This is a genomic window from Cypionkella sp., from assembly GCF_034376685.1.
In the GTDB taxonomy this organism is placed as follows: Bacteria; Pseudomonadota; Alphaproteobacteria; order Rhodobacterales; family Rhodobacteraceae; genus Cypionkella.
The window spans coordinates 1-115,343 of record NZ_JAXMJJ010000029.1 but is presented as its reverse complement, the minus strand read 5'-3'; the positions used below and the strand labels follow the sequence as shown (position 1 = coordinate 115,343).

General features: G+C 61.5%; 97 protein-coding genes (1 of these 97 running past the window's edge). 44 read left to right on the top strand and 53 right to left on the bottom strand.

Going from position 1 to position 115,343, the window contains the following annotated elements; all coding sequences use genetic code 11:
- Together U1A24_RS06615 and U1A24_RS06610 are read right to left on the bottom strand one after the other, a co-directional pair.
- On the bottom strand, positions 1-812 hold the 5' portion of the coding sequence (locus tag U1A24_RS06615; protein WP_322321180.1) for an ABC transporter substrate-binding protein. It extends 778 nt beyond the left edge of the window; only the first 812 of its 1,590 coding nucleotides appear in the window; its start codon is at positions 810-812; its stop codon lies beyond the left edge, outside the window.
- Between the two features lie 105 nt (positions 813-917).
- Entirely contained in the window at positions 918-2,945 is a 2,028-nt protein-coding gene (locus tag U1A24_RS06610; protein ID WP_322321179.1) for a CocE/NonD family hydrolase, read from the bottom strand.
- A 182-nt stretch (positions 2,946-3,127) separates the two neighbouring features.
- On the opposite strand from U1A24_RS06610, the gene betC reads away from it, so the two are divergent.
- Entirely contained in the window at positions 3,128-4,636 is a 1,509-nt protein-coding gene (gene betC, locus U1A24_RS06605; protein WP_322321178.1) for a choline-sulfatase, read from the top strand.
- A 203-nt stretch (positions 4,637-4,839) separates the two neighbouring features.
- On the opposite strand, the gene U1A24_RS06600 is transcribed toward betC, so the two are convergent.
- The gene (locus tag U1A24_RS06600; RefSeq protein WP_322321177.1) at positions 4,840-6,453 is read right to left on the bottom strand and encodes a GMC family oxidoreductase; all 1,614 of its coding nucleotides are present in this window, start codon (positions 6,451-6,453) and stop codon (positions 4,840-4,842) included.
- 213 nt (positions 6,454-6,666) lie between these two features.
- Between U1A24_RS06600 and sugE the strand changes: the two genes are divergently transcribed.
- Together sugE and U1A24_RS06590 are read left to right on the top strand one after the other, a co-directional pair.
- On the top strand, positions 6,667-6,987 hold the full coding sequence (gene sugE, locus U1A24_RS06595) for a quaternary ammonium compound efflux SMR transporter SugE (RefSeq protein ID WP_322321176.1): 321 nt from the start codon (positions 6,667-6,669) through the stop codon (positions 6,985-6,987).
- A gap of 55 nt (positions 6,988-7,042) precedes the next feature.
- Positions 7,043-7,408 (top strand): YciI family protein, encoded by a 366-nt coding sequence (locus U1A24_RS06590; RefSeq protein WP_322321175.1) that lies wholly within the window; start codon positions 7,043-7,045, stop codon positions 7,406-7,408.
- Here the strand turns inward: U1A24_RS06590 and U1A24_RS06585 are convergent, their stop codons facing one another.
- The 7 genes from U1A24_RS06585 to U1A24_RS06555 form a co-directional block, all read right to left on the bottom strand.
- On the bottom strand, positions 7,409-8,203 hold the full coding sequence (locus tag U1A24_RS06585) for a carnitinyl-CoA dehydratase (protein ID WP_322321174.1): 795 nt from the start codon (positions 8,201-8,203) through the stop codon (positions 7,409-7,411). It lies immediately after the preceding gene.
- Between the two features lie 3 nt (positions 8,204-8,206).
- Positions 8,207-10,195, bottom strand: coding sequence for an acetate--CoA ligase family protein (locus tag U1A24_RS06580; protein WP_322321173.1), 1,989 nt, complete (start codon positions 10,193-10,195; stop codon positions 8,207-8,209).
- Between the two features lie 3 nt (positions 10,196-10,198).
- On the bottom strand, positions 10,199-10,501 hold the full coding sequence (locus tag U1A24_RS06575) for a SelT/SelW/SelH family protein (RefSeq protein WP_322321172.1): 303 nt from the start codon (positions 10,499-10,501) through the stop codon (positions 10,199-10,201).
- 15 nt (positions 10,502-10,516) lie between these two features.
- Entirely contained in the window at positions 10,517-11,680 is a 1,164-nt protein-coding gene (locus U1A24_RS06570; protein ID WP_322321171.1) for an acyl-CoA dehydrogenase family protein, read from the bottom strand.
- A gap of 9 nt (positions 11,681-11,689) precedes the next feature.
- Positions 11,690-12,442 carry an SDR family oxidoreductase gene (locus U1A24_RS06565; RefSeq protein WP_322321170.1) on the bottom strand — a complete coding sequence of 251 codons (753 nt, stop codon included), beginning with the start codon at positions 12,440-12,442 and terminating at the stop codon, positions 11,690-11,692.
- A complete protein-coding gene (locus tag U1A24_RS06560; protein ID WP_322321169.1) occupies positions 12,439-13,905 on the bottom strand; it encodes a carnitine 3-dehydrogenase in 1,467 nt (488 codons plus the stop codon). Before U1A24_RS06560 ends, U1A24_RS06565 begins: the two co-directional genes overlap by 4 nt.
- 362 nt (positions 13,906-14,267) lie before the next feature.
- Positions 14,268-15,182, bottom strand: a complete 915-nt coding sequence (locus U1A24_RS06555) for a 3-keto-5-aminohexanoate cleavage protein (protein ID WP_322321168.1) — start codon at positions 15,180-15,182, stop codon at positions 14,268-14,270.
- A gap of 73 nt (positions 15,183-15,255) precedes the next feature.
- Here U1A24_RS06555 and U1A24_RS06550 point away from each other — a divergent pair, with 73 nt between their 5' ends.
- Complete coding sequence (locus U1A24_RS06550; RefSeq protein WP_322321167.1) at positions 15,256-16,233, top strand: GlxA family transcriptional regulator; 978 nt, start codon at positions 15,256-15,258, stop codon at positions 16,231-16,233.
- Here the strand turns inward: U1A24_RS06550 and U1A24_RS06545 are convergent, their stop codons facing one another.
- From U1A24_RS06545 to U1A24_RS06510, 8 genes are all read right to left on the bottom strand, one after another.
- Positions 16,234-16,713 (bottom strand): MgtC/SapB family protein, encoded by a 480-nt coding sequence (locus U1A24_RS06545; protein WP_322321166.1) that lies wholly within the window; start codon positions 16,711-16,713, stop codon positions 16,234-16,236.
- A gap of 56 nt (positions 16,714-16,769) precedes the next feature.
- The gene (locus U1A24_RS06540; protein ID WP_322321165.1) at positions 16,770-18,782 is read right to left on the bottom strand and encodes a M3 family metallopeptidase; all 2,013 of its coding nucleotides are present in this window, start codon (positions 18,780-18,782) and stop codon (positions 16,770-16,772) included.
- Positions 18,783-18,988: 206 nt separating this feature from the next.
- Positions 18,989-19,780, bottom strand: coding sequence for an amino acid ABC transporter permease (locus U1A24_RS06535; RefSeq protein ID WP_322321164.1), 792 nt, complete (start codon positions 19,778-19,780; stop codon positions 18,989-18,991).
- Positions 19,781-19,816: 36 nt separating this feature from the next.
- Positions 19,817-20,596, bottom strand: coding sequence for a transporter substrate-binding domain-containing protein (locus tag U1A24_RS06530; RefSeq protein ID WP_322321163.1), 780 nt, complete (start codon positions 20,594-20,596; stop codon positions 19,817-19,819).
- 450 nt (positions 20,597-21,046) lie between these two features.
- A complete protein-coding gene (locus tag U1A24_RS06525; RefSeq protein ID WP_322321289.1) occupies positions 21,047-22,081 on the bottom strand; it encodes a molybdopterin-synthase adenylyltransferase MoeB in 1,035 nt (344 codons plus the stop codon).
- Positions 22,078-22,542 carry a dUTP diphosphatase gene (gene dut / locus U1A24_RS06520; protein ID WP_322321288.1) on the bottom strand — a complete coding sequence of 155 codons (465 nt, stop codon included), beginning with the start codon at positions 22,540-22,542 and terminating at the stop codon, positions 22,078-22,080. The genes U1A24_RS06525 and dut overlap by 4 nt, the downstream gene beginning before the upstream one ends.
- 103 nt (positions 22,543-22,645) lie before the next feature.
- The gene (coaBC, locus tag U1A24_RS06515; RefSeq protein ID WP_322321162.1) at positions 22,646-23,842 is read right to left on the bottom strand and encodes a bifunctional phosphopantothenoylcysteine decarboxylase/phosphopantothenate--cysteine ligase CoaBC; all 1,197 of its coding nucleotides are present in this window, start codon (positions 23,840-23,842) and stop codon (positions 22,646-22,648) included.
- Between the two features lie 72 nt (positions 23,843-23,914).
- Entirely contained in the window at positions 23,915-24,790 is an 876-nt protein-coding gene (locus U1A24_RS06510; RefSeq protein ID WP_322321161.1) for an RNA polymerase factor sigma-32, read from the bottom strand.
- Positions 24,791-24,990: 200 nt separating this feature from the next.
- Between U1A24_RS06510 and U1A24_RS06505 the strand changes: the two genes are divergently transcribed.
- Both U1A24_RS06505 and U1A24_RS06500 read left to right on the top strand, forming a co-directional pair.
- Complete coding sequence (locus tag U1A24_RS06505) at positions 24,991-25,860, top strand: glutathione S-transferase (protein ID WP_322321160.1); 870 nt, start codon at positions 24,991-24,993, stop codon at positions 25,858-25,860.
- Positions 25,861-25,929: 69 nt separating this feature from the next.
- Entirely contained in the window at positions 25,930-27,444 is a 1,515-nt protein-coding gene (locus tag U1A24_RS06500; protein ID WP_322321159.1) for a YifB family Mg chelatase-like AAA ATPase, read from the top strand.
- Positions 27,445-27,456: 12 nt separating this feature from the next.
- On the opposite strand, the gene gshB is transcribed toward U1A24_RS06500, so the two are convergent.
- The 3 genes from gshB to rsmI are packed head-to-tail and all read right to left on the bottom strand — an operon-like array spanning position 27,457 to position 29,676.
- Positions 27,457-28,398 carry a glutathione synthase gene (gene gshB, locus U1A24_RS06495; RefSeq protein ID WP_322321158.1) on the bottom strand — a complete coding sequence of 314 codons (942 nt, stop codon included), beginning with the start codon at positions 28,396-28,398 and terminating at the stop codon, positions 27,457-27,459.
- A 55-nt stretch (positions 28,399-28,453) separates the two neighbouring features.
- A complete protein-coding gene (locus tag U1A24_RS06490) occupies positions 28,454-28,807 on the bottom strand; it encodes a YraN family protein (protein ID WP_322321157.1) in 354 nt (117 codons plus the stop codon).
- Positions 28,804-29,676, bottom strand: a complete 873-nt coding sequence (gene rsmI, locus U1A24_RS06485; protein WP_416173466.1) for a 16S rRNA (cytidine(1402)-2'-O)-methyltransferase — start codon at positions 29,674-29,676, stop codon at positions 28,804-28,806. The genes U1A24_RS06490 and rsmI overlap by 4 nt, the downstream gene beginning before the upstream one ends.
- Before the next feature lie 81 nt (positions 29,677-29,757).
- Between rsmI and U1A24_RS06480 the strand changes: the two genes are divergently transcribed.
- Positions 29,758-30,933, top strand: coding sequence for a penicillin-binding protein activator (locus U1A24_RS06480; RefSeq protein ID WP_322321156.1), 1,176 nt, complete (start codon positions 29,758-29,760; stop codon positions 30,931-30,933).
- A gap of 24 nt (positions 30,934-30,957) precedes the next feature.
- The gene (locus U1A24_RS06475; RefSeq protein ID WP_322321155.1) at positions 30,958-33,741 is read left to right on the top strand and encodes a [protein-PII] uridylyltransferase; all 2,784 of its coding nucleotides are present in this window, start codon (positions 30,958-30,960) and stop codon (positions 33,739-33,741) included.
- A 51-nt stretch (positions 33,742-33,792) separates the two neighbouring features.
- Here the strand turns inward: U1A24_RS06475 and U1A24_RS06470 are convergent, their stop codons facing one another.
- From U1A24_RS06470 to U1A24_RS06455, 4 genes are all read right to left on the bottom strand, one after another.
- Entirely contained in the window at positions 33,793-34,269 is a 477-nt protein-coding gene (locus tag U1A24_RS06470) for a ferritin-like domain-containing protein (RefSeq protein ID WP_322321154.1), read from the bottom strand.
- Positions 34,270-34,426: 157 nt separating this feature from the next.
- Positions 34,427-34,918 (bottom strand): YidB family protein, encoded by a 492-nt coding sequence (locus tag U1A24_RS06465; RefSeq protein WP_322321153.1) that lies wholly within the window; start codon positions 34,916-34,918, stop codon positions 34,427-34,429.
- 66 nt (positions 34,919-34,984) lie between these two features.
- Complete coding sequence (locus tag U1A24_RS06460; RefSeq protein ID WP_322321152.1) at positions 34,985-35,236, bottom strand: GlsB/YeaQ/YmgE family stress response membrane protein; 252 nt, start codon at positions 35,234-35,236, stop codon at positions 34,985-34,987.
- Between the two features lie 331 nt (positions 35,237-35,567).
- Positions 35,568-36,062 carry a Dps family protein gene (locus U1A24_RS06455; RefSeq protein ID WP_322321151.1) on the bottom strand — a complete coding sequence of 165 codons (495 nt, stop codon included), beginning with the start codon at positions 36,060-36,062 and terminating at the stop codon, positions 35,568-35,570.
- 530 nt (positions 36,063-36,592) lie between these two features.
- On the opposite strand from U1A24_RS06455, the gene U1A24_RS06450 reads away from it, so the two are divergent.
- Entirely contained in the window at positions 36,593-36,943 is a 351-nt protein-coding gene (locus tag U1A24_RS06450; RefSeq protein ID WP_322321150.1) for a hypothetical protein, read from the top strand.
- A gap of 239 nt (positions 36,944-37,182) precedes the next feature.
- Positions 37,183-38,724, top strand: coding sequence for a murein biosynthesis integral membrane protein MurJ (gene murJ, locus U1A24_RS06445; RefSeq protein WP_322321149.1), 1,542 nt, complete (start codon positions 37,183-37,185; stop codon positions 38,722-38,724).
- 2 nt (positions 38,725-38,726) lie between these two features.
- Here the strand turns inward: murJ and U1A24_RS06440 are convergent, their stop codons facing one another.
- Positions 38,727-39,461 carry a rhomboid family intramembrane serine protease gene (locus U1A24_RS06440; RefSeq protein WP_322321148.1) on the bottom strand — a complete coding sequence of 245 codons (735 nt, stop codon included), beginning with the start codon at positions 39,459-39,461 and terminating at the stop codon, positions 38,727-38,729.
- Between the two features lie 119 nt (positions 39,462-39,580).
- On the opposite strand from U1A24_RS06440, the gene trpS reads away from it, so the two are divergent.
- Together trpS and U1A24_RS06430 are read left to right on the top strand one after the other, a co-directional pair.
- The gene (gene trpS / locus U1A24_RS06435; protein WP_322321147.1) at positions 39,581-40,627 is read left to right on the top strand and encodes a tryptophan--tRNA ligase; all 1,047 of its coding nucleotides are present in this window, start codon (positions 39,581-39,583) and stop codon (positions 40,625-40,627) included.
- 133 nt (positions 40,628-40,760) lie between these two features.
- Positions 40,761-41,837 carry a hypothetical protein gene (locus tag U1A24_RS06430; protein WP_322321146.1) on the top strand — a complete coding sequence of 359 codons (1,077 nt, stop codon included), beginning with the start codon at positions 40,761-40,763 and terminating at the stop codon, positions 41,835-41,837.
- Between the two features lie 185 nt (positions 41,838-42,022).
- On the opposite strand, the gene U1A24_RS06425 is transcribed toward U1A24_RS06430, so the two are convergent.
- Positions 42,023-42,556 (bottom strand): TlpA disulfide reductase family protein, encoded by a 534-nt coding sequence (locus U1A24_RS06425; RefSeq protein WP_322321286.1) that lies wholly within the window; start codon positions 42,554-42,556, stop codon positions 42,023-42,025.
- Between the two features lie 18 nt (positions 42,557-42,574).
- Here U1A24_RS06425 and argH point away from each other — a divergent pair, with 18 nt between their 5' ends.
- From argH to U1A24_RS06395, 6 genes are all read left to right on the top strand, one after another.
- Positions 42,575-43,984 carry an argininosuccinate lyase gene (argH, locus tag U1A24_RS06420; RefSeq protein ID WP_322321145.1) on the top strand — a complete coding sequence of 470 codons (1,410 nt, stop codon included), beginning with the start codon at positions 42,575-42,577 and terminating at the stop codon, positions 43,982-43,984.
- A 33-nt stretch (positions 43,985-44,017) separates the two neighbouring features.
- Positions 44,018-44,167, top strand: a complete 150-nt coding sequence (locus tag U1A24_RS06415) for a hypothetical protein (protein WP_322321144.1) — start codon at positions 44,018-44,020, stop codon at positions 44,165-44,167.
- A gap of 9 nt (positions 44,168-44,176) precedes the next feature.
- The gene (locus U1A24_RS06410; protein ID WP_322321143.1) at positions 44,177-44,311 is read left to right on the top strand and encodes a hypothetical protein; all 135 of its coding nucleotides are present in this window, start codon (positions 44,177-44,179) and stop codon (positions 44,309-44,311) included.
- Positions 44,312-44,395: 84 nt separating this feature from the next.
- On the top strand, positions 44,396-45,661 hold the full coding sequence (gene lysA / locus U1A24_RS06405) for a diaminopimelate decarboxylase (RefSeq protein WP_322321142.1): 1,266 nt from the start codon (positions 44,396-44,398) through the stop codon (positions 45,659-45,661).
- A 14-nt stretch (positions 45,662-45,675) separates the two neighbouring features.
- Positions 45,676-48,126 (top strand): DUF4175 domain-containing protein, encoded by a 2,451-nt coding sequence (locus tag U1A24_RS06400; protein WP_322321141.1) that lies wholly within the window; start codon positions 45,676-45,678, stop codon positions 48,124-48,126.
- A 216-nt stretch (positions 48,127-48,342) separates the two neighbouring features.
- The gene (locus U1A24_RS06395) at positions 48,343-48,549 is read left to right on the top strand and encodes a cold-shock protein (protein WP_054005407.1); all 207 of its coding nucleotides are present in this window, start codon (positions 48,343-48,345) and stop codon (positions 48,547-48,549) included.
- A gap of 232 nt (positions 48,550-48,781) precedes the next feature.
- Here U1A24_RS06395 and U1A24_RS06390 read toward each other — a convergent pair whose 3' ends face one another.
- Complete coding sequence (locus U1A24_RS06390; RefSeq protein WP_322321140.1) at positions 48,782-49,372, bottom strand: FMN-dependent NADH-azoreductase; 591 nt, start codon at positions 49,370-49,372, stop codon at positions 48,782-48,784.
- Between the two features lie 286 nt (positions 49,373-49,658).
- The gene (locus U1A24_RS06385) at positions 49,659-50,738 is read right to left on the bottom strand and encodes an alkene reductase (RefSeq protein WP_322321285.1); all 1,080 of its coding nucleotides are present in this window, start codon (positions 50,736-50,738) and stop codon (positions 49,659-49,661) included.
- 137 nt (positions 50,739-50,875) lie between these two features.
- On the opposite strand from U1A24_RS06385, the gene U1A24_RS06380 reads away from it, so the two are divergent.
- The gene (locus tag U1A24_RS06380; protein WP_322321139.1) at positions 50,876-51,781 is read left to right on the top strand and encodes a hypothetical protein; all 906 of its coding nucleotides are present in this window, start codon (positions 50,876-50,878) and stop codon (positions 51,779-51,781) included.
- A 94-nt stretch (positions 51,782-51,875) separates the two neighbouring features.
- Here the strand turns inward: U1A24_RS06380 and uvrC are convergent, their stop codons facing one another.
- From uvrC to U1A24_RS06360, 4 genes are all read right to left on the bottom strand, one after another.
- Positions 51,876-53,732 carry an excinuclease ABC subunit UvrC gene (gene uvrC / locus U1A24_RS06375; RefSeq protein WP_322321138.1) on the bottom strand — a complete coding sequence of 619 codons (1,857 nt, stop codon included), beginning with the start codon at positions 53,730-53,732 and terminating at the stop codon, positions 51,876-51,878.
- Positions 53,733-54,042: 310 nt separating this feature from the next.
- Positions 54,043-54,819 carry an SDR family oxidoreductase gene (locus U1A24_RS06370; RefSeq protein WP_322321137.1) on the bottom strand — a complete coding sequence of 259 codons (777 nt, stop codon included), beginning with the start codon at positions 54,817-54,819 and terminating at the stop codon, positions 54,043-54,045.
- Positions 54,820-54,821: 2 nt separating this feature from the next.
- On the bottom strand, positions 54,822-55,007 hold the full coding sequence (locus U1A24_RS06365) for a hypothetical protein (RefSeq protein WP_322321136.1): 186 nt from the start codon (positions 55,005-55,007) through the stop codon (positions 54,822-54,824).
- Position 55,008: 1 nt separating this feature from the next.
- Complete coding sequence (locus tag U1A24_RS06360) at positions 55,009-55,797, bottom strand: S49 family peptidase (protein WP_322321135.1); 789 nt, start codon at positions 55,795-55,797, stop codon at positions 55,009-55,011.
- 61 nt (positions 55,798-55,858) lie between these two features.
- Between U1A24_RS06360 and U1A24_RS06355 the strand changes: the two genes are divergently transcribed.
- The 7 genes from U1A24_RS06355 to U1A24_RS06325 all read left to right on the top strand — a co-directional run bounded on the left by U1A24_RS06355 (position 55,859) and on the right by U1A24_RS06325 (position 63,626).
- A complete protein-coding gene (locus U1A24_RS06355) occupies positions 55,859-56,749 on the top strand; it encodes a LysR family transcriptional regulator (protein WP_322321134.1) in 891 nt (296 codons plus the stop codon).
- Between the two features lie 98 nt (positions 56,750-56,847).
- Complete coding sequence (locus U1A24_RS06350) at positions 56,848-57,315, top strand: formate dehydrogenase subunit gamma (RefSeq protein ID WP_322321133.1); 468 nt, start codon at positions 56,848-56,850, stop codon at positions 57,313-57,315.
- Positions 57,312-58,838, top strand: a complete 1,527-nt coding sequence (locus tag U1A24_RS06345) for an NADH-quinone oxidoreductase subunit NuoF (protein WP_322321132.1) — start codon at positions 57,312-57,314, stop codon at positions 58,836-58,838. The genes U1A24_RS06350 and U1A24_RS06345 overlap by 4 nt, the downstream gene beginning before the upstream one ends.
- Positions 58,835-61,711 carry a formate dehydrogenase subunit alpha gene (fdhF, locus tag U1A24_RS06340; protein WP_322321131.1) on the top strand — a complete coding sequence of 959 codons (2,877 nt, stop codon included), beginning with the start codon at positions 58,835-58,837 and terminating at the stop codon, positions 61,709-61,711. Before U1A24_RS06345 ends, fdhF begins: the two co-directional genes overlap by 4 nt.
- Positions 61,708-62,517, top strand: coding sequence for a formate dehydrogenase accessory sulfurtransferase FdhD (gene fdhD / locus U1A24_RS06335; RefSeq protein WP_416173465.1), 810 nt, complete (start codon positions 61,708-61,710; stop codon positions 62,515-62,517). Before fdhF ends, fdhD begins: the two co-directional genes overlap by 4 nt.
- Complete coding sequence (locus U1A24_RS06330; RefSeq protein ID WP_322321129.1) at positions 62,507-62,755, top strand: formate dehydrogenase subunit delta; 249 nt, start codon at positions 62,507-62,509, stop codon at positions 62,753-62,755. Before fdhD ends, U1A24_RS06330 begins: the two co-directional genes overlap by 11 nt.
- 139 nt (positions 62,756-62,894) lie before the next feature.
- Complete coding sequence (locus U1A24_RS06325; RefSeq protein WP_322321128.1) at positions 62,895-63,626, top strand: peptidoglycan-binding protein; 732 nt, start codon at positions 62,895-62,897, stop codon at positions 63,624-63,626.
- Here U1A24_RS06325 and U1A24_RS06320 read toward each other — a convergent pair.
- The 7 genes from U1A24_RS06320 to U1A24_RS06290 all read right to left on the bottom strand — a co-directional run bounded on the left by U1A24_RS06320 (position 63,616) and on the right by U1A24_RS06290 (position 79,712).
- Positions 63,616-64,215, bottom strand: a complete 600-nt coding sequence (locus tag U1A24_RS06320; protein WP_322321127.1) for a 4'-phosphopantetheinyl transferase family protein — start codon at positions 64,213-64,215, stop codon at positions 63,616-63,618. The genes U1A24_RS06325 and U1A24_RS06320 overlap by 11 nt on opposite strands.
- A 40-nt stretch (positions 64,216-64,255) precedes the next feature.
- Positions 64,256-68,746, bottom strand: a complete 4,491-nt coding sequence (locus tag U1A24_RS06315) for a MupA/Atu3671 family FMN-dependent luciferase-like monooxygenase (protein WP_322321126.1) — start codon at positions 68,744-68,746, stop codon at positions 64,256-64,258.
- Positions 68,747-68,756: 10 nt separating this feature from the next.
- Positions 68,757-69,764 (bottom strand): glycosyltransferase, encoded by a 1,008-nt coding sequence (locus U1A24_RS06310; RefSeq protein ID WP_322321125.1) that lies wholly within the window; start codon positions 69,762-69,764, stop codon positions 68,757-68,759.
- Positions 69,765-69,766: 2 nt separating this feature from the next.
- A complete protein-coding gene (locus U1A24_RS06305; protein WP_322321124.1) occupies positions 69,767-76,150 on the bottom strand; it encodes a type I polyketide synthase in 6,384 nt (2,127 codons plus the stop codon).
- 178 nt (positions 76,151-76,328) lie between these two features.
- Positions 76,329-77,321, bottom strand: coding sequence for a glycosyltransferase (locus U1A24_RS06300; RefSeq protein WP_322321123.1), 993 nt, complete (start codon positions 77,319-77,321; stop codon positions 76,329-76,331).
- Positions 77,321-78,739 carry a hypothetical protein gene (locus U1A24_RS06295; RefSeq protein WP_322321122.1) on the bottom strand — a complete coding sequence of 473 codons (1,419 nt, stop codon included), beginning with the start codon at positions 78,737-78,739 and terminating at the stop codon, positions 77,321-77,323. Before U1A24_RS06295 ends, U1A24_RS06300 begins: the two co-directional genes overlap by 1 nt.
- A gap of 79 nt (positions 78,740-78,818) precedes the next feature.
- On the bottom strand, positions 78,819-79,712 hold the full coding sequence (locus U1A24_RS06290) for an acyltransferase (protein WP_322321121.1): 894 nt from the start codon (positions 79,710-79,712) through the stop codon (positions 78,819-78,821).
- Positions 79,713-79,840: 128 nt separating this feature from the next.
- Here U1A24_RS06290 and U1A24_RS06285 point away from each other — a divergent pair, with 128 nt between their 5' ends.
- On the top strand, positions 79,841-80,602 hold the full coding sequence (locus tag U1A24_RS06285) for a WecB/TagA/CpsF family glycosyltransferase (RefSeq protein WP_322321120.1): 762 nt from the start codon (positions 79,841-79,843) through the stop codon (positions 80,600-80,602).
- Here U1A24_RS06285 and U1A24_RS06280 read toward each other — a convergent pair whose 3' ends face one another.
- Positions 80,603-81,550, bottom strand: coding sequence for a glycosyltransferase family 2 protein (locus tag U1A24_RS06280; protein WP_322321119.1), 948 nt, complete (start codon positions 81,548-81,550; stop codon positions 80,603-80,605).
- 274 nt (positions 81,551-81,824) lie between these two features.
- On the opposite strand from U1A24_RS06280, the gene U1A24_RS06275 reads away from it, so the two are divergent.
- On the top strand, positions 81,825-82,760 hold the full coding sequence (locus U1A24_RS06275) for a CpsD/CapB family tyrosine-protein kinase (RefSeq protein WP_322321118.1): 936 nt from the start codon (positions 81,825-81,827) through the stop codon (positions 82,758-82,760).
- Positions 82,761-82,763: 3 nt separating this feature from the next.
- Positions 82,764-84,116 carry a Wzz/FepE/Etk N-terminal domain-containing protein gene (locus U1A24_RS06270; RefSeq protein ID WP_322321117.1) on the top strand — a complete coding sequence of 451 codons (1,353 nt, stop codon included), beginning with the start codon at positions 82,764-82,766 and terminating at the stop codon, positions 84,114-84,116.
- 59 nt (positions 84,117-84,175) lie between these two features.
- Here the strand turns inward: U1A24_RS06270 and U1A24_RS06265 are convergent, their stop codons facing one another.
- From U1A24_RS06265 to U1A24_RS06235, 7 genes are all read right to left on the bottom strand, one after another.
- The gene (locus U1A24_RS06265; RefSeq protein WP_322321116.1) at positions 84,176-84,895 is read right to left on the bottom strand and encodes a sugar transferase; all 720 of its coding nucleotides are present in this window, start codon (positions 84,893-84,895) and stop codon (positions 84,176-84,178) included.
- A 428-nt stretch (positions 84,896-85,323) separates the two neighbouring features.
- On the bottom strand, positions 85,324-85,503 hold the full coding sequence (locus U1A24_RS06260; protein ID WP_322321115.1) for a hypothetical protein: 180 nt from the start codon (positions 85,501-85,503) through the stop codon (positions 85,324-85,326).
- A 128-nt stretch (positions 85,504-85,631) separates the two neighbouring features.
- Entirely contained in the window at positions 85,632-86,504 is an 873-nt protein-coding gene (rfbA, locus tag U1A24_RS06255; protein ID WP_322321114.1) for a glucose-1-phosphate thymidylyltransferase RfbA, read from the bottom strand.
- The gene (rfbD, locus tag U1A24_RS06250; RefSeq protein ID WP_322321113.1) at positions 86,501-87,352 is read right to left on the bottom strand and encodes a dTDP-4-dehydrorhamnose reductase; all 852 of its coding nucleotides are present in this window, start codon (positions 87,350-87,352) and stop codon (positions 86,501-86,503) included. The genes rfbA and rfbD overlap by 4 nt, the downstream gene beginning before the upstream one ends.
- Positions 87,349-88,392 (bottom strand): dTDP-glucose 4,6-dehydratase, encoded by a 1,044-nt coding sequence (gene rfbB / locus U1A24_RS06245; protein ID WP_322321112.1) that lies wholly within the window; start codon positions 88,390-88,392, stop codon positions 87,349-87,351. The genes rfbD and rfbB overlap by 4 nt, the downstream gene beginning before the upstream one ends.
- Positions 88,389-88,955 (bottom strand): dTDP-4-dehydrorhamnose 3,5-epimerase, encoded by a 567-nt coding sequence (gene rfbC / locus U1A24_RS06240; protein WP_322321111.1) that lies wholly within the window; start codon positions 88,953-88,955, stop codon positions 88,389-88,391. The genes rfbB and rfbC overlap by 4 nt, the downstream gene beginning before the upstream one ends.
- Positions 88,956-89,030: 75 nt before the next feature.
- Positions 89,031-90,383, bottom strand: a complete 1,353-nt coding sequence (locus U1A24_RS06235; protein ID WP_322321110.1) for an oligosaccharide flippase family protein — start codon at positions 90,381-90,383, stop codon at positions 89,031-89,033.
- 162 nt (positions 90,384-90,545) lie between these two features.
- On the opposite strand from U1A24_RS06235, the gene U1A24_RS06230 reads away from it, so the two are divergent.
- Together U1A24_RS06230 and U1A24_RS06225 are read left to right on the top strand one after the other, a co-directional pair.
- A complete protein-coding gene (locus U1A24_RS06230) occupies positions 90,546-91,817 on the top strand; it encodes a glycosyltransferase family 4 protein (RefSeq protein WP_322321109.1) in 1,272 nt (423 codons plus the stop codon).
- On the top strand, positions 91,814-92,599 hold the full coding sequence (locus tag U1A24_RS06225; RefSeq protein ID WP_322321108.1) for a hypothetical protein: 786 nt from the start codon (positions 91,814-91,816) through the stop codon (positions 92,597-92,599). Before U1A24_RS06230 ends, U1A24_RS06225 begins: the two co-directional genes overlap by 4 nt.
- 168 nt (positions 92,600-92,767) lie before the next feature.
- Here the strand turns inward: U1A24_RS06225 and U1A24_RS06220 are convergent, their stop codons facing one another.
- Entirely contained in the window at positions 92,768-93,400 is a 633-nt protein-coding gene (locus U1A24_RS06220) for an SGNH/GDSL hydrolase family protein (RefSeq protein ID WP_322321107.1), read from the bottom strand.
- Positions 93,401-93,514: 114 nt separating this feature from the next.
- Here U1A24_RS06220 and U1A24_RS06215 point away from each other — a divergent pair, with 114 nt between their 5' ends.
- The 3 genes from U1A24_RS06215 to U1A24_RS06205 are packed head-to-tail and all read left to right on the top strand — an operon-like array spanning position 93,515 to position 95,300.
- The gene (locus tag U1A24_RS06215) at positions 93,515-94,441 is read left to right on the top strand and encodes a co-chaperone YbbN (RefSeq protein WP_322321106.1); all 927 of its coding nucleotides are present in this window, start codon (positions 93,515-93,517) and stop codon (positions 94,439-94,441) included.
- Positions 94,442-94,467: 26 nt separating this feature from the next.
- Positions 94,468-95,109 carry an LON peptidase substrate-binding domain-containing protein gene (locus U1A24_RS06210; protein WP_322321105.1) on the top strand — a complete coding sequence of 214 codons (642 nt, stop codon included), beginning with the start codon at positions 94,468-94,470 and terminating at the stop codon, positions 95,107-95,109.
- Positions 95,106-95,300, top strand: a complete 195-nt coding sequence (locus U1A24_RS06205; protein ID WP_322321104.1) for a Trm112 family protein — start codon at positions 95,106-95,108, stop codon at positions 95,298-95,300. The genes U1A24_RS06210 and U1A24_RS06205 overlap by 4 nt, the downstream gene beginning before the upstream one ends.
- A gap of 80 nt (positions 95,301-95,380) precedes the next feature.
- Here the strand turns inward: U1A24_RS06205 and U1A24_RS06200 are convergent, their stop codons facing one another.
- Positions 95,381-96,607, bottom strand: a complete 1,227-nt coding sequence (locus tag U1A24_RS06200) for an FAD-dependent monooxygenase (RefSeq protein WP_322321103.1) — start codon at positions 96,605-96,607, stop codon at positions 95,381-95,383.
- A 77-nt stretch (positions 96,608-96,684) separates the two neighbouring features.
- Between U1A24_RS06200 and U1A24_RS06195 the strand changes: the two genes are divergently transcribed.
- From U1A24_RS06195 to U1A24_RS06185, 3 genes are all read left to right on the top strand, one after another.
- Complete coding sequence (locus U1A24_RS06195) at positions 96,685-98,016, top strand: amidase (protein ID WP_322321102.1); 1,332 nt, start codon at positions 96,685-96,687, stop codon at positions 98,014-98,016.
- A gap of 115 nt (positions 98,017-98,131) precedes the next feature.
- Positions 98,132-99,310 (top strand): aminotransferase class I/II-fold pyridoxal phosphate-dependent enzyme, encoded by a 1,179-nt coding sequence (locus U1A24_RS06190; protein ID WP_322321101.1) that lies wholly within the window; start codon positions 98,132-98,134, stop codon positions 99,308-99,310.
- A 12-nt stretch (positions 99,311-99,322) separates the two neighbouring features.
- Positions 99,323-102,322 (top strand): DNA translocase FtsK, encoded by a 3,000-nt coding sequence (locus tag U1A24_RS06185; protein WP_322321100.1) that lies wholly within the window; start codon positions 99,323-99,325, stop codon positions 102,320-102,322.
- Positions 102,323-102,569: 247 nt separating this feature from the next.
- Here U1A24_RS06185 and U1A24_RS06180 read toward each other — a convergent pair whose 3' ends face one another.
- Complete coding sequence (locus tag U1A24_RS06180) at positions 102,570-103,346, bottom strand: hydroxypyruvate isomerase family protein (protein WP_322321099.1); 777 nt, start codon at positions 103,344-103,346, stop codon at positions 102,570-102,572.
- Positions 103,346-103,915 carry a DUF1285 domain-containing protein gene (locus tag U1A24_RS06175; protein WP_322321284.1) on the bottom strand — a complete coding sequence of 190 codons (570 nt, stop codon included), beginning with the start codon at positions 103,913-103,915 and terminating at the stop codon, positions 103,346-103,348. The genes U1A24_RS06180 and U1A24_RS06175 overlap by 1 nt, the downstream gene beginning before the upstream one ends.
- Before the next feature lie 84 nt (positions 103,916-103,999).
- Between U1A24_RS06175 and U1A24_RS06170 the strand changes: the two genes are divergently transcribed.
- The 4 genes from U1A24_RS06170 to U1A24_RS06155 are packed head-to-tail and all read left to right on the top strand — an operon-like array spanning position 104,000 to position 110,680.
- A complete protein-coding gene (locus U1A24_RS06170; RefSeq protein ID WP_322321098.1) occupies positions 104,000-105,004 on the top strand; it encodes a MoxR family ATPase in 1,005 nt (334 codons plus the stop codon).
- Positions 105,001-105,867, top strand: a complete 867-nt coding sequence (locus U1A24_RS06165) for a DUF58 domain-containing protein (protein ID WP_322321097.1) — start codon at positions 105,001-105,003, stop codon at positions 105,865-105,867. The genes U1A24_RS06170 and U1A24_RS06165 overlap by 4 nt, the downstream gene beginning before the upstream one ends.
- Positions 105,864-108,614: a DUF4159 domain-containing protein gene (locus U1A24_RS06160; RefSeq protein WP_322321096.1), complete on the top strand. Its 2,751-nt coding sequence runs from the start codon at positions 105,864-105,866 to the stop codon at positions 108,612-108,614. Before U1A24_RS06165 ends, U1A24_RS06160 begins: the two co-directional genes overlap by 4 nt.
- Positions 108,611-110,680 carry a hypothetical protein gene (locus U1A24_RS06155; RefSeq protein ID WP_322321095.1) on the top strand — a complete coding sequence of 690 codons (2,070 nt, stop codon included), beginning with the start codon at positions 108,611-108,613 and terminating at the stop codon, positions 110,678-110,680. Before U1A24_RS06160 ends, U1A24_RS06155 begins: the two co-directional genes overlap by 4 nt.
- Here the strand turns inward: U1A24_RS06155 and U1A24_RS06150 are convergent.
- Positions 110,661-111,344 carry a DUF599 domain-containing protein gene (locus tag U1A24_RS06150; RefSeq protein ID WP_322321094.1) on the bottom strand — a complete coding sequence of 228 codons (684 nt, stop codon included), beginning with the start codon at positions 111,342-111,344 and terminating at the stop codon, positions 110,661-110,663. The two genes, U1A24_RS06155 and U1A24_RS06150, sit on opposite strands and share 20 nt — an antisense overlap.
- A 108-nt stretch (positions 111,345-111,452) precedes the next feature.
- On the opposite strand from U1A24_RS06150, the gene U1A24_RS06145 reads away from it, so the two are divergent.
- Genes U1A24_RS06145 through glcF form a run of 3 tightly spaced genes read left to right on the top strand, consistent with a single transcriptional unit; the run spans position 111,453 to position 115,279 of the window.
- Positions 111,453-112,886 (top strand): FAD-linked oxidase C-terminal domain-containing protein, encoded by a 1,434-nt coding sequence (locus U1A24_RS06145; protein WP_322321093.1) that lies wholly within the window; start codon positions 111,453-111,455, stop codon positions 112,884-112,886.
- A gap of 57 nt (positions 112,887-112,943) precedes the next feature.
- Positions 112,944-114,008: a glycolate oxidase subunit GlcE gene (gene glcE, locus U1A24_RS06140; protein ID WP_322321092.1), complete on the top strand. Its 1,065-nt coding sequence runs from the start codon at positions 112,944-112,946 to the stop codon at positions 114,006-114,008.
- Entirely contained in the window at positions 114,008-115,279 is a 1,272-nt protein-coding gene (gene glcF, locus U1A24_RS06135; RefSeq protein ID WP_322321091.1) for a glycolate oxidase subunit GlcF, read from the top strand. The genes glcE and glcF overlap by 1 nt, the downstream gene beginning before the upstream one ends.
- Positions 115,280-115,343: the final 64 nt, after the last annotated feature.

The window sequence follows — 115,343 nt, the reverse complement described above, 5'->3', positions numbered from 1 at the left end:
TCGACGATCTTCGGGTCGACCCGGTTCATCATGTGGATCTGACCGGCTTGCAGCGCCGAGGTGCGGGCGGTGTTGTCGTTGATCACGATGATCTCGACGTCATCGGCATGACCCATCGTGCTGTCGAAATAGTTGGCGTGCTTGGTGAAGGTGTGGCGCACGCCCGGCTCGTTTGCGACGATCTTGTAGGGACCCGCGCCGATGCCAGCCGCCGGGTTGTCAACACCACCGCCGGGTTGGATGATCAGGTGATAATCGGCCATCAGGAACGGCAAGTCGGCATTGCCCGAGGCCAGCTTCAGCGTGACCATGTCACCCTCGGCCTTCATCTCGGTGATGTCCTTGACGATGCCCAAAGCGCCCGACTGCGATTTCTCATCGGTGTGGCGCTTCAGCGTAGCGACCACGTCATCGGCGGTGACAGTCTTGCCGTCGTGATATTCGACACCCTGACGGATCTTGAATTTCCACTCCATCGCGTCCGGCGACGAGCTGATTTCTTCGGCGATGCGATAGTCGATCTCGCCCTTGGCGTTCACGTCGACCAGCATTTCGCCCCAGATCATGTTGACAGCGAACGGCACTTCCGACGCGGCCAATGCCGGATCCAGCGAGTTGGTGCTCTCGCCGCCCTGCATGCCTGCGCGCAGCAGACCGCCCTTTTTCGGCTCTTCCGCACGGGCAGCCGAGGCCAGCAGCGTCGAGGCCAGCGCCGCAGACACACCCAAAGCGCCAGCACGGCCGACGAATTCGCGGCGGCTCATCAGGCCCTTGGCAGCGCGGCTTAGCAGATAGTTCAACTCATTCGACATTGTGTTCTCCCTGAACTTGCCCAGATTTTCGGGCTGTTTTTTGTTGATTACCCAATCAGTAACCCGTGAATTTCCGTTATGGCAACGATTCTTGACCGCAAAGGGTCAAACAAATCTGCGCGGCACCTCATCATCAAAGTGGCGTTCAAACAGCTTGGTGTCACCCTCCCATGCCGTCAAGCTGGCCTTCAGGTGCAGGTGGGTGGCCGTGGCGGTCATCTCAGCCCAAGCATTTGTCTTTACAAACCAATCTCCGCGTGACAACCGCTGCTCCCAGGTATGAACCGCGCGGGCAGACAGCGGATCATCGGGATGGATTTGCCACAGCTCTGTCATAGACTCGCCGGTGCAAAGCCCGTGTGACAGATTTTCAACATCGCCCAGATCATCGCTGATCACCAAGGCGGTGGTGCCTGAAATCAAGTCGGTTTCGATTTTGCGCGTGGTCTTGCCCGCCCGCAGCACTTTGTTCGCCCAAGGCGTCGCGGCCTCAGGCGCAGGTGGCTCCCATTCATTCTCGCTGCCTTGATGCACGGGCAGATCGAGGCTTCCCGCCGTCACGGTCAGCGTGGCCGCTTCGGGCGAGGGCCACAGGAACGGCCAGTAGGTCGTCGACAGCGCCAAGCGCAGATGATGCCCCGCAGCCAGCCGATACGCCATCTGGTCGATGTTGAACGCCACCGCCACCGCCTGCCCCACGGGCATCGGCACCGGGTCTTCCATGCTGTCGCGGTGGCACAAGTTCAACATGCCATGCGCAATCCGTACCGACGATCCATCCGGCGCCACATCACACAGCCGCGCCACCACAAACCCCAAGGGCTGATCGCTGGACAGCGTCAGGCTCAACCGCGCCGCACCCAACAGATCCAACGACTCGGCCAGCGCCGCGCCATCGAAGCATACCGAGATCGCGTCATCGCTGGCCTGATCGCCCGGCATCTCGGCATTCAGCCCCATCGGAAAGAACTCGCCCGTGTGCATGCCCAACTGCTGCGGCGTGTTCACTTGCAAAGAAAACTCTGGGCCACCCTCTCTGCTCAAATATCCTCGGGTGCTTTGGAGGGCAGACGGCTCTCCAGTGCCAACCCCAAGCACCAATACCTGCCGCGAAACCCGCGGGCTAGGCCAAGCCGCCTCTGCCACCCAATGTCCCGCCCGATGTTTGGCCGACGCATCTGGGGCCTCGGAGTGAATCATATATGCCCGATAAGCCGGATCATGCTCCGCGCCGTTCTCGATGCCCTTCAACCAGCGATCCCACCAGCGCAGGGCCACCTGCAAAAACCCGATCGCAGGCCCCGGCACAGCGGTATGCGGATACTGATGCACCCAAGGCCCGACGATGCCTTGCACGGGCGCTGGCACATTCTCCACCAGATGCGCCACAGTGTTCATGTAATTGTCGGCCCAACCGCCCCAGGACAGTACCGGCACGGTCATGCGGGCATAGTCCTCAGACACCGAGCCGTGCTTCCAGTAGTCATTCTTTTCCTGCATTTCGGCCCAACGCGGTGCCAACCACGGCTCGTTCTCCAGCCGCCTCAACCACTCCGCCCGCCAATCCGCCCGCAACACCGGGTCCGATGGCCTGCTGGAGTAAGACAGCATCACCGCCCCCCAACCAAAATTCTCGCCCAGCAAACAGCCGCCCTTGTAGTGAATATCATCGGCAAATCGGTCAGTCGTCGAGCACACCGACATCACCGCCTTCAGCGCCGGCGGCTGCAAGAACGCGGTCTGCAAGCAGTTAAATCCGCCCCAGCTTTTCCCCATCATGCCCACAGAACCCGAGCACCAATCCTGTGCCGCCAACCACTCGATCACCTCACAGGCATCGGCGAGTTCCTGAATGGTGTATTCATCCGTCATCAAGCCTTCGCTGTCGCCGTTGCCGCGCATATCCACCCGCACGCAGGCATAGCCGTGGCCTGCGACATAGGCGTGCATCATCTCATCGCGCGGCAAAGTGCCATCGCGCTTGCGGTAGGGGATGTATTCCAGCACCGCCGGCACCGGACCTGCGCCCACAGGCCGCCACACCCGCGCCGACAAGCGACAGCCGTCGGAAAGCACGATTCCCATGTCGGGATCATCGGTAATCGCAAAGGGAAAGTCGGTGACAATTTTCATTCGGATCCCTCATGCGCTGCGCGCGTATCAGGCGACGCTAAGGTGTTGAAATCCGTCCTTCAAGCGGCGCTTTAGACCCCGTTTGCGACCTCGCGTCACATTCGCGTCAAATGACCTCTTGCAACGCAAACCCAAGCGCGCCACCACTTTGGCGCAACCCCGAAAACCGCAGAGGATCCGCCATGCCCAGCCGCCCGAATATCCTGATTGTCATGGTGGATCAGCTGACGGGCACGCTGTTTGACGATGGCCCCGCCGCCTTCTTGCACGCCCCGAACCTGCGCCGCCTCGCCGATCATTCGGTGCGCTTCGCCAATGCCTACACCGCCTCGCCGCTCTGCGCCCCGGCCCGTGCAGCCTTCATGTCCGGCGCCTTGCCCCGCCGCACCCGCGTCTACGACAATGCCGCCGAATTTGCGTCCGACATTCCCACCTACGCCCACCATCTGCGCCGTGCGGGCTATTACACCTGCCTGTCAGGCAAGATGCATTTCGTCGGCCCCGACCAGATGCATGGATTCGAAGACCGCTTGACCACCGACATTTACCCCGCCGATTTCGGCTGGACCCCGGATTACCGCAAACCCGGTGAACGCATCGACTGGTGGTATCATAACCTCGGCTCCGTCACCGGCGCGGGTGTGGCGGAAATCACCAACCAACTCGAATATGACGACGATGTCTGCCATCAAGCGGTGCAGAAAATCTACGACCTGTCGCGCGGGCTTGATCCGCGCCCGTGGTGCCTGACCGCCAGCTTCACGCACCCGCATGACCCCTTCGTCGCGCGCAAGAAATACTGGGATCTCTACGAAGGCGCCCCCGAGCTGGAACCACCAGAACCGCTCGCCTATGAAGATATGGACCCGCATTCCCAACGCCTGATGGACGCCTGCGACTGGCGCGGGCTGGAAGTCACCCCCGACCACATCCGCCGAGCCCGCCAAGGCTATTTCGCCAACATCTCCTATGTCGATGCCAAAATCGGTGAGATTTTCGAAGCCTTAGAAGCGACCCGCCAGGAAGCCATCGTGATCTTCGTCTCCGACCACGGCGAAATGCTGGGCCGCAAGGGCCTGTGGTTCAAAATGAACTTCTTTGAAGGCGCGTCCCGCGTCCCGCTGATGATCTCCGCGCCGGGGCTAGAGCCGCAACGCATCGACACCGCCGTCTCGACCATCGACTTGACGCCAACGCTGTGCGATCTGGCAGGCATCTCGATGGCAGAGGTGATGCCGTGGACCGACGGCGAAAGCCTGCTGCCGCTGGCCAAAGGCACGCCACGCATCACCCCCGTCGCGATGGAATACGCCGCCGAAGGCAGCATCACCCCGATGGTCGCGCTGCGGCTTGGCGCATGGAAATACATCCACTGCCCCGCCGACCCCGATCAACTCTACGATCTCGCCTCAGACCCCGAAGAAAACCACAACCTCGCAGCCGACCCCCGCGCCGCCGAAGTCCTCGCCCATTTCCAAACCCTCACCCAAGACCGCTGGGACATCCCCGCCTACGACGCCGAAGTCCGCCAAAGCCAAGCCCGCCGCTGGGTGGTCTATGAAGCCCTGCGCAACGGGGCCTACTACCCTTGGGATCACCAACCCCTGCGCGCCGCGTCCGAGCGTTACATGCGCAACCACATGGATCTGAACGTGCTGGAAGACAACAAACGCTTCCCGCGCGGGGAATAAACAGACGAATTTCAAAGCAAGACGAAATTCGTGGCTGACGGCACGGTCGGATGCCATTCTGACATGACCGCGCGCGCTTCGCTGTAAATACTCCCGCCGGAGGCGTCCAACCTATACGCAAACACCAAGTTTAACACTCATCCCCGGCAGCGCCGCCGAGCGGGGGCTCGATGCCCCCCGAGGCGGGGCCCTCCGTTTAAGGCTCACCGCGCATCGGCCAGTACCCGCTCTGCGCCCTTCCAGCCCATCAGCATCGCAGGCGCGTTGGTGTTGCCTGCGATCAGGTTCGGAAACGCGCTGGCGTCGATCACCCGCAGCCCCTGCATACCATGCACCCGGCACCCGGCATCCACCACCGAATTGGTGGCATCCCGACCCATCCGCGCCGTGCAACTGGGGTGATAAACCGTGCCAGAGCGTTGCCGGAAATCGGCGATCAAATCAGCGTCGCTTTGCACCGCCGGACCAGGCCGCAATTCCTCGGCAATCAGGCCCGCCAGTGCGGGTTGCGCCGCGATATGGCGCAGGTATTTCACCGCCGCCAGCATCTCGGCCACGTCATGCTCGGTTGAAAACGCATTGGCGGTGATCCCCGGATGCGCCAAAGGATCGGGCGTGTTGATGTGGATATGCCCGCGCGAGGTCGGGCGGCAATTGGAAAGCCCGATCGACAGGCCGGGGAATGGATCCGGGGTCAGCAAAGGCCGCTCACCCGCTTTCGGCAGCAGAGTCGAGAACGCCTGCAAATACAGCTGCATATTTGGCCGGTCCAGATCAGCACTGGTTCTGAAGAACCCACCCGCATGGTTGATCGACTTCGCCAACGGGCCGCCCCGTGTCAGGAAATACTGCGCGCCGACGAACAGCTTGCCCCACCACGGCCGCAGCAAATCATTGTAGGTCGCAACCTTCATCCGCCAAGTGTAGTTGATGCCCTGATGATCGCTCAGATGGTCGCCGACATTCGGATTATCCACCAGCACCGGGATATTCAGCCCCGACAGCAGCCCCCCCGGCCCCACCCCCGACAGTTGCAACAGTTGTGGCGAGTTGATCGCCCCGCCCGACAAGATCACTTCCGCATTGCAGCGCAGCTCGCACCGCACGCCCCCCCGCAGATATTCCACGCCCACCGCGCGCTTGCCGTCAAACAGCACCCGCGTCACCTGCGCGTTTGTGATCACCTGCAAGTTCGCCCGCTTCATCGCAGGCCGCAAAAACGCCCGCGCCGCCGAGTTGCGTCGGGCATTCTTGATGGTCATCTGATAGGTACCGGCACCTTCCTGCTCGGCCCCATTGAAATCGCGGTTGTAGGGCAACCCCGCCTGACCGCAGGCTTTGATGTAATCCTCAACCAGCCAATGCAGCCCCTTGCGGTTCTCGGCGACAAACAACGGCCCGCCCTTGCCGCGCCAATCATCCCCGCCCGCCTCGGTATCTTCCATCGCCTTGTAGGCACTCAGGCATTCTTCCCAGCCCCAGCCTGGATTCTCCGCCCCCCATTCGGCGTAATCCGCCTGATGGCCGCGAATATAGACCATCGCGTTGATGCTGGACGACCCGCCCAACAGCTTGCCACGCGGCCAATGATCGCGCTGCCCGTTCAGCCCCGGATCAGGCTCGGTCTGGTACATCCAGTTCACCGCCGGATCGTAAAACAGCTTGCCGTAACCAAGGGGCAACTGCACAAAAAACCGCCGATCCGACCCACCCGCTTCCAGCACCACGACCCGATGCTTGCCAGATTGCGTCAATCGCTCTGCCAGCACCGACCCCGCCGAGCCAGAGCCCACAATGATGTAATCCGCGTCCTGCATATCCGGCTCCCCAGCGTCCCGATGCGACCGGGCTTTGCGTTTGTAACGAGGCAATGACGCCGCCCCTTGCCGAGCCGCGACAAAATATGTCGGTATTGCCAAATGCCGCGCCTCTTGCATCGCAGCCTCCATCCCGGCATATTGGGGCTGCGCAGGACGGCCTGCGGCATCTGCACCGCTTCGGGACGGCCCGGTTTGCTGCAAGAGGGCCCTATGGCTTGGATATATCTGACTGTCGCCGGAATTCTTGAGGTCGTCTGGGCCTATTACATGAAGAAATCCGATGGTTTCACCCAACTGACCCCCAGCCTGATCACCCTTGTGGCGATGGCGGCCAGCTTTGGCCTCTTGGCTCTTGCCATGCGCACCCTGCCTTTGGGCACCGCCTACACGATCTGGACAGGCATCGGCGCAGTTGGCGCCTTCATCCTTGGCATCGTGTTTCTGGGTGAAGCCGCCACACCGATGCGCCTGTTTGCCGCTGCGTTGATCGTCAGCGGCTTGGTGCTGATGAAACTGTCCAGCACACATTAACCGGCGGTTTTTCGCGCCAACTCCGCTATGCTGCAGGCATCGACGGAGGTGTCAAATGCGTGTCATGGTGATCGTCAAATCCACCGCAGACAGCGAAGCAGGTCTGATGCCCACGCCCGAGGCATGGGCGGCGATGGAGGCGTTCAACGCCGAGCTTGACGCTGCAGGCATCACCCGCGCGATGGGTGGGTTGAAGCCATCCAAGCAGGGCAAACGTGTTCGCTTCGATGGCACCGGGCGCACCCTCACCGATGGCCCCTTCGCCGCGACCAATGAGCTGATCGCGGGCTTCTGGATCTGGGAGGTCAAGGATATGGCCGAGGCACTGGATTGGGTGACACGCTGCCCCAATCCGATGCCCGGCCCGTCAGAGATCGAAATCCGCCCGATGTATGGGGATGCGGATTTCGTGGATATGTAGTTACTTACCCTTCCAGACCGGATCACGCTTTTCCGCGAAGGCGCGCGCGCCCTCCAACTGATCCTCGGAGGAATACAGCTTGTCCACCGTCGGCAGCAGTCGCTTCGAAACCCGGTTCAGCGCGTCCTGGAAGCGCATATTCTCGGCCTCGCGCACCACTTCCTTGATCGCGGCATAGACCAGCGGCGGGCCGCTTTCCAACAGCCGCGCCAGATCCCAGGCCTTCGCCAGCAAGTCTTCCGAGCTGGTGATTTCCTTCACGATCCCCCAACGATGCGCCTCCTCGGCATCGAACCAACGCCCGGTCAAAAGCAGATCCATCGCCACATGATAGGGGATGCGCTTGGGCAGTTTGATGCTGGCGGCATCGGCCACGGTGCCCGAACGGATTTCCGGCAAGGCAAAGGTCGCATTGGCCGAGCACAGGATCAGATCGGCGGAAAGCGCCAGTTCCAGCCCGCCACCGCAGCAAATCCCGTTCACCGCCGCGATCACCGGCTTGTTCAGGTTCGGCAATTCCTGCAAGCCGCCAAAGCCGCCGACGCCGTAATCACCATCCACCGCATCGCCATCCGCCGCCGCCTTCAAATCCCAACCTGGGCAGAAGAATTTCTCACCCGCCGCGCGCAGAATACAAACCCGCAGGCTGTCATCATCGCGGAAATCGCGGAACACCAACCCCATCACCCGGCTGGTTTTCAGGCTGATCGCATTGGCTTTCGGGCTGTCCAGCGTGACCTCCAGAATAGCCCCCTCGCGGCGGGTCTTGATCGGGCCTTCGGTTCGCATGTCCATCGCTTATACCTTCCTGATCAGAGCATCGACCGCCACGGCACCAGTTTGGCGCACGAGGATCGGGTTAATCTCAATTTCTTCCAAACGCGCATCTGCCAACATCAGATCGCCCAACCGCACGGCAATCTCGGCCACCGCCTGCATGTCAGCACGGGCGCGCCCGCGATAGCCATCCAGCAGCGGCCACAATCGCAGCCCCCGCATTGCTTCAAGCACTTGCGCTTCGGTCACGGGCAGGATCAGCGTCACGGTATCGGCCAGAACTTCCGCCGTCACACCGCCCATGCCCAGCGTCAAACTCACGCCATAAATCGGATCACGCCGCAGCCCCAGCAGGATTTCCCCCACCGCCCCGGTGACCATTTCTTCGACCAGATAGCCAGTCGCGCCCGGCATCTCGGTCTGCCCGTCAAGGCTGGACAGCCCCAATCGCACCGCACCCGCCTCGGTCTTGTGCGCAAAGCCCAGCCCCTTCAGGGCAAACGGCGCGGTCAACCCCGCCGCCCCGGCAACCACCTCGGCAAACGTCCCCGAAACCGCACGCGGCACCGCAACGCCCGCCTGCGCCAGCACCGCCTTGCCCTCGGCTTCCGACAGCATCCGGCTGTCGCGCGGCGCAATAGCCTGCGCCGGACGCCACCCCGAAACGCCCGGAGCCGCCTGCGCTGCCTTCACTGCGGCCAGTGCTGTCTCCAGCCCCATCAGCGTGACAACGCCCTGATCCATCAGCGCAATCGCCTGCGCCTCATCGAAATTCTCCGGCATCGAGGCCACGGGCAAAGCGATCTTGCCGCTGGTCTTCTGTGCCGAAACGATCGCCTCCAGCGCAGGCTGATAGCCGGCCGGATCGCAGCGGTCGTTGCGCGGCGGGTCAATGATATACAGCCCCGCGTCATAGGCCTCTAGCATAGCGGTGAAGACTTCGGTGGTTTTCGGCCCATCACCCCAGATAAACGTGTGGTAATCCAGCGGGTTGGAAATCGTCGGAATCTCGCCCAGTACATTGAACAGCCGATCATGTGTCGCCTGCGGCACAGGCGGAAAATCAATCCCATAAGGTGCCGCCAAATCCGCCACCAATCCCGCCTCACCGCCCGAGCAAGACAGGCTGCAAATCCGCGCACCAATCTGCGGCCCATGCACATGGAAAATCTTCAGCGTCTCGATCAGCTCCGAAGGCGTATTCACCTCGGCCACGCCGATTTGGCGCAGAAACGCCGAAGACGCCGCCCCTCCGCCCGCTAGGGATGCGGTATGCGAGGCCGCTGCTGTCCGGCTGAGTTCAGTCTTGCCCGACTTGATGCAAACCACGCCCTTGCCCATCGCCCGCGCGCGCTCGGCCAGCGCTGCAAAAGCCACAGCATCGTCGATGCCTTCGATATACATCCCCAAGGCGGTCACACGCGGATCATCCAGCAGCGCCCCGGCCAGATCTGCTAAGCCCACCACCGCCGCATTGCCCAAGCAGGCGACATAAGCCACTGGCAAAGCCCGCTTCTGCATCCCCAGATTGATCACGATGTTGGAGGATTGGCTGACCAAAGCCACGCCCTTGGCGACCGGAATCCCGCCATGCTGATCTGGCCACAAAAGCGCGCCATCGAGGTAATTGATCACCCCATAGCAGTTCGGCCCCAAGATTGGCATCTCGCCCGCCGCTTCGATCAGCTTCGCCTGCAACTCCGGCTCACCCGCCTCAGTCCAGCCGGAAGCAAAGCATATCGCCCCGCCCGCCCCCATCGCCGCCAGCTGTGCCACCACTTCAATCGTGGCAAAGCGATTGACGCCGATGAAAGTGGCATCCGGCGCTGCGGGCAGATCGGCCAATGACGCATAAGCCTTCAAGCCGCCAATCTCAGCCTTGGTCGGATGCACCGGCCAGATGTCGCCCGCAAACCCCATCTTGCGGCACTGCTCGATCACATTCAGCGCCCACCCCGCGCCCAGCACGGCAATGCTGCGGGGTCGCAGCAGGCGATCAAGATTGGTCATTCCCTATCCTTCGGTCTTACCAGCACGGTCGATATGGCCCAGATCCCGCTCTGGCCACACCCGATCGCGCACCATTTGTTTTAACACTTTCACATCCGGGAAACCGCCGCGTTCCTTTCGATCCCAGATCACCTCGCCATCCAAAGTGATCTGAAACAGCCCGCCCGTCGCCGGGATCAGCGTGACCGAGGCGATGTCCTGCCCGAAGGTCGACAGCAATTCCTGCGCCATCCAAGCCGTACGCAGCAGCCAGTTACACTGGGTGCAATAGCTGAGCGTGATCACCGGGCGGGGGGTATCGGTCATGGTTTTGGCCTTTCTTTAGGCGCCATAGGGCCGCAGAAGTTCACGGCTGATGATGTGGCGCTGGATTTCCGAAGTGCCTTCCCAGATACGCTCCACCCGCGCATCGCGCCAGATGCGTTCCAGCGGCAATTCGTCCATCAGCCCCATGCCACCATGAATCTGGATCGCCTCATCGGCAATCATCGCCAGCACTTCGCTGGCTTTCAGCTTGGCCATCGACATGTCTGCCTCGGTCACCGTGCCCTGATCGTATTTCCAGGCCGCTTCCCGCGTCAGCAATTCCGCCGCTTTCAACTCCATCGCCATATCGGCCAGCTTAAAGCTGACGCCTTGGAATTTGCCGATCTGCTGACCAAATTGCTTACGCTCTGCCGCGTAGGAAATCGCATGGCCCAAGGCGCGTTCTGCCCGGCCCAGACAGGTCGAGGCCACTTGCAGCCGGGTAGCGCCAAGCCATTTGCCCGCCACTTCAAAGCCTTTGTGGACTTCACCAAGGATCTGCGACGCTGGCAACCGGCAATCATCAAACTCCAGAATCATATTGTTGTAGCCACGATGGCTGACGTTGCGGTAGCCCTCGCGCACCGTGAAGCCCGGGGTGCCTTTATCGACCAGAAACGCAGTGATCAGCTTTTTCGGCCCGCGCGGGGTGTCTTCTTCCCCGGTCGCCACCCAGACAATCGCGAAATCGGCGACATCGGCGTGGCTGATGAAATGCTTGGTGCCGTTCAGCACATAATCGCCGCCATCCGCCTTCGCGAAGGCCTTCATGCTGCGCAGATCCGAGCCCGACCCCGGCTCTGTCATCGCCTGACAATCATGCTTTTCCGCCCGGATGCACGGGAACAGATACTTCTCGCGCTGCTCTGGTGTGCAGGCCAGAAGGATGTTGGACGGCCGTGCCACACAGTTCCAGTGCAAAGCATAGTTGGCCTTGCCAAGCTCTTTTTCGTACAAAAGCCATGTCAGCGTATCCAGCCCCGCGCCGCCAACATCCTCCGGCATGTTCGCCGCATAAAGCCCTGCTGCCACGGCCTTTTGCGAGATTTCCTTCAGCAATTCATGCCGCAAAACCCCGGTGCGTTCCACTTCGGCCTCATGCGGGAAAAGTTCGTTTTCCACAAAGGCGCGGGTGGTGTCGATAATCATCTGTTGTTCTTCGGACAATCCAAAGTGCATCTTATTTCCTTACGGATCAACGTTATAAGTCATACCATCCACAGCCAGCGCCTGCCCCGAGACCATGCGCGCACCGTCCGAGGCGAGGTAAAGTGCCATATCCGCCACGTCCTCTGGGTCAGACAGCCGCTTCAATGCGGTGCCCGCTGCGTAGCCTTGGCGCACCGCATCCGCAGACATTCCCTTGGCCTCGGCTTCCGCCTCAATCACCCGGTCGATCCGGGGGCCACTGACAGAACCGGGGCAAATCGCATTGGCGCGGATGCCATAGGGGCCAAGCTCCATCGCCACGGTTTTCATCAACCCGATCACACCCCATTTCGCAGCCACATAGGGCGCGCGAAACGGCGTGCCATAGAGGCCCGAAGTAGAGGAGGTGAAGATCATCACCCCCGCCCGCGCCGGTTTCATCAGCCGCGCCGCGTATTTCGCCGCCAGCATCGCGCCATCCAGATTGACGGCAAGGCACTGATGCCATGCCTCCAGCGGCATATCCTCGATCCCCGCCGTCGGCCCCTTGATGCCGGCATTGGCGCAAAGCACGTCCAAACCGCCCCAAGCGTCAGTGATCTCGGCAAACAGCGCCTGCATGCCCGGCTCAAGGCTGGCATCGCAGACCGAGCCGCGCATACCCGGCGGCAAGGCCGCGACCATAGCCGCATCCACATCCGTCACCCAGACGCGATAGCCCGCCCCGGCGAAGGCTTGCGCCATCACCAGACCAATGCCATTCGCGCCTGCGGTGATCAGAACGCGCTTCACTTCTTCTGTCCAACAGCGCGGCCCGCGCCTTCCGGCAGCGGCAGCCCCGCTTGCGCATCGGCAATCGCGCGCAGCTTGGCCCAAACCTCAGCCGAGGCTGGCGCAGACTTGCCCGAAGTCATGTTCACATGCAGGCAAAGCTGCTCAATCGTGGCGACACAGTCATCGCCGCGCATGATCCGCACGAAAGACCGGAAACGTTTTTCATCGGCAGAGATGATCTGTAGCGTCCCGGTCAGCCTGTCGCCCAGCTTTGCTTCCCCCAGATGCCGGATATGGGTTTCCGCCGAGTAGAACGAATTGCCCGCAGCCACATAGTCCATCCCCGCGCCGATCAGCCGCAGGAAGGCATCAACGGTTTCCGAGTTGGCGGAATAATAGCGGCTTTCGGTCATATGACCGTTGTAGTCGATCCACCCCGGCAGCACCTGCATTTGCGCCATCACCAACGGCGCATTCTTCGGCGCAGAGTCGATTTCCGCATGGAACGCCACCGCGCGCGCTTCGTCATGCTCGCGCAAAACCTTACCCGCGCCCCAGTTGCGATCCTTCAAGGCGCGCAGGAAACCGATCAGGTTGCTGTCGCGAATACGCTCCAACTCGCGGATCGAATGCATCCCCGATTGCGCATCCGACTGCCCCGCGATCAGATCGACCAGCTCGTCATTGAACTCTGGCACGTCGGTCAGCTTGGTCCAAGGGGCGGTCAGATACGGCCCGAACTGCGCCATGAAATGCTTCATGCCCGCCTCGCCGCCCGCGACGCGATAGGTTTCAAACAGCCCCATCTGACCCCAGCGCAGACCAAAGCCCATGCGGATAGACTCGTCGATTTCTTCCGTCGTCGCCACCCCATCCTTCACCAGCCACAATGCCTCGCGCCAAACCGCTTCAAGGAAACGGTCGGCGATATGGGCGTCGATTTCCTTTTTGATATGCAGGGGGAACATGCCGATCTCTTTCAGGATCAGCTTGGCATTTTCGATCACCGCCGGATCAGATTTCGGCGACGGCACCACTTCTGCCAGCGGCAGAAGGTAGACCGGGTTGAACGGATGGGCGACAAAAATGGTCCCCGGATTGGCGGCATTTTCCTGCAACTCAGACGGTTTGAAGCCAGAGGTTGATGACCCGATCGGCGTGCCCAATTCCGCCGATTGTTGGATCTGTGCAAACACCCGATGCTTCAGATCCAACCGCTCTGACACCGATTCCTGAATGTAATGCGCGCCTTCCACGGCTTCGGTGATGGTCTGCGCGAAGGAGAGCTTACCCTCGGCCGGCATCGGAATATCACTCAGCGCCGGCAGCGACGCCCGCGCATTCGCCATCACTTCGCTGATCTTGCGCTCTGCCTGCGGATCGGGATCGAACACCGACACATTCCAGCCGTTGAGCAAGAACCGAGCCGCCCATCCGCCGCCAATAACCCCACCACCAATGATCGCTGCTTTTTTCGTCATGTTTTACTCCTCGGTATGCGAGCGACCCGCCGCAGAAATATCTAGGTATTCATCGGGATCCGGCTCCCACGCAATGGAACCCGCTGCACATGTGTTGGTCGTGGGCAAACAAGTCGATTCGCAGTCTGCCACTTCGATGCAAGGCTTACCGCCATCGGCAGTCCGCTTTTCACAAATTGGCCGACCCCGTTCCAGTGCAATGCGACTGTCTTCGAAATGCACAACTGGCTCACGGCCCGACGCGCGACACTCAGCCACTGCATGTTCCAATTCAGCGTCGGTCAAAAAGGCTAAGTCTGACGTCACGCTTGCTTCAGGTTTACATGCAGCAAGCACCAAGACAAATGAGAACAGAACGGCCTTCATCTCGGCAACGGCGCGCGCTTCTCCAGCTTCAGCTTCGCGCGCACCTCGGCAGGCGTAATCACTCGCGCGCCGAGGTTCGAGATGATCGTCACCGCCCGCTCGACCAGTTGTGCGTTGGTGGCCAGCACGCCCTTATCCAGCCACAGGTTATCCTCCAAACCGACCCGCACATTGCCGCCTGCCAACACCGAGGCCGCGACATAGGGCATCTGGTTACGGCCAATCGCAAAGGCGCTCCAATGCCAATCGGCGGGCACATTGTTGACCATGGCAAGGAAGGTGTTCAGATCATCCGGCGCGCCCCACGGCACGCCCATGCAGAGCTGCACCAAGGTCGGCGCCGGGATCACGCCTTCGCGCGCGAGTTCCTTGGCCAGCCACAGATGTCCGGTGTCAAACGCCTCAATCTCAATCCGCACCCCCGCCGCCGTCATCCGCTTGGCCATATCCCGCAGCATGCCGGGGGTGTTGACCATTACATAATCGGCCTCGTTGAAGTTCATCGTGCCACAGTCGAGCGTGCAAATCTCGGGCCGACATTCCACCACATGCGCCACCCGCGCCGTCGCCCCGATCATGTCAGAATGGCCCGCCATCTGGCCCATGTTCTCGGTGCCATCAAACAGCAAATCACCACCCATCCCCGCCGTCAGGTTCAGCACCACATCGGTGCCACTGTCCCTGATCCGCTCGGTCACTTCGCGGTACAAAGCCAAATCGCGCGAAGGCTTGCCGGTTTCCGGGTCACGCACATGGCAATGCACCACCGCCGCCCCGGCCTTCGCCGCGTCAATCGCCGATTTCGCGATCTGCTCAGGCGAGCGCGGCACATGCGGGCTGCGATCCTGCGTGCCGCCCGATCCGGTGACAGCAGCGGTGATGAAAACTTCGCGGTTCATGGCCAAGGGCATGGGAATCCTCCAATTCGGTTGCCCACACCATAACCAGCTTGCAACGCCACGCTTGACGAATTACGCAATAAACATGGCAAAATCCGCAAAAATCGACACATCCATCTTCGCGCCCCGCCCCGAGCCGCTCACCTTGGCGCTGCTGGTGCTGCCGCAATCCTCCATCCTCGAAGTCGCCTCCACTCTGGACCCGCTGCGCTCTGCCAACCGCCACCTCGGCCATGAGGCCTACCGCTGGCGCGTGGTCTCGCCCGATGGCCGAGCCGTCCCGCTGACCTGCGGCATTGAGTTGCCCTCCAATGGCCCGCTGACAGCCGCCGACGGGGCCGATGCCCTCATCGTCATCGCGGGCTTCCAACAATCCCACTCCGCGACGCAGCCCCTCATCCGTGACCTCGCCCGCAGCGCCCCCCGCTTTGCCGCCATCGGTGGCATCGACGCAGGCGCTTGGGTGCTCGCCCGCGCAGGGTTGCTGAACGGCTACAAAGCCACCGTGCATTGGGAGGATCTGGAGGATTTCGCCGCCACCCATCCGCAGATCGACACAGCCCCCGACCGCTTTGTGATCGACCGCAACCGTTTCACCGCTGGCGGTGCCGCCCCCGCTTGCGATCTGATGCTGCATCTGATCCGCGCCCGCCACGGTCCCGCCTTGGCCTTGCAAGTCGCGGCCAGCTTCATCACCACCGCCCGCGACGGGTCAGAGCCGCAAATGACCCGCACCCAACCTGATCCTCGTCTCGACCCCCGTGTATCTGCCGCCATCGCCCGGATGGAAGCCACACTTGATGCCCCCGAAACCACAGCGGAACTGGCCAGCGCCATCGGGCTCTCGCCGCGCCGCCTGGAGCAGATCTTTCATGAAAACCTAGGCTTACCCCCCGCGACCTATGCGCTTGGGCTGCGTCTGGCTGCGGCGCGCCGGATGATCACCGACACCCGCCACCCGCTTGCAGAAGTCGCATTGCGCTGCGGATTTTCCTCGGCCTCCAGCCTCAGCCGCGCCTTTCGGGCACAGTTCGGCGCGGCCCCCAGCAGCCTGCGACGCTGATCAGGCCTGATCGCTCGGCGTGTCAGCCCCGTCGCCTTGGCGCGCCACGTCCTTCAGGGGGGAAAGAATGCGCAACGCCAGATAGGTCACTGCACTCAGGATCACCGCCACGTCCAGCAGACCATAGCCCACTGCGGTGCCCAAAGCCCCAGTCCCCCACAGGCTCGCCGCCGTCGCTGTTCCCCGCGCCTGCGCCCCTTGCTTCAGGATCGCACCGCCGCCGATAAACCCAACGCCGGTGATCAACCCCTCCAACACCTTGGACTGTTCTGGAGAGTCCGCCCCCAACACGCCAATCGCGATGATCGCAAAACCGCAGGCCGCCATCGCCACCAAGGGAAAGGTGCGAATCCCGGCGCTACGTTCTTCCTTCTCGCGATTCCAGCCAATCGGCAGCGCCAACAGATACGCCAAACCCAGCTTGATCAAATGCGACAAGGTTTCTTGCGCATCAAAATCCAGATCGAAATAAGCCATCATCAAAGCATCACTCCTGAAAACATCAGGCGATAACGCGACAAATCCGGCTTTGGTTCCTACGCCACCTCGACCAATCCCCGGCCTTTCAGCAAAGGTTCTACCCCCGGCATCCGACCTCGGAACTTGGTATACAAGACGTCCGGCTCCTCCGACCCACCCGCCGAGAGAATAAACTGCTCCAACCGCGCGGCGGTCGCGGGATCAAACGCATCCCCCGCCTCTTCAAAGGCCGCAAAGGCATCGGCGTCCATCACCTCGGACCACATATAGCTGTAATAGCCACTGGAATAGCCGTCACCCGAGAACACATGCGCGAAATGCGGCGTCGCGTGCCGCATCCGAATGGCGCGCGGCATCCCCAAAGCTTCCAACACCTCTGCCTGCTTCTGCATCGGATCGGCGGGTGCCGCCCCCTCATGGAACGCCAGATCCACCATCGCGGAAGAGATAAATTCCACCGTCGAAAAGCCCTGATCGTAAGTCCCCGCGTCCAACAGCCGCTTGATCAGATCGCCGGGCATCGCCTCGCCGGTCTGCCAATGCCGCGCGTGCTTCTCCAGCACTTCGGGCACTTCCATCCAATGCTCGTATAGCTGGCTCGGCAATTCGACAAAATCACGCGCCACCGATGTGCCGCTGATGAACCCATAGGTCACATTCGACAGCATCTGATGCAGCGCATGGCCAAACTCATGGAACAGCGTCCGCGCATCATCATACGACAGCAGGCTCGGCGCGCCCTTGGCAAAGTTGCAGACATTCACCACCACCGGCCGCTGATCGCCACCCAATTTGCGCTGAGCCCGCATCGCCGAACACCACGCCCCCGAGCGTTTCGATCCGCGCGCAAAGTAATCGCCGATAAACACCGCGATATGTGCGCCGTCGCGCGTCACTTCCCAAGCCATTGCATCGGCATGATAAAGCGGGATGTCCAAGCGGCGGAACTCCAGCCCGAACAGCTGATTGGCGCAATCAAACTGCGCTGCCAGCATCGCCTCCAGCCCCAGATAGGGTTTCAATACCGCCTCATCCAGATCATGCTCGGCCACCCGTCGCTTCTCGGAATAGTACCGCCAATCCCAAGGCTCCAACGGTCCGGCAATGCCGTCCGCATGCAACCGCGCCTCCAAAAGGCCTGCGTCCTCCAATGCCTTGGCCTTCGCAGGCGCCCACACCCGCATCAGCAAATCCCGCACAGCGGCCGGGGTTTTCGCCATTTCCGGCTCCAGCTTGTAATCGGCGAAACTGGCATAGCCCAGCAAAGCCGCCCGCTCTGCCCGCAGTGCCAAAATCTCCGCCGCCACCGCGCGATTGTCGGTCACCCCGCCATTCGCCCCACGCAAACCCCAGGCCTCATAGGCCTTCTGCCGCAATCCACGCCGGGGAGAAAACTGCAAAAACGGCACGATCAGCGAGCGCGACAACGTCACCACCGGCCCCGCCACGCCCTTTTCAACCCCCGCCGCCCGCGCCGAGGCCACCACGAACTCCGGCAGCCCCTCCAGATCGTCCTCCGACAATTCCATGAACCACGCCCGCTCATCCGCCAGCAGGTTCTGGCTGAACGTCGTCCCCAAAACCGCCAACCGCGATTTCACCGCCGTCAACCGCGCCGCTTGATCGCCCTGCAACAGTGCCCCCGAGCGCACAAACATCTGCCGATACAAAGTCAAAACCCGCAACTGCTCCGGCGTCAGGCCCAAGCCCTCCCGCCGCTGCCACAGATCCTCGATCCGGCCAAACAACGCGGCGTTGTTGGTCACTTCCGAGGCAAAAGCCGACATCTTTGGCGCCAGATCCATCTGCAACGCCTCGCGCGCGGGCGTGCTATCCGCCCCGGCAAGGTTGTAAAACACCCCGCCCACCCGATCCAAAGCGCCTTCCGCCAGTTCCATCGCCTCGATGGTATTGGCAAACGTCACCTCAGCCTGTTCAGTGATCGCCGCGATATTCGCCCGCGCCTCGACCAAAGCGGCCTCAAACGCCGGGGCAAAATCAGCGTCCGAAATCGCCGCAAACGGCGGCAGCCCAAATTCCCCGTCCCAAGCGCTCAGCAAAGCATTCATCGCAAATCTCCTTTGCGCCAAAGCTATGCACCCTACCGCACAAGGTCCACCCTAGCCGTTGCTCTTTTTGAAATACTCCCCGCGGAGCGTCCGCCGCAGGTGTCAAACGCCCCGGCTCACTGTCGACACCACCGGCGCACAAAGCACCCACCGCGCGCAAGCGCTCAAGGGTCTTGCGCGGCACGCGCGCAATCAGATCACGCCCCCTACCGCTGATCCCGCGCTTTAAACCGCGCCTCAATCCGCCGCAGCACCAGCGACAATCCCACCGTCATCGTCAGATACAGCAGCGCTACCAGATTATAGGTTTCAAAATAGCGAAAATTCCCCGCCGCCGTGACCTTGCCAAGCTGGGTGATATCGGCAACCCCCAGCACCGAGACTAAGGACGAATCCTTCACCATCGCCACAAAATCATTGCCAAGCGGCGGCAGGATCATCCGAAACGCCTGCGGAAACACCACATGGCGAAACCGTTGCCAGCCCGACAGGCCCAAAGCCTGCGCCGCCTCGATCTGGCCCTTGTCAACCGCCTGCAATCCCGCCCGGAACACCTCTGCCAGAAACGCCGAATAGGCCAACGTCAGCGCGATAATCGCCCGCCACAACAGCGGGAAATCCCGCGTCTTCACCGGCTCCAGCCCCAGATGCGCCATCAGCCAGTTCCAACCATAAATCGCCGCCGGTGCCGCCACAAATGCCACATAGAGCAGCAACACCATGATCGGCACCCCGCGCACCACTTCGATGTAAAACCGCGCCACCTGCCGGATCGCGCGAAATCGCGACAGCCCCGCCAGCGCCAACAACAGCCCCAAAACGCAGGCCATCGCGTAAGCCACCACGGTCACAAAAATCGTCAACCAAATTCCCTTGGCCAACAACCGCATCGCCGAGGAATAGACCTCGCTCGCCCAAACTTGGTAAAACAGCACAGCACCGATGCCGCCAAGCGCCACCAGCCACCACGGAAAATCCTGATCTTTCAATGCTTTCATCGGAACTGGCCCCGACGCACGACAGGGCCGCTGATCTTACTCAGCCTTATAGTCCAGGAACCATTTCTTGTTCAGCGCATCAAAGGTGCCATCTGCTTTCAGCGCCGCAATCCCCGCATTCATGCTGGCCGCTAGATCCGAGCCCTTGGGGAAAATGAACCCGAAATCTTCCGATCCAAGCGGTTCACCGACCATTTTCAACCCACCAGCCGAAGCATCCACATAGCCCTTGCCCGCCGTCATATCAGTCAGAACCGTATCGACATCGCCCGCCTTCAACGCCTCAACACTGGCACCAAAGGTCTCAAACAGCTTGATCCGTGGGTTAGCCTCATCGCCATCCAGCACCGAATACACTGCCGTATAGAAAGGCGTCGTCCCCGCTTGCGCGCCCACCAGCAGATCTGTATTGGCGGCAAACGTCGCGGCATCGCTGAACCGCGCCTCATCGCCGCGCACCAGCATCATGCTTTCCGAGCGCATATAGGCGTCTGAGAAATCGACCTTCTCTTTGCGATCATCCTTAATGGTGATCCCGGTCATCCCCATGTCAAACTGCCCCTCCGACACCGCCGGAATCATCGCGTCCCACGAGATGTTCTCGTATTTCACCGTGAAATTCAGCCGCTTGGCAAGCTCCGCCACCGCGTCATATTCCCAGCCAACCGCCGCGCCCGATTTGTCCACAAACTGCAACGGCGGATAGGCATTCTCGGTCACAATGGTGATCTCTTTGCCAGCCAGATCAGGCAAATCACCCGCAAAAGCCGCAGAAACGCTCAGACCAAGGCCCAAAAGGGCGGCAGCAATCTTCATATGTGAACTCCCTGTCACAGAGTGGATGCGGGAGTATGGCCGCGATTGGGGCTCGGGGGCAAGGGGGCCACAACGCGCAAATATCGCATGGTTTCTGCTCCGGATGATCGGCTTCTCATGCGGGGCAAGCCCCAACAGAGTATGGCGCAAGGCGCGGGAATGAAGCCCAGCCGTCCCGGCGCCTACGAAAACCACACGGGCCCAAGAGATGAGGATCACCCCAGTTAGTGCGACCGCCAGAGAGATTGTTCGCATCACCGTCATTTCAGCCCACGCGCCCAATGATCCTGTTGTCCTTCACAACTAGACTCAATGCGTGAACAAATCATAAACAAACGTCAAGATTCACTGTGCAGCCCCACGCGCATATTGCCTACCGCCCCGCAACCCGCGATAGACACAGAAAAACCGCAGCGCAGCGCAAGCAACCGCCAGATTACTAGTGCATGTTCAATGCCTTACGCCACACACTGCGCAATCCGCCCGCCGCTTCACCCCAATCATCCGCGTCTCACCATAAAGCGCGTCGTGGATCAGCAACCGCCCCCGCAATGGCTCGCCCGCCCCGGTGATCAGCTTCACCGCCTCCATCGCCATCATCGAGCCGATCACTCCCGGCAACGGCGCAGCCACCCCCGCCTCGGCACAGGTCGGCACCATACCCGGCGCAGGCCGCACCGGGAAAACGCATTCGTAACAAGGGCCTGCCGTGGTAGGATCATAGACCGAAAGCTGCCCCTCCCACTGCGTCATCGCCCCGGCGACCAAAGGCTTGCCCGCTGCCACACACAGCCGATTAACCAAATACCGCGTATCGAAATTGTCCGAGCCATCAAGCACCAGATCATATTCCGCCACCAAACTGCCCGAAGCCACATCCAGCCGCCGCTTGTAGGGTTTCACCACGATGTAAGGGTTCAGCGCCCGCATCGCGATTTCGGCCGACTGCACCTTATCCATGCCAATCCGTTGATCCGTATGAATAATCTGGCGCTGCAAATTGCTGGGATCAACCGTGTCATCGTCGATCACCCCAATCACACCCACACCCGCCGCCGCGAGATACAGCAGAACCGGCGCGCCCAAGCCCCCCGCCCCCACCACCAAAACGCGCGCTTCCTTCAACCGCCGCTGCCCCGGCCCGCCAATCTCGCGCAGCAGGATATGCCGCGCATAGCGCTCAACCTCGGCACTGGAAAACGCACGCGTCGCAACCACCGGATCTGCAAATTTCGCTCTTTTTTTCAAACCCTTAAGCAGAACCCGATAGCCCAACACCGCGCCAAACCCCAAGGCTACTGCCAGCCAGATCCGCGCATCCCCCCCCGTCATCTCTCGCAAAGGATGCCCCACAGGCAGCAGCACGTTCAGCAAAACCACCGCCAGCCACAGCGTCGCAATCGCCCCCCACCGCAGCCGCTTCGGGGTGCGCAGAACCCAACCCAAAAGCCAAAGCGCAACCGCAAGGCCAATCACCAGCATCAGAGCACGCCCGTCGAGCCGAACCCGCCCGCCCCTCGCGCGGTTTCATCCAAGCTATCAACCACTTGAAATGCCGCCTGCACCACCGGTGCCACCACGCATTGTGCAATCCGGTCGCCATGCCGCACAGTGTAAGGCTCGGCCCCAAGGTTCACCAAAGCTACCCCCAGCGGCCCGCGATAATCGCTGTCAATCGTCCCCGGCGTGTTCGGCACCGTGATGCCAAATTTCACAGCCAGCCCAGACCGGGGCCGGATCTGCATTTCATATCCCGTTGAAATAGCAACGCGAATCCCCGTCGGCACCACAACGCGGCCCATCGGCGCAATCACAATCCCCGCCGCCCGATCCGCCGCCAAAAGATTGGCGCAAATATCCGCGCCCGCCGCCCCTGCCGTCTGATACACCGGCAAAGCCACCGACCGGTCCGCCCAATCTTCCCACATCACCTGCACAAGCGTCATGGTCATCCTCTGTGTAAAAATATCCCCGCCGGAGGTATCCGACATATAAGCCAACGCAACGGACCAGACACTATCGCACGGAATTTTCCGCAAAATTCCGGCTTCACCCCAGCAGCGCCGCCGCGATCCGATCCGCCAAAGCCCGCGCCACCGCATCCTTGCCCATCCGCGGCCAGACCTCGGCCCCTGCATCAGAAATCAACGTCACCGCGTTCTCGGTCCCGCCCATGATCCCGGTGGCAGGGGAGACATCATTCGCCACGATCCAGTCGCAGCCCTTGCGCAGCCTTTTCGCCGCCGCATACTCCGCGACGCGGTCGGTCTCAGCCGCAAACCCCACCACCAACCGGGGCCGCTGCATCCCCTTGGAAACACGCGCCAAAATATCCGGGTTCTCGGCAAACTCCAAGCTTGGTGCCTGCCCCGAGCCATCCTTCTTCATCTTCGACCCACTGGCATTGGCCACCCGCCAATCCGCCACCGCCGCTGCCATCACTGCCGCATCAGCGGGCAAGGCGGCCTCAACCGCCGCAAGCATTTCAGCCGCCGTTTCGACACGCACCACCGTCACACCCTCAGGCGCAGGCACCAAGGCAGGCCCGGTCACAAACGTCACCTTTGCCCCCAGATCTCGCAATGCCACCGCAATCGCCGTGCCCTGCGCGCCCGATGACCGATTGGCAATGTAGCGTACCGGATCAATGGGTTCGTGTGTAGGCCCCGATGTCACCAGCACATGCTTGCCCGCCAACGGCCGTTCCGACAGCGCGCCCGAAATCGCCGCCATAATCTCCTCAGGTTCCGCCATCCGCCCCGGCCCGAACTCGCCGCAAGCCATCTCGCCCGCGTTCGGCCCGACAAACAACACGCCATCCGCCCGCGCCTGTGCCAGATTGCGCTGCGTCGCCGGGTGCTGCCACATCCGCACATTCATTGCGGGCGCGACCAGCACCCGCGTATCTGTCGCCAATAACAGCGTCGAGGCCAGATCATCCGCCCGCCCCTGCACCATCTTCGCGAGCAAATCCGCCGTCCCCGGCGCCACCACGATCAGATCGGCCACCCGTGATAGCTGAATATGCCCCATCTCGGCTTCATCGGTCAGATCGAACAGGGCTGAATACACCTTCTCGCCCGCCAAGGCACTGACCGACAGCGGCGTGACAAATTCCGCCCCGGAACGAGTCAAAACTGGCGTCACCGCCGCCCCCGCGCCTTTCAAAAGCCGGATCAACGCCAAAGACTTATACGCCGCGATGCCGCCACCAATGATCAGCAAAATCCGCTTGTTCGCCAGCATCGCACACTCCCAAAGCCTCCCATAGATGTAGGCGGCACCGGAGCCAAACTCAACGTCCTAAAGCGCCAAGCGCTACAGCAATGCCAGCACTTCCGGCGATTGCGCTTCCAGCGCACGGCGCAGCTTGCCATAGGCCGCCGCCTCCAACTGCCGGATGCGTTCCTTCGACAGACCCAATTCCACCCCCAAAGACTCCAGCGTCCTTGGCTCATCGCGCAGCCGACGTTCGGCCACGATATGACGCTCGCGCGCACTCAATCCCCGCAACGCCGCCACCAACCAGCCCCTCAACCGCTCGGTATCATGCGATAATTCCACCCGCTCGGCCGCCTGCGGGCCGTCATCCTCCAGCGCATCAATCCATTCGCGGCCATCCTCATCCGCCGCCTGCGTCGCGTTCAAAGACGCGTCCGAGCCCGCCAGCCGCCCCTCCATCATCTCGACTTCCGCCACCCGCACACCAATTTCCTGCGCGACCTTCTCGCGCAACTGGTGCTGATCCAGCACCAGGCCTTCCGCAGCGGCCTCGCGCTCCAGCTTGGCCTGCACCCGCTTCATATTAAAAAACAACGACTTCTGCGCCGAGGTGCTGCCTGTCCGCACCATCGACCAATTCCGCATCACATAATCCTGAATGCTGGCCTTGATCCACCACACCGCATAGGTCGAAAACCGCACACCGCGATCCGGGTCAAACTTTTCCGCCGCTTTCATCAGCCCCAGCGAGGCTTCCTGAATCAGATCATTCATCGGCGCGCCATAGCGGCGAAACTTCGAGGCCATCGAAATCGCCAGCCGCATATAAGCGGTGATCAACCGATGCAGCGCCGCCTCATCGCGCTGATCGCGCCACGCATAGGCCAAGCGCAACTCAGTCTCAGCATCCAGCAACTCGGCCGCGCGCGCCTGCCGCGACAAAACCTGCTGATAGGGTGCGTCAAGTGCCATCTGATCCCCCAATGCCCCGCACATTTGCGGCTGACAGAAAGCATACGCAGCCCAAGCCTATTTGGATCCCTCGTAGCTGCCTACAAAGGTGAATTATCTTCATCCATCACTTCCCGTGATGAACCTGCGCACAAAACACCACTTTCCATCGCGCCCCCGCATCGCCTAGCCTGCGCCGACCCAAAGAACCGGAGCCTGCAATGACCTATGACCTCGTGATCGGTGACCGCGCTTATTCCAGTTGGAGCCTGCGCGGCTGGCTGCTGTTCGATGCCTTCGACATCCCCGTCAAACTGCATACTGCCCGGCTCTATACCGATGAACTTCCCAATCTTCTGAAAGACTTCTACCCTTCTAAAACCGCCCCGACCATGCGCACGCCAGACGGTGTGGTGGTGCCGGAAACCATCGCCATCGCCGAAGAACTCGCCTCACGCCACCCCGAGGCTGGCCTCTGGCCCAGCGATCCGAAGGTCCGCGCCATCGCCCGCGTTCTCGCCGCCGAAATGCACGCAGGCTTTGCAGCCCTACGCGAGTATTGCCCGATGAACCTGCGCGTCAGCTACACCGATTGTGCGCCACCAGCGGCGGTGCTGGCCGATCTGAAACGTCTGGAAACCATCTGGGCTTGGGCGCAAAAGGAAACCGGATCAAGCCCTTGGCTCTGCGGCAGCTATTCCGCCGCCGATGCCTTCTTCGCCCCCGTCGCCGCCCGCGTCGCCAGCTATAACCTGCCGCTTGCCCCTGCCGCTGCGGCCTATGTCCAAGCCCATCTCGCTCACCCGTCCTTCCGCCGCTGGCGCGCGATGGGGATGATCGACGGCGCCGACCAGGATTTCTACCGCCGCCCCTATCCCCGCCGCCCGTGGCCCGGCCCGGTTCCCCTCGCCGCCCGCCCGGTCGACGGCTTCACATCGGAGAACGCCGCCTGCCCCTATTCCGGCAAACCCGTCACCCATGTGCTTGAAATCGCTGGCCGCCGCATCGGTTTCTGCAATGCTTTCTGCCGCGATAAAACCGTGGCCGATCCCGACGCATGGCCGAAATTCATGGCGATTTATCAGCCCTGAAGCCCGATCTTTACCATTCGTAAACCATTGCCCCCTACCCGTTAACGAAGATGAACGGGGAGGGGCGCAATGGTCGCACGGGCCTACACAGTCGCCTTTGAGGGCGTAGAGGCCCGCATCGTCGAGGTGCAATGCGCCATCGCCCCCGGCATGCCGTATTTCGGCGTCGTCGGCCTGCCCGACAAAGCCGTGTCCGAAGCCAAAGAACGCGTGCGCGCCGCAATGGCCGCGATGTCGATCGCGCTGCCGTCCAAGCGGATCATGGTGAACCTCTCCCCCGCCGACCTGCCAAAAGAAGGCTCGCATTTCGACCTGCCGATTGCCTTGGCGCTGCTCGCCGCGCTGGAAATCATCCCGAAAGACGCGGTTGAGGCCACCGTCGCCTTGGGCGAGCTTTCCCTTGATGGCCGCCTGATCCCGGTCTTGGGCGCACTCCCCGCCGCCATGACCGCCGCCGAAAATGACTGCGTGCTACTTTGCCCGAAGGCTTGCGGAGCCGAAGCCGCTTGGGTAGGCGCCACCCAAGTCCTCGCCGCCGCCACCCTCAACGATGTGGTGCGCCACTACACCGGCCAAATCCCGATCACCCCGGCAGAGGCAGGCGAGGTCGCACCCGCCGCCACAGGCCGCGATTTCCGCGATGTCAAAGGCCAAGAACGCGCCAAACGCGCGCTGGAAATCGCCGCCTCTGGCCGTCACCATGCCCTGATGGTGGGAACCCCCGGTTCAGGAAAATCCATGCTCGCCGCCCGCCTGCCCGGGATATTGCCGCCGCTTTCGGCCCAAGAAGCCCTTGAAACCTCCATGATTCACTCCCTCGCAGGGTTACTCTCCGAAGGCGGCATCTCTCGCGCCCGACCGTTCCGCGAACCGCACCACACCGCCTCAATGGCCGCCATCGTGGGCGGCGGCAAGGGTGCCAAACCCGGCGAAATTTCCCTCGCCCACAACGGCGTTTTGTTCATGGACGAATTCCCCGAGTTCCCCCGCGCCGTGCTGGAAACCCTGCGCCAGCCGATTGAGACCGGCGAGATCATGGTCGCCCGCGCCAACGCCCATATCCGCTATCCCTGCCGCTTTCTGCTGATTGCTGCCGCAAACCCCTGCAAATGCGGCTATATGTCAGACCCCGCCCGCGCCTGCGCCAAAGTGCCGATCTGTGGTGAAGATTATTTGGGCCGCATCTCTGGCCCGCTGATGGACCGCTTCGATCTGCGCGTCGAAGTTCCTCCGGTGGCCTATACCGACCTCGACTTGCCGTCCTCGGGCGACAGTTCCGCCACCGTCGCCGCCCGCGTGCAAGCCGCCCGCGCGTTGCAAAGCAAGCGTTTCCAAGGCCATGCAAACACCCGCGTCAACGCTGATATGGAAGGCAGCCTGCTGGAGCAGGTGGCCGCCCCCGATCCCGAAGGCCGTGCCCTGCTGGCCAAAGTCGCCGAACGCTTCGGTCTGTCGGCGCGCGGCTACCACCGCGTGCTGCGCGTCGCCCGCACCATCGCCGACCTTGACGGCTCGGCACAGGTGCGCCTGCCCCATATCGCCGAAGCGGTCAGCTACCGCCTTGCGGTGGGATCAAAAAACTAACCCCGCCCCAAACTAGGCCCGCTTGGCCTCAATCACCTGCCAAATCCGCTCGGCGGTGTTGGTGCCGTCAAAGCGCTCCAACTCCTGAATGCCGGTGGGTGAGGTCACATTGATCTCGGTCAGATAATCGCCAATCACGTCGATGCCGACAAAAATCTGCCCGTGTTCGCGCAAGACCGGCCCAATCGCTGCACAAATCTCCAGATCGCGTGGCGTCAGCCCAATCTTCTCTGGCCGCCCCCCCGCGTGCATGTTGGACCGGGTTTCCCCCGCCTGCGGCACCCGGTTGATCGCACCCACAGGTTCGCCATCGACCAGAATCACCCGTTTGTCACCCTTCGAGACATCCGGCAAAAATTTCTGCACGATCAACGGCTCGCGGTTCATCCCGGTGAACATCTCATAAAGCGACGCCAGATTGCGGTCATTCGGGTCCAACCGGAACACCCCCGCACCGCCATTGCCGTAAAGCGGCTTCAGAATAATGTCGCCATGCCGCGCCTTGAACTCGCGAATCGTCTGCAAATCCCGCGCAATCGCCGTCGGCGGCGTCAGTTCAGGAAACCGCAGGACCAGCAGCTTCTCGGGATAATTCCGCACCCAGAACGGATCATTCACCACCAAAGTCTTCGGGTGGATCATGTCCAGCAAATGCGTCGTGGTGATATAGCCCATGTCAAACGGCGGATCCTGCCGCAGCCAGACCACGTCAAACTCGCTCAGATCCACCTCGGTCTCTGGCCCGTAGCTGACATGATTGCCAACTTCCCGCCGCAAGGTGATCGGAAACCCCCGCGCCATCACCCGGCCTTCGACAAAGGCCAACTTATCCGCCGTATAGAAAAACAACGAATGCCCCCGCGCCTGCGCCTCAAGCGCGATGCGGAATGTGCTGTCTGCGTTGATATTGACCGACCCGATCGGGTCCATCTGTAGCGCGACTTTAAGCGGCATGAGACTCTCCAGACTTCATTGCCCACTTGATGCCGCAAGCCCCGCCCGGATGCAATCAGGCGGCGTAAGCGTTTTCCAACACTTCGATCCGCCCCACCGCATCGACCAAAGCCACATCAAACCGCACTTCGGTCAACTGTCCGGCCGGTTCGCCTGCCAGAAATTCCGACGCCGCCCCATAAATCCGCGCCATCTGCCGCGCCGTCAGATGTTCTGCCGCCTGCGCATGGGTCTTGCTTTGCTTGACCTCAATGAAGATCACCTCAGCGCCATCGCGCGCAATCAGATCAATTTCCCCTGCCGAACCGCGCCAGCGCCGCGCGCAAACTGCCCGACCCGAACGGTCATAAAGCTGTGCGACCTGTTCTTCGGCAGCAAACCCTGCGTGATACGACCGTGCCCCGCTCATCCGCCTGCCCTTTTCAATGCCAGTTGATACATGTCGCGTCGTGGCAAACCGTAAGCCTGCGCCACCGCAGCCGCCGCATCCTTCATCGTCATATGCGTCAAAGCCTGATCCAAAGCCTGTTCCACCGTTGCCGCATCCGCCACTTGTTCGGGCGCGCGATCAATCAACACCACGATTTCGCCCTTCACATCGCGCCCGTCAAAGGCCGCCGCCAATTCGCCCAACGTCCCGCGCGACACTTCTTCGAATCGCTTGGTCAGTTCCCGGCACACCACAGATTTACGCGCTTCCCCCAACTCTCGCACCAATTCATCTAATAATGCCTTAACGCGTTTGGGCGACTCGTAAAGAATCACCGTTGCCTGCATCTGCGCCAGATCGCGAATGAAGGTCTGCCGCGCCCCTTTGGCTGCAGGTGGGAAGCCTGCGAACAAAAACCGGTCCGACGGCAGCCCCGACACCGTCAGCGCGCAAAGAACCGCCGACGCTCCGGGTGCCGACAGCACCTGATAGCCCTCGGCAATCGCCGCGCGGCCCAGCTGAAATCCGGGGTCCGAAATCAGCGGCGTGCCGGCTTCTGAGGCATAGGCCACCGACTTGCCCTCGGCCATCGCGCGCAGCAGCCGCGGCAAGGCGGCATCATTGTTGTGCTCGTGATAGGCCACCAGCGGCCTGTCGCCAAGGCTAACGCCATGAATTTCCATCAGATGCCGCAGCGTCCTTGTATCCTCTGCCGCCAGCACATCCGCCGAGGCCAGAATATCCAGCGCCCGCAGGGTGATATCGCGCGCCGCCCCAATCGGTGTGGCAATAAAATACAGTCCCGCCGCAAGGCGCTGCATCTGTGGCGTGGCTTTGGTGATCGTCACGCCAATCCCTCCCTGACAAGTTTACTTCCCGGCCCGATGCGCTTAACCTGAAGACCGATCCGCCACGGGTGAGGGAGTTCTATGTTGTCCGTTTTGAACCGGGCCCGCAAGTCGCTGGGCCAAATAGTTATTGCTGGTGCCGCAATGGTCTTGGCCGCTTGTGTGCCAGCCTCCGGCCCAACCGGCGGAGGCGCTCCGGCCTCTGGCAAGATTCAGGTGGCGCTGCTGGTGCCCGCAGGCTCCGGTCAGGCCAGCGATGAGCTGCTGGCGCGTTCGCTGCAAAACGCCGCCCGCATGGCGATTTCCGATCTCGGCGGTTCGGCGCAGGTCGATCTGCGCGTCTACAACACCGCGGGCCAGCCCGCCCAAGCCGCCGCAATGGCGACCCAAGCCGTCGCAGACGGCGCACAAGTCATTCTTGGCCCAGTCTTCGCGCAAGAGTCCAATGCCGCAGGCGTCGCCGTTGCGGGCTCTGGCGTCAATGTGCTGGCCTTCTCGAACAACCCCGATATTGCTGGCAACAACGTCTTCGTGCTGGGGCCAACCTTTGGCAACACCGCCAATCGGCTGGTCTCTTACGCGGTGCGGCAAGGCAAATCCCAGATCATGATCGTGAATGACCGCAACTCGGCAGGCGAGATCGGTCGCGCAGCGATCGAGCGCAGCGTCCGGGCGTCGGGCGGTTCGGTTGTCGCCACCGGCAACTATGAATTTTCGCAAAACGGCGTGATGGCGGCGGCGCCGGGTATTGCTGCATCGGCAAGATCTTCGGGGGCGCAGGCGATCTTCCTGACCGCTGATACCGCAGGGGCCTTGCCGTTAATCAGCCAGAAACTGGCCGACAGCGGGTTGTCCTCGGCAACCGCGCAGTTCATTGGCCTCACCCGTTGGGACATTCCGGCAGCCACCCTCGGCCTGCCCGGCGTGCAAGGCGGTTGGTTCGCGCTGCCTGATCCGGCGCTCTATGCGCAGTATCAGGCGCGCTACCAATCCACCTTCAGCGAAGCGCCGCATCCGATTTCCGGCCTTGCTTATGACGGTATGGCCGCCATCGGCGCGCTGATGAAGAAGGCCGGTCCCGGCCCAATCTCCAAACAAGCCCTGACCCAAGGCGCGGGTTTTGTCGGCGTCAACGGCATCTTCCGCCTGCGCTCGGACGGCACCAATGATCGTGGCCTTGCTATCGCGCAGATCCAAGGCGGTCGTGCCGTGGTGGTCGATCCGGCACCGCGCAGCTTTGGCGGGCCAGGTTTCTAAGGCCACAGGCCAGGGGTTAACGCGATGAAGAATGCCGTGGCACCAGCGGTCAGCCCCGCCGCCGCTCCTGATCTGTTGATCCCCGCCGCCGATCTGATCGACGGCGGGGCGATGCTTTCTGCCATTCTGGCCGAACTGCCCGCAGCGGATGCCCGCGCCGGACGCGCCGTTGCCGTGCGCCATATGGTGCTGGCAAAGAACCGCGCCAATGCGGCGCTGGAAACCGCTTTCCTTGCGCAGCCGATGAAAGCCCGCGCGCTGGTTTCCGCCCAATCGCATCTGACCGATGTATTGGTCACAACCGCCTTGCTGATCGCCCGAGATCATCTGCACCGCGCACAATCGCCCACCACCGCCGAGCGCCTGACCGTGCTGGCCGTCGGTGGCTTTGGCCGCGCCGAGATGGCACCGCATTCCGATGTCGATCTGCTGTTCCTGACGCCGTGGAAGATCACGCCTTGGGCGGAATCGGTGATCGAATCCATGCTGTATATGCTGTGGGATCTGAAACTGAAGGTCGGCCACTCCAGTCGCACCGTCGCTGATTGCATCCGCTTGGGCCGCGAAGACATCACCATCCGCACCGCCCTGTTGGAGCATCGCTTCATCGCGGGCGACGCCAGCCTTGCCGCAGAGCTGAACGAACGCCTGTGGTCCGATCTGTTCCGCAACTCTGGCCCCGAATTCATCGAGGCCAAGCTGGCCGAACGCGCCGAACGTCACAAGCGCCAAGGCGGTCAGCGCTATGTGCTGGAACCCAATGTCAAAGAGGCCAAAGGCGGTTTGCGCGATCTGCAAACGCTGTATTGGATCGGCAAATACCTGCTGCGGGTGTCCTCTTCAGCCGGTCTGGTCGGCGCGGGCCTGCTGTCGCGCGAAGAATATGACAAGTTTGAGCGCGCCGAGAATTTCCTCTGGGCCGCGCGCTGCCATCTGCATTACATCACCCACCGCGCCGTTGATCAGTTGACCTTCGATGCGCAGGTCGATGTGGCCAGCCGCATGGGCTACCACGACACCACCGGCCGCCGCGCCGTGGAGTTGTTCATGCAGGATTACTTCCGCCACGCCACCCATGTCGGAGAGCTGACCCGGATCTTCCTGACCGAGCTTGAAGCCCGCCACGCCAAACCCGAATCCAGCATCCTTGGCATGTTCAGCCGCCGCAAGGTCAAGCCCCCCTACAAGCTGGTGCAAAGCCGCATTGACGTGCTGGACCAAGCGCAGTTCCTGTCAGACCCGCTGAACCTTTTGCGCGCCTTTGAAGAAGCCCTGCGCTCGCGCCATCTGCTGCATCCCAACATCATGCGGGTGATCGCCGGTAATCTGGATCTGATCGACGACGATCTGCGCGACAATCCCGAAGCCCAGCGCATCTTCCTCGATCTGATGCTGAAACACGGCAACCCAGAACGCGCGCTGCGCCGGATGAATGAGTTGGGCGTGCTTTCCGCCTTCATCCCCGAGTTTGAAAACATCGTCGCGATGATGCAGTTCAACGTCTACCACCACTACACGGTGGACGAACACATCATCCAGACCATCAGCGTCTTGGCGCAGATCGAGCGCGGTGAGCTGGTCGAAGACCTGCCGCTGTCGTCCTCGATCCTGAAGGCTGGCGTCAACCGCCGGGTGATTTATGTCGCCCTTCTGCTGCATGACATTGGTAAGGGCCGCCCGGAAGATCATTCCATCATCGGCGCGCAACTCGCCCGCCGCATCGCGCCCCGGCTGGGGCTGGATCAGGAAGAATGCGAAACCGTCGAATGGCTGGTGCGCTATCATCTTCTGATGTCCGACATGGCGCAGAAACGTGATATCGGCGATCCCCGCACCGTGCGCGATTTCGCCAAGGCGGTGAAAACCCGCAAACGGCTGGACCTGTTGACGGTGCTGACCGTCTGCGACATTCGCGGCGTCGGCCCGACCACCTGGAACAACTGGAAAGCCATGCTGCTGCGCCAGCTGTACAGCCTGACGACAGAGGCGCTGGAAGGGGGCTTGGAAACCATCAACCGCGACAAGCGCGAAGATGAGGCCAAAGCCGCGCTGCGTGTGCGCCTGTCTGATTGGACCGAAGCCGAGATCAAGACCGAAAGCACCCGTCACTACACGCCCTATTGGCAGGGCCTGTCCACCGATACGCAAGAGGTGTTCGCCCGCCTGCTGCGCGGTCTGGGGGATGATGAAATCCGCATTGATCTGCACCCCGAACCCGCCCGCGACGCCACCCGCGCCTGTTTCGCGCTGGGGGACCATCCCGGCATCTTCTCACGCCTTGCAGGCGCGCTTGCCCTCGTCGGGGCCAACGTTGTCGATGCCCGCACCTATACCTCGAAAGACGGCTACGCGACGCCGGTGTTCTGGGTGCAGGATGCCGACGGCAAGCCCTATGACGTTGAACGCCTGCCCCGCCTGCGCGGCATGATCGAGAAAACCCTGCGCGGCGAAGTCATCCCGCGCGAAGCTCTCGCAGGCCGCGACAAGATGAAGAAGCGCGAACGCGAGTTCCGCTTCCCGACCCATATCACCTTCGACAACGAAGGCTCGGAAATCTACACCATCATCGAGGTCGACACCCGTGACCGCCCCGGATTGCTGTATGATCTGACCCGCACGCTGGCGGCCAACAACATCTATATCGCTTCGGCGGTGATCGCGACCTATGGCGCGCAGGTGGTCGACAGCTTCTATGTCAAAGACATGTTCGGCCTGAAACTGCACACCAAACCCAAGCAAGAAGCCCTCGACCGCAAACTGCGCCAAGCCATAACCGAAGGCGCGCAGCGGGCGGAACTCAAGGTCTAGCAAAAAGCGGGCGCGCTGCGGGTCAAACGGAACCGCAGAGCGCCCCCTCCGTTACGCCATCACATTGACGGATTCGACCGCCATGCTGGTCAGCTTGGCATTCGCCGCCTTTTCCATGTCGAGGATCTGCGACAGCAGGTCATGCGCCTCGGTATGGCCCAGCACTTTCGCCCATTCCCGCAGCGTGCCATAGCGCGCGATCTCATAGTGCTCGACCGCCTGTGCCGCTGCGATCAGCATCGCATCCAGCGCCACGCCGCTGGCGTCTTTGATGATGCCATCGGTCTCTTTGATCAGCCCGTCGATCGCGTCGCATTTGACGCCCTCGGCCTTCTCGCCAATCGAGGCAAAGACTTTCTTCAGGATCGCGACCTGTTCTTTGGTCTCTTCCAGATGATGCGTAACCGCCTTTTTCAGCTCGGCATTGCCAGCGGCAGCAGCCACTTTCGGCAGGGCTTTGGTCAGCGCGATTTCTGCATAGTAGATGTCTTGCAGGGTGTGGTGAAAAGCTTCGGCAAGGGTTTTCATGATGGTCTCCATAAGGTTGGGGGATCGAATGGCGCTATGGCAGCGTCCATTCGGCAAAAGGCAGCCGACCGCAGCAGCCAAGCTGCGACCGACTACGGGTAATTCTCATGGCCTCAGATCGGGCCTCTCAGGCCGGGGGCCAGATGATCGAAACGCCTCAGATATAGGCCTTCGCGTCGTCCGGCGTCGGCAAGCGCCCGTCCGGCGTCATGTCGTGAACGGCTTCGGGGATGACGCGTGACAGCCGCTCCAGCAAGGTTTCGCGGCTCAGCCCGGTCTTGGCAGACAACTCCGCAATCGTGTCCTCGCCCAAGGCCGCCTCTAAATCCTGTGCAGCCACAGGTTTGTTGTCGCCCGCCGCAACCCAGCTTTCCGCCGCTTCGGCTTGGCCCTGACCCCGGAAGCGGTCGACCAATCCGGCAAGACCGCCCGACAACGCCCCCGGCCCGGATGTGCCGGTAAAGAACGCGCCAATGTCCGACAGCACGGTCGAGATCGACTGGCTGTTGCGCGCATCCAGCCCGGTTGCAGACGGATCGCCCGCAGCGCCAGCCTTGCGCAACATATCGCTGATCTTGTCGCGGTTTTGATAGCCAGCCACTGCCAATAGCGCCAGCAGCGCGGTCATCGAAGGCATACCTCTCGCCATGATCTTTCTCCTTAAGCACAAGTTTGCCGATGCGCCTTGCAGCGCGAATTCATAGCCACGCGGCGCTCAGGCGCGACGCGTTGCAAAGCCCCAAACCAGCAGCACAATCACCGCACCCACCACGGCACCGATCAACCCAGCGCCCTCATACGGCGCATACCAGCCCATCGATTGCCCCAGATAGGTCGCCACAAACGCGCCGACGATGCCCAGCACCGTGGTCAGGATGAACCCCGATGGTTCGTTACTGCCCGGCGTCAGGAGCTTCGCCAGCACCCCGGCTACAAACCCGATCAGAATGGTCCAGATGATACCCATGTTGGTCCCCGCCTTTTGCCGCTTCAATGGTCAGACCACCCGTGGTTGGTCTATGAGATTGAAACGCCGCAGGACCAGATCCGTTCCATTTCGCGCGCGCAAAATGTTGCGCCGCCTCTTATGCCAGTGATAGGGCAGCGCGCCAAGTTGGCGCGCGCCCACCAGAATGACCGTTGTGAAAAGCCAACACCAACGCCCTAGGATCGTTCACATTGGCCAATGTTTCGCACGAGTGCGCAGAGGTTTGCGACGATCTGGCGAAGCAACTTCGGAACGGGAGTGTGAACCCCCAGATGTTTTCCCAGCAAACCACCGTCACCACATCAGGCCGTTACTTCGCCGTGCTTCGCAGCATCCACGCCGCCTGCTCGTGAAATGCCAACCGCCGCGTCGCCAGATCAGCGGTGACCGGATCGTTGCTCTCTACCGCCAGATTGAACAACGCATGGAACCCCACCGCCACCACCGCATGATCCTTCGCCAGATCTTCGATCATCTCCTGCGTCGTAGGCAAACCCACAAGATCCGTGATCACCGACAGCCTCATCACCTCGGCCAGCGAAAACGGCGCCAGTTCCCCAAGTGCGCGTATACGCTCTGCAAGATCATCGGCAGCTGGAAACATTTGGTTGTATTGCTCGTCGGTCAGATGGTGCAGCACATAAAACTGCGGCCCCTCGACATTCCAGTGATAGGCGTGGGTCTTGAAAATCAAGCGGTAGGTGTCCGCCACCGCATGCCTCAACCCCGCAGCCAGCGCCGACGCATTCTTCACCCCGGTTTGCACCGGCTCGGCATTGGCAACAACTCTCAATCGCTCGGTCATTTGGCTTCCTCACCTGATCGGCTGCGCAAGCTGGATGGGTACCTGAAACCAACGCCCAACCCCCCGAATGGTTCCCCCGCCCCATCGGGTGTTCCCACTCTGTAGGGTGCGTGATTTCACGCACCTCCCCACGCCCAACACGTCACCAATTCTCCCCTGCCCCAATCCCCTGTAAGCTTTGGTCCAAACCAAAGGGCCGCCCATGAAGCCGATCAACCTGCAGCACGCCAGTCTCATCGTCGAGATTTCCCATGCCAGATAACGACACAGCGCCGCCGTCCACGCCCTGATAGATGAGGCAGCGCCCACCGCCCTGCACGCGCTGTTGGATATATTCGAGCAAGACAAATTCCGCGACCCTTCAGAACCGGGCCGCCTTTGATTGCAAATCACTGACGCCTACGGTCACGCACAAGACGTCGCCAAAGCATCAGATGACCTGCCCGGCGAGATGTACTCCGACGCAGGCTGGCTCGCACGGTTTTCAAGCCGGGCAGATCGCAAGGAATAGGGTAGAATTGGATGAGTAAATGATAAGTGCGGCGATCATCGAGTTCATGGGGTATCTTTCGCACGAATGCAGCGTGTTTCGCGCATTGCTTGAGGATGAAGTGGATATAGAAACGGGCGAAATTTTTCCCCATTGCTGGATGGCGCGGGTAACAGATGCATTCTGCGCTGGTGAGTTAAATCAGATCGAGCAGAACATGCTTCTGCGTGAGGCTGAAAAACAACTCAAACCCGAGGATGACAGTCTCAGCAATCTTATCGCCGTCTCCTTTGTCGAGAATTTACCGCCTCCGCAGGAACATGGATACAAACTTATCGCGGGCTACCCAGCGCTGCTGAGGCAATATGCTATTGTCTTCGGGTCATCGTGACTGTCGCAGGTTACGCAATCTGACAAGGCTCGCTCAATAGAACTGCCCACAAGGCCAGCCCATGCTTGGCTAGAGCTTAACAACCCCTTAATACCCCCACCCTAACCCTTTGAAATTCCATACCCCACCCCGCTGTCCACACGCGGACACATCTGCGTGGCCGCCCGCTCTCGCCGAAATTTCCCAATTCACCCCACCCCCATTCCCCTGTAAGCCTTGCCCAAACCAAAGGGCCGCCCATGAAACCGATCAGCCTCTTGCGCTCCATCTTCACCGTCGGCGGCTGGACCCTGTTGTCCCGCGGGGCAGGTTTCGCCCGCGACATGATGATGGCCGCCTATCTCGGCGCAGGCCCCATAGCCGACGCCTTCAACGTCGCGTTTTCCCTGCCCAACATGTTCCGCCGCTTCTTCGCTGAGGGTGCCTTCAACATGGCCTTCGTGCCGATGTTCGCCAAAAAGCTGGAGGGCGGCGAGGATGCCCACGGCTTCGCCCGCGACGCTTTCAACGGCCTTGCCGCGATCCTGATCGTCTTCTCGATCATTGGCACCATCGCGATGCCGTGGCTGGTCTGGGCGATGGCCAGCGGTTTTGCCCAAGACCAACGCTTCGACCTCGCCGTGCTCTACGGTCAGATCGGCTTTAACTACATCCTGTTCATCAGCCTCGTCGCCCTGCTGTCCGGCGTGCTGAACGCCCACGGCCATTTCACCGAGGCAGGCTTCGTCCCCGTGCTGATGAACCTGATCTTCATCGCCATGATGTTGCTCGCCACCCAGTTCGGCTGGGACATGGGGCTGACCCTCGCCTGGGCCGTTCCCATCACCGGCGTCGCGCAACTTGCCTTCACCTGGTATGCCGCTGCCAAGCTCGGCTTCAGCTTCGCACCGCGCTGGCCGAAGATGACCCCCGAATTGAAACGCCTCGCCATCATCGCAGGCCCGGCGATCCTGTCGGGGGGGGTGGTGCAGATCAACATGCTGGTCGGCCGGCAAGTCGCCTCCTACACCGAGGGTGCGGTGTCGTGGCTGGTCTATGCCGACCGTCTCTACCAACTGCCGCTCGGGGTGGTTGCCATCGCCATCGGCACCGTCCTGCTTCCCGACCTAAGCCGTCGCCTGCGTGCCGGAGACGAGGCCGGAGGCCGCGAAAGCTTTAACCGTGGCACCGAGCTTGCCCTCGCCCTGACCTTCCCCTGCGCCGTCGCCCTGATGGTGATCGCGATGCCGCTGACCGCCGTGCTGTATCAACGCGGCGCCTTCACCGCCGACGATACCGCCGCCACCGCCCTCGTGCTGGCGATCTACGGCGCGGGCCTGCCTGCCTTCGTGCTGCACAAGGTCTATCAACCGCTGTACTATGCCCGCGAAGACAGCCGCAGCCCGTTCCGCTTCGCCGTGGTCTCGATGATCATCAACGCCGTGATCGCGGTCGGCCTGATGCCCTATATCGGCTTCGCCGCAGCCGCCCTTGCCACCACGCTTGCAGGTTGGATGATGGCCGCCCAACTCTGGCTTGGCACCAAGCGCATGGGCGACGCCGCCCGCTTTGACACCCGCTTCCGCAGCCGCGCACCCCGTATCATCATCGCCGCCATCGTGATGGGTTTCGCCCTATACGGCGCACAGGCCGCCCTTGGCGATATGCTGGCAAGCGACGGCTGGCGCTACGCCGGCCTCGCCCTGCTGATCGCCACCGGTGTCTTGAGCTACTACGCCGCAGGCAGCGCGATCGGGGCCTTCAAGCTGTCAGACTTCCGCAACCTGCGCAAACGCAAGTAACCTCAGCGCTGCCGGATACGGTCCCGCACCCGCTCAAACCCACCGGGGCTGACCACGAACGACAACAAGAACCCCGCCGCAAAGCCCGGCAAATCCGCCACCCAAGACCAGTCATGCCCGGTCTGCCCCATGCTGGGCACCAGCATCGGCATCAACGTGAAGAACGCGCCAAAGATCAGTTGCACCGCCAGCAGCGCGCCGATCAGGCTGAACGCGCGGAACTGGTTCACCCCTGTCCCCGCCAAGCGCACCCAGATCAGAAACGAGAACGCCCCGATCAGGCCATAAACCCCCGGAAACGCGCCAAACAGCGGCTGATGCGGCACGGTATAGGCATAGACCAATGCGCCGATTGCCCCTGACCCGAAAAACACCAAAGCCACCGCCCAGCCTTTGAACACCTCGCCGACGAACTTGCCCAAAGCCATCACCATCGCGATGCCAAACAGCGCCTGCGTGGCCGAGCCGTTGATGAAGCCAAAGCTGAAAAACCGCAGCAGCAGCTCCAGCCCCACCGCCCCAGCCGCCAGGTTCAACCGCCAGAACTCTGGGAACACGCCGTAACCTTCAATTGCCGCAACCCGCCAGCCCACCGCCTGCGGCCCGCCGATCACCCCGGCATCCGCCAGACTGAACGCGATCTCCAGAACGATCATCGGCAGCGCCAGCAACCACACCACCCCCGGCAGCGGATTGATCGGCGCAATCAGGTCGGGGCGCTGATAGTCGTCTTGCATGATACCTCATCGGGGTTCAGATCGGTCGGGGATAGCTTCACCGGGGGGGCCGCATTGATTGACGCCCCCGCCCCGCAGCGTTAAGCCCAAAGCGCAGCTTTTTCCAGATGGAGTATCCCATGTCCGAGCCGGTCCAAACGCCTCAGACTTTCCCCACCCGCATTTTCTCGGGCATCCAGCCCTCCGGCGGCTTGACCCTTGGCAACTACCTCGGCGCGCTGAAGCGCTTCGTGCAAAAGCAGGATGAGGGCATCGAGACGGTCTATTGCCTTGTCGACATGCATGCGATCACCGTCTGGCAAGACCCGGCCAAGCTGCGCCAACAAACCCGCGAAGCTGCCGCTGGCTTCATCGCCGCTGGCATTGATCCGGCGCGCTCGATCCTGTTCAACCAAAGCCAGGTGACGGCCCATGCCGAACTGGCATGGATCTTCAACTGCGTCGCCCGCATGGGCTGGATGAGCCGGATGACCCAGTGGAAAGACAAGACCGCTGGCAAGAATGCCGAGGCCGAATCGCTGGGGCTGTTCGCCTATCCCGCGTTGATGGCTGCCGATATTCTGGCCTACAAGGCCACGCATGTGCCCGTGGGCGAAGATCAAAAGCAGCATATCGAACTGACCCGCGACATCGCGATGAAGTTCAACCATGACTACAAGGTGAATTTCTTCCCCGTCACCGAGCCGGTGATCGAAGGCGCCGCCACCCGCGTGATGTCTTTGCGCGATGGCACCAAGAAGATGTCGAAATCCGACCCCTCGGATCAATCCCGCATCAACCTGACCGATGATGCCGACACCATCGCCAAGAAATTCCGCAAAGCCAAAACCGACTCCGAGCCGCTGCCCGACAGCATCGAAGGTCTGAAAGATCGCCCCGATGCCCGCAATCTGGTCAACGTCTACGCGGCCCTTGCCGATATGACGCCGGATGCCGTGATCGCCGAATACGCGGGCGCGCAATTTGGCACCTTCAAGCCCGCGCTGGCCGATCTGGCAGTGGCGAAACTGTCGCCGATCACCACCAAGATGAGCCAGCTGATGCAAGACCCGGCTGAGATCGACCGTATCCTTGGCGAAGGCGCTGCCCGCGCCGATGCCATCGCGCGGCCCATCCTCGATCAAGTCTATGACATCGTCGGCATGATCCGCTCGCGTCCGTTCTGAAACCATGCCAGCCTGCCGAAAGACAGGCTGGCATCCGCGCGACGGAGGATAAGATGACAACCCGGAACCGCACCCCCGGCGCGCGCCTCTGCCCCAACGCCGGGTCCGACCGCAATTTCGCGCGCCAAATCTGATGTGGCGCGGCCTCACCCGGCTGATTTTGCTGATGGTTCTGGCAGGCTCTTTGGCAGGCACCACCCTCACCGCCGCCCGCATCGCCTCTGATCCGCTGATCGCGCCGTTTGTCGAGGCCAGCAAAGCTCAGATCGCCGCCGCGACCGAGCGGATGCTGATCACCGCCGCCACGCCCGAGACCCTCAGCGCCCATATCGCCAACCGGCTGGCTGAAACACCGCGCAACTGGCTTGCGCTGGATGCGCTGGTGGATCTGGCTTACGAGCGGAAAATCCCGCTGCCCTCGGCGCTGAACGCCGCCGTGCAAACCGCCCGCGAAGATGATCACAGCTATTACGCCACCGTCACCTCCTGCGCCGCCTGCGCCTATGACCCGGCGCAATGTTCGCTGTCCGAAGTGATGATCTGCCAAGCCTCCATCGCCCTCACCCCCATCGGTGACATCGCAGGCATCACCCGCGCCGGGGTGGCCTATGCTTCGGGCGATGAAGTCGACCAGATCGACCTCGCCCTCTCAGTGGTCGGATTGGGAGCCACCGCCGCCATCCTCGCCTCCGGCGGTTCCTCCGGCGTGGTGAAGGCGGGCGCGAGCCTCGCCAAACTCGCCCGCAAAATGGGCCGCCTGTCGCCGCGCTTGGTGGATATGGCCGTCACCGCCGCCCGCACCGGGGTGAATTGGGCCAGCCTCCCCGCCGTGCGCTCTGTCGATGATCTGACCGCCGCGATCCGCACCGAAGCCTTCCTGCCGCTGACCAACACCCTGACCGACCTCAGCCGCCTGAACACCGCGACCGACGCCACCACCGCGCTGCACCTGCTGCCGATGGTCGATGATGCCAATGACGCCCGCCGCCTTGCCAATGCCGCCGAAGCCCTCGGCCCCAAACTGGTTGGCCGCGCCGAAGTCCTCGGCAAATCTCGCCTGTTCCGCGCCACCTTGCGCTTTTCCGAAACCGCCTGGGCGCTCGGCGCGGGCCTCGTCGGCCTGATGCTCTCCACCGCCAGCCTGATCGGCGGGGTGATCCAACACGCCCTCATCAAACGCCTGCGCCGTCAGATAAAACCCAGCGCCTGACGCTGCCCTAAGGAGCCTCCGGCGGGGATATTTGAGCACAGAGGATGAGCCTAAGCAGTTGCTCTTTTCAAAATACTCCCGCCGGAGGCATCCGCCGCCCGCGCAGAACACCCTGCAAATCTTTTAAAGCGAACCTCAATGCCAAGCCGAATTTCGTCTTTCCTTGAAATTCGTCTTGCTCAAGATCACTCCGCCATCATCGCTTTCAACACCGCCTGAGCCTCAACCGAATCCCATTCCGCATCGCCAATCAACCGCGCCACTTCCTCGCCCGCAGGATTGACGATCACCGTCACCGGCAGCCCCATCACGCCCATCTGCCGCGCCAGCGCCGATTTCGGATCGCGCAGCACCGGCAGCGATGTCACCCCCGCCTCGGCATAGAACTTCTCGATCATCGCCACGTCATTGCGCCCTGTCGCCACCGGCACTACCGCAATCTCGGGCACTGCCACCGCCAACCGATCCAACGACGGCATCTCTTTGCGACACGGCGCGCACCATGTCGCCCAGAAGTTCAGCACCACCCATTTGCCGCGATAGACCTCCAGCGAGGTTTCAGCCTCGGCCCCATCCAGCAACACCGCCTCGGGCAAAGCCACCACTTCCGAATGCACCGCCAGCTTCTTCATATCGCCAACAAGCAAACCATCCAAGCTGCCCGCATTTGCACCAAAGCCAAAGGCCGTATACAGAGCCACCAACAGCATCTTGCGCATCATGTCGAAGGCCCTTCCATGACCAATTCCCCTAAACCCGCCGCCACATCTGCCAACCAAATGTGGGGCGGCCGCTTTGCCTCTGGCCCTGACGCGATCATGACCGCGATCAACGCCTCGATCGGCTTTGACCAACGGCTGTACGCGCAAGACATTGCCGGAAGCCGCGCTCATGCCGCCATGCTGGCTGCCACCGGCATCCTGACTTCTAGTGATGCCGAGGCCATCGGGGAAGGCCTGCTCACGGTGTTGTCAGAGATTGAGGCCGGGAATTTCACCTTCTCGGTAGCACTTGAAGACATTCACATGAACGTGGAAAGCCGCCTGAAAGACCTGATCGGTGCGCCCGCAGGCCGCCTGCACACCGCCCGGTCGCGCAACGACCAAGTTGCCGTCGATTTCCGCCTCTGGGTGCGCGACCAATGCGACGCCGCGATCCAAGGCCTCACCGCCCTGATGAAAGCCTTCCTCGCCCAAGCCGAACAGGGTGCCGATTGGGTGATGCCCGGCTTCACCCACCTGCAAACCGCTCAGCCCGTCACTTGGGGCCACCATATGTTGGCCTATGTCGAGATGCTGGCCCGCGACAAATCCCGCTTTGAAGATGCCCGCAAGCGCATGAACGAATGCCCGCTCGGCGCTGCCGCCCTCGCTGGCACCTCGTTCCCCATCGACCGCCACATGACCGCCAAGGCGCTCGGCTTCGACCGCCCCACCGCCAACAGCCTTGATTCCGTCTCCGACCGCGATTTCGCGCTGGAATTCCTCTCCGCCTCCAGCATCTGCGCCATGCACCTGTCGCGCTTTGCCGAAGAACTGGTGATCTGGTCCTCGGCGCAATTCCGTTTCGTCAAACTCTCCGACAAATGGACCACCGGCTCCTCGATCATGCCGCAAAAGAAAAACCCCGACGCGGCTGAGTTGCTGCGCGCCAAACTGGGCCGCATTCTGGGCGCAACCGTCGCCCTGTTCACCATCATGAAGGGTCTGGCGCTGACCTATTCGAAAGACATGCAGGAAGACAAAGAGCAGGTCTTCGACGCCGCCGACACCCTGATGCTGGCGCTGGCCGCGATGACCGGCATGGTCGGCGACATGACCGCCAACCGCGACGTGCTGGCCACCTCGGCAGCCAGCGGTTTCTCCACCGCCACCGACCTCGCCGATTGGCTGGTGCGCGCGCTGAACCTGCCGTTCCGCGAGGCGCATCACGTCACCGGAACCCTCGTCGCCTTGGCGGAATCGAAAGCCTGTGATCTCGCAGATCTTTCAATCACTGAAATGAAAGCGGTGCATGACGGCATCACTCAAGAGGTCTATTCCGTTCTGGGCATTGAGAATTCTGTCCGCAGCCGGATGTCGTACGGCGGAACATCGCCCACCCGTGTGGCAGAGCAAGTCGCCCGCTGGAAAACCCTTCTCGGCTAAGGCACCTTCCCGCCAGCAACCCCGAAAGCCGCCATGCGCCTGCTGATCATAGCCCTTCTGCTGACCGCCTGCACCGACCCGCACCTTGGTGCAGGCATCGGCATCGGTCCGCACGGCGCAACCATCCGCCCGGTGATTTCCGGCGCAATCCCCGGCGGCGGGCGCATCAGCTATTCTCCCTAAGGACACCAAATGAAATTCCTCCCCCTGCTCGCCCTGCTCGCCCTCACCGCTTGTGGTGCCGATGGTCAACCCACCGCGCCGCAATCCGGCGTAACCCTGTCGGGCGACGCCCGCGTTGGCGTGTCCACCGGCACCACGCCGTAATCGCCAAAGGCCCACCACGCCGAATTGCCTAAGCGCAGGCTGGGCGCTATACCCCAAGCGACTGATTTCATAAGGGGCCGCCCGGTGGACCATTTCCTGTATCGCGACGGCACCCTGCATGCCGAAGATGTGGCCGTGGCCGATATTGCCGCGCAAGTCGGCACGCCGTTTTATGTCTATTCCAGCGCCACGCTGACCCGGCATTACACCCTGTTCACCGAGGCGCTGTCACCGCTGCCGCATCTCGTCTGCTTTGCGATCAAGTCGCTGTCGAACGTCGCGGTGCTGAAACTGCTGGGCGATCTTGGCGCGGGTATGGATGTGGTGTCGGGCGGCGAATACCGCCGCGCTGTGGCCGCAGGCGTTCCGGGTGATCGCATCGTGTTTTCCGGCGTCGGCAAGACGCGTGAGGAAATGCGCCTCGCCCTGGAAAACGGCATCCGCCAGTTCAACGTCGAATCTGAACCCGAACTGCGGGCTTTGTCCGAAGTCGCCTCCAGCATGGGCACCACCGCCCCGATCACCATCCGCGTCAATCCAGACGTCGACGCCCGCACGCATGAGAAAATTGCCACCGGCAAGAAGGACAACAAGTTCGGCATCCCGATCAGCCGCGCCAGCGAAGTCTACGCCGAGGCCGCCAAGCTTCCCGGCCTGCAAGTCATCGGCATCGACGTGCATATCGGCAGCCAGCTGACCGAACTTGAACCCTTTGAACAAGCTTACAAAAAAGTCGCTGACCTGACCCTGCGCCTGCGCTCCGAAGGCCATGTGATCTCCCGTCTCGACCTCGGCGGCGGTCTGGGCATCCCCTATGAACGGTCCAACACCGCCCCACCGCTGCCGCAAGAATATGGTGCCCTGATCAAGCGCACCGTCGGCCATCTGGGCTGCGAAATCGAGATCGAACCCGGCCGCCTGATTTCCGGCAACTCCGGCATCCTCGTCTCAAAGGTCATCTACGTCAAATCGGGCGAGATCAGCGATTTCCTGATCGTCGATGCCGCGATGAACGACCTTGTGCGCCCCTCGATGTATGGCGCGCATCACGACATCATCCCGGTGCAAGAGGCCAAAGCCGCCACCGAAGCCCACACCTATGATGTGGTCGGCCCGGTGTGTGAAACCGGCGACACCTTCGCCAAAGCCCGCCCGCTCGCGCCCTTGAAGGAAGATGATCTGATCGCCTTCCGCTCGGCGGGCGCTTATGGCGCGGTGATGGCGTCGGAATACAACACCCGGCCCTTGATCCCCGAAGTGCTGGTGAAAGACGATCAATTCGCCGTCATTCGCGCCCGCCCCAGCTATGAAGACATGCTGAAGCGCGATACCATCCCCTTGTGGCTTTGAAACTGTAGAGGCCGATGACCGAGAACACCGAAGCGCAGGCATTGAAACGGATCGAAACCCCGCTGCGTATCACGCTCGCGGGGCTTTGGGCTGAACGCATCACCCGCGCCTTCTGGCCGTTCTGGACCATCGCCATCACCAGCCTCGCCGCCGCCGCTTTCGGGCTGCAAGACCTGCTACCGATCGAAGCCGCATGGTTCGGCATGGTCACAGCCACCCTCGGCCTGATCTGGGGCATCCTCCACGGCATCCGCGCCTTCCGCCGCCCCACCCGCGTCGAAGCGCTGATCCGGCTTGACAGCAAACTCCCCGGTCAACCGATCGCCGCCCTGCGCGACACCCAAGCCATTGGCATCACCGATGAGGCGTCAAAAGCCGTCTGGGCCGCCCACCGCGCCCGCATGGCCGCCCGTGCCGCCACCGCCAAACCCGTGCAGCCCGACCTGCAACTGTCGTCGCGCGACCCGTTCGCCCTACGCTATGTCGCCCTTACCGCGCTGGTGATGGCGCTCATGTTCGGCTCGATCTGGCGCGTCACCTCTGTTGCTGGCCTCACCCCCGGCGGCACTGCCAACGCCGCCGCAGGCCCGGCATGGGAAGGCTGGGCACAGCCGCCCGCCTATACCGGCAAACCCGCGCTCTATCTCAACGACCAGACCGCCGACGCCCTCACCCTGCCCACCGGCACCCGCCTGCAAATCCGGCTTTACGGCGAACCCGGCGCGCTGATCGTGGCGGAAACCATCTCAGGCCGCACCGACGCGCCGCCCGCCTCCGAGCCAGCTCAGGATTTCACCGTCACCACCTCCGGCAAACTCGCCATCGAGGGCGCCGCTGGCCGCGCATGGACCATCATCGCCACCCCAGACCGCGCCCCCAGCATCACCCCCGCCGCCGAAATCAGCCGCGACGGCGAAGGCCGCTTCAAACAGAAGTTCACCGCCAAAGATGATTACGGCGTCACCAAAGGCGAAGTCACCATCGCGCTCGACCTCGCCGCCGTCACCCGCAGCTTTGGCCTGAAGACCGATCCCGAAACCATCGCCCCGGTGATCCTCGACCTGCCGCTGCCGGTCAGAGGCAGCCGCGCCGAGATCAACACCACCCTCGTCGATGACCTGTCAGAAAGCGTGCTGTCAAACCTGCCCGTCACCCTGACCTATGCCGCCACCGACGCCGCAGGCCAGACTGGCACCGCAGAACCGATCCACCTTGTCCTTCCCGGCAAACGCTTCTTCGATCCGCTCGCCGATGCTCTGATCGAGATGCGCCGCGACATGCTGTGGTCGCGCAGCAATGCCCCGACTTCGCTGCAAATCCTCAAGGCTGTCAGCAACCAGCCGGGTGACATCTTCCCCGACGACAAAACCTACAGCCGCCTGAAAGCCGTGATCAAACGTCTGGATACCGAGGCCAAAACCCTTACCCCGAAAGCCCGCGATGAGATCGCGAAAGAGCTTTGGGACATCTCGCTGATGATCGAAGACGGCAAGCTGAACAACGCCAAAGACCGCATGATGCGCGCGCAAGACCGCTTGGCCGAAGCCATCCGCAAAGGCGCTTCCCCGGAAGAAATCCAGAAACTGATGGACGAGCTGCGCGACGCGCTGGACGAATACATGCGCGAAGAGGCCAAGAAGAATCCGCCCGACCCCAACGACGAAACCTCGCCGCAAAATCAGGGCCCGACCATCACCCAAGATCAGATTGATCAGATGCTGGACAAGCTGCAACAGCTGATGGAAGAAGGCAAAACTGCCGAAGCCGCCGAGTTGATGAAGCAGCTGCAAGACCTGATGAACAACATGAAGGTGCAGCAGGGCGATGGTCAGGGTGGCAAAGGCAGCCCCGGCAAACAGGCGATGAAAGATCTCGGCAATACCCTGCGTGATCAGCAGGGCCTGTCTGACGACAGCTTCCGCGATCTGCAAGACGGCCAGGAAGGCCCCGGCGCAGATGGCAAAACCCTGTCCGAACGCCAGCAAGAGCTGCGCGAACGGCTGCGGGCGCTGCGCGAAGGCGGCAAGCTTCCCGGTCAGGGCAGCGATAAGGCCGAAGACGGTGGTCAGGCCCTCGACGACGCAGGCCGCGCGATGGAAGACGCCGAGCGCGCGCTGGAAGACGGCGATCTGCCCGGCGCTCTCGACAAACAGGCCGAAGCGATGGACAAAATGCGCGAAGGCCTGCGTGATTTCGGCGAGGCTCTGTCCGAACAAGACCGCCAACGCGGCAGCACCCCCGAAGGCAACCGTCAGGCGCAAGAGGATGAAACCGGCGAAGGCAGCCGTGATCCGCTGGGCCGCCCCAACAGCATGCGCATCGGCTCGGATGGCAATCTTGCTGAAAACAAAGAGATCTACCGCCGCGCCCAGGAATTGCTCGACGAGATTCGCAAACGCTCGGGCGATCAATCCCGCCCGGAGTCAGAGCGCGGCTATCTCAAGCGCCTGCTCGACCTGTTTTAGCCGGCTCCGCAGTGCGCGGGATCGCACCATCCCACCGCCTGTTGCCTGATTCTTTCTCCGCCCCCCTTGTTTTGCCAGCCAAAATGGCGCATGTAGGCAGGGCGAAACGCTATCTATCGAACATCTGTCTCCTCTTAAGGCCTCAGTTCTCGATTGCTACGACTGAGCCACGTCATCGCATTCCGCGGATGGCACACCAAAACTAGGAGACACACGATGGCTAACGGCACCGTGAAATGGTTTAACGCCACCAAAGGCTTCGGCTTTATCGCCCCGGCAAACGGCAACAAAGACGTGTTCGTGCACATTTCCGCAATGGAACGCGCTGGCATCCGTCAACTGAATGACGGCCAAGCAGTGACCTTCGACATCGAAGCAGGCCGTGATGGCCGCGAGTCGGCGATCAACCTCGCTCTGGCATAAGCCAACCGGGCGGTTCACTCCGCCCATCGAGATTTGAAACGGGGGTAGCGCAAGCTGCCCCCGTTTTGCTTTGCAGAGTTGCGTACGCGGTTCAACCGCCCCAAAACAAAAGGCCCCACGCAACCGCAGGGCCTCTTATTCAAATTTGACTAAAATTTGCTTTCATACTGGCGCAAATACTCCGCCGGAGGTCCGGAGGGTGTGAAACCCTCCGGGGCCAGCAAAGCAAACCTTAGGCCGCCAAAGCGTCCACTTCAGCTTCACCCTTGGCAATCGCCGCTTCCGGACCGTAAGCCATCGCGTCTGCTGCTGCAAACTGCACATCGGTGATGCCGAAAAAGCCCAGCATATGGCGCACATAGCCCGAAGCGAAATCAATCTCCGACCCCATCTTGGTGCCGTCCGAGGTGTAAGCCACAATCGCGCGCTTGCCGGTCAGCAGACCAACCGGGCCGGTTTCGGTGTAGTTGAAGGTCTCGCCTTTGCGGGCCAGCTGATCAAGCCACGACTTCAACTGCGCCGGGACGCCAAAGTTGTAGACCGGCAAAGCGATGACCAGCAGGTCAGCGGCTTTGACTTCGGCCAGCAACGCATCGGCGTAAGCCGCCGTCACTTTCTGATCATCATTGCGGGCTTCAGCCGGGGTGAACACAGCGCCGAGCCAAGCGCCATCAATCGCAGGCACGCCCGCCGACAGATCGCGGGTGACAACGTTTGCGCCCGGATTGGCAGCCAGTACACGCTCCATGATCCGGTCGGTCAGGCGACGCGACACAGCGCCAGCAGGTTTGATGGAAGCTTCAACACGCAGGATATTGGTCATTTTCAGGGTCCAGTTCAGCAGGAGGAGGAATTCTATGCAGCTTAGATGCGCCTTTTCTCCTCTCTGCGCAATTATAGGAATCGCACCCCAGTTGCGCATCTGCGCACATAAATACTTGGCACGCCCCTAGCGCAAAACACCTCGCTTTCCGGCCCCATTCGTTAAAACTTCCTGAACGCCTGCCTCTAAGCCTTTGATCTTGAACACGCTCGAATCGGTCCCGAGTTGGGACCAAAGAAAAAGGCCGCGCAATCCGCGCGGCCCTTCTCCAAACTCAAAGCAAAGATCACCCCAAAGCCGGATAATCCGTATAGCCCTTTTCTCCCGGCGTGTAGAACGTCGCAAAATCCGGCGCATTCAACTCCGCCCCCGCCTTCATCCGCGCCACCAGATCCGGGTTGGCCAGCAAGGCCCGGCCAAACCCAACCAGATCCGCAGCACCCGCATCCACCGCCGCCTGCCCCGAAGCCGCATCCAAGCTGCCGCCAACAATAAACGTCCGGGGCCAAGCCGCCCGCAGCTTGGCGCGGAACTCCGCCGGGATCACCGGATTGCCCATCGCGGCATGATCGACCAGATGCACATAAACCAGCCCGATCTTCTCTAGGCTCGCCATCAGCGTCAGATAGGTCTCATCCACCTCAGGATAAGCCGCCATCCCCGAAGCCGTGCCATAGGGAGAGAGCCGGATACCAACCTTGTCGCCCCCAATCGCCGCTACAACCTCCTGCGCAACCTCGGTCACAAAGCGCAGCCGCTTCGCCACCGACCCACCCCAAGCATCGTTGCGCTTGTTGGTGTCGGGCGAGATGAACTGCTCCAACAAATACCCATTCGCGCCGTGCAGCTCGACCCCGTCGAACCCCGCCGCAATCGCGTTTTTCGCTGCCGTCACGAACTCGGCCTTGGCTTGCTGAATATCGGCTTCAGTCATTTCCTGCGGCACCGGATAATCCTGCATGCCCTCGGCGTCGGTATACATCTGCCCCGCCAAGGCCAGCGCAGAAGGCGCCACGATCTTCGCGCCAGCAGGCATATTGCCCGGATGGCTGACCCGCCCGGTGTGCATGATCTGTGCGAAAATCACCGCGCCCTTGGCATGTGCTGCTGCAGTGACAGGCTTCCAAGCCGCCACCTGCACATCGCTCCACAGCCCCGGTGTGCGGGCATAGCCGCGGCCATTCGGGCTGGGGGCAGTGCCTTCGGTGACGATCAGACCAGCCGTGCCGCGCTGGCCATAATACTCCGCCATAATCGGCGTCGGCACCGCGTCCACATCAGCGCGGCAGCGGGTCATCGGGTTCATCACCACTCGATTTTGCAGTTTATGGGAACCCATCTGGGCCGGGTCAAAAATAGAAGCCATCATTGCGCTTTGTCCTTTGACAGAAATCTGAACCCGGAAGTTTAGCCAGTTTCTGTGCGGAAACCACGCGTGTTTGCGCCCTAACCTCTGTGCAGAAATGCACGGCCAACCAGCCTTGAAACCCGTCCGGGGCCCACATGTCCAACCTGCGCGGGCCTGGCCATGACATGCCACCTCCCGCATGGGCCTGCCATTCTTCTGCGCTCCCGGTATATACTGCTGTGACGGCCCCAATTCCCGCGTCATGCAGGTCACACACTCCTATGCTTTTCGATTGGTTGCGCAAAGATCGCTTTCCTGATGCCTTAAGGGCATTCGGTCTGCACCGCTGCGCAATGTCGGGCGAAAGCCTGTGCATCGGGCTTGCTCCGAACTCCGAATATTCCCTGCTACCTCTGCAAAACATTCCGGCGGCCCCCGCATCGGTCTGCTTCTTCGACGCCCCGCTGCAAGCCGATCTGGTTCATGCCTTCGTCAGCAGCCCCCGTGCCGCAACTGTCGCGCATCTGGTGATCGGCACCTCGCACGATTACGCTAAAAATCGCGCGCGCGGCTACGATATGACGCAAGCCGTCGCGGCCCTGAAGGGCACGCGGCTGCCAATGCTCAAGCGGCTGTCGCTGGGCGATATGGAGATGCTTTACAATGGGCACAGGTTGTTCGGCACCATAGGCGACATCTCCCATGTGTTTCAGATCGCCCCAGCCTTGATCGAATTGCGGCTGCATGGCCATTTTACCCTTACCGGGCCGAGCCGCCACCCGCAGCTAGCAGCGCTTGAGGTGGAAGTTGACGACATTGGCGTCACGGGTGGCCCGCTTAATCAACAGACGGTCTCAAATCTGATGTTGTCGGATTTCCCCAGTCTGACATGTTGCGATCTTGATCTAAGCGAGGATCCGCCAGAGGTTCGATATAGCATTCCGCCCGAATTTTTTTCCCCGCAACGCTCCCCCCTGCTGCGATCACTGGCGATCAATAGTCTGACCGCCGAAGCGGTGATCCAACTTGAAAAATGGAAAGAGCTGAGAGGGATCGAGTAGAGCGACCGGAAGGGAAAACCTGTTAAGAATTTATGAATAACACAACTTAAGATATTGATAATTAATAGTTATATGTAGTGTCCACGCGTGGACACTACCCCCTCGCGCTGAAAAAGTTGCTGATCGCCTTCGCCATCGCCTCGGATACGCCCGGCACCGCCATCAGATCTGATAGCCCCGCCCGCGACACCGCCTTGGCCGAGCCAAAATGCGCCAGCAACGCGCGTTTCCGCACCGCGCCCACCCCCGGAATATCATCCAGCGGCGTGATCGAAACCTGCTTGGCCCGCTTCGCTCGATGCGCCCCATTGGCCCAACGGTGCGCCTCATCCCGCAGCCTTTGAATGAAATACAGCACCGGGTCATTCCGCTGCAACGCCTTCACCGGCATCCCGGTGCGGTAGAATTCTTCCTTGCCCGCGTCGCGATCAATCCCCTTGGCGACCCCCACCATCGCGATATCATCGACCCCCAACTCCGCCAGAATCCCCGCCACAGCCGAGACCTGCCCCGCCCCGCCATCAATCAACAGCAAATCCGGCCAAGACCCCGATGTTCGATCCGGGTCTTCCTTCAACAACCGCTCAAACCGACGCGTCATTACTTCCCGCATCATGCCGAAATCGTCCGAGTTCTTCCCCGCAGCCGACTTGATGTTGAACTTGCGATACTGTGATTTCAGGAAGCCATCCGCCCCCGCCACGATCATACCGCCAACGGCATCAGAGCCCTGAATATGCGCGTTATCGTAGACCTCAATCCGCGTTGGCGGGGCATCGAGATCGAACGCCTCGGCCAGCCCCGCCAGCAGTTTATTCTGGGTCGAGCTTTCCGACATCTTCCGCGCCAGACTTTCCCGCGCGTTCCGAACGGCATTCTCGACCAGTTCAGCCTTCTCCCCACGTTGCGGCACGGCAAGTTCAACCTTCCGCCCCGCCCGCTCGGCCAGCAGGTTGCTGACGAGATCCTCATTCTCTACTGGGTGCGACAGCAAGATCAGCCGGGGCGGTTCTTTGTCGTCGTAGAATTGCGCTACGAAGGCTTCCAGAATCTCGGCCTCCTCTGCCCCCGCCCCGGTGCGCGGATAGAAGTCACGGTTGCCCCAAGATTGGTTGGCACGGATAAAGAACACCTGCACGCAAGCCTGCCCGCCTTCGAGATGCAGCGCGATCACATCGGCCTCGGCCACCCCTGCCGGGTTGATCCCTTGGCTTTGTTGCACCTGCGTCAGCGCCTTGATCCGATCGCGCAGGGCCGCCGCACGTTCAAACTCCATCGCATCCGAGGCGATGTTCATTTCGGCGGCCAGATTGCTTTGCACGGTGGTGGTCTTGCCCTGCAAGAACCGCTCGGCATCAGCCACAAGGGTGGCATAACCCGGCCCGTCAATCCGCCCGGTGCAGGGGGCAGAGCAGCGTTTGATCTGATACTGCAAACATGGCCGGGTGCGGCTGTCGAACATCGAATCCGAGCAGTTGCGCAGCAGGAACACCTTTTGTAACTGGTTCAGCGTGCGGTTCACCGCCCCGGCGCTGGCGAAGGGGCCGAAATAGCTGCCCTTCTCTGACCGCTTGCCGCGATGCTTTTTCAACTGCGGGAAGGGATGCTCGGTGCTGATCAAGATGTTCGGGAAGGATTTATCATCGCGCAGCAGCACATTGTAGCGCGGCTTCAGCTGCTTGATCAGGTTCTGCTCTAGCAGCAGCGCCTCGGTTTCCGTCCGCGTGGTCAGAAACATCATGCTGACAGTCTCGGAAATCATCCGAGCGATCCGCCCGGAATGCCCCGAGGGGCGGGCATAGTTCGACACCCGCGCCCGCAGATTGCGGGCTTTGCCGACGTAAAGCACCTCAGACGCCGCATTCAGCATGCGATAGACGCCGGGGCTGCCATCCAGCGTTTTCAGGTAATCCTGAATAAGATCATGGCCGATTAGAGTGACGTCGCTCATACAGAAACACACCTTGGGGATTCGTCGATTCTCTGTTGTAGCTGCAATGATAGCTGGGCCGGGACAAGAGGAAAGCTATCCCCGCTTTCTGTGGATAACATTGCGGAGAAGTTTTCAGAACCGGCAAATTTCCCTTGTTTTTGGCCCAATTCGCCGGATTGCCTATTTTTTAGGCGAAACTTCAAGGCATTGATATCAAATGAAATATTAATTGATGCCTGTCAAATCCCTGATAAATCAGGACTTTTTGTAACGCTTCCGTGAAGCAATAGTGAAAAGTGGACAACTCTCAACGGAGGCGAATTTTTGCCTAGTCGAAATCCAACACATCGGGGGTTTTCCAACCCAGATGCTGACCACCATCAACAGAGATCATTTGCCCTGTCACAGCGGGGGAATCGAGAAAAAACCCGAGCGCTGCGGTGATATCGGCGGGATTTGACCCGCGTTGCAGGATAGTGGCGCCGCGCTGGGTGGCAAAGCTTTCATCGCTTTGACGGCTGCCTTGCAGCGTCGGCCCCGGCCCGATGCCGTTCACCCGCACTCTTGTGGCCAAGCCCTGCGCCGCCGTGCGGGTCAGCGCCCAAAGGCCCATTTTCGCCAGAGTGTAGGACAGAAACTCGGGTGTCAGTTTGTGTACGCGCTGATCAATCATGTTCAGCACCATGCCGCCAGCGATGGGTTCGCCTTGATCATCCAGTTTCGGAGCAGGCACTTGTGCGGCAAAAGCCTGCATCAGCACGAAGGGCGCGCGCAGGTTGCTTTCCATATGGCGATCCCAGCTTTTGCGGGTCACGGTGGCGACGGTGTCATATTCAAAGATCGAGGCGTTGTTGATCAGCACGGTCAGCGGCCCGCCCAAGCCCTGCACCGCCATCGGCACCAGCTTGTCGACCTGGGTTTCAATCAGCAGATCGGCGCGCAGGGCGACGGCTTTGCGGCCCATAGCGGTGATCTCTTTTACCACCGCCTCGGCCTCTTTGCGGGAACTGGCGTAGTGCACGGCAACGTCATAGCCACGACGCGCCAGATACAGCGCCATCTCGCGGCCCAGCCGCTTGCCCGCCCCCGTCACCAGTGCCCTCATCGTCAACCCTTTTTACAATCACAGCCCTTGGAGCCAATCACATAGCGCCCGCAACGTTTGCAGGTAGCCGGATTGCCCAGTCCAAGACGTTTTTTTACCGAATGGCCGATGCGGCCGGGAAAGAGGGCGTTACCGACCATGCCGATGGCCAGCATCACCAGTAGAAAAACGATGACGGCTTTGATCATGTTACAACCCGTAGCGCGCCCAGAGCGCGCGATCCTCGACCGAGGCCAGCGCATCTTCAGCCATATTCAGGCCAAAACGGCTGAGCAGCCCGCGCTTTTGCCCCAGCGGCACCAGCTTCACCTTATCGCCATAAAGCGATTTCAGCTTGGGGACCAGATGCGCCACGCCATCAGTCAGCCCCAGATCCACCGAGCCTTGGCCCACCCAGATATCGGCGTTGAACAGATCGGCATCGGCAAGGCGGTTGCCGCGCCGGGCTTTGACATGGGCGATGAATGCCTGATGGATCGGTGCTTGCAGGGCTTTCAGGCGTTCGATGTCTTCCGGCTTTTGCGGCAGGAACGGGTCGGCGAGGCTTTTCTGTTTGCCCATGGCGACCACCCGGCGCTCAACCCCCTGCTTTGCCATCAGTTCGGGGAAGCCAAAGCTGGCAAAGATCACGCCGATGGACCCGACGATGGAACTGGGGTCAACCCAGATCTGATCCGCCGCACACGCCAGCCAATAGCCGCCAGATGCCGCGACATCCTCGACAAAGGCATGGACCGGAATGGATTTCTCGTCCGCCAAACGCCGCACCCGCGCCGCGATCAGGCTGGATTGCACCGGAGAGCCGCCCGGCGAATTCACCACCAGCGCCACCGCTGCGGGCTTCATCTTGAAGGCTTTCTCAATGATCGCCGCCAGCGCCGCATCACTCAGCGCATTGCGGCCTGTGCCAATCGTGCCAGCAAGCCGGATCACCGGGACCATGGGGGATTTTTTCATAAAGGGGATAAATTTCATCATGCCGCAAAGCTAAGGGCTCAGGCCCTTGCGAACAAGGCCAATCCCCGCCACCCTGCGCCCCATGATCGACAAGCTGGAAATGTTCATCGCCCTCGCCAACGAGCGCCATTTTGGCCGTGCGGCAGAGGTCTGTCGGGTGACACAACCCAGCCTTTCTTCGGCGATCCGTCAGCTGGAGGATCAGCTTGGGGTGCAGTTGGTTTTTCGCGGCAGTCGTTTTCAGGGCCTGACGCCGGAAGGCCAGCGCGTGCTGGATTGGGCGCGGCGGATTGTCGGCGATATGCGGGCGCTGAAGGATGAAATGCGTACGGTGCATTCCGGCCTGTCAGGCAATCTGCGCATTGGGGTGATCCCCACCGCGCTGCCGATGGTGGCCGATTTGACGGCCCCCTTCACGGCACGGCATCCGAACATGCGGGTGACCCTGTTGTCGCGCACGTCGGTGGAAATTCTGGCGGGCATCGAAAGCTTGGAGCTGGACGCGGGCCTGACCTATCTCGACAACGAACCCTTGGGCCGAGTGGCGCAGACGCCGCTGTATACCGAATTTTACCGCTATCTCTGCGCGCCCAATTCTCCCCTAGCGGATCGGGCGCAGGTGACGTGGAGCGAACTCGCGCACGAACCTTTGTGCCTGCTGACCGCCGATATGCAGAACCGCCGCATCGTCAACCAGCATCTGGCCGAAGTGGGCGTGCGGGTGGCACCGACGGTCGAGTCGAACTCCAGCATCGCCTTGGTAGCGCATGTGAAGTCCGGGCTGTGGGCCTCTGTTGTGCCGATGAAACTGGCCGAGATGTTCACCGGACAGGGCCTGCTGGCGATCCCGATTGTCGAACCAGAGGCCGAGCATCTGGTTGGCCTGATCACCGCCAAGCGCGATCCACAAACGCCTGTTCTGCAAGCGCTTATGGATGAAGCCGCGCGACTGGCGGTCAAACTGCGCCGATAGCGGGCATGATAGCTTTAGCCTATCGAACAACGGTATATCAATATTGATTTCCATATCAAACGGCGTATCACGGTAGAAAGCTACCAAAGGGCCGCCACATGCTTGATTCCGTCGACATTACCACTCGGGTTGAGGAAATTCTCAGCGCCCACAAAGGGATGGAGGGGTCGCTGCTGCCGATCCTGCACGCCATTCAGGCCGAGTTTGGCTATGTGCCGCAGGTGGCTTTGCCGATCATTGCACAAGACCTGAACCTGTCGAAGGCCGAAGTGCATGGCGTGATGAGCTTTTATCACGACTTCCGCGAGCATCCGGCGGGCAAACATGTGGTAAAACTTTGCCGTGCGGAATCCTGCCAGTCGATGGGCGCGGATCGTGTCGCTGCCCACGCGCAAAAGGCTTTGGGGATTGATTGGCACGGAACCACAGCGGACGGTCGCGTGACGCTGGAGCCGATTTTCTGCCTTGGCCTCTGTGCTTGTGGCCCCGCTGCGATTGTTGATGGCAAACTGGTGGGCCGGGTAGATGAAGCCCGGATTGACGCGATCATCGGGGGTCTGAAATGAAGATTTACCTGCCGCTGGACAGTGCCGCCGTCGCCCTTGGTGCAGACGAAATTGCTGAATCTCTGATGTTCCAAGCCCAGGCGCGCGGGATCAACCTGACGCTGGTGCGCAATGGCTCGCGTGGGATGGTCTGGCTGGAGCCGATGGCCGAAGTGGTCACCGATGCAGGACGGATGGCGTTTGGTCCGCTGACTCTGGCCGATGTGCCCGCACTGTTTGATGATCTGGCGGCGCATCCGAAGGCCTTGGGTCTGACCGATGAATTGCCTTGGATAAAGGCACAAACCCGGCTGACCTTCGCCCGCGTTGGCGTGATCGACCCGTTGTCGCTGGACGACTACAAGGCGCATGGCGGGCTGGCTGGCCTGACGCTTGCGCTTGGCATGGACAAAGCTGCGATTGTTGCCGAAGTCACCAACTCTGGCCTGCGTGGCCGGGGTGGCGCGGGCTTTCCGACCGGCATCAAGTGGAAAACGGTTTCCGAGGCGGTGGCGGATCGCAAATACATCGTCTGCAATGCCGATGAGGGCGATAGCGCCACCTTCGCCGACCGCATGCTGATGGAGGGCGACCCCTTCACGCTGATCGAAGGCATGATCATTGCGGGTCTGGCCACCGGGGCTACCAAGGGATTTGTGTATATCCGTTCGGAATACCCGATTGCGATTGATGTGATGCAGAAAGCGGTGAAAATCGCCACCGATGCAGACGTGCTTGGGGCTTCCGTTTTGGGGTCTGCACACACCTTCAACATCGAGATTCGCGTCGGTGCCGGGGCCTATGTCTGCGGCGAGGAAACTTCGCTGCTGAACAGCCTTGAAGGCAAGCGCGGCGTCGTGCGCGCCAAGCCGCCATTGCCCGCGTTGCAGGGTTTCATGGCGAAACCAACCGTGGTGAACAACGTGATTTCGCTGGCTTCGGTGCCGGTGATTTTCGAGAAGGGTGCCGAGTTTTACAAGAACTTCGGCCTTGGCCGTTCGCGCGGGACGATCCCGTTGCAGATCGCCGGAAACGTCAAGCACGGTGGGCTTTATGAGATCGCCTTTGGCCTGACCCTTGGTGAAATCGTTGACAAAATTGCTGGCGGTTCGGCCTCTGGGCGGCCGGTGAAAGCGGTGCAAGTCGGCGGCCCGCTGGGTGCCTATTTCCCCCGCGCGCTGTTTGATACGCCGTTTGGCTATGAAGAATTCGCCGGCAAAGATGGCCTGATCGGCCATGCTGGTTTGACGGTGTTTGACGATAGCGCCGATATGCTGAAACAAGCTCGTTTCGCGATGGAATTCTGTGCCATCGAGTCCTGTGGCAAATGCACCCCCTGCCGGATCGGCGCTGTGCGTGGCGTGGAAACCGTGGACCGGATTGCCAAAGGTGACGCCTCGGCGATCCCGCTGCTGACCGATCTGTGCAACACTATGAAAGCCGGTTCGCTCTGCGCCTTGGGGGGGTTCACGCCCTACCCGGTTATGTCCGCTTTGACCCACTTCCCCGATGATTTCGCCCCTATGAAGGAAGCCGCCGAATGAAAGACTTCATCATCCCGGATCGCGATTTCGGCACCCCTGCCGCCAAAAGCAAACAAATGGTCACATTGACCATCGACGGCTTCGACATCACCGTGCCGGAAGGCACTTCGATCATGCGCGCCGCAGCAGAAATCGGCATTTCTGTGCCGAAACTCTGCGCCACCGATAGCATCGACGCTTTCGGATCGTGCCGTTTGTGCTTGGTGGAAATCGAAGGTCGCAACGGCACACCAGCCTCTTGCACGACCCCCGTCGCCCCCGGCCTGAAAGTCCACACCCAGAACGCCAAGCTGAAGCAACTGCGACGTGGCGTGATGGAGCTTTACATCTCGGACCACCCGCTGGACTGTTTGACTTGCTCGGCCAATGGCGATTGCGAATTGCAGGATATGGCGGGGGCCGTGGGCCTGCGCGATGTGCGTTATGAGGCGATTGATACCCACTTCAAGGCCAAAGACACCTCTGGCATCGCCAATCCGAACTACATCCCGCGCGACGATTCCAACCCGTATTTCAGCTACGATCCGCAGAAATGCATCGTTTGCTCGCGCTGCGTCCGCGCTTGCGAAGAAGTGCAGGGCACTTTCGCTTTGACCATCGAAGGCCGCGGCTTTGATAGCCGCGTCTCGTTTGGCGCGAAAACCGACACGGCACTGTCATCCGATTGCGTGTCTTGCGGTGCTTGTGTGCAGGCTTGCCCGACCGCAACCTTGCAGGAAAAGTCGATCATCGAAATCGGCACACCAGAGCGTTCGGTGATCACGACCTGCGCTTATTGCGGCGTCGGCTGTTCGTTCAAAGCCGAGATGCGCGGTGATGAATTGGTCCGCATGGTGCCCTACAAGCACGGCAAGGCCAACCGCGGCCATTCCTGCGTTAAGGGTCGGTTTGCCTATGGCTACGCATCGCACAAAGACCGCATCCTGAACCCGATGATCCGCGACAGCATCAACGACCCGTGGCAGGAAGTGTCTTGGGACGAGGCGATGGACTTCACCGCCAACCGGATGAAGGGCATTATCGAGCGTCACGGCCGTCATTCGGTCGGTGTGATCACCTCGTCGCGCTGCACCAATGAAGAAGCCTATCTGGTGCAGAAACTGACCCGCGCCGTATTTATGAACAATAATACGGATACCTGCGCGCGTGTCTGCCATTCACCCACCGGCTATGGTCTGGGCCAAACCCTTGGCACCTCGGCTGGAACGCAAGACTTTGACTCGGTTGAAGAAACTGATGTGGTAATCGTGATCGGGGCGAACCCGGTTTCTGGCCACCCGGTCTTTGCCAGCCGCTTGAAAAAGCGTCTGCGCCAAGGGGCGAAGCTGATCGTGATCGACCCGCGCCGCACCGAGATGGTGGAAGCGCCGCATGTCAAAGCAGAACACCACCTTGCGCTGACCCCCGGCACCAACGTCGCCATCGTCACCGCATTGGCGCATGTGATCGTGACCGAAGGGCTGTTCGACGCACAGTTCATCCAAGACCGCTGCGATTGGGACGAGTTCCAGGATTACGCGGAATTTGTCAGCCAACCGCAAAACTCACCGGAATCGGTGGCCCTGCTGACGGGCGTCCCTGCAGCCGAAGTGCGTGCTGCGGCGCGGCTGTTTGCCAAGGGCGGCAATGGCTCGATCTATTACGGTTTGGGCGTGACCGAGCACAGCCAAGGCTCGACCACGGTGATCGGTATCGCCAACCTTGCGATGATGACGGGCAATATTGGTCGTCCGGGCGTGGGTGTGAACCCGTTGCGGGGGCAGAATAACGTGCAAGGCTCTTGCGATATGGGCTCGTTCCCGCATGAGCTGCCGGGCTACCGCCATGTCAAAGGCGAAGGCGTGCGCGATATTTTCGAGAAGGCTTGGGGCGTCAAGATTGATGACGAGCCCGGCCTGCGCATCCCGAACATGCTGGACGCCGCGGTTGAGGGCACCTTCAAGGGCCTGTATTGCCAAGGCGAAGACATCCTGCAATCCGACCCGGACACCAAGCATGTCGCTGCTGGCCTTGCCGCGATGGAATGCGTGATCGTGCACGATCTGTTCCTGAACGAGACCGCCAATTACGCGCATGTGTTCCTGCCCGGCTCGACCTTCCTTGAGAAGGACGGTACCTTCACCAACGCCGAACGCCGCATCAACCGCGTGCGCAAAGTGATGGCACCACGCAATGGCTATGCGGATTGGGAGATCACCCAGATGCTTGCCAACGCGATGGGCGCAACGTGGAGCTACACCCATCCCACGCAAATCATGGATGAAATCGCCATGACCACGCCGTCGTTCGCAGGCGTGAATTATGAAAAGCTGGAGACCATGGGCTCGATCCAATGGCCCTGCAACGATGCGGCACCGGAAGGCACCCCGCTGATGCACGTTGAGGCTTTCGTGCGTGGCAAGGGCAAGTTCATTAACACCGAGTATGTCGCGACCGATGAGAAAACCGGCCCGCGCTTCCCGCTGCTTTTGACCACGGGGCGTATCCTGTCGCAGTATAACGTCGGCGCGCAGACCCGCCGCACCGGAAACGTCGCGTGGCATGCCGAGGATGTGTTGGAAATCCATCCGCATGACGCTGAAGTGCGCGGCGTGAAGGACGGGGATTTTGTCCGCTTGGCCAGCCGTTCGGGCGACACCACCCTGCGGGCAACGATCACCGACAAGGTCAATCCGGGCGTGGTCTATACCACCTTCCACCACCCCGACACGCAGGCCAATGTGATCACCACCGACTTCTCGGATTGGGCCACCAACTGCCCGGAATACAAGGTCACCGCTGTGCAAGTCTCGCCCAGCAATGGCCCGTCCGAATGGCAAGAGGAATACAACGCTCAAGCCGCGATGTCGCGCCGCATCGCAGCGGCAGAGTGATGCACACCCACCGCCCCTTGCCGCGCCTGACCTTCGGGCCGGGCGCGACCAACGGGTCGGCATCGGCCCGCGAACTGCCGGAAGAGGCTGCGGTGGCGCTGTCGTTCAATGGCTCCACCCAAGCCGTGATGATGGCCTCACCTGCCGATCTGGAAGACTTCGCTTATGGCTTCGCGCTGACAGAAGGCATCGCAAAACCTGAAGAAATTCAAAGCGTTGAGGTGGTTGAAACCCCGCTTGGCCTTGATGTTCAGATCTGGCTTGAACCGCAAGCCGAGGCTCGGCTCAGCAAACGTCGTCGCACGATGGCGGGGCCGGTTGGATGTGGTTTGTGCGGAATTGATAGTCTGGAAGAGGCGACGCGGGTGATGCAGCCCGTCGCATCCTCTGGCTTTTGCATGACACCATCCGAAGTGATGACGGCTGTGGCGGCGCTTCCCGCCGCACAGCCGCTGCATGATGTGACCCGTGCGGTGCACGCTGCAGGCTACTACAGCGGCAAACTGCTCGCTGCCCGCGAAGATGTGGGCCGCCACAACGCGCTGGATAAACTCTGCGGCCACCTGATCCGCACCCCGCATCCCACTGGCGCGGTGGTGCTGACCAGCCGCGTTTCCATCGACATGGTGCAGAAGGTGGCCGCCCTCGGCGCGCCGATCCTCATCGCCGTTTCCGCCCCAACCGCCCATGCCGTCCGCCTTGCGGATCAGGCGGGTATCACCCTGATCGCCCTCGCCCGCCCGGATCGGTTTGAGGCCTATACCCACACCGACCGCATTTCGCAGGAGACTGCCCATGTCGCTTAATGACACCCACCAAGGCCCGCACGCCAAGCTGATCTATATGGCGAACCAGATCGCCAAGTTCATGGAATCCAAGCCGCATGATGAGGGGCTGACCCTACTGGCTTCACATATCAACGACTTCTGGGAGCCCCGGATGCGTCGCCACCTGTTCGAAGTGCTGGACACTGGTGGTGCGGGTTTGCGGCCGTTGGTGCTTGAGGCATCTGCCAAGATCAAGCGCCCCGCCATCGCCGCATAGAAAAATCCTCGGCGGCATCAGGACTTCGGGAAAAACGAATGCTTGAGCCGCTCCGGTCTTTGTCTTAGGTTTGTTACAAGCCCGCCGAGACTCGCCGGTTGGCAATTTTATGCGAATTTATTTGAACCGGAGACGTTTCATGCGAAATGTCGTTCTGCGACCAGGATCGTCTGGACAGTTTGTCCGAGATTTGCAGTTGGCGCTGAACAACCGGTTGAATCCGTCGCCCAATCTGATCGTCAATGGTCTTTACACCCCGCAAACCGAGCGCGCCGTGCTGGCGTTTCAGCGCTCGAATTGGCTGGAAATGGATGGCATCGCCGGCCCCTGCACGCTGGACGCTTTGCACGGCACCGAGCGATCACCGATGATCCTGCACAATGTGCAGTATCTAAGCCAGCCGACCCCGACGACTTGTTGGGCGGCTGCGACGGCGATGCTGACGCGGATGTCTGTTCAAGCAATCCGCATGACAACGCCACAGCACCTGCTGACGGCGGATGGATCACTGATCAACGAATCCGAGCGCGGCCAGCGATTGGAGGTGCATCAAACCTTCGCCCGCCTGCATCGTCTGCGCTACCAGCCGCCGCAAAGCTGGCCGGTGGTGGTGTTGATCGGGCTTTTGCGCAACGGTCCCGTTATGATGGAGTTGCTGCACAACCCCGGTTCGTTCCAGCGCGGCACCGGATCGTCAGGGCATTACGTGGTGATCGTTGGTGCGCGTGGCTCGCATGCAGAGGATGGCAGCAGCACAACGCTGCGGATCTATGATCCCGATGAAAGTGCCGGCGAGGGCATCTACTCAGTTGTCTACAATTCCATGCTGCGCCGCGTGCCGCTGGCGACGTTTGGCATGTTCACGCAATAGGCAGCCAGCAAAATGCTGCACAGTAAAGCTGGCTTTCTACGCAGCGCCCCACAAATTGAAAGTGTTTTTCAAATGGTGGAACAGTAGCGCAGAATTCCGCAACAAAGCTTTGATTCTGAAAGAGAATACGTAGGGTTTGAAAGTCAAAGATCTGCTGCGTGACCGCGTATTGCGCCTTATATGCCGCCTCTTTTGCCACAAAAAACCGCAGGGCCTGCAAGCCTTGTTGCGGCAGCGGCAGGTCATTGATCTGATACAGTTCCTCTGGACGCAGAATGGTCGACCACAGTTCGGGCGGCAGCGCGCGCCGCGGTTCCAGATCCAAACCCAAGCCCCGGTAATCGCCGCGCCGCGCAAGTGCCGCCATGCAGGCCCCTTCGCAATGGCTGATGCTGCCCGTTACCGCAGAGGGCCAGATCGGCGCGCGATCCTGCCTCATCGGAATTGCGGCCGGTTCAAAACCCAGACCGATCATAGCTTGCCGGGCGGCGCTGCGCCCATGCGCAAATTCCGCCAAGCGCGCAGGTATGGCGCCCGGCAAATCTTCTCCGGGCCACAAATCATCTGGCCCTGAAGCCTCCGCCAGCACCACCCCGCCCGGCAAAACCGCGCGTAGCCGAGCGGCGATATCAGGCATTCACCTGACCACGCATCGCCCGCCGCCGTGCCATCGCATCCGCCCGCGCGTCGGCCCGGTCAGACACCACCGCAGGGGCCGCTTTCGGGCGATCATCCAGATGCGTTGCCAATGCCGCCAAGACCGGGAAACGGAAAATATCGGTGATCGACAGCTTCGCCGCGCCCAGACTATCCCTGATCTCGCGATGCACCTGCACCGCCAGCAGGGAATGCCCGCCCAAAGCGAAGAAATTATCCTTCGAGCCAACCTTTGCCACACCCAGAACCCGCGCCCAGATCGCCGCGATCTGCGCTTCAATATCTGAAGTGGGCGCAACAAAGCTTTGCGTCTCCAGTGGCTTGGCGCTTGGGGCAGGTAGTGCTTTACGATCCACCTTGCGGTTGGGCGTCAGCGGAAAGGCATCAAGGCTGACGAAATGCGCTGGCATCATGTGCTCGGGCAACAGTCCCGCCAGTTCTGCCCGCAGTGCCGCCTCAGACGCTGCCCCAACGATGTAAGCCACCAGCCGCAGATCGCCCGGCGCGTCTTCGCGTGCCATCACCACCGCGTGACGCACTCCGGGTTGGGCTTCCAGCACCGATTCAATCTCGCCCAGCTCAATCCTGTAGCCGCGCAGTTTGACCTGATGATCGGTCCGCCCCAGAAAATCAACCTTGCCATCCGCCCGCCAGCGCACCAGATCGCCGGTGCGATACATCCGTGCGCCCCAAGCGCAGGCATTGTCTGCGGAAACAAAAGGATCGTTCACAAATCGCTCTGCCGTCAGATCCGGCCGTTGCCAATAGCCGCGCGTCACCCCATCGCCACCGATCCACAGCTCGCCTGCGACACCGGGGGCCACAGGATTCATAGCCTCATCCAACACATAAATCTGCTGGTTGGCCAAAGGCTTGCCGATGTTGCACACCCCATCAACGTCGCCCACGTCTTCAACCGAAGACCAGATCGTTGTCTCAGTTGGGCCATACATGTTCAGCACACGCGCCGCAGTCGCCTGCCGTAGATCATTCACCAACGCCCCCGGCAAAGCCTCACCGCCAAGCATCACGGTGTTTACCCCTGCCAAAGCCATACGAGACTCTTCATTCATCAGGATCATACGCGCCATCGACGGTGTGCATTGCAAATGACTGACCTCATGCCGCAGGATTTGCGCCGCGATCGAGAAATCATCCTCGGCCACGCCGCCGCCGGCATTGGCGCGTTTGACCACTTCTGCCAGCGGATACAGCCCCTCCATCACCTTTTCCGGTGCGATGCCATAGTCGATCAGGCAGGCCACCTCACCCACGCCGATACGCTTCAGTTGCTCTACCCGCGCCAGCGCGTCTTCGACGGTGCCGAACAGGCCGGATTCTTCAAAATAGCGTTGAAAAGCGAAATCAAGGATCGCCTCGGTCTCTTCGGTGCTCAGCGTTTGCAGATCAATCTGCATCGGGTTCGACACACCCTGCGGCTTTTTGAACGCCGGGAAGGCCCAGGCGTATTGCTTGATCAGCGCCGCCGCCGAGCGCAAATAATCTTTCATCGGGCCGCGCGAGACTTCCCGCGCATGCTCTCGGTCGCGCGCGATATAGCTGTGCAGCATCAAGGTCACGGTATGGTTTGCCGGATCATGCCCCGCCTCACGAAGCGCTTGATGATAAAACTTTATCTTGCCTGCAACCTCGTCAATCGACTGACCCAACAGATGCGTCAGCACATTCGCGCCAATCGCTCCGGCCTCGCGCCAAGTGTCCGGGTTGCCCGCCGTTGTCACCCACAAAGGCAGCTCTTTTGACACCGGACGCGGCTGGCTGATCAGCTCAAACACCTCGCCGTTCGCAGTCGGAAATCCGACCTTTTCGCCCCGCCACAACCTGCGCACCTGATCAGCCGCCGCAAACATCGCCGCCTTGTTGTTGGGCGGCGTATTCTCGGGTCGCAGCACGAAATCATCCGGGTGCCAGCCCGAGGCGACCGCCAAGCCCGCCCGCCCATTGGTCAGATTGTCGATCACCGCCCATTCCTCGGCGATCCGCGCCGGATGGTGCAGCGGCATCACGCAAGACCCGGCGCGCACGCCGATATTCTTCGTCACCGCCGCCACCGCCGCTCCGGTCACCGAGGGGTTCGGATAGGGGCCGCCAAAGGCGTGAAAATGCCGCTCGGGCGTCCAGACCGCACAAAAGCCGTGGGTATCGGCGAATTTCGCGCCTTCCAGCAAAAGCTCGTACTTCTTCGGCCCCGCGCCGTCATCATTGCCCCAATAATACAGCGAGAAATCCATCTTCTGTGCTGAAGCAATCGTGCCCCCAGACACCAGGGTCCGGTTTTCATCACTGGTCAGCACCACCTTGAAGCCGCGCGCCAGCGTCCAGAACAGTTCCAGCACCGATATATCGAAGGAAAGCGAGGTCACCGCCAGCCAAACCCCGGCCTCTGGACCAATGCGCTGATCCATACCGGTGAAGAAGTTCGCCACATTGCGATGTTCCACCATGACGCCCTTTGGTCGCCCGGTAGACCCCGAGGTATAGATCATATAGGCCATATCCGCCGAGGTGACACCAGATATGGGGTTGGCATCGCTGACCTGACTGGGGCGGCCATCGGTATCCAGACACAGCACTTGCGCCTGATGATTGGGCAATCCCGCCGCAATATCGCTTTGCGTCACGATCACGGGACAGGCGGAATCCTCTATATACAAGGCGATGCGATCCGCCGGATAGGCCGGGTCCATCGGCACATATGCCCCGCCCGCCTTTTGAATCGCCAAAGCGCCGACCAGCAGATCAAGGCTGCGATGCGCGCACAGGCCCACCAGCGTGCCCGGCACCACGCCCATGCCGATCAGCACATGCGCTACCCGATTGGCACGCTCGTTCAGCGCGGCATAAGTCAGGCTTTGATCATTGCACACCAGCGCCACGGCATCGGGGCTGCGCAGGACTTGGCGCTCAAACGCCTGATGCACGCAAAGACTTGAATCATAAGGTGTTTTGGTCAGGTTCCAACCGTGCAGCACTTGATTGCGCTCGGCTTCGGTCAGGGTTGCAATACTGGACAGCGGCGCATCCGCCGGGGCTTTTGCCAAAGCCTCCACCAGATGCATGATGCGCGCGGCATAAGCTTGTGCCTCGGCCTGTGGCAGGCGACTGGCATCGAAATGCAGGGCCGTCGGGGTCAGCGTCGCCACGGTTTCGGCAATCGCCCCCGCCTCAGCCACCCCCACCTGCGGGCATTGCAGCCCGGCAAGCGTGGTGTCGCGGGTCATCAGATCCAGCGCAAAACCCGGCTTCAAAGCCAAGTCCAAACCGTCTCGTGCCTGCGCCACGCTGCCATCGACCGCCACCCGCAACGGACGCCAGCCCGAGGCATAGCCCACCCGTCCCAGCGCCGCTTGCGCCAGGTCAACCGAACCTGCGCCCGAAGCCAGTGCCACCGCCAGCGCCAGATCGGCCAATCCTGCGGAAAGCGGCAATATCTGCCAGTCCGCCGTCACAGTGCTTGCATGTCCAAGCGCCACTGGCGTCATGGATTTCAACGCTTTACGCAAGGCAGGCTCGGCAACAGCCAAGCTTTGCCCCAGCGCCGTCAGCCCCTCGACGTCAGGCAACAGCACTGTGTCTGTCACGGACACAGGCGAAACCGCCAGACCTTTTTCCTGACAGGTCAGCCGCATCAGCCGAACCGCACCAGTGCTGCAAGCCACGACCAGCCCCGTCTCATCCGCGTGCAAAACCTGTCCCGGCGCGCCCGAGCCCTCGGCGATTTCTGCGGCACCCACGTTCAACACGCGATCTGCACAGGCGATTTTTGCGGTGGTCAACGGGTTCCAATAGCGGCCATGATCCAGGGCCCGCACCAGCCGCACCACCGCTTCGGAAGGCTGCGAGAAATCAATACGCCCCATCGCCGCAGGCCGATCATCGCGCAAGAATAGCCGCCGCTGGCGCAGATCCTGCGGTTTGCGCTGCAAGTTCCCAGTTTCCAACTGCGTCAGAACGCTCGGAAAGCTGTCCAGCGCAGCCTCAAAACAGCGCGTGTTCAAGGTCAGCGCGGTATCTTGCGCTGCAATGTCAAACGACAGGCTTTCCAGCACATCGCCTTCATCCACGCCACCCTCTATCAGATGCCAGGAAATCCCGTGCTGGCTCTCCCCATTCAAGATCGCCCAGACTGGCGCGTTCAGCCCCGCATAGCTCGGCAAAGGCCCATCATGAAAGTTCACCGCGCCCTGCACCAAGGCCAAAACCTCTGGTCTGATCACCGACAGGTTGGCCACCGACAGCAGCCAGTCGACACGCCCGCCCAACCGCACCGCCAGATCCGTGCCATAGGGTTCCACCCGCAAACCCCGCCCCAACGCCCAATGCCGCACGTCCGCGTTGCGGGTCACCACCGCTGCAAGCTTGTGGCCACGCGCCAGCATCATCTCGCCACATTGGCGAGTCAGGGTTTCATTGCCGATCAAATAGGCAGAAAAATGGGTCATCTTTACATCCTTACCCCGAAGCCTTGGGGTGCGCTTTGACTGTGGCGCCAGATGCGCCGAACAAGGGGCTGACCGCCGAGCGCAAGGCATGCCGGGTCAGGTCTGTAAGATACAAAGGCGGATCACCACGGTCTTTGCGCTGGATCAGAAGCCGCGCGCGCCAAAGAATGCCACCGACCAGCAAGGCCAAAGTGGCCGCCGTTGTATAGGCAACACCATGATTTTTCTTGAAATAATGCAATCGACTGTCCAGCCAAAAGCCAGGAATCCGCTGCCATTCCCGCATGCCGGTTGAAGCCGAGCCAATATGCATCACCCGGCTTTCGACCACATAGTCGGTCGGCCAACCCGCCAGCGCGGCGCGGCGGCACAGATCGGTTTCTTCGAAATACAGAAAAAACTGCTCATCAAACAGGCCGATCTGGTCCAGCACGGCTTGGCGCATCATCAGGCTTGCGCCAGCCAACCAATCCACTTGGGCTGTCGCCTGCGGGATCGGCTGCGCAACAATCCAACGGTTCAACATCCGGCTGACCGGACCGAACCGCACCTGCGCTTCAAACTCCGCTGCAATCGAGGGAAAACGGAATGCCGTGCGATGCGGCACGCCATCGTCGCCATAAATGAAACTGCCCGCAAATCCTGTCCTGGGATGCGCTTGCAGATGCGTCAGCAAGGCGCGGATCGCCCCCCGGTCGGGAAAAGCGTCTGAATTCAGGATATAGACAAACTCGGGCTTGATGCCGTCCGGCATCCCCGCCCGGATACCAAAGTTATTGCCAGCGCCAAAGCCGCCATTATGCCCCGACTGCAGCACCCGAACCGCCTGCGCACCTTTGTCCCAACCGCGCTTTTGCACCTCTGCGGTCATTGCCTCAAACGAGCCATCGCCTGAATCGTTGTCCACAATCACCAGCGCGCCCGCGATCCCCTCCAGCGCCAGCAATGCCGCTTCGGTTGCCCGCAGCGTCATGTCAGCCGAGCGCCAGTTCAACAAAACCGTCAGCAAACCCGCCATGCCTATTCCGCCGCGGTTGAGAGCGGGACGATGTTCGATGCCTGCGCTTCGGCTGTGGCAATCACCACCCGCATCTTGGCCGCCAACACCCGGACGTTCGGCTCCAGCACCATAGAGTCATGGGTTCCAGGCACTTCGATCACCTCCAACGCAGGGGCAGCACGGGTCAAGTCATTGTCATTGAAGACATATTCTTTCGCCTCGGACACCCAGTTTCCAGCCGTGACCTGCCAGTGTTTGTCCAGCGGTGGTCGGAACAGAACCGTGGCACCCCGCCGCGTGGGTAGGGTGTATAGCGGCAAAGCAGCACGGAAAGCCGCCTCAATCGCTGCATTGTGAAACTGCGCATCGCTCGGCGCTGTCGCCTGCGGCTGGCGTTTCTGCATCTCCCAGGCCCAGCGTTTGCGGGCCCATTCAGCCAGATAGCCGGGGCCCTTGGCGCGCAATTCTGCCAGCTTGATCAAGGCTTTGTCGGCGCGCTTCAGTCCGGGCCTCTCGGGCAGCGGCGTGTCTAGCAACACCAGCAGCGACACAGTCTCACCCACTGCTTCCAACTGACGCGCCATCTCCCAAGCGGTCAAGCCACCGCCCGAGAAACCCCCCAGCATATAGGGGCCAACGGGCTGCACTTGACGCAACTCGGCAATATAATCCGCCGCCGCTTCCGGCAGAGTGGTATGCGGCGCAGCATCGCCATAAAGCCCGCGCGCCTGTAGGCCATAGAAGGGGCGATCCCCGCCCAAAAGCTGTGCCAAATGCCGCAAATTCAACACGTTGCCGAACATCCCCGCCACCAGGAAGAAGGGCTGCCTCGAACCACCCTCGCCCTGATGCATCGGCACCAGATGGGTGAACCGCCGCGCCGGAGCCGACAATTTCGCCGGGGCATCGCCACCCACATCGCCAATCTGCGCGACAATCAACGCCGCACAGCGCGCAATCGTCGGGGCCTCAAACAGCACGGAAATCGGGAAATCTACCCGATACGCCTTCTTCACCATCGCAAACAGCCGCACTGCGATCAGGCTATGGCCACCAAGATCGAAGAAACTATCCTCGACCCCCACCTGCGCCACGCCCAGCAGCTCTTGCCAGAACCCGACCAGCGTGCGTTCGACATCATTGCGCGGCTCGACATAGGCAGTGTCCAGATCGGGCCTCTCAAACGCTTTGCCCTCCACCTTCGCAGCCTCGGCCTCGGCGGTCTGCCGGATCAGCGCGGGCAGATCGAGGCTGGAGACAATGATCTGGCTGCCACCCGCAGCCAAGGCCCGCCCAAAGGCCTCGGCCCCTTCGCTGGGTTTGATGCCCAGACTGAACGCGTGCAGCAGCCGTTCTTCGGCGGGGGATACCGGCTTGGCTGCCATGTCATCATAGCTCAATTCGCGTGGATCGGGGGCGGCAAAGCTCAATCCGCCCTCCAGCCGATGAATGTTAAAGCCTTCAATTTCCACACAAACCTCACCGCCGGGTGTTGCCAGCGTCACATCAAAACTCGCCGTCGGCGCGCCGGCACGGTTGTCTGCCGCATTGCGCACCCACGAGACAATCTCTGCCGGAAGCGGTCGCAGCACGCGGATACGGCTGTAAGATACTGGCACCCAAAGATGATCCGGTTGGTAGCCTTCGATCAAACCCATCGCCCAGCCAGTCGCAAGATCCATCAAGGCCGGATGCAGCAGCCACGCCGCCGTCTCACCCGCAAATTCTGCCGGTAAAGCCAGCCGTGCCAACCCTTCCCCACCCCCGATCGAGCGCGAGTGCAGCACCCGCCAGCGCGGCCCAAAGGCCAGATGTTCCTCTTGTGGGCTGCGCAATCCCACGCCGATCTCCGCTGCGGGCAAGCGCCCGGCAATCGCCAAAACGTCAATCGTCGCGGGCGCCGCCGCCAGAGGAATCGCCCGCGCTTGCGCGTGCAGCTGCCAACCCAAGCGCCCCTTCACCGTCACACCCGAGCGCAACTCAAAGTCATAGCCCTCATCCGTGCGCGAAAGTGCTGCCCGGATCTGCCGCCTTTCCCCTTCGGCCACATCCAACGGCCGGAAAAAATACAGATCGCGCAGTTCAAATCCACCTGTCTCACCCTGCGCCCGCAAGGCCTCGGCGGCGATTTCAATCGTGCCTGTGCCGGGGATCAGCGCCTGCCCCGACTTGGTGCGATGGCCATCCAGCACCCAACGATCCAAGCCATAAGAAGCTGTAAACAGCCGATTTCCCTGAGCGTCGAAGCTTGCTTCATCCAGCATAGGCGCGGAAATCGGCAGGCGTGGCGCAGGGGGAGTGCCTGTGCGATCCTCCAAAGCCTCTGCCGCCATACCAACACCGGTCCAGATGCCCCAGTTCAACGCAACCACGCGAGTTTTGCCGCCGCTGCGTGATTTGGAATAAGCGTTCAGGAATTCATTCGCCGCCACATAGTCAATCTGCCCCGCAGGCCCGGTCACCGTCGAGGTTGAGGCAAACAGCACCAGCAAATCAAGCGATCCATCCGGGAACAACCGATCCAGCACCAGCGTTCCATGCAGTTTCGGCGCGAACACCTCTTCCACCTGCGCAGGCGTCTTGAGCATCAGTGGCCCGTCATCAACCACGCCCGCCGCATGGATCACCGCGCGCACCGGCCCAAACCGTTTCACCCCTGCATCGACTGCCGCCCGCATATCCTCCATATTGCAGACATCCGCCGGGGCCACCAAAACCTCACCGCCCAAGGCTTCCAGCCGTTGCAACGCAAGAATGCGCCGCGCAATCGGGCTGGCAGGGTCATGCGCCGCCAGAAATTTCGTCCAAGTGCCACGGTCAGGCAGGTTGCGCCGCGCGATCAGGGTGATTTTTGCGCCAAAGCGGTGGATCAGATCTTCGGCGATGGTCAGACCAATACCACCAAAGCCCCCCGTGATCAGCACATGCGCGCCTTGTGGCAATATGAAGCTTTGTTCTGAAATCTTGGCAGCCTTCAGCCCCAGTTCATACCGCTTCTCACCCCGCAGCGCCGCTACGGCACTGATCGGCTCGGCCAAAAGCTCTTCCAATACCTGTTCGGCAAGCGAGCCAAGCGTGGCTTCCCCCCGGCGCGGCGCGGCAGGCAAAGCGAGGTCCAAGGTTGATACCGTCACCCCCGGCAACTCTCGCGGGATCACCCGCGCAGGGCCAAGGATGGTGGCTTTTTCGGGGTCCGCCAACGCGTCTGATTTCACTTGCGCCGCCCCGGTGGAGGCCACAGTGATGTGCAACGGGCGCGGCAGATTTTCCTCGGCAATCGCTTGGGCGAGGAACATCAGGCTGTAAAATCCCTGCTCCAGATTGCGGTGGAAAAAGCTGGATCCGGGGCGGAAATCCATCCCCCGCGTCACCAACCAGAAATGCGCAATCCGGCTTGGCGTGTGACCATTGGCCACCAGATCGCGGATCAGCAGATCATAGCCTTCACGGCCGCGCTCCGGGGCCAGCAGATAGCCGCCTTCGCCATCGCGGCCAAAGGCATCGCCTGCGCGCACCGTCGTCACCTGATGTCCTGCGGCACGCAGCCGGACGGCACACTCCGCACCAAGCCCTTCTGTATCCAGAAAAATCAGCCAACTCTCTGGCTTTGCATCCACAAAATCCGCGGCAAAGTCGAACCCTGTCGCCGCAGGCCGCCAATGCGGTTTCCAGCCCCATTGGCCGATGTCATCGATCCGCGCGGGCAGCGCCACGGCCTCAACTTCCGCACCCTTTCCGGGTTCAATGAAATACGGCTTGCGCTGAAACGCATAGGTCGGCAGCACCACGCGGTTGCGTTTCGCGCCGCCCCAGATCGGCTCCCAATCCACCGGAACGCCGCAAGCCCACAGGCGCGCGATGGAGGCCACATGCCACGCATCATCCGCCATCTTCTGCTCAGGATGCCGCAGCGCCGCGATCACCTGACCCTGCGACACACCATTGGCCTGCGCCAGCGACGACAGCGCGCGACCCGGCCCCATCTCCAGATACACCCGCCCCGGTTCGGCCATCAGATCAGCCATGCAGGCTTGGAAATTTACCGTGTTGCGCAGGTGCTGCACCCAATAGTCCGGGCTGGTCGCCTGCGCATCGGTCAGAATGATTCCTGAACGATTGCTCACAATTGGAATCTGCGGCGCACTTAAGCGAATTTTTGTGAGGTAATCGCCAAACTGTGCGAGAATAGGCTCCAGCATCCGGCTGTGCGCGGCAATGTCGATCTGGATGCGTTGGGTTTCCACATCGGCTTTCGCCAGTTCCGCAGCCAAAGCCAGCAATGCCGCATCCGGCCCCGAAACAACACAAAGCCCCGGCGCATTGATCGAGGCGAGATCCAGATCGCCCGTGATATAGGGCCGCAGATCGGCCTCAGCCAGCGGCACAGACAGCATCCCCCCCGGCGCAATGGTATCAAACAACGTGCCGCGCAGATGCACCAGACCGATGCAATCTTCAAACCCGATCACTCCGGCCAAGCAGGCGGCGGTATTCTCGCCCATCGAATGACCAACCAGCGCAGTCGGCGTCACCCCCCACGACATGTACAACTGCGCCAGTGCATATTCGGTAATCATGATCAGCGGCAGTTGCACCGAGGGGCGTTTCAACCGCTCATTCGCAGTGGCTTCCGTCCCCGGTTCCGGTAACCACAGCGCGCGAATGTCATAGTCGAGCTTCGGTTGCAGAACCGAAAGGCCCTTATCCATCCAATCTGCAAACACCGGCTCCGTCGCGTAAATATCCCGCGCCATGCCGGCATATTGCGCACCACCGCCGGGGAACATGAACACCACCTCGGGGTTGTCGCCCAAGAAATCATGGCTAAACACCCGGCGCGGATCGCCGCCTTCCAGCAACACCGCCGCCTCGTCATGCGAACCCGCCACCAGCACCCGACGCTTTTCAAACGCGCGGCGGCCTTCTTTCAGGGTATAGGCGACATCAGCCAGATCCTGCCCTGGATTGCCCCGCAAATGCGCAGCGAGCCTCGCGGCTCCGGCATCCAACCCTCCCTTGGATTTTGCCGAAAGAACAATCGGTTGGAACGGCCATAGGCTTTCCTCACCCGCTGCCCGTACAGGGGCTTCTTCCAGCACCACATGCGCGTTCGTCCCGCCCACACCAAGCGAGTTTACCCCCGCCCGACGCGGCCCGTCGCTGACCCAATCACTCAACCGATCATTCACTTTGAACGGGCTGGTCTCAAAATCAATCGAGGGGTTCGGCGCCTCATACCCCAGACTCGGCGGCAACTGCCGATGATGCAGCGACAGCGCCACCTTGATCAGGCTCGCCACCCCCGCCGCCGTATCCAGATGCCCGATGTTGGTCTTGACCGAGCCAATCCGGCACGAGCCCACCGCATCGGTGGTCTGCCGGAACGCCGAAGTCAGCGCCGCCACCTCAATCGGATCGCCCAAATAGGTGCCGGTGCCGTGGCACTCCACATAAGACACATCCGCCGCCGAAACCCCGGCAATCGCCTGCGCCTCGGCGATGCATTTTGCCTGCCCGTCAACCGAGGGCGCAAGATAACCCGCCTTCGCCGCCCCGTCGTTGTTAACCGCGCTTCCCTTCAGGATCGCCCAGATATGATCGCCATCGCGCACCGCATCCTTCGCCCGCCGCAGCACCACAGCCCCCGCGCCCGAGCCAAAAACCGTGCCCTCGGCGCGATGATCAAAGGCATGGCAATGACCGTCCGGCGACAAAATCTCGCCCTCGATGAACAGATAACCCCGCGCGTGCGGCAACTCGATCGTCACCCCACCCGCCAAAGCCATGTCGCATTCACCATTCAGCAACGCTTGGGTGGCGAAATGCACCGCCACCAATGATGTGGAACAGGCCGTCTGCAGGTTGATCGACGGGCCTTTCAGATCGAAGATATGGCTGACCCGCGTGGCCAGAAAATCCTTGTCGTTGCCGGTATGGCGCAGCAGGAACATGCCCGTCTGATCAACCAGATCGCGGTTGGAACACAGGTTGAAATAGAAATAGCTGCCCATACCACAGCCCGCGTAAACCCCTATCGCACCGGGAAAATTCTCGGGCGGATGTCCTGCGTTCTCCAGCGCCTCCCACGCGACCTCCAGAAACTGGCGGTGTTGCGGATCCATGATCGCGGCCTCTTTCGGCGAGAAGCCGAAGAAATCCGCGTCGAACTGTTCAAACCCTTCCAGCACTGCCGCTGCGGGCACATAGTTGGCTTTGCGCAGCCGCGCCGGGCTTTCGCCAGCCGCCAGCAGTTCCGCCTCGCTCAGCACACGGATCGATTCCACACCAGCTGCAAGATTGGCCCAATAGGTCGCAATATCCGCAGCACCCGGCAGGTGCGCGGCCATACCAACCACGGCGATATCGCTATCGCTGATGTTTGAGTGGTCAAAATCTTCGCTCATGCGCTTCTCTTTCTCGCTGCCCGCAGGCGAAAACCCCAAGGCAGATCGCAACAATTTACCGCAAAATCCACAGTTCTCATACCCTAGCACGCTCTGAGATGGAGCGTGCAGGCCTTTGAACATTCCCGCACTATCGAAACAATACGGCTCGGATGTGGCAAAGTTTCAGCGAAACCGGCTACCAATGCCCAACACCTGTGCCACGCCACATCGCCCATTGCGCCCGGCAGTAGACCACCAGATCAAAGCCAAAGCCCAAGATCGTCACCAAAAGCCGCTTTGGCCGCAGCAGATCGCGTGGAGTGGCGGCAGCGCGTGTCAGGCGTTTGATCAAGAAATGTCCGGGCACAAAACCGAACGGCCAGCGTGGCAAAGCCTTGCGCAACACAGCCCCAAGCCAGCCCGGATCACCCGCCGCCCGCGCCAATTCGGCATGCCGCTGCGCCACAGGCACCGCCGACACCGCGCCAAAAGCCGCGAAATTGATCGCCGAGCCGATCACGATCCGAGTCTGATGCCCGATCAGCGCATTGATCGAGCGTTCCGAGGAATAGATGTGAAACACCCCGTCTGCCCCGGCAATCCGGCTGAAATCCTCTGGCCCGGTCATCGCATCCGTCAGCACCATCGCGCGCAGAAAACCATCTTCCACCGGCAGACCAATCGGCAGATGAAACCGCCGCGCCACGGCCGCCGGCATCGCGTAAAGCTGGCCACAAATCGCGGTCTTCCAATCGTCCAGACCGCCACCCGCCGCCGCGATGATCTTATCCATGCCCGATAGCCCCTCGGGCCGCGCCACGATGTCCTTCACAGGTTGGCTATTGATCACCCAATGCGCGCCCAATGCCTTCACCAGACGTCGCAACGCCCCTGCATCGCAAAACGCGATATCCGCATCCGCAAACACCAGCACATCGGCATCCCGCCGCGCCAGATCCTGCACAAATCGATTCCACGTGTGTGATTTACCCCCCTCGGGCAAATCGACCACCTCGACGCCATCCCGTTGCGCCTGTGCGGCTGTCTCATCCGAGCAGCCATTCGCCAGAACCAAAATCCGCACCGAAAACACCGGGTCGCGCAAAATATCCTGCTCCAGCAGCCGCGCCACCATGGCGGCAATCCCCGCGGCCTCGTTATGCGCAAAGACGCCAACATCCACCCGCATCAGATCACCGTCCGTTTGCGCTTGCCGTCCTGCAAGCCGCCGCGCAGCGCAGCCTGACTTTCAGCCAAACGCGCGCGCCGCATCTGCTCGGCCACGCCCAACAGCCCACCCGCCATCAGCCAGGTGAACGGGATATGCGTGGCGTTCGGCAGCAGATCGACCATGTTCGCCGCCAAAATCACCGCGACGCCTGCCGTATAGCGGCTGATGGCGGAACCATGCCGTGACAACGCCTCACGCCCCAAAATCAGCAGCGGCAAGCCGGTCAGCCCGAAGTCGGCAATGAACCCAAGCCACCCATAGATGCCCAACACGATCACCCAAGCACCATCGGCAATCGTCGTCATCTGTCCGGTGATCGGATCATGCAGGAAGGCCCGGCCATAACCGCCCCAGCCGAACAACGCCTTTTCCTGCGCCCGTGCCAACAGTTGTTCTTCATTGTCGATGCGAAACTGCAAAGACCCCGCGCGATCGGCGCTGAACCCGCCGGCGAAATCAACGATCTGCTGCAGTGGCACCAGATGCAGCCCGCGCAGAATCGGATAGCTGATCACAACAACCGCCAGTGCCGCCGCCGCCAGAACCTGCAACCGCCAGCCGGCCAGCATCAACAGCGGCGCGAAGCACATGGCATAGACCGTCACACCCGCGCTTTTGCAAATATACAGCATGAAGGCCAGATACAGCGCGATCAGCAAGGCCCTGGGCCGCACCTCGGCCGTCGTGTCGCGCAAGCGCACCAGCGCCGCCATCAGGCACATCAGCGCAAAGAACGCCACCCACAACCCATGCGGCAGGAAGACCACCGGGCGATAACCACCCTGCCGGATGGTCTGGAAAAAGTCGTGCTGGAAGAACCCATAGACCCAGACGTTCATCTGCGGCGAAAACCGCGCCTCAATCAGCATCGGCACCGAATAGACCAGCCCGGCCAGCACCAGCGCCTCGATCATCGCCCGCATGCCCTCGGGCGTGCCCAGATAACGCCGCGCCAGAAAGAATGGCAGCAGAGCGATGAACTGGTTCGCCACCGCCGCCGCCGAGTCGTAGATCTTCATGCCCTGCACCATACCGCCCGGAAAGATCAGTGGGGCGGCATTGGTCAAAACCGTGGCGAATGGCGAAAGAATATACATCAGGATCAGGGCTTTACCCATCCGCCCCTCGGGCAGGAAGCTGATCTTGTCGCGCACCACATACAGCGCACAATACCATGCGATCAGATTCGGGATCGTGGTCTTGTCCAGATCGGGAATGATCGGAAAGTTGATCACCGTCAGCGGCGGCATGATCAGATAGCCGCCCAGCACCGTCCAGATCAGCGCGCGTGCCGGGTCCAGCCGTTTCCACAGCTGCCAGCACACCAGCGGCCAGACAAACAACATCAGATAGGCAAGGATATTCGGCGAGACCACGGCGCTGATCAGCTTTCTGTAAGCAATGCCAGCGTTTTAGCACAAACCGTTTGCACTGGCTAATGTCGCGCTGACCATCTCAGGTAAGCCGCAGGAAAAACGGGATGCGCCGCAAGATCACCGTTGCAACCCAACTCATTCCGAAGGTGGTCAAAGTAGCAACCAACCGATCAACTTCCGGTCCGGCGAACTTATAGGTCACCAGCATGAAGAACGGGTGCAGCAGGTAAATGCCAAACGCAAGTTGCCCCAGCTTTGGCAACCATTTGTGCTGCATCGGCACCCGCCAAAACGCCTCAAACAGCAGCACAGCGGCGAAAATCGTCCAGGCCCAAGGTGCAGCTTCGGTCACCAGATAAGCGCCCACGGCCATCACCGCCCCGGCGATCATCGGCCAGACCGAGCGTCCCATCGGATGCGCCACCCCCACCAGCAAGCCCATTGCGTAAACCGGCAACGAGTACAGCCACTGCGTCAACGGCGCGGGCGGCATGTAGACATGCATCGCCCAGAACATCGGCACCGACAGCACCACCAGCGCAATCAATGCCGCAGCCAGCCGTCCCGGTGTTGTCACCGCCCTGCCCACCGGCTTGACCAACAGCATCGCCAGCATGACAAACGGCAAGAACCACAGATGGATCGCTGATCCGACGAACAGCGTCCAAGGGTCTGTCAGCAACCGCCACTTGTCCGGCGAATCCGACACCTTCAGATCAACCAGCCTGAAAAACGCCGACCAGAACAGCCACGGCAGCAACAGGCGCTCCGCCCGACTGCGGAAATTATACGTCCCACCCGAACGCTGAAATGACTGCATTGCCAGAAATCCGGTCAACACCAGAAACAGCCCCAGCGACAGATGGCCGACCCAGTCGTCCTCCAGCGCATAGGCATGCGCCGCCACGATGCCGAAACAGGCAAGGAAGCGGGCCAGATCAACCGATTGACGATGACTGCTGGTCTTGTTCATGGGTTTTGGCTAATCCATAACGGCTTGGCGATGCAACTCTCTCCATGCTGCAAATGCGAAACAGTGTGTTCGCATATGCCTTGAGACCCGCCACGCTACGGCCATATTGCTATGCGAGCCATCCGGCGATGCGTGAGGGTCCTGTGCAGTTTCGATTTGATACGACCACAATTACGGTGAATATCGCCAATCGCGCCGCCTTGCTGGCAGCGGTGGCTCAACGCTTTGCAGATCGGCAAGGCTTTGCACTGGCCACGATCAACCTTGATCATCTGGTGAAACTGCGCGCCTCGCCTGCGTTTCGCGCCATCTATGCTGCACAAGATTTCGTGGTGGCCGATGGCAATCCCATCGTTTGGCTCTCCCGTTTGGCCCGTCGCCCGGTCGAACTGGTTCCCGGTTCCGATATGGTCGTTCCACTGGTGCAACTGGCGGTGCAGTCCGGCTGCCGCGTCGCACTGATCGGCACCACCGATGCCGCCCTCGCCACCGCCGCAAGCCATCTTGAATCGCTGATCCCCGGCCTGAAAGTCGCCCTGACCATCGCCCCGCCAATGGGCTTTGACCCCCACGGCCCCGACGCCCGCAACATCCTCGCCCGCCTTGCCACCGCGGAAATCGGTTTCTGCGTCATCGCTTTGCCCGCTGGCAAGCAAGAGACCATCGCCGCCCTTGGCCGCAGCCTTGCCCCACATACAGGGTTCGCCAGCTTCGGTGCCGGGCTCGATTTTCTTGCAGGTAGCCAGACCCGCGCGCCGCGCTGGATGCGTGCCTTGGCGATGGAGTGGCTGTGGCGCGCGCTGTCCGATCCACGCCGGATGCTGCCGCGCTATGCCGCTTGCTTTGCCATCCTGCCGGGGCAAATCTTCGCCGCCCTGAACCTACGCTGACTACTTATACTCGATCAGCCCGCGCCTGCGCCCACGCAGCCGGTTCCCCCAATAGCTGATCACCCCCCGCGCTTCGGCAAACTTGCCCACGACCGTGAAAAACCCCCAGGCAAAGCCGCCACGCCGGGCCAATCGCAGCACCTGCGCCGGATAGACCAGCGCCAAAAGCCAGCCCAGCGGATGCAGCAGCCCCGCCAGAACCACCCCCAAAGGCAGCGCGATCCCCCATAAAACCGCCCGCCGCACCTCAACAACCCAATGCCGCTCCGGCGCCGCCCCATAGCGCGCCGCCCCCTCGGTATAGGCATAGCCCGCCCGCACCATCCGCTGCCACCACTGGCCAAACCGCAGCAGGGCCGCGTCATGCAGCGTCATCTCGGCGTCAATGCGCCAAACCTCGCCCCCGGCCCGCCGCAAGCGCAGGCACAAATCCGGCTCCTCGCCCGCGATCAGACTGGCGTCATAGCCCCCCACCGCCTGCACTGCCGCAAACCGCATCAGCGCGTCGCCGCCACAGGCCAGCGCTTGCCCCACCGGCGTATCCCACTCCACATCCGCCAGACGATTGTAGACCGACGCCTCGGGAAAACGCTCACGCCGCCGCCCACAGACCACAACCGCCCCCGGATGCGAAGCAAACCCCGCCAGAGCCGCCGTAAACCACTCTGGCTGCACCTCGCAATCGCCATCGACAAACTGCACGAACTCTGGCGCATCCAGCACCGCAAGCCCCGCATTGCGCGCCCGCGCCGCCGTGAAGCCAAGCCGCATGTCCAGCGCCACTACCTCGGCCCCCAAATCCCGCGCCGCCGCGACAGATCCATCCGACGACCCTGAATCCACATAGACCAGCCGCCGCACCCGGCCTTGCAGCGACCGCAGGCAGGCGATCAGCCGCGCGCCCTCGTTGCGCCCGATCACCACCGCGTCAATCACCGCATCCTGCATCAAGCGCCCCCTGAACTTATGACAATCTAAGGCCATGTTTGCGCCTTGGCTATGCCCCGCTGCACCCGCAGCATGGCCCGCAAGTCTTTCATTTTGAGGCAGGTTCAGCTATGTATCACCCTTCTGGGCAGGGGCCCGGACGAATCCGTGCTGGCCAAAGCTTTCGCGTTGCGCGGCTAGTCTGGTTTTCCATCTCCCCCCTGTTGAAGGGCAGCTTTTTGTTGTGTTGGTTGCGCCCGTGTTTGGCGCAAAGGTGTCGGAGCATGTCTTTCGGATGAGCAGATACAATATCTTGACGCCACGGCCCGGTGGCCCCGTAGATCTGGAGCTTTCGGCCATGCCTGCCGACGAAACCAACCCCCGAAAAGTCGGTAAAGCCACCGGGGTTTCGCTGTTCCGCACCGGGCAATCTGCACCTCCACAAGAGGTTTCCCCCGATCTTCAGACCGGGCGTGAGATCTTTTCCAGTAGTCTGCCCGCTCTGTTCAATCCGGCACGGGTCTGGGAATCGCTCAGCCCGCTTCATGCCGCCCCCAAGTCAAAAGCTGGAAACGGTTTGTTTCTGGAAGCTTCTGACCATCCCGCCGCCGTGGCATTTGACATTCTGCGCACCCGCCTGCTGCGCGGTCTGGCCGAAAAAGGCTGGCGGCGCATCGCTGTCACCTCGCCCACCCACGGCTGTGGCAAATCCTTCGTCGCCACCAACCTTGCCTTCTCACTCGCCCGTCGCCCCGCCAGCCGCACTGTGCTGCTGGACTTCGATCTGCGCCACCCCGAGATTGCGCAAATCCTTGGCGTCAAAGAAAACATCGCCCTTGCCGAGTTTCTTGCCGGCGATCAGCCCCTGGAAAGCGAGTTCCGCCGCTTTGGTCGCACCCTCGCGCTGGGTCTGAACACCAAGCCCATTGAGAAAGCGTCAGAGACCCTGCATGATCCTGACACCGTCTTGGCGCTGGCGTCGATGATCGAACAACTCGACCCCGAGGTTGTGATCTACGATCTGCCCCCCGCCTTGGTGAATGACGACTTGCTCGCGCTTGGCCCCTCTCTCGACGCCGTGCTGCTGGTCACCGATGGCACCAGATCCTCACCGCAAGAAATCCGCGCCTGCGAGAAGTTGTTTGAAGGCCGCATTCCGCTGCTGGGCGTGGTGTTGAACCGCGCGCAGGATTTCAACGCGGGCCGCTACCGCTACGCGAAAAAGACATAATTCATGGGTCAAATTCAGTCGCTTGAAGAACTTGTCAGCTTGCTGCTCCGCCGTCGCTGGATGATCATCCTGATCACCGTGGCGGGCCTGCTTGCCGCCGTGATCTTCGCCAAATCCCGCCCTGATACCTACGAATCCGCCGCCGTGATCCAGATCGAAGGGGCGCAGGTGGCTGAAACCACGGCGCAAGGCGCGCAGCCCGATGGCGGTGGCGCGGCACAAATCCTGCAAACCATCGAGCAACGCCTGACCACTCGGGATGCTTTGACGGCGATGATCGAGCGCCACAATCTCTTTGTCGATCAGCCGCAACTCGCCGCCGACGAAAAACTCGTTGCCCTGCGCAGCGCCGTTACCTTCCAAGCCGTCGACAGCGCCGCTGGCCAAGGTTTTGGTCAGGCCCGCAACATCTCGGCAATCATCGTCTGGGTGCGCTACGGCGATCCCGACACCGCAGCAGAACTCGCCAATGATTTCGCGCAAGGCATTCTGGATCAAAGTGCCGCCGGGCAGCGCGATCGCGCCGACAAGAACGTCGCCTTCTTCAAAGAGGAAGAAGCCCGCGTCTATGATCAGATCGCCAAGCTAGAGGCCGAGGTCGCCGCCTATAAAAACGCCCATGCTGACGCCATGCCAACACTGTCTGATGCCCGCCGCGATGAAATCGTCAGCCTGACCGACGATCTGCGTCAGGCCACGCAAGAAGTGGTCGGGCTACAAGGCGAACAAGCCGCCATCGCCGCCAAACAGCAGCAACGCGAAACCGACAAACGCCGCCTCGACGATATCGCGGCGCAAATAGACGTGCTGAACGCGCAGATCGCGGCGATCAACGCCCGCAAGGCGGATGTTGAAACTGCCCTCGCCGCGACGCCCGAGGTAGAGCGTGTGTTGGCCGGATATGACCGCCAACTGCAACAGTTGCAGGATCAGTACGACACCATCACCCAACGCATGGCCGAAGCCCAGACCACCCAGCGCCTTGCCGAACGGCAGCAATCCCAGCGCTTTACCCTGCTCGACCGCGCCTTGTCGCCCGAATACCCCACAGGGGGCGGTAAAAAGAAAATCGCCATCGCAGGCGCTATCGCCAGTCTGCTCGGCGCCATCGGCCTCGCCTTCCTGCTTGATCTGATCAAACCGATTGTGCGCACGGCCGCGCAAATGCACCGTCAGCTTGATCTGGAACCAGTGGTTTGCATCCCCGAAATCCGTGCCCCGAAAGGCCGCCTCGGCAGTGCCGCACTGCGCCTGATCGACGATCCCAAGCGCCCGATCTTCGGCCTGCCGCGCTTTGCCGTGCTCGCTGTCGCAACAACTCTGGCACTGGTGCTGATGGCCGCCATGATAGGCTGACGCCACCCGTGCAAAAGCCCGCCCCGGTGACAGGGCGGGCTTCACACTCTGTGTAAATCTCAGTAGCCGGTGCCGTGCACCACAACGCCCACCGTCGCCGCCAATACCTTCACGTCGGTCAGCATCGACAGGTCGGCCTCATAGGCATCATCAAACCCGGCACGGGCCTCAAAAGTGGTGCGGTTGCGCCCGGAAGTCTGCCAATAGCCGGTAATCCCCGGCCGCAACGCATAATAGGCCCGCCCCGGATACAGGCTTTGCTGGCTGATCATCATCGGACGCGGCCCTACCAGGCTCATATCGCCCATCAGCACATTCCACAGCTGCGGCAGCTCATCCAGCGACGACTTGCGCAAGAACTTCCCCATCCGCGTAATCCGTGGATCTGCCTTCAGCTTTTGTGTGCTGTCCCACTCCATCCGGGCTTCCGGGTTGGCGGCAAGGAATTCCTCCATCCGCGCGTCCGCGTCGCGCACCATCGAGCGCAGCTTCCACATCCGAAACCGCTTGCCGCCCTTGCCCACCCGCATCTGCGTATAGAACGGGCTACCGCCGTCGCGCGCCACCATCACGGCAGCAATCGCCACAATCGGCATCACCACAGGTGCCGCCAGCACAATCGCCACGATATCAAAAGCACGTTTGAAAAACTGCCGATACGGACCCCGCCCCGATGGGCAGGCCTCGACCAGTGACGCAATAACAATGTCGTCAGCCCCCTGTACAGGGTCAGCCGAGGCAGATCGGAAACTGTAGAATTCTTTGTAGTTTATCGTCATTGCGCGTCACCAAACGACGTATGACACTACCTTCCTGCCCCACCAACACGTGGGTTTCAGGAAACAAATCAAACGCCCGGAGACCCGGATTCAGTCTGATACTAGCAGTTCATTTGCCGCACTAAACAAGTACGCCCCCGTTGGCAATTTAGTCGCTCAGAGAGGGGCTGGCGACAGCTATTGATCGGAGGCGAACATATTTAAGCCGTTTTAACCAAGATATTTTGACATATTACCGCCACGATCTTGCCACGTTTCAACATAGCGCAACCCAGACGCGAAACTGTGAAATACCTCTCCGCCGCAGGTGCACGGTGAATACGGCAACGCAGCATCGGCGCGCGAATCACTCCGCACCAAGCTCCTTTGGCCTTACATCAACGCGGCCAAGCCATTGTTTCGATTTAATCAACAATTTCGTGCGACACTCAGTAGTGCGCAGCATCTTGTCGGCGCAAACTCAGTGCGGTGAACGCGATGATCGCCAGCATCCCGCCCAAAGGATAGGAAAGCAGCGCGTGCAATATCCCATTACCATGCAGTAGTGAGGCCGCCAAAGCGGTGATACCACCCGAGATTGCACTCATCAGCACGCCGACGATCATCATCTACCACACTTTCCTCAAACTAATCCTGACAGTTAAAGCCTTGCAGGATCACGAAACAATACTAGCGAATAATGTTGAGAATTTGTAGTAATGCTCCAAAATTCAATCTTGACGGGAGTAATAATCGGTTATTCGGAAACAATGCTCAGCAAATACCTGCCATAGTCATTCTTCTTGAATATATTCGCTCGTTCCAGCAGCGCAGCCTTATCAATCCAGCCCGCGCGATAGGCAATTTCATCCGGGCAACCCACCTGCAAGCCCTGCCGCGCCTGCAAGGTCCGCACGAAATTTCCGGCATCCAACAAGCTGCCATGTGTGCCGGTATCCAGCCACGCAAAGCCCCGGCCCATTTTCTCAACCGTCAAACTGCCCTCGGCGCGGTAGATCTCCAACAGATCCGCGATCTCCAATTCACCGCGAGAAGATGGCTTCACCTGTGCCGCCAGTTCCGGCGCGCGGCCGTCCAGATAATATAGCCCCGTCACCGCATAGTTTGACGGCGGCACCTCGGGTTTCTCGATGATCGCCTGCACATTGCCTGCCGCATCAAACTGCACCACGCCATAGCGTTCAGGGTCAGCCACCCGGTAGCCAAACACCGTTCCGCCCTCTGTTTTCGCCGCAGCCGAGGCTAAAATCTCCGGCAGCCCATGCCCGAAGAAGATATTGTCCCCCAACACCAGCACGCTCGGCGCGCCCGCCAGAAAATCCTGCGCCAACAGATAGGCCTGCGCCAAACCATCAGGGCTAGGTTGCACGATATAGGTTAAAGAAAGCCCCCACTGGCTGCCATCTCCCAACAATCGGATGAACTGATCCTGATCGTCGGGCGTGGTGATGATGGCAATCTCGCGCACGCCGCCCAGCATCAGCACCGATAGCGGATAATAGATCATCGGCTTGTCGTAGATCGGCAGCAATTGCTTGCTGACGCCCATGGTGATCGGCCAAAGCCGCGTGCCAGAGCCGCCCGCCAGAATGATCCCCTTGCGCGTCATACCACCAACTCCTGCAAAATCTTGTCCAAACCACTCCGCCAATCCGGGCGCTTTAACCCGAATTCTGCCAACCCACTACAATCGAGCCGCGAATTCAACGGGCGCTTGGCTGGCGTCGGATAGGCGCTCGACGGGATGTCCTGCACCACGCAAGTCAAGCCTGCCCGCGCCATGATCTCCCGTGCGAAATCCGCCCAAGAGCAATCCGGCCCACCGGCGAAATGCTGCACACCGCCCGGCTTGCCCGCAAGCAAACCCGCCGCCATCCCATACAAAGCATCGGCAATATCCGCCGCAGGCGTTGGCCCGCCAATCTGATCCGCCACCACGTTCAGGCTGCCGCGTTCGGCCCCCAACCGCAACATGGTCTTGACGAAATTCGCGCCATGCGCCGAGACCACCCACGAGGTCCGCAGGATCACAAAGCGACCACCCGCTGCTTGCACGGCCTGTTCGCCCGCCAGCTTGGTGCGCCCATAAGCCCCCAACGGTGCCACTGGATGATACACCTCAAACGACTGATCCCCCGCGCCATCAAACACATAATCGGTCGAGATGTGCAAAAACGGCAGCCCCCGCACAGCGCAAGCCCGCGCCATAGCCCCCGGAGCCTGACCATTCACCACCAATGCCGCCGCTTCCTCAACCTCAGCCTTGTCCACCGCCGTCCAAGCCGCCGCGTTGATCACCACATCCGCATCGCAAGCCGCAATCACTGCCGCACAAGCCGCAGGATCAGACAAATCCGCGCGGTCGCGCCCCAGAAACGCTGCCGAGACGCCCAAAGGCAACCGCCGGGCCAATTCCCGCGCAACTTGACCAGTCTGGCCAAATACCAGTGTTTTCACCCCTTCACCCCCAGCCGCACACCCACGCCGGCGCGCGCCTGCAACGGCTTCCACCACGCCTCATTGTCCAGATACCATTGCACGGTTTTCTCCAGACCTTCCTCAACCGTCACGCTGGGCCGCCAGCCCAATTCTTCGCGAATGCGCGAAGGATCAATCGCATAGCGCGCGTCATGGCCAGGACGGTCGGTGACATAGGTGATCTGATCGGCATAAGAGCCCGAAGCCTTGGGCCGCTTGGCGTCCAGAATGCCGCACAAAGTCCGCACCAGTTGCAGATTGCTGCGCTCATTCTCGCCACCGATATTATAGCTGCGCCCCAGCTTGCCCTTTTCCACCACCAACAGCAAAGCATCGGCGTGATCCTCGACATAAAGCCAATCGCGCACGTTTGATCCATCGCCATAGATCGGCAACGGCTTGCCCGCCAAAGCGTTCAAAATCACCACAGGGATCAGCTTTTCCGGGAAATGGAATGGCCCGTAATTGTTCGAGCAATTCGTCAGCACCACCGGCAGCCCGTAAGTTTCATGCCAAGCCCGCACCAAATGATCGCTGGCCGCCTTGCTGGCCGAATAGGGGCTGCGCGGATCGTAAGAGGTATCTTCGGTAAATTGCCCCTCAGCGCCCAGTGAGCCAAACACCTCGTCCGTGCTGATATGGTGAAACCGGAAATCGGCAGGCTTGCCCGCGCCAACCCAATAGGCCCGCGCCGCTTCCAGCATATTATAGGTGCCGTTGATATTGGTCAGGATGAAATCCCCCGGCCCATCAATACTGCGGTCGACATGGCTTTCGGCCGCCAGATGCATCACCACATCCGGGCGGTGGATATTGAAAATCTCATCCAGCCGCACGCGATCGCGAATATCCGCCTGCTCAAAGCTGTAAAGGTTCGACCCCGAAACGCTCGCCACATTCTCCAGACAGGCCGCATAGGTCAGCGCATCCAGATTGACCACCTCATGCCCGCGCGACACCGCCAACCGCACCACAGCCGAGCCGATAAACCCCGCCCCACCCGTCACCAGTATCTTCATGCTGCAACCCATTCAAACGGCGTCGCCACATCACGCATCAACGGTGCCACCGCATCCTTGCCCGACAAGACCGGAGCCCCCGCAAGCCCCCAATCAATGCCAATCTCAGGATCATCCCAGCGCACGCCACCATCACAATCGGGCGCATAGACATCGGTGCATTTATACTGCACCTCGGTGTTCGCTGCGCGCGTCACGAAGCCATGCAGAAATCCCTTCGGGACCAGTAGCTGCCGACCATTCGCCGCCGACAACTCCACGCCCACCCATTTCCCAAAGCTGGGCGAGCCGCGCCGGAAATCCACGGCCACATCAAAGATCAGTCCAGCCGTGCAGCGTACCAGCTTGTCCTGCGCATGCGGCGGTGCCTGATAGTGCAGCCCCCGCAGCGTGCCGATCTGCGCCGACATCGAGTGATTGTCCTGCACAAATTCCAAGCCGCCCAACCCAGCAGCGGCCATCGTCGCAGCATTCCACGTCTCGGAAAACCAACCGCGTTCGTCGCCAAACCGCTTCGGCGTCACGATCAACACCCCTGCCAGCGCCGTTTCTTCAATCTGCATATCTCAAACCCATTCGCAACACTGCCACCAAGCTCTAACGCAGCTTTGCGGCTGGACCCAGACCGAACTATGACTTCAGAGCATCCCCAGCATATCGGCATTCACCCAAAACGCCAAAGCCACCAGGGCCCCCGCCAGCGCGAACAGCACAATATCATTCACCGGATCCCAAGCCCGATGCTTGTGCGCCAGCAAGATCACCGCCGGATGCAGCGCCAGCAAAGCCACGGCCTGCGCCAGCAGCGCGCCCTCCAGCCCGCCATGCGTGACGCCCACCAGAAACGCCACCGTCTGCACCAAGGCTTTCAACGCCTGAAGCCAGAAGTAATTCCGCCCATCGCCCGCAGCCAAAGCCGACTGATCATAGGTGATGCCAATGGTCTCTGGCATCTGGATCAGCGCCACCATCACCACGATGAACCCCGCCGCCGCATAGCGCTCATCATACAAGATGCCCACCAACGGCACCCCGATCACCGCCAGAAACCCCAACAACAGCAGCGTTCCGCCCGAAATCGCCCAGCGCAGCTTGCGCATCTTGGCGAAATTCGCCGCCGAATCTGCCGGGTGATGGTCGCGGTACAGCGGAATCATGATCCGGCTGTTGACCGATCGCGCCAGCAGCAACGGGAACGAGGCAAGGAAATAGCCGATGTTGTAAATCCCCAGTTCCTCAAGGCTCAGATAATGCCCGAAAATCGCCTTGTCGCCCTGTGCCAGCGCAAAACCGCAGGCGGTCGACATAAAGATCCACTTGCCGAAATGGATCAACTCATGCCCCGCCGATTTATCCCAGTGAAAGCGGTTGCGCGGCCCCGGCAAATACACCCAGGTCAGCACCAGCTTGGCCAAAGACCCGACAATCGCGCCAATCACCAACCCCCAGACCGAATGCGTCGCAAGCGACAGCACCACCATCGCCACCATCCCGATCGCCTGCGCGATCAGATCCAGCAGCGTCACCCGCCCCAGCAGCAAATGCCGGGTCGCGGTATCAATCCGCGTCGGATTGAACCCCGAAATGAACAGCGAAACCCCCGCTACCGGCAACAGATACATCAGCTCTGGGGCATGATAAAATTGCGCCAGCGGCCAAGCCAGACCACAGGTCACCAACCACAACATGGTGCCGCGAAAGGCGTGAATGGTGAAAGCGGTATTCAGAAAATCCGGGTCATCGCCGCGTTTGTTCTGCGCAATCGACGCGCTCACACCGACATCCGAAAACATCACCATGCCGACCAGCACCACCGACACCAGCGCCATCACCCCAAAAGCATCCGGTGCCAGAATCCGCGTCAGGATCAGGTTTGAGCCCAGCCGCATCACCTGCGTCAGCGCATAAGACCCCGCGGTGAAAGCCGAGCCGCGCAGCGCCCGCGCAAACAAACTTCTTCCCGCCGGGGCGGCACCGTTCAGCTCAGACATCCAGCAAACCCCTTAACACTTTGCCGCGACCCTAGGCGGATGTAGCCAACCCGTCAATGAAGGCGGATTTGGCAACAATCTATAGCTGAGTTGGCCGAAAATGCCTTACTCTTGCCAAAAGCCGTGCCTATTGACCAAGGCCAAGACCCAATATGGTGCCGCATGAAGATTGCCTATCTGATCAACACTTACCCGAAGCCCTCCCATACCTTCATCCGGCGGGAAATTGCGGCGCTGGAGGCGCTCGGCTGGCAGGTTCACCGCTTTGCCATGCGCTCGGATCGTGCAGCCCTGGTCGATCCCGTCGACATCATCGAAGACAACAAGACCGAACATGTGCTGGAGATCGGTGGCAAACGACTGTTGTGTTCCAGCCTCGGCTGGATGATCAGGCATCCAAGACATACGCTTGCGGGGCTGGCCATGGCGATCCGCTGCGGCTTGAAAGGCAAATCCGGCGGCCCCGGCACCGGCGGTCTGCCGCGCCATCTGATCTATCTGATCGAAGCCGCCCATATCGCCCGCCGTGCGCGCAAGCTCGGCCTCCGCCACATCCATGCGCATTTCGGCACCAACTCCGCCACCGTGGCCATGCTGGCCGAAGCGCTTGGCGGTCCCGGCTTCAGCTTCACCGTCCACGGCCCGGAAGAATTCGACGCCCCGCGCGGCTTTTCTTTCCCCGAAAAGATCGCACGCGCCCGCTTCACCGTCGCAATTTCCAGCTTTTGCCGCAGCCAGCTTTACCGCTGGAGCCAGATCCCGGAATGGCCGAAGATCAAAGTCGTGCATTGCGGGGTCGAGATTGCTGGCTACCCCGCCCCTGCGCCAATGCCCGAAGGCGGCCCGCATCTGGTCGCCATCGGCCGTCTGTGCGAGCAAAAAGGCTTCCCCGTGCTGATTGAGACCATGGCCATCGCCGCCAAACGCCTGCCCGGCCTGACCCTGACGATCTGCGGCGATGGCGAGTTGCGCAGCCTGATTGAGAGCGAAATCACCCGCCACGGAATCGAAGACCGTATCAAAATCGCCGGATGGGTTGACGAAACCGGTGTGCGCGCCGCCATCGCCGCCGCCCATGCACTGATCCTGCCCTCGCTTGCCGAAGGCCTGCCGATGGTGGTGATCGAGGCGATGGCCTGCGGCCGCCCCGTCATCTCCACCTGCATCAACGGCGTGCCCGAACTGCTGACCCCCAAAGAAGGCTGGCTGGTTCCGGCAGGCGATGCCACCGCCCTGGCCGATGCGATTGTCGAACTTTCCAACACTCCGATCGACGTGCTGGCCGAAATGGGCCTTGCCGCCCGCGCCCGCGCCATGTCACGCCATGATGGCAACGCCGAAGCCGCCAAACTCGCCGCGCATTTCACAGAAGCACTGAGATCCGTCGCCGTGACCGCCCATCCGCTGCACACCGAAACCGTGAACCACGCATGACCTACGCCATCATCTGCGCCAGCCACAGCGATGCAATCCTGAACGCCAACCTCGCCCGATCCCCGATGATCGCCGAGGGCCGCGTGCCGCTGCATCTGGAGCGCAACGCTCCCTCCGCCGCCGTGGCCTACAACCGCGCGATTGACGCCACCACCGCTGACATCCTGATCTTCGCGCATCACGACGTCTACCTGCCGCGCGGCTGGGAGAACCTGCTGACCCGCCGCCTGCGCGAATTGGAAGCGCATGATCCGAACTGGGCGCTTTTCGGCCCGTTCGGCGTGGGGCTTGATGCCAGTCACATCGGCCCGGTCTGGTCCTCCAGCATCGGCCTGATCGTCGGGCGCGTCCCCACCACGCCCGCCGAAGTGCAATCCTATGACGAAATGGTCATCATCCTGCGCCGCGCCGCCAACCTGCGTTATGACGAGAACCTCCCCGGCTGGCACATGTATGGCACCGACATCGTCACCACCGCCCGCACCGCAGGGCTGCACGCCTATGCCGGCGCCCTGCCCACCATCCACAACGACCGCTACCACGACCACCTGCGTGACGATTTCGTCGAAGCCTACACCGCGATGCGCCACAAATGGCGCGACCATCTGCCCCTGCGCACCCCGATCATCAAAATCAGCAAATCCGGCCTGCACCTTTATAAGAACCGCTGGCAAGACTACCGATCCGAGAAATTCCGCGCCAACATGTCAGTCGGCATTCAACACCCGCCCGAATACCTCGCCTCGCTCTGCGGCTGGTCCGACCTCACGGCCTCCGCTTAGTTCAAATAAGAGTAAAATTGCGTCCCGCCCCGGCGGCCTCGCCCCTTCGGGTCTTGGCCGCACTTAAGACTTTCACATTGGCTCAAATACTCCCGCCGGAGGCATCCGACATTGACCTAAAGAGCCTCCGGCGGGAGTATTTCAAAAAGAGCAAATACCAAGAACGCTCTATATCATCCCGCGCAATTTGCCCGCTACCGCCTCTGCCAGTTTGGCATGTTCGGCCTGATCAAAATGCACACCATCCAACGGGCTGACCTTGATCGCCTCACCCGCATCCAGAAACGCCACCCCGCGCGCCTGTGCCAAAGTGGCATACAGCGGCGACAAAGCCTGCGACCGGACGGCTCCACCCCAGAATTCCCCCTTGATTGGCCCGACTTCAACCACAGGCGTCGGACACACCAGCAATACCTTGAACCCGCCATGCCGTTCCTGCATCAGCCGGTGCTGCGCAATATCCAACAGGCTCGCAATCCCCCCAACCACCGCCTCGGGCGTCGAGGTAAACCGCGCCTTCACGTCATTGGTCCCCAGCATCAGCACCAGAACATCCAGCGACCCATGGCTTTCCAGTGCGATCTTCAAGCCCACCTGCCCGTTCATATGCGCGCCCATGATCGGATCGTCGAACATTGACGTCCGCCCCGGCAGACCTTCCTCGATCACCTCACAGCCCAAGGCCGCCTGCACGCGCGAGGGCCAGCGCACCCCGACGCCATAGCGCTCATACCGCGCCAGATCGGTGATCGGCGGTGTCCCATGCGTGTTACTATCGCCAAAACACATCACAACCGGCATCTGATCCCCCCATTTTCCGCCACGCTATGCCCCGCCTACGTTAGCGTAAACCCCCTTCCCCTTTCGCCCCCTGCCCCCCATATATACGCCAACCCAAAACCTTTGAGGCTTTCCATGTTCGGCACCCCCACCGCCCCCCCAATCGCCGCCACAGCAGCGCCTGTCCCCGATCTGATCACTGACGGCTCGGAAGTCACCTTTCTGCAAGACGTCATAGAGCCGTCGCAGACCACCCCGATCATCGTCGATTTTTGGGCGCCGTGGTGCGGCCCCTGCAAAACCCTCGGCCCCGCCTTGGAGGCCGCCGTTACCGCCGCCAAAGGCCGGGTGCGGATGGTGAAAATCAACGTCGATGAAAATCAGGCGCTTGCGGCCCAGTTGCGCATCCAATCCATCCCCACCGTCTATGCCTTCTTCCAAGGTCAGCCGGTTGATGGCTTCCAAGGCAATGTTGCCCCCTCCGAGTTGAAACGCTTCGTCGATAAACTCGCCGCGATGGGGCCAGAGCCGGACAATGGCCTTGCCGATGCCATCGCCGCTGCGGAAACCATGCTGGATGACGGCGACTACGCCGACGCGGTGGAAACTTTCACCGCGATCCTTGAAGAAGAACCCGAGAATGCCGTGGCCTACGCGGGCCTGATCCGCGCGCATCTGGCGCTTGGCGATCTTGACCTTGCCGAAACCCTGATCACCACCGCCCCCGGCCAGCTTGCAAAAGCCAAGGAAGTCGAGGCCACCCGCGCCATGCTTGACCTCGCCCGCCAAGCCGCTTCTGCTGGCCCCGAGGATGATCTGCGCGCCGCCCATACTGCCGATCCGAAAAATCCCCAGATCCTGTTCGACCTTGCCACCGCCCTGCACGCCAATGGCAAGGTGGAAGAAGCCGTCAACACCCTGCTCGACCTCTTCAAACTCGATCGCGAGTGGAACAACAACGCCGCCCGCACTCAGCTTTTCACCATCTTTGAGGCGCTGAAACCGCAAGACCCCATCGTCTTGGCAGGCCGCCGCCGTCTGTCCTCGATGATCTTTGCCTAAACCGGATGGCACACTAGCTAGAGGGCATGATGAAGCAAACCGACCTGCCCGACACGCTGCCGCTGTTCCCGCTTCCGGGCGCGCTTTTGCTGCCGCGCGCCCGCTTGCCACTGCATATCTTCGAGCCGCGATATCTGGCGATGCTGGACGATTGCATGAAAACTCCGCACCGCCTGATCGGCATGATCCAGCCGCGAGAGGCCCCGAACGGCGAAAAGCGCCTGTCGGCCATCGGTTGCGCCGGTCGTCTGACCGGGTTTTCCGAAACCGAAGACCACCGCTATATGATCACCCTGACCGGCGTGTCGCGGTTTCGACTGCGGGCTGAGGTCGAAGGCTTCACCCCCTACCGCCGCGCCCATATTGATTGGCTGCCCTTCGCCCGCGATCTGGGCCGTGAAGAAACCGACAAGGATTTTGACCGCGAACCCTTCCTCGCCCTGCTCGCCCGCTACTTCGCCACCCGCGATCTCGGCACCGATTGGAGCGGCATCAAAGCCGCCGACACCGAACTGCTGATCAACTCGCTGTCGATGCTGCTGCCTTTTCCCCCCGAAGACAAACAAGCGCTGCTCGAAGCCCCCTCGCTGATCACCCGCCGCGAAACCCTCGTCACCCTTCTGGAAATCGCCCTCCATTCGGATGGCCGCGATGAGACATTGCAATGACCGACACCCCGCCAAACACCCCCCTGCACGACCGCCGTATGCTGGAAGCCCTCGTCTGCCCCGTCACCCAAGCCGTGCTGACCTATGACGCGGAAAAGATGGAGCTGATCTCGAAAGCCGCCCATCTGGCGTTCCCGATCCGCGATGGGATTCCGATCATGCTGGTAAGTGAGGCGCGGGCGGTGGAGTGAGGCACCAAGAGCGCCATTTCGCGTAGGGTGGGTGAAACCCACCACCAGCGCCGACAGCTCTAAACCATCCCGTCCCGGCCCTAAACCTCCACCCCCCGCAACAACTTCGGCACTTCCCCCGACAACCCCGCCGCCTGCCGCATGAACTTGCGCCGCAGCCCCGGCACGGCGTTCACCAGCCCCATGCCCAGATCACGGCCCATCCGCAGCACCGGATTGTCGTTCGAGAACAACCGGTTCACCCCATCCATCCCCAGGGCCAATGCGGTGCTGTCAAACCGCCGCCAGCGTTGATAGCGCTCCAGCACATCGGCAGCCCCAATATCCTCACCCCTGCGCCGCGCCTCGATCAGCACTTCCGCCAAGGCCCCGACATCGCGCAGCCCCAAATTCAACCCCTGCCCCGCAATCGGATGCACGCCATGCGCCGCATCGCCCACCAAAGCCACGCGCGGGGCCACGAAACTGTTCGCCAAAGTCAGGCTCAGCGGATAGGTAAACCGCTCCCCCGCCAATGAAATCTCACCAAGAAAATCGCCAAACCGAGGCCGCAACGCTTCCAGATACTCCGCATCGCTCAACGCCTGAATAGCCGCCGCCTGCGCCTCTGTCTCACTCCAGACGATCGACGAATGATGCCCACCCGCCAGCGGCAAAATCGCCAGCGGCCCCGAGGGCATGAAGAACTGCTGCGCAATGCCCTGATGATCTTTCTCATGCGCAATCGCCGTCACCAGCGCCGTCTGCCCATACCCCCAGCCCGTCCGCCCGATCCCCGCACGCGCCGCAACCCCCGAAGCACGCCCATCACAGCCGACCAGAACCGATCCCCGCACGACACGTCCCGAGGCCAGAACAACCTCAACCCCAGCCCCGCTAACCACCTGAGAAATCACCGTTTCCCCCGAGATCAACACAACCCCAGCCGCCTCCATCGCCGCCAGAAACGCCGCATACAAATAACGGTCTTCAACCATAAACCCCATCGGGCCTTCTTCCATCTCGGCATGGTCAAACGTCAGAAAGAACGGCGCAGGCCCCTGCCCCGCCACCCCGTCGCTGGCTTTGATCTGCAAGATCGGCTGCACCCGCCCCGAAAGCCCGGGCCAAACCCCAATCACCTCCAACAACCGCTTTGACGCCACCGCCAAGGCATAGGCCCGCCCGTCAAACCCGGCTTCGGCCCGCGCACCCGCAGGCCGCGCATCCACCACCACCACCCGCAAACCACTGCGCGCCAAAGCCACGCCCAAGGCCGGGCCGTTCAAGCCCCCGCCCACGATCACAATGTCAGCATCTTTTTCCATACCGCCAAATATGGCCCAACCTACAGCATTGTCCATGCGCCGCCTTGCCGCTACGCTTTGTCAAAATGGGGAACATAATGAGCAAAACCTGGTCCAACATGACTGCCGCTGACTTGGGCCGCGAGATCGGCAAAGGCAGCATCAACCCGGTCGAACTCACCGAGTTTTTCCTCGAAAAAATCGCCATCCACGAACATTCCACGCGCATCTACGCCCGCCCCACCCCGACCCGCGCCCGAGGCGAGGCGATGGGGGCCGCCGCCCGCGCCAAATCCGGCCTGCGCCGGGGTCTGCTCGACGGCGTTCCGGTCAGCTGGAAAGATCTGTTTGATACCGCAGGTATCGCCACCGAAGCCGGATCGGCGCTGCTGCAAAACCGCATCCCGCTGAAAGACGCCGTGGTTGTGGAAACCGCCACCCGCGAAGGCCTTGTTTGCCTTGGCAAAACCCACATGTCCGAACTCGCGTTCTCAGGCCTCGGCCTCAACCCCGTCACCGCCACCCCGCCCTGCATCAACGATGACCAAGCCGTCGCGGGCGGTTCAACCTCGGGCGGCGCGGCCTCGGTCGCCTTCGGGCTCGCCCCCGCCGCCATCGGCTCTGACACCGGCGGCTCCGTCCGTATCCCGGCCGCATGGAACGATCTTGTCGGCCTGAAAACCAGCCACGGTCGCATGCCGCTGACCGGGGCAGTCCCGCTCTGCGAGCAATTCGACACTGTCGGCCCCCTCGCCCGTTCGGTCGAAGATTGCAGCCTGCTTCTCGCCGCCCTCGAATCCCGCAAACCCGCTGACCTGACTGGCAGCACCCTCAGCAACGCCCGCTTTCTCGTGCTCAACACCATCGCTCTCGACGATCTGCGCCCCCGCCCCGCCTCTGGTTTTGAAGACGCGCTCAGCCGCCTGTCCCGCGCAGGCGCGCAGATCGGCCATATCGACATCCCCGAAGTGGCCGAGGCGATGGCCCTCGCGGGCATCCTGTTCACCGCCGAAGCTTACGGCATCTGGGCCAAAACCATCGAAGCCGCACCCGAGAAAATGTTCCCCCGCATCCTCGAACGCTTCCGCACCGGGGCTGCGATCAAAGCCGCCGATTACGTCGCCGCATGGCGCAGGTTGCACGAAATCCGTGCCGTCTGGGCCGCTAAAACCGCCGGATATGATGCCATCTTGATTCCCACCTCGCCCATCCTGCCACCCAATGCCCACCGCCTGATGACCGATGACACCTATTATGTCAGCGAAAATCTGCTGGCCCTGCGCAACACCCGCATCGGCAATCTGATGGGGCTTTGCGCGCTAACCCTACCCACAGCACAGCCCTCTTGCGGCATCTCTTTCATGGCCGGCCCCGGTCAGGAAGAACGCCTGCTGCGGCTGGGCCAAGCCGCCGAACGCGCGCTGGCCTAAAAGACACAACCCCACGCCCCAAGCCCATATCCCATATGGGTTTTTCTGGACGCGCCCGCATGATCTGGTTATCGTGATCCAGAACGGGGCGATATGACCCTGAGATGAGGCAGTAATGGCGTTTCCTAAGCGGTTTTCGAACCTGCCGGATTATGCGTTTCCGCGCTTGCGGAAGCTTCTGGACGCACATGCGCCCGGCGGTGAGACCATTTCCATGACCATCGGAGAGCCCCGGCACCCGATTCCCGACTTTGTCGCGCCTATTCTGGCGGCCAATATCCAAGATTTCGCGATCTATCCGCCAAATGACGGCACGCCCGAATTGCTGACGGCAATTTCCGGTTGGATCAAGCGTCGCTACGGTGCGAAAATGGCGCAAGATCAGTTGATGGTGCTGAACGGCACCCGCGAAGGCCTCTATAATGCCTGCATCGCGCTTTGCCCGGAAACCAAAAACGGCAAACAACCCATCGTCTTGATGCCGAACCCGTTCTACCAAGTCTACGCCGTGGCCGCTGTCACCGTCGGGGCCGAACCGCTCTACGTCCCCGCCACCGCCGCCACCGGGTTCCTGCCCGATTACGCAGGCCTGCCCGCCGAAATCCTCGACCGCGTCACCATCGCCTACATCTGCTCGCCCGCCAATCCGCAGGGTGCCGTCGCCAGCGCAGACTATTGGAAAAACCTTCTGGCCTTGGCCGAGAAACACGATTTCACCATCTTCGCCGATGAGTGCTACAGTGAAATCTGGCGCAACACCGCCCCCACCGGCATCCTCGAAGTCGCCCGAGCCATCAATGCCGACCCCGAGCGGGTCTTCACCTTCCACTCGCTCTCCAAACGCTCCAACCTCCCCGGCCTGCGCTCTGGCTTCGTGGCAGGCGGTGCAAAAGGCATCGCGCAAATCCGCAAACTGCGCTCTTTCGCCGGTGCCCCCCTGCCGCTGCCGATCCAGAAGGTCTCCGAGGCCTCTTGGAACGATGATCAACACGTCGCTGCCTCCCTCGCGCTCTATCACGCGAAATTCGACGCAGCGGACCACATTTTCGCAGGCCTTCAGGGCTTCAAAACCCCCGAAGGCGGCTTCTTCCTCTGGCTGCCCGTCAATGACGGCGAACAAGCAGCCCTCAAAGCATGGCGCGAAACCGGCGTCCGGGTTCTCCCCGGCGCGTATCTGTCGCGCGATGCAAACGGGGAAAACCCCGGCAAAGGCTATATCCGGGTCGCCCTCGTGGCCCCCAAAGAAGAAATGCAGCGCGGGCTGATCCAACTCCGCGACTGCCTCTACGGTTGAGGACAGGGTAACATGGCATCTTATCAAGCACGGCAACGCGATCCGCTTCTCGACCAAGGCACCACGGCAATGCTGGAGCGCCGCGGGCGTGAATTACTGGGCCTCGCCCTGATCGCCGCTGCCTTCCTGTTCATGCTGATGCTGGGCAGCTATTCGCCCGAAGATCCCGGCTGGATGGTCGCGACGGATGAACCCGCCGCCAACACGCTGGGCCGCTTCGGGGCCGCCCTCGCCTCCACCCTGATCATCATCGGCGGCAAAGGCGCTTGGGCGATCCCGATGATCCTCAGCGCTTGGGGCCTGCGTTTCGTCCTCCACCGCGGGGCCGAGCGTGCCGTCTCGCGCATGGTTTTTGCCGTGATCGCCATCGCGATGGCCTCGATCTACGCCGCCACCCTGCTGCCCTCCGCCATGTGGGTGCACAGCTTCGGCATGGGCGGTTTGTTCGGCGACACCGTGGTTGGTGCCTTGATGAACATCATTCCCGGCGGCTCGGCCGTCGGGTTGAAACTGATCTCGCTGGCCTCGGGTGCCGCGATGATTGCCCTCATGCTGTTCGTCACCGGCTTCAACTTCCCCGAGATTCGCGCCGGTTTCCGCTTTCTGATCACCAGCCTGATCTACAGCTATTCCATCCTGCTCGGCGCCGCTGGCAAAGGCGCGCAAGGCACCACCCGCGCCGCTGCCGCCATCCACGCCCGCCGCCGCCGCAACGCCGCCGAAGCCGCCCGCCCGGACGAGACCCTGCGCGCCCCCGCCGATTGGCGCGAAGACCGCGCCACCTCCACCATCCGCCGCGCCGAGCCCAGCGTAGAGGCCGCAGGTTTCGGCCGCCCCTCCACCCTGCGCGCCGATGCCCGCTATGCCGAACCACTGGCCGAGGCCCCACAATACGCCCCGCCGCGCGAAAAGCTCGGGCTTCTGGCACGGATGCCCGCCCTGATGCGCCGCGCGGTTGATCCCGAGCCCGAACTGATCGAACCGACCATCTCGGATGCCGCCGATCACGCCGACATGCCATCGGACGACCGCATCAAGTCGCGGATTTCCGACGCCATCCGCTCACGCACCCGCCCGCCCGAAGCGCAGCTTTCCCCGCTCGCAGCCGCCATCCAGCGCCGCGAACCGCCTTTGCAACGCCCGCGCGGCCCGGCTCCGCTGATCGCCGACACCCGCCCGATCACGCGGATCGAGCCACCGGTCACAGCCCCCGTCGTTCCACTGCACAAAGCCCCGTTGCACAACGCTTTCGTCGAAACCGAAGACGATCAAGCCTTTGATCTGCCGGAAGATCACAGCTTTACCCTGACCGACGATGCCCATGATTACGCCGCTGACGAAGACGACTACGCCGACGATTACACCCCCGCCGTTGCCCCCCCCCGCCCTGTCCCCACGCCCGAGCGTCGCCCGGTCGTCCAGCATGCGGTGAAAAAACCCATCGCCCCCTCTGCCCGCGCGGCAGCCGAGGCGCAACCTCGCCTGCGCTTCGACGATCCCGCCCCGGCTTACGAGCTGCCGCCGCTGTCGCTGCTCACCCCGCCATCCTCGGTGCAACGCCACGCGCTCTCCGACGAAGCCCTCGAAGAAAACGCCCGCATGTTGGAAAACGTGCTGGATGATTACGGCGTCAAAGGCGAAATCGTCTCTGTGCGTCCCGGCCCCGTCGTCACCATGTACGAACTCGAACCCGCTCCCGGTCTGAAAGCCAGCCGCGTCATCGGCCTTGCCGACGACATCGCGCGATCGATGTCCGCGCTTTCCGCCCGCGTCTCTACTGTTCCGGGCCGCACCGTGATCGGCATCGAACTCCCGAATGCCACCCGCGAAAAGGTAGTCTTGCGCGAAATCATCGCTGCGCGTGACTTTGGCGACAGCAACATGCGCCTGCCGCTAGCGCTTGGCAAAGACATCGGCGGCGATCCCATCGTCGCCAACCTTGCCAAAATGCCCCACCTGTTGATCGCAGGCACCACCGGTTCCGGCAAATCCGTCGCCATCAACACCATGATCCTGTCCTTGCTCTACAAACTCAGCCCGGAAGAATGCCGCCTGATCATGATCGACCCGAAAATGCTGGAACTCTCCGTCTATGACGGCATCCCGCACCTGCTTTCCCCGGTCGTCACCGACCCGAAGAAAGCCGTCGTTGCCCTGAAATGGGTGGTGTCGGAAATGGAAGAGCGCTACCGCAAAATGTCGAAAATGGGCGTGCGCAACATCGAAGGCTACAATGGCCGCGTGCGTGAAGCGCTGGCCAAGAATGAGATGTTCAAGCGCACCATCCAGACCGGATTCGATGAAGACACCGGCGAGCCGATGTTTGAAACCGATGAATTCCAGCCCGTCACCATCCCCTACATCGTGGTGGTGGTCGATGAGATGGCCGATCTGATGATGGTCGCGGGCAAGGAAATTGAAGCCTGTATTCAACGTCTTGCCCAAATGGCCCGCGCTTCGGGCATCCATTTGATCATGGCCACCCAGCGCCCATCTGTTGACGTGATCACCGGCACGATCAAAGCCAACTTCCCGACCCGGATTTCCTTCCAGGTGACCTCGAAAATCGACTCACGCACCATCCTCGGTGAACAAGGTGCCGAACAACTGCTCGGCATGGGCGACATGCTCTATATGGCAGGCGGCGGTCGCGTCAGCCGTATCCACGGCCCGTTTGTCTCCGATGAAGAAGTCGAAGAAATCGTCAACCACCTGAAATCCTACGGCCCGCCGGTCTATATGTCGGGCGTGATCGAAGGCCCTGAAGACGAGAACGCCGCTGAAATCGACAGCCTGCTGGGCCTTGGCTCCGACGGCCTCGACGACAGCCTTTACGACCAGGCCGTCGCCATCGTCGCCAAAGACCGCAAATGCTCCACCAGCTACATCCAACGCAAACTCGGCATCGGCTACAACAAAGCCGCCAAACTGGTCGAGCAGATGGAAGAACACTCGGTCATCAGCCCCGCCAACCATGTCGGCAAACGCGAGATTCTGCTGCCAGAGCATTGAGGGGAAACGCCACAGCAAACCAACCAAAACGCGCGCAGGAAACTGCGCGCGTTTTGCCATTTCACATTGGTCCAAATATCCCCGCCGGAGGCTCCCCCCGTCAGCCCACAACCCGCGAAAATGCAAGCGCAGGGTGGGGTTTCACCCCACCACGGGTGGGTCAAACCTTAAAAATCCCTTAACGGGGCAAGGCCATCACATTGAAACAAAACAATAAAAAAAGGTCCCGCGTTGGGACCGCAGCAAATCAAACCCCGATCAACCGCGACCGCGCCTTCAAAGCCCCCAGCCAAGCCAGCCCATGCACCGTCGCCCGCGTGGGCCGATACTCGGCAGCGACCCAGCCCTGATAGCCACTTTCATCCAAGCAGGTGCAAAGCCCGGTCAAATCAAACCCACCGCCACCCGGTTCGTTCCGGCTCGGAAACCCCGCGATCTGAACATGATTGACCCGCGCCCCATGCTTGGCCCAAACCGCCGCCGCATCGCCATGAATTCTAGCGGCGTGCCACAGATCAAACTGAATACCGACCTGCGCCAGCCCCAGATCTTCGACAATCCGGCCCGCCTGATCAAAGTCATTCAGGAAATACCCCGGCATGTCATCCGGGTTCAACGGCTCCAGCGTGATCGCCAAGTCCGGTGCCTGCGCCGCAGCCCAAGTCAGGTTCTCCGTATAGACCTGCTCCGCCTGCGGCCCCTTCGCCACCCCGGCCATCACATGCACCCGAGCGGCCCCCAGCCGAGACGCCAATTCAGCCGCCCGCAAGAATCCCTCGCGAAACCGCGTCTCCTCGCCCGGCACGGCCGCAAAGCCACGATCCCCTGCCGCCCAGTCGCCGGGGGGTGTGTTGATCATCGCCAAGGGCAGGCCAGCCAAAGCGGCCTCCCATTCCTTCGCGGGATAATCATAGGGGAACAGAATCTCCGCCCCATCAAAGCCCGCCTGCGCGGCAAGACTGGGGCGATCGAGGGGGGAAACCTCGGTGAAAAGCATGGTCAGGTTGGCGGCAAATAAAGGCATCAGCGCAGCTCTAGCGAAGGAATCAGCGGAAAGAAACAGCCATCTGACCAAAGCCCGAACCAGCTTTCCCCCTGATGGGTCTCATGCACCCCCAATTCGATCAACCGATAGAAGGATTTCCGGTCGATCAAGGCCTCCAACCCCGCGCGGATGTGAACATAGGGCGAGGGCTCCCCCCCTGCCCCGCGGTCCACCCTTATCGGGTTCGCGGCGTTGGCGACCACTTCATCCTCGGTCTTGGTGAAGAACCGCAAAAGCTGGCTCTGCCCTTCACCCTCTACTTCAAAGTCCACCGCAAGCATCGGTGCGTCATCGACCCGGATACGCACCTTCTCCACCGGGGTAACAAGGAAATACTCGTCCCCCTCGCGCCGCAAAATAGAGGAAAACAGCTTCACCATCGGCATGCGCCCGATCGGCGAGCCTTCGTGAAACCAGTTCCCATCCCTTGCGATCCGCATATCTATGTCGCCGCAAAACGGCGGATGCCACAGATGCACCGGCGGTGGGCCTTTTTTTGCAGCGACCTGTACCGCAGCCAGCCCTTCGGCCAGCGGTTTCACGATCATTTGTGCATCTTCGCTTTTTGCCATTTGTACCCGACGCCTAGATTGGATCATATGGCAGCATATAACCTGTTCCGGAGAATTGTCATGGCCGATCCCACCCAACTCGTCGCCGAGATCGAAAGCTTAGGCGCACGGCTGGCGCAGGCGAAGGCCTCGATCAATCAGCGCTTTATCGGGCAAGACAAGGTTGTGGATCAGGTTTTGGCGGCGATGCTGTGTGGCGGGCATGCTCTGCTGGTGGGTCTGCCGGGTCTGGGAAAGACGCTGCTGGTGGACACACTCAGCACCGTTATGGGTCTGAAAGGCAACCGTATCCAGTTCACGCCAGACCTGATGCCCGCTGATATCTTGGGCTCGGAAGTCCTGGAAACCGCCTCCGATGGCGCACGCGCCTTTCGCTTCATCGAAGGCCCGGTGTTCTGCCAGCTTTTGATGGCGGATGAGATCAACCGTGCCTCGCCCCGGACCCAGTCAGCTTTGCTGCAAGCCATGCAGGAAAAAGAGGTCACCATCGCGGGGCAACACCGCGCTTTGGGCCGTCCGTTCCACGTTCTCGCCACGCAAAACCCGATTGAGCAGGAAGGCACCTATCCGTTGCCCGAAGCGCAGCTGGACCGCTTCCTTTTGCAAGTTGATGTCGAATACCCCACCCGCGCGCATGAGCGCGATATTTTGCTGGTCACCACGGGTGCGACAGAAACCGAGGCGCATCAGGTATTTACCGCCGAAGAGCTGCTGACAGCGCAAACCGTGCTGCGCCGGATGCCGGTGGGTGATCAGGTGGTTGAGGCGATCCTTGACCTCGTCCGTGCCTGCCGTCCGGGTGAGCCTGAGGGTCGCGATCTGGCGGGCAGCTTGTCGTGGGGGCCAGGGCCGCGTGCTGCCCAAGCCTTGATGCTGACGGTGCGGGCGCGGGCGCTGCTGGATGGCCGCTTGGTGCCTTCCATCGCCGACGTGGCCGCGATGGCAAAACCGGTGCTGGAACACCGCATGGCACTGTCTTTCGCAGCCCGTGCGCGTGGCGAAACCCTGTCCAGCTTGATTGATCGCACGATTTCCCGCGCCCTGCGCACTGAGGCTGCTGCGTGAGCCTAGGCACCGATCTTCGCGCCCGAGCCGAAACGCTGGGGCAATCGCTGCCAGCGCTGTTGGCAGAGGCCGAGCATCTGGCAGCGACCCTGATGCTGGGCGAACATGGGCGGCGCCGCGCCGGTCAGGGGGATGAGTTCTGGCAGTACCGTCCGGCGCATCAGGGGGACGCCGCGCGCGCGATTGACTGGCGCAGATCAGCCCGATCCGATGCGCATTTCGTGCGCGAACGCGAATGGCAAGCGGCACAATCGGTGACGCTTTGGGTTGACGGCGCAAGCTCTATGGCGTTTTCCGGCGACAAAGATCGCGCGCCAAAGCTGGACCGCGCCCGTCTATTGGCGCTGGCTTTGTCGGTGCTGTTGCTGCGTAGCGGTGAGCGGGTGGGCCTTTCAGGCATGGTGCCGAAACCGGGGCGCGCACAGATCATGGACTTGCTGGCAGGTCTGTCGGTTGCGGATGCGGAAGACTACGGTGTGCCCGATGTGAACGGCATGGTCAGCCACGGGCGGGCGGTGTTTCTGTCGGACTTTCTGGGAAATCTTGACCCTTTGGAAACCGCGCTGACCCATGCCGCGGATCGCGGCGTGCGCGGTGTGCTGCTGCAAGTGCTTGATCCGGCAGAGGAAGATTTCCCCTATCTGGGCCGCACCGTGTTCGAATCAATGCAGGGCTCCTTGCGGCACGAAACCCAATCGGCGGGAGACCTGCGCACACGTTATCTGGATCGTCTGGCCGAGCGCAAAAGCCGCCTTGCTACTTTGGCCAGCGCAATGGGCTGGCATTATCACTGCCACCACACCGGACAATCCGCGCAGACAGCGCTGCTTTGGGCCTACAACGCCTTGGAGGGCGGGCGATGAGTGCGCTGGCTTTTACAGCGCCGTGGCTGCTTTGGGGCCTGATCGCGCTGCCGATCCTTTGGCTGCTCTTGCGCGCCATTCCTCCTGCCCCGATCCGCCGCCGCTTTCCGGCTGTGGCTTTGCTGCTGGGGCTGGTCGATGAAGATCGGCAAGCGGACAAGACCCCGTGGTGGCTCCTTTTGCTGCGGGCCTTGGCGGTGACGGCGGCCATCATCGGCTTTGCCGGTCCGGTGTTGAACCCGGAAAACCGCGCGCCCGGTTCTGGGCCGCTGCTGATCGTGCTGGACGGCGGCTGGGCGGATGCCCGCGATTGGCCGCGCCGGCTTGAGAAAGCCAATGCGTTGCTGACCGAGGCACAGCGGGCAGGTCGCACCGTTGCCGTGATCCGGCTGACCGATACTCCGCAGCCGGTAGAGTTTCAGATTGCCGAGGCTTGGGCGGGCCGATTGGCGGCCATGGAGCCGCAGCCCTTCGCCCCGCAAGCGCTTGAAGATTGGGCAACAATTCTGCCTGCTGAGAGCTTTGACAGCTATTGGCTGTCGGATGGGCTTGAACATCCGGGCCGCGATGCCTTGCTGACAGCGCTGAGTGCCAAAGGCGATCTGACTGCGTTTTTGTCACCACGCCCGGTTTTCGCGCTGCGCCCGGCAACATTTGAAGATGGCAAGATCACCGTTACTGCCGCGCGTCTGCCGGGGGATGCGGCAGATCTGGATGTGATCGCGCGCGGACCCGATCCTTCGGGCATTGACCGCGAATTGGCGCGGGCCCGCCTGCACTTTGACGCAAACACTCCCGAGGCCAAAGTCGCGCTGGACCTGCCGCCGGAATTGCGCAACCGCATCGCCCGGTTTGAACTTCTGGGCCAGCGCAGCGCAGGTGCCGTCAGCCTGACGGATGACAGCCTGAAGCGTCGCAAGATCGCGATAATCGGTGGTGGCCCGGATCGTGAGGGACCGCCGCTGCTGCAACCGGCCTATTTTCTGCGACAAGCCTTGGTTCCGGTTGCCGATCTGATGGAAGGTGGCCTGTCGGATGTGATCCCTGCCAACCCCGATGTGATTATCCTCGCCGATGTTGCCAAGCTGACCCCGGCTGAAACCGAAGGTCTGCTGGAATGGCTGGAGAAGGGCGGTCTGTTGCTGCGCTTTGCCGGGCCACGGCTGGCGGCTTCGGAAGTGTCGCGCGTTGACGAAGATGCGCTGATGCCGGTGCGCCTGCGCGAAGGCGGCCGCTCGGTTGGCGGGGCGATGAGTTGGGGCGAGCCGAAAACGCTGGCCGCTTTCCCCGAGGATTCGCCATTTCACGGCCTGACGATCCCCGATGACGTGATGGTCAGCCAGCAAGTGTTGGCCCAGCCTGATCCGAACCTGACCGCACGTACGATTGCGGCGCTGGCGGACGGCACGCCCTTGGTCACCCGCAAAGAAGTCGGCGCCGGGCAGGTGGTGCTGGTGCATGTGACGGCAAATGCCGAGTGGTCGAACCTGCCGCTGTCAGGTCTGTTCGTGCAAATGCTGGAGCGGCTTGCGGTATCCACAAAACCCGCACAGCCCGATGCGCAGGATCTGGCAGGGCTGACATGGGTGCCGCAGAAGATCATGGACGGCTACGGGGTGGAACGTGACGCAGGCGAAGTCGCCGGGGTTGTGGGTGAAAAGCTGGCGCTGGCGATGAGTGCAGGCCCCGGCCCCGGCTTGCCTGCCGGACTTTACGCCAGTACCGAACGCAAGGTGGCGTTGAACGTGATCAGCGCCAAGACCACGATCACCGCTGCCACATGGCCGGCAGGCACAGGGATTAAGGGTATTGAAACGGTGAAAGCGCAGGCGCTCAAGGGTGTGCTGTTGACCGCCGCGACGATCCTGCTGGCGCTGGATATCCTTGCCGCCCTTTGGGTTTCGGGCCGGATCGGCGGGCTTGCCCGCACCGCCACCGTGCTGCTGGCTCTGCTGTTGCCGCACGATGCGCGCGCGCAGGTTCCTGATGATATCAAGGCGCTGGAAGCCACGCGGGGGGTGGTGCTGGCCTATGTCCAGACCGGCGATACCACGATGGATCAGGTGTCCGAGGCAGGTCTGCTTGGCCTGAGTGATCAGCTGTGGATGCGCACAGCGGTCGAACCTGAAAGGCCGATGGGGGTTGATCTTGAGGCCGACGATCTCGCCTTCTATCCCTTCCTTTACTGGCCGATCACGGCGAACCAACCGATCCCTTCAACGGCAGCCTATGCCAAATTGAACAGGTTTTTGCGTACGGGCGGGATGATCCTGTTTGACACCCGCGACGGCGATATCGCGGGTTTTTCCGGCGACACGTCGCCCGAGGGTCAAATGCTGCAACTGATCGCCTCGGGCCTTGATATCCCGGCGCTGGAGCCGATGCCGCAAGACCATGTGCTGACCCGCAGTTTCTATTTGCTACAAGATTTCCCCGGCCGTTTCGCGGGCGGTGCGGTCTGGGTTGAAGCCTCTGACCCGGCGGCAGAGCAGACCGAAGGCATGCCGTTTCGCAATCTGAATGACGGCGTGACCCCGGTGATCATTGGCAGCGCCGATTGGGCCTCGGCTTGGGCAACCGATCCTGAAGGGGTGCCGATGTTTCCGGTTGGGCGCGGCTATGCAGGCGAGGATCAGCGCGAGATTTCCTACCGTTTTGGCATCAACGTGATCATGCATGTGCTGACCGGGAATTATAAATCGGATCAGGTGCATGTGCCTGCGCTGCTGGAAAGGCTTGGCGAATGAGCCGGACAGTTGTTTTCGATCCCCTTATCGCTCTGCCTGCCCTCTGGGCGCTGGCGATCATCGCGGCGCTGTTGCTTGCCTTTGCTCTGTGGAAGGGTCTGCGCGGCTGGCCGTTGCGGGGGTTGGCGTTTGTGGCTTTGGGCGTGGCGCTGGCCAACCCGTCCTTGCAGGAAGAGAACCGCAAGCCGTTGTCAGATATTGTTTTGCTGCTGATGGATGAAAGCTCCAGCCAAACTTTGTCAGACCGCAAGGCCCAGATCGACGCGGCGGTCAGCAGGATGACAGCCGAAGTCGCGGCACTGGAAAACACCGAGTTGCGGGTGATCCGGTTTGGCGATGGCCCTGAAGATGCGGGCAGTTTGGCGATGACCGCGCTGGCGCAAGCGATGGCGGAAGAGCCGCGCGCGCGGATTGCCGGGGCAATTCTGATCACCGATGGGCAAGTGCATGATCTGGGGCTTGCCCCTGCCCTGCCCGCCCCGCTTCAGGTGCTTTTGACCGGCAAAAAACAGGATTGGGACCGCCACCTGATCATCAAGGATGCCCCGGCTTTCGCTATTCTGGGCGAGGAATTCATTCTGAAGCTCAAGGTCGAAGACAAGGGCGCTGTGCCAGACTCGGCGGGGGCCATGGTGACGCTGACGATTGGTGTCGATTCAGATGCGCCGATGACCTTCGACATTCCGCTGAATGAAGATCTGGAACTGCCCGTGCGCCTGCCCCACGCTGGCATGAACGTGCTGCAATTCTCGGTCGCCCCGGTGGCGGGTGAGTTGACCGACCGCAACAACGTGGCCGTCGTGCAGGTGAACGGCGTGCGCGACCGTTTGCGGGTGCTGCTGGTCTCGGGCGAGCCCCATGCCGGCGAGAGGGTCTGGCGCAACCTGTTGAAATCCGATCCTTCTGTTGACCTTGTGCATTTTACCATTCTGCGCCCACCGGAAAAGCAAGACGGCGTGCCGGTCGAGGAATTGTCGCTGATCGCCTTCCCAACCCGCGAGTTGTTTGTCGAGAAGATCAAGGATTTCGACCTGATCATCTTTGACCGCTATCGGATGCGTGGCATCCTGCCGATGGAATATATTGATAACGTTGTGCAATATGTGAAGAATGGCGGCACGGTTCTGGTGGCTGCCGGCCCGGAATTCGGTGCAGTGGACAGCCTGTGGCGTTCGCCTCTGGCCGAGATCCTGCCCGTTGAACCGACATCTCAGGTGATAGAGGAAGGCTATAAGCCCAAGCTGACCGATCTTGGCCGCCGCCATCCGGTGACCGAAGGGCTGGAGGCTTTGACCCCGCAGGGTTGGGGCCGCTGGTTCCGGCTGATCGACGTCAATCTGTTGCGCGGTCAGGTGCTGATGTCGGGCGCGCAAGACAAGCCTTTGCTGGTGCTGGACCGGGTTGATCAAGGCCGCATTGCGGTGTTGGCCTCGGATCAGGCTTGGCTGTGGGGGCGCGGCTATGAGGGCGGCGGGCCACAGTTGGAACTGCTGCGCAGACTGGCGCATTGGATGCTGAAGGAACCCGAACTGGAAGAAGAAGCATTGACCGCCACCAACAAGTCCGATGTGCTGACGATCACCCGCCGCACGGTTTCTGAAAAGCCGCCGGGCGAGCTGGTGATCACCGGGCCGGATGGTGTGAAGCAAAAGCTGGTGCTGCCGCCCGCAGGGCCCGGCAAGTATGCTGCTGATTGGAAAGCTCCGGCACTGGGGCTTTACCGTTTGCAACAGGATGATCTGGTGCGGGTGGTGGCGGTTGGACCCTCGGCACCGAAAGAGTTTGTGGAAACCTTGGCTTCGGGTGACGGCCTTGCCCCCATCGTGGCGACCATGGAGGGTGGTATTTTGCCGATCGAGGCGGGTCTGCCCGGAATCCGCACCGTGCGCGAAGGTCGTCCGGCGGCAGGGCGTGGCTGGATCGGCGTCACCCCGCGCGGTGCTTTTGTCACCGAAGATCTGCAGATCAGCCCGCTGGTGCCCGGTTGGTTGATGCTGATTCTGGCGGCAGGTTTGGCAGTAGCGGCTTGGCTGGTGGAAGGCCGCTTCAAGCGCCGTGCTGCATGACCTTGCGCGAGTCCGACGCAAACTCGCGTCGGATCAACAGCGCCGAGGTCAGCAGCGTAGTCGCGATCAGCGCATAGGGGCCAAGCAGCCAACCCAGTGAGCCCAGTGCGAAATAGATCGAGTGCAGGCCGCGGTTAAAGCTTTTCGCCGCCGTGATGTTCAACTCTGCCGCCTGCTGCGCCCGATGCGGTGCTACTGGATCGCCGGGATCATTCGGCACCGCCGCCATCATGATCGCGCAATAGCCGAACAACCGGTTTGACCAGATGAACTTCAACACCGCATTGGCCAGAAACATGATCACCAGCAGCACACGCAGTTGCAATCCGGTGGCATCGGTGGGCAGCGTCAGGTCTTCTGCCAGCCCAACAATCGCCGCCGGATTGCCGATCAGGGCAATGCCGCCGCCAATCGCGATCAGCGAGGCGCTGGCAAAGAATGCCGTGCCCTGCCGCAGACTGTCGATGATCGAGGCGTCAAAAATGCGGGGCTGCCGCGTCAGAAACTGCCGCATCCATTCGCGGCGATACTCTTTCATCAGCACGGTGACCGAGGGGCGACGGGCGGGCGGATGCTCGATCAGCCAGCCGGTCCCCGCCCAAGCGAGCAAGGCAAGCGCCACGGCAAGCGCGTCGATGGTGCTGAACGGGCCAATGCTGATCATGCTTTGCATCCACCAAACTTATGCGGTCGCGGCAAATCTGGGAAGGGCTAACAGTTGCTTGCCATTTTCAAAAATTGGTTATATTTTCTGACCACACAGGAGGCGCTTATGGATATGCCGATCCCCAATGCCGCCATCGTCGCGCGCAAATCTGCCATTGTCGCCAAATTGCGCGCGGTGCTGCCACCCGACGCGGTGATCAGCGATCCTGCGGAAACCCGCGCCTATGAATGTGACGCGCTGACGGCTTACCGCTGCGCGCCACTGGTCGCTGTCCTGCCCCGCACCACCGCTGAAGTGGCCGCCATCTTGCAGATTTGCCATGAAGACGGCGTGCCCGTAGTGCCGCGCGGGGCTGGCACCAGCCTTGCCGGAGGGTCCTTGCCCACCGCCGATTGCGTGATCCTTGGTGTCGCCCGGATGAATGCCGTGCTGGAAACCGATTACGATAACCGTTTCATCCGGGTGCAATCGGGTCGCACCAACCTGTCTGTGACTGGGGCGATTGAGGCCGATGGCTGGTTCTATGCTCCCGACCCCTCAAGCCAACTCGCCTGTGCGATCGCGGGCAATATCGCGATGAATTCGGGCGGGGCACATTGCCTGAAATATGGCGTCACCACCAACAACCTGCTGGGCGTGACCTTGGTGCAGATGGATGGCACGGTGGTGGAGATCGGTGGGCCGTGGTCGGATGCCGGGGGAATTGATCTGTTGGGGGTGATCTGCGGCTCAGAGGGCCAGCTTGGCATCGTTACCGAAGCCACCCTGCGGATTCTGCCCAAGCCAGAAGGCGCCCGCCCGGTTCTGGTGGGCTTCAACAGCAACGAAGTTGCAGGCAGCTGTGTGTCCGACATCATCAAGGCGGGCATCCTGCCCGTCGCCATTGAATTCATGGACCGCCCCTGTATCCGCGCCACCGAAGCTTTCGCCAAGGCAGGCTACCCCGATTGCGAGGCATTGCTGATCATCGAAGTCGAAGGCAGCCCTGCCGAAATCGCCGAGCAACTGGCCCGCATCAAGGCGATTGCCATGGCGCATAACCCGGTCGAATTCCGCGAGGCCGCTGATGAAGACCAAGCCAAGCGGATCTGGCTGGGCCGCAAATCTGCCTTTGGCGCGATGGGGCAGATCAATGATTACATGTGCTTGGATGGCACGATTCCGGTCTCGGCCCTACCCTACGTCCTGCGCCGCATTGGCGAGATGAGCGCTGCTTGCGGTCTGGATGTTGGCAATGTGTTTCATGCCGGTGACGGTAATATGCATCCCCTGATCCTGTTCGATGCCAACAAACCCGGCGATCTGGAACGCTGCGAGGCGTTTGGCGCGGATATCCTGAAGTTGTGTGTCGAAGTCGGCGGTTGTCTGACCGGCGAACATGGCGTCGGGATTGAAAAGCGCGATCTGATGAAGGTGCAGTTCAACGCGGCGGATATGGAGGCGCAACTGAAGGTCAAGGATGTGTTCGATCCGGCATGGCTGTTGAACCCGGCGAAGGTGTTTCCGTTGGATGTTACTGCCGGACGGCGCGCGGGCTAACAGGCCAGGGGGCTTGCCCCCCGGACCCCCGAGGATATTTGAGCACAGAGGATGACCATGCGGCCTGCAACAGAAGCTGAACTCAGCGACATCATCCAAGGCGCGCAAGCTTTGCGCATCCAGGGTGGTGGCACGCGGCGGGTGGGTCGTGCCTTGGGTGAGGTTTTGGACACCAGTGCATTGCACGGCATTGAACTTTATGAACCCGGCGCTTTGACACTGGTGGCGCGCGCGGGTACGCCGCTGGCCGAAATAGATGCGTTGCTGGCAGCCGAGCGGCAGCGCTTGGCATTTGAGGTGCCGGATTTGCGTGGGCTGCTGGGCCGCAATGGCGTTTCGACCATCGGCGGCGTGGTGGCAGCGAATGCCTCGGGGCCGCGCCGCGTGCAGGTCGGGGCCTGCCGTGACGCGCTATTGGGGGTGCGCTTTGTCGACGGCATGGGCGCCGTGATCAAAAATGGCGGGCGGGTGATGAAGAATGTCACCGGCTATGATCTGGTCAAGCTGATGGCTGGCTCACATGGCGCTTTGGGCGTGTTGACCGAAGTGTCGTTTAAAGTCCAAGCGGTGCCCGAGGCCGAAGTGACATTGGTGGCAGAGCGGGCCTTGCCGCAGGGGTTAGCAGATTTGCGGGCAGCGCTTGGATCGCCCTATGACATTTCTGGCGCGGCTTGGACGGATGGCAGCGCGATGATCCGGCTGGAAGGCATGGCGGGATCAGTCGCATACCGCGCGGGGAGGCTTTGCGCCTTGCTCGATTATGAGCAAGCGGCGGTCGATTGGACGGCGCTGCGCGATGTGCGTGGCCTTGCCGAAAAGCCGGGGGCGGTCTGGCGGCTCTCGATCAAGCCGACCGAGGCCGTACGGGTGGTGCAAGCCTTGGGCTGTGAGGCGATCTGCGATTGGGCAGGCGGCTTGCTTTGGCTGCGCGATCCTGACGGCACAGCGGATGTTCGCGCGGCGGTATCGGGCATCGGCCATGCCACCCTGATGCGGGCCTTGCCGGGGACGGAAGTCGTTCCGGCCTTCCCGCCGGAAGCCCCCGCCGTGGCTAATCTGACCGCAGGCCTGCGCGCCAAATTCGACCCGCGCGGCATTTTCAATCCGGGGATGATGGGCTGATGCAGACGCATTTCACCGAAACTCAACTGCAAGACCCCAAACTGGCAGAGGCCAACAAGATCCTGCGATCCTGCGTGCATTGCGGCTTTTGCACCGCAACTTGCCCAACCTATCAGGTGCTTGGCGATGAGTTGGATAGCCCGCGCGGCCGGATCTATCTGATTAAGGAAATGCTGGAAACCGGGCGTCCCGCCGATGCGCGCACGGTGAAGCATCTGGATCGCTGCCTGTCCTGTCTGGCCTGCACCACCACTTGCCCATCCGGCGTGGATTACATGCATCTGATTGATCAGGCGCGGGTCTATGTCGAGAAAACCTACAAACGCCCGCTGTCGGATCGCCTGCTGCGTTGGGTATTGGCCAAGGTAATCCCGCATCCTATCCGCTTCCGGCTCGCGCTGTTTGCCGCCAAGCTGGGCCGCCCGTTCGCGCGGATGATCCCGGATGCGCGACTGCGCGCCATGCTGGCGATGGCACCGGCAACCATTCCCCCCGTCAGCCGCAATGATGATCCGCAAAGCTTTGCGTCCACTGGGCCCAAACGGATGCGGGTGGCGCTGATGACAGGTTGCGCGCAAAAAGCGCTGAATACCGATATCAACGACGCCACCATCCGCCTTTTGCGACGTTTGGGCTGCGAGGTGGTAATCCCGCGCGGCATGGGCTGTTGCGGCGCACTGACGCATCACATGGGGCGCGAGGCCGAAAGCCATATGTCCGCTCGCGCCAATATCGCCGCGTTTATCGCGGAAAAACGTGGTGCGGGGCTGGATGCGATTGTAATCAACACCTCTGGCTGTGGCACCACCGTCAAGGATTACGGCCATATGATCGGTTCAGCCGAGGCGGCTGAGGTTTCGGCCTTAACGCTGGATATATCCGAACTGTTGCAACGGCTTATCCTGCCAGAGGGCGCAGCAAAGGGCCTGACCGTGGCCTATCATGCGGCGTGCAGCCTGCAACACGGCCAGCAAATCAAGACCGCGCCAAAAGACCTGCTGAAGCGCGCGGGCTTCACCGTGGTCGAACCCGCAGACAGCCATCTCTGCTGCGGATCAGCCGGCACCTATAACCTGCTGCAACCCGAGATTTCAGCGCAGCTTCGCACCCGCAAGGTGCAAACGCTGGAGGCCAAACGTCCCGACATCATCGCGGCAGGCAATATCGGCTGCATGATGCAAATCGGGGCTGCCACTGCCATCCCCATCGTGCATACGGTTGAGCTTCTGGACTGGGCTACAGGCGGGCCGAAACCGCGCGCCTTGGGCTGATGCGCCTCAAATCTGCCGCAGTTCACCGCTAGCTCGGGCAACCACACCGGAGGATACATGCGTT

Excerpts from the sequence above, each read along its gene's own strand:
- U1A24_RS06610 (WP_322321179.1), bottom strand. The coding sequence starts at position 2,945 with ATGAAAATTGTCACCGACTTTCCCTTTGCGATTACCGATGATCCCGAC.
- betC (WP_322321178.1), top strand. The coding sequence starts at position 3,128 with ATGCCCAGCCGCCCGAATATCCTGATTGTCATGGTGGATCAGCTGACG.
- U1A24_RS06600 (WP_322321177.1), bottom strand. The coding sequence starts at position 6,453 with ATGCAGGACGCGGATTACATCATTGTGGGCTCTGGCTCGGCGGGGTCG.
- sugE (WP_322321176.1), top strand. The coding sequence starts at position 6,667 with ATGGCTTGGATATATCTGACTGTCGCCGGAATTCTTGAGGTCGTCTGG.
- U1A24_RS06590 (WP_322321175.1), top strand. The coding sequence starts at position 7,043 with ATGCGTGTCATGGTGATCGTCAAATCCACCGCAGACAGCGAAGCAGGT.
- U1A24_RS06585 (WP_322321174.1), bottom strand. The coding sequence starts at position 8,203 with ATGGACATGCGAACCGAAGGCCCGATCAAGACCCGCCGCGAGGGGGCT.
- U1A24_RS06580 (WP_322321173.1), bottom strand. The coding sequence starts at position 10,195 with ATGACCAATCTTGATCGCCTGCTGCGACCCCGCAGCATTGCCGTGCTG.
- U1A24_RS06575 (WP_322321172.1), bottom strand. The coding sequence starts at position 10,501 with ATGACCGATACCCCCCGCCCGGTGATCACGCTCAGCTATTGCACCCAG.
- U1A24_RS06570 (WP_322321171.1), bottom strand. The coding sequence starts at position 11,680 with ATGCACTTTGGATTGTCCGAAGAACAACAGATGATTATCGACACCACC.
- U1A24_RS06560 (WP_322321169.1), bottom strand. The coding sequence starts at position 13,905 with ATGACGAAAAAAGCAGCGATCATTGGTGGTGGGGTTATTGGCGGCGGA.
- U1A24_RS06555 (WP_322321168.1), bottom strand. The coding sequence starts at position 15,182 with ATGCCCTTGGCCATGAACCGCGAAGTTTTCATCACCGCTGCTGTCACC.
- U1A24_RS06550 (WP_322321167.1), top strand. The coding sequence starts at position 15,256 with ATGGCAAAATCCGCAAAAATCGACACATCCATCTTCGCGCCCCGCCCC.
- U1A24_RS06545 (WP_322321166.1), bottom strand. The coding sequence starts at position 16,713 with ATGATGGCTTATTTCGATCTGGATTTTGATGCGCAAGAAACCTTGTCG.
- U1A24_RS06540 (WP_322321165.1), bottom strand. The coding sequence starts at position 18,782 with ATGAATGCTTTGCTGAGCGCTTGGGACGGGGAATTTGGGCTGCCGCCG.
- U1A24_RS06535 (WP_322321164.1), bottom strand. The coding sequence starts at position 19,780 with ATGAAAGCATTGAAAGATCAGGATTTTCCGTGGTGGCTGGTGGCGCTT.
- U1A24_RS06530 (WP_322321163.1), bottom strand. The coding sequence starts at position 20,596 with ATGAAGATTGCTGCCGCCCTTTTGGGCCTTGGTCTGAGCGTTTCTGCG.
- dut (WP_322321288.1), bottom strand. The coding sequence starts at position 22,542 with ATGACGCTTGTGCAGGTGATGTGGGAAGATTGGGCGGACCGGTCGGTG.
- coaBC (WP_322321162.1), bottom strand. The coding sequence starts at position 23,842 with ATGCTGGCGAACAAGCGGATTTTGCTGATCATTGGTGGCGGCATCGCG.
- U1A24_RS06510 (WP_322321161.1), bottom strand. The coding sequence starts at position 24,790 with ATGGCACTTGACGCACCCTATCAGCAGGTTTTGTCGCGGCAGGCGCGC.
- U1A24_RS06505 (WP_322321160.1), top strand. The coding sequence starts at position 24,991 with ATGACCTATGACCTCGTGATCGGTGACCGCGCTTATTCCAGTTGGAGC.
- U1A24_RS06500 (WP_322321159.1), top strand. The coding sequence starts at position 25,930 with ATGGTCGCACGGGCCTACACAGTCGCCTTTGAGGGCGTAGAGGCCCGC.
- gshB (WP_322321158.1), bottom strand. The coding sequence starts at position 28,398 with ATGCCGCTTAAAGTCGCGCTACAGATGGACCCGATCGGGTCGGTCAAT.
- U1A24_RS06490 (WP_322321157.1), bottom strand. The coding sequence starts at position 28,807 with ATGAGCGGGGCACGGTCGTATCACGCAGGGTTTGCTGCCGAAGAACAG.
- U1A24_RS06480 (WP_322321156.1), top strand. The coding sequence starts at position 29,758 with ATGTTGTCCGTTTTGAACCGGGCCCGCAAGTCGCTGGGCCAAATAGTT.
- U1A24_RS06475 (WP_322321155.1), top strand. The coding sequence starts at position 30,958 with ATGAAGAATGCCGTGGCACCAGCGGTCAGCCCCGCCGCCGCTCCTGAT.
- U1A24_RS06470 (WP_322321154.1), bottom strand. The coding sequence starts at position 34,269 with ATGAAAACCCTTGCCGAAGCTTTTCACCACACCCTGCAAGACATCTAC.
- U1A24_RS06465 (WP_322321153.1), bottom strand. The coding sequence starts at position 34,918 with ATGGCGAGAGGTATGCCTTCGATGACCGCGCTGCTGGCGCTATTGGCA.
- U1A24_RS06460 (WP_322321152.1), bottom strand. The coding sequence starts at position 35,236 with ATGGGTATCATCTGGACCATTCTGATCGGGTTTGTAGCCGGGGTGCTG.
- U1A24_RS06455 (WP_322321151.1), bottom strand. The coding sequence starts at position 36,062 with ATGACCGAGCGATTGAGAGTTGTTGCCAATGCCGAGCCGGTGCAAACC.
- U1A24_RS06450 (WP_322321150.1), top strand. The coding sequence starts at position 36,593 with ATGATAAGTGCGGCGATCATCGAGTTCATGGGGTATCTTTCGCACGAA.
- murJ (WP_322321149.1), top strand. The coding sequence starts at position 37,183 with ATGAAACCGATCAGCCTCTTGCGCTCCATCTTCACCGTCGGCGGCTGG.
- U1A24_RS06440 (WP_322321148.1), bottom strand. The coding sequence starts at position 39,461 with ATGCAAGACGACTATCAGCGCCCCGACCTGATTGCGCCGATCAATCCG.
- trpS (WP_322321147.1), top strand. The coding sequence starts at position 39,581 with ATGTCCGAGCCGGTCCAAACGCCTCAGACTTTCCCCACCCGCATTTTC.
- U1A24_RS06430 (WP_322321146.1), top strand. The coding sequence starts at position 40,761 with ATGTGGCGCGGCCTCACCCGGCTGATTTTGCTGATGGTTCTGGCAGGC.
- U1A24_RS06425 (WP_322321286.1), bottom strand. The coding sequence starts at position 42,556 with ATGCGCAAGATGCTGTTGGTGGCTCTGTATACGGCCTTTGGCTTTGGT.
- argH (WP_322321145.1), top strand. The coding sequence starts at position 42,575 with ATGACCAATTCCCCTAAACCCGCCGCCACATCTGCCAACCAAATGTGG.
- U1A24_RS06415 (WP_322321144.1), top strand. The coding sequence starts at position 44,018 with ATGCGCCTGCTGATCATAGCCCTTCTGCTGACCGCCTGCACCGACCCG.
- U1A24_RS06410 (WP_322321143.1), top strand. The coding sequence starts at position 44,177 with ATGAAATTCCTCCCCCTGCTCGCCCTGCTCGCCCTCACCGCTTGTGGT.
- U1A24_RS06400 (WP_322321141.1), top strand. The coding sequence starts at position 45,676 with ATGACCGAGAACACCGAAGCGCAGGCATTGAAACGGATCGAAACCCCG.
- U1A24_RS06395 (WP_054005407.1), top strand. The coding sequence starts at position 48,343 with ATGGCTAACGGCACCGTGAAATGGTTTAACGCCACCAAAGGCTTCGGC.
- U1A24_RS06390 (WP_322321140.1), bottom strand. The coding sequence starts at position 49,372 with ATGACCAATATCCTGCGTGTTGAAGCTTCCATCAAACCTGCTGGCGCT.
- U1A24_RS06385 (WP_322321285.1), bottom strand. The coding sequence starts at position 50,738 with ATGGCTTCTATTTTTGACCCGGCCCAGATGGGTTCCCATAAACTGCAA.
- U1A24_RS06380 (WP_322321139.1), top strand. The coding sequence starts at position 50,876 with ATGTCCAACCTGCGCGGGCCTGGCCATGACATGCCACCTCCCGCATGG.
- uvrC (WP_322321138.1), bottom strand. The coding sequence starts at position 53,732 with ATGAGCGACGTCACTCTAATCGGCCATGATCTTATTCAGGATTACCTG.
- U1A24_RS06370 (WP_322321137.1), bottom strand. The coding sequence starts at position 54,819 with ATGAGGGCACTGGTGACGGGGGCGGGCAAGCGGCTGGGCCGCGAGATG.
- U1A24_RS06365 (WP_322321136.1), bottom strand. The coding sequence starts at position 55,007 with ATGATCAAAGCCGTCATCGTTTTTCTACTGGTGATGCTGGCCATCGGC.
- U1A24_RS06360 (WP_322321135.1), bottom strand. The coding sequence starts at position 55,797 with ATGATGAAATTTATCCCCTTTATGAAAAAATCCCCCATGGTCCCGGTG.
- U1A24_RS06355 (WP_322321134.1), top strand. The coding sequence starts at position 55,859 with ATGATCGACAAGCTGGAAATGTTCATCGCCCTCGCCAACGAGCGCCAT.
- U1A24_RS06350 (WP_322321133.1), top strand. The coding sequence starts at position 56,848 with ATGCTTGATTCCGTCGACATTACCACTCGGGTTGAGGAAATTCTCAGC.
- U1A24_RS06345 (WP_322321132.1), top strand. The coding sequence starts at position 57,312 with ATGAAGATTTACCTGCCGCTGGACAGTGCCGCCGTCGCCCTTGGTGCA.
- fdhF (WP_322321131.1), top strand. The coding sequence starts at position 58,835 with ATGAAAGACTTCATCATCCCGGATCGCGATTTCGGCACCCCTGCCGCC.
- U1A24_RS06330 (WP_322321129.1), top strand. The coding sequence starts at position 62,507 with ATGTCGCTTAATGACACCCACCAAGGCCCGCACGCCAAGCTGATCTAT.
- U1A24_RS06325 (WP_322321128.1), top strand. The coding sequence starts at position 62,895 with ATGCGAAATGTCGTTCTGCGACCAGGATCGTCTGGACAGTTTGTCCGA.
- U1A24_RS06315 (WP_322321126.1), bottom strand. The coding sequence starts at position 68,746 with ATGACCCATTTTTCTGCCTATTTGATCGGCAATGAAACCCTGACTCGC.
- U1A24_RS06310 (WP_322321125.1), bottom strand. The coding sequence starts at position 69,764 with ATGGCGGGTTTGCTGACGGTTTTGTTGAACTGGCGCTCGGCTGACATG.
- U1A24_RS06305 (WP_322321124.1), bottom strand. The coding sequence starts at position 76,150 with ATGAGCGAAGATTTTGACCACTCAAACATCAGCGATAGCGATATCGCC.
- U1A24_RS06300 (WP_322321123.1), bottom strand. The coding sequence starts at position 77,321 with ATGCGGGTGGATGTTGGCGTCTTTGCGCATAACGAGGCCGCGGGGATT.
- U1A24_RS06290 (WP_322321121.1), bottom strand. The coding sequence starts at position 79,712 with ATGAACAAGACCAGCAGTCATCGTCAATCGGTTGATCTGGCCCGCTTC.
- U1A24_RS06285 (WP_322321120.1), top strand. The coding sequence starts at position 79,841 with ATGCGTGAGGGTCCTGTGCAGTTTCGATTTGATACGACCACAATTACG.
- U1A24_RS06280 (WP_322321119.1), bottom strand. The coding sequence starts at position 81,550 with ATGCAGGATGCGGTGATTGACGCGGTGGTGATCGGGCGCAACGAGGGC.
- U1A24_RS06275 (WP_322321118.1), top strand. The coding sequence starts at position 81,825 with ATGAGCAGATACAATATCTTGACGCCACGGCCCGGTGGCCCCGTAGAT.
- U1A24_RS06270 (WP_322321117.1), top strand. The coding sequence starts at position 82,764 with ATGGGTCAAATTCAGTCGCTTGAAGAACTTGTCAGCTTGCTGCTCCGC.
- U1A24_RS06265 (WP_322321116.1), bottom strand. The coding sequence starts at position 84,895 with ATGACGATAAACTACAAAGAATTCTACAGTTTCCGATCTGCCTCGGCT.
- U1A24_RS06260 (WP_322321115.1), bottom strand. The coding sequence starts at position 85,503 with ATGATGATCGTCGGCGTGCTGATGAGTGCAATCTCGGGTGGTATCACC.
- rfbA (WP_322321114.1), bottom strand. The coding sequence starts at position 86,504 with ATGACGCGCAAGGGGATCATTCTGGCGGGCGGCTCTGGCACGCGGCTT.
- rfbB (WP_322321112.1), bottom strand. The coding sequence starts at position 88,392 with ATGAAGATACTGGTGACGGGTGGGGCGGGGTTTATCGGCTCGGCTGTG.
- rfbC (WP_322321111.1), bottom strand. The coding sequence starts at position 88,955 with ATGCAGATTGAAGAAACGGCGCTGGCAGGGGTGTTGATCGTGACGCCG.
- U1A24_RS06235 (WP_322321110.1), bottom strand. The coding sequence starts at position 90,383 with ATGTCTGAGCTGAACGGTGCCGCCCCGGCGGGAAGAAGTTTGTTTGCG.
- U1A24_RS06230 (WP_322321109.1), top strand. The coding sequence starts at position 90,546 with ATGAAGATTGCCTATCTGATCAACACTTACCCGAAGCCCTCCCATACC.
- U1A24_RS06225 (WP_322321108.1), top strand. The coding sequence starts at position 91,814 with ATGACCTACGCCATCATCTGCGCCAGCCACAGCGATGCAATCCTGAAC.
- U1A24_RS06220 (WP_322321107.1), bottom strand. The coding sequence starts at position 93,400 with ATGCCGGTTGTGATGTGTTTTGGCGATAGTAACACGCATGGGACACCG.
- U1A24_RS06215 (WP_322321106.1), top strand. The coding sequence starts at position 93,515 with ATGTTCGGCACCCCCACCGCCCCCCCAATCGCCGCCACAGCAGCGCCT.
- U1A24_RS06210 (WP_322321105.1), top strand. The coding sequence starts at position 94,468 with ATGATGAAGCAAACCGACCTGCCCGACACGCTGCCGCTGTTCCCGCTT.
- U1A24_RS06205 (WP_322321104.1), top strand. The coding sequence starts at position 95,106 with ATGACCGACACCCCGCCAAACACCCCCCTGCACGACCGCCGTATGCTG.
- U1A24_RS06200 (WP_322321103.1), bottom strand. The coding sequence starts at position 96,607 with ATGGAAAAAGATGCTGACATTGTGATCGTGGGCGGGGGCTTGAACGGC.
- U1A24_RS06195 (WP_322321102.1), top strand. The coding sequence starts at position 96,685 with ATGAGCAAAACCTGGTCCAACATGACTGCCGCTGACTTGGGCCGCGAG.
- U1A24_RS06190 (WP_322321101.1), top strand. The coding sequence starts at position 98,132 with ATGGCGTTTCCTAAGCGGTTTTCGAACCTGCCGGATTATGCGTTTCCG.
- U1A24_RS06185 (WP_322321100.1), top strand. The coding sequence starts at position 99,323 with ATGGCATCTTATCAAGCACGGCAACGCGATCCGCTTCTCGACCAAGGC.
- U1A24_RS06180 (WP_322321099.1), bottom strand. The coding sequence starts at position 103,346 with ATGCCTTTATTTGCCGCCAACCTGACCATGCTTTTCACCGAGGTTTCC.
- U1A24_RS06175 (WP_322321284.1), bottom strand. The coding sequence starts at position 103,915 with ATGATCGTGAAACCGCTGGCCGAAGGGCTGGCTGCGGTACAGGTCGCT.
- U1A24_RS06170 (WP_322321098.1), top strand. The coding sequence starts at position 104,000 with ATGGCCGATCCCACCCAACTCGTCGCCGAGATCGAAAGCTTAGGCGCA.
- U1A24_RS06160 (WP_322321096.1), top strand. The coding sequence starts at position 105,864 with ATGAGTGCGCTGGCTTTTACAGCGCCGTGGCTGCTTTGGGGCCTGATC.
- U1A24_RS06155 (WP_322321095.1), top strand. The coding sequence starts at position 108,611 with ATGAGCCGGACAGTTGTTTTCGATCCCCTTATCGCTCTGCCTGCCCTC.
- U1A24_RS06150 (WP_322321094.1), bottom strand. The coding sequence starts at position 111,344 with ATGATCAGCATTGGCCCGTTCAGCACCATCGACGCGCTTGCCGTGGCG.
- U1A24_RS06145 (WP_322321093.1), top strand. The coding sequence starts at position 111,453 with ATGGATATGCCGATCCCCAATGCCGCCATCGTCGCGCGCAAATCTGCC.
- glcE (WP_322321092.1), top strand. The coding sequence starts at position 112,944 with ATGCGGCCTGCAACAGAAGCTGAACTCAGCGACATCATCCAAGGCGCG.
- glcF (WP_322321091.1), top strand. The coding sequence starts at position 114,008 with ATGCAGACGCATTTCACCGAAACTCAACTGCAAGACCCCAAACTGGCA.